Origin of the sequence: Brevibacterium sp. HMSC08F02, from assembly GCF_001807555.1 — a bacterium.
GTDB classification, from domain to species: Bacteria; Actinomycetota; Actinomycetes; order Actinomycetales; family Brevibacteriaceae; genus Brevibacterium; species Brevibacterium ravenspurgense.
In genome coordinates, this window is the sequence record NZ_KV789361.1 from 119,273 (window position 1) to 233,623 (window position 114,351).

A 114,351-nucleotide genomic window follows, 5' to 3' on the forward strand; every position below is an offset into this window, starting at 1 on the left:
GAGCACATTCGCCGCGGTGACGTGTTTCAGGTGGTTCCGGGACAGCGGTTCGAAAGCGACACCTCGGCTTCGGCTCTCGACATCTACCGTGTCCTGCGGCGCACCAATCCGAGCTCGTACATGTACCTGCTCGAGGTGGAAAACTCCGAAGGCGAGCCCTTCAGCATCATCGGCTCGTCTCCTGAAGCACTCGTGACGGTGAAAGACCGCGAGGTCCTCACTCACCCGATTGCCGGTTCGCGGCCACGCGGCAAGACCGAGGTCGAAGACCGTAGGCTTGCGGAAGAACTCATCGGCGATGCGAAAGAGCGCTCCGAGCACATCATGTTGGTTGACCTGGCGCGCAACGACCTCGCGAAAGTGTGCCAACCGGGGACTGTGGACGTCGCTGAGTTCATGGAGATTGCACGCTACAGCCACATCATGCATATTGAGTCGACCGTCACAGGAACCCTGCGTGATGACGTCGACGGCATGGACGTCATCCGCGCGGCCTTCCCGGCGGGCACGCTTTCGGGCGCACCGAAGCCGCGGGCCCTGCAGCTGATCGACGAACTCGAACCAATCGGCCGCGGGCTGTACGGCGGTGTAGTCGGCTACCTGTCGTTCGCCGGTGATCTCGACATGGCAATCGCCATTCGCACGGGTGTGCTCAAAGACGGTGTTGTATCCGTCTATGCCGGTGCCGGTGTTGTTGCAGACTCCGTGCCCGAATCCGAATACCAGGAAACCCGCACCAAGGCGGCGTCGGTGCTCAATTCGGCTGCTTCCGCGCAGACGCTGCGAGCAGCGGTGTCGGCAGATGACCTCGAAGAGCCGGGTGAGCGCAAATGACCCGCGGACGGTCCGTTCTGCTCCTCCTAGCGGCAGCGGGAATCCTGTGGTTCGTCTCGACACGTGAACTCGTGACCATGACGGGTGCGGTCAACACCGGCCCGGCAGGTGTTGCTGACGCCGCCCCCGGAGCATCGGGCGGCGGAGGCTCGCCTGTTCTCACGGCACAGGCGGCTGCGTTTGCCGTGACGGCTCTGCTGTTGGCGATGCTCGGAACCGCAGGCCGAAGAATCACCGGCGTTCTCATGGTGCTGTTGGGCTTCGGCTACGCCGGCACCGGCCTCGGCATCGCCCTGGGCCAAGACGCCACCCCGTGGGCGTGGATCGCAGCTGCTGCAGGCCTTGTGGCAGCCGTTGCCGCTGGTCTTGTCGGCTTCGGGCGTACTCAGTGGCGCACCAGCCAGAAGTTCGAACGCGCTGACATTGCGGAGGGCGAAGCAGATCCCGACGACGACCCGGCAGCCGCCTGGGACGCACTTTCGCGCGGCGAAGACCCCGACGACATCAGATGATTCACCTCTCATGGCGAGCCGATTGCCAGCAACTCAGTCTTTCGTGAGAGAATCCTGACAGCAGAATGAAGGAGCACAATGTCTAAGACCAAGTACCGCAACGGAGCCCCCGACCTCGACAAGTCGAGCATCGACTACGAGGCAATCCAGGACCCCGGCCACATGCACTCTGTCGGTGCGTGGATCGGCGTCATCCTCGTGTTCGTCGGCGTTGCTGTTGCCAGCATCGGCACCCTGATCGTCAACAACAGCGGCTGGACGCTGTTCTTCGTCGGCTGCGGAATCGTCGTGCTCGGCGCCATCGTCGGCCCCATCTTGGTCAAGGCAGGCCTGGGCCCGAAGATTCACCGCAACACCCTGCAGCGTTGACAGTTCTCGGCGAGATCATTGACGGGGTCCGCGAAGACCTCGAACAGCGCCGCGCTCGTGTCGACCTCGAGCAGATGAAAGAGCGCGCAGCGGCAGCAGCCCCTGCGCGCTCCTTCACACCCGAACAGTTCGGGCTGATCTGCGAAGTCAAGCGTTCGTCACCTTCCAAGGGAGCGCTGGCCGACATCGCAGACCCGGCTGAACTCGCCGCCGCCTACGAGGCCGGAGGTGCGGCAGCAATTTCGGTGCTCACGGAGGAGCGACGCTTCGGCGGCAGCCTGGAAGACTTCGCGGCCGTCCGAGCCCGCGTGGACGTCCCGCTGCTGCGCAAGGACTTCATGGTCGACGAATACCAGGTGTACGAGGCCCGCGCCTACGGGGCGGACATCATCCTGCTGATCGTCGCGGCACTTGACGACGAGCAGATGCGCAGCCTCTACGAGCTTGCCCACGAACTCGGCATGGCAGTCCTCGTCGAAGCTCACACCAGCGAAGAGATCGCGCGTGCGGCGAAGCTCGGGGCGAAGATCCTCGGTGTGAACACCCGCAACCTCAAAGACCTGTCGGTCGACCCCGCGCGCTTTGCACCCCTGGCCGCTGAAGCGACGGGGCACACCCACCTGGTCGCCGAAAGCGGTGTCGCAACAAGCGCCGAAGTCGAACTCTACGCGGCGGCCGGCGCAGACCTCGTGCTCGTCGGCGAAGCACTCGTGAAGCACGGCGACCCGCAGACCGCGGTTGCCGAGTTCACCCGCGCAGGCCGCGCACAGCGGCCCTAGCGACCCAATCGCAGCGCACACCCACAGCAAGCCGCCCGCGCACAGGCGCCTCGTGCTCTAACATCCCGAGCCGCCCACACAGAACGGAAGTGACATGCCCGAAATCCCAGCAGCAGAAGCCGGCCCGTACTTCGGCGAGTTCGGCGGCCGGTTCTTCCCGGAAGCTCTCGTGCCCGCCCTCGACCAGATCGAGGAAGCGTGGCGCAAAGCCATGGTCGACCCCGAATTCGCCGAAGAGCTCACGCGACTGCAGCTTGAATATACGGGCCGTCCCAGCCTGCTGACGGAAGCGCCGCGCTTTGCTGAACACTGCGGAGGAGCACGCGTCTTCCTCAAGCGCGAAGACCTCAACCACACCGGCTCGCACAAGATCAACAACGTGCTCGGGCAGGCTCTTCTCACGGTGCGCATGGGCAAGACCCGTGTCATTGCCGAAACCGGTGCCGGCCAGCACGGCGTTGCAGCAGCGACCGCCGCAGCTCTTTTCGGCCTTGAGTGCACCGTGTACATGGGTGAAGAAGACACTCAGCGGCAGTCGCTCAACGTGGCCCGCATGCGCCTGCTGGGAGCCGAAGTCGTTCCTGTGCGCACAGGAACCCGCACCCTGAAAGACGCCATGAACGAAGCCATGCGCGACTGGGTGGCGAACGTTGAGACAACGCACTACATGATCGGCACGGTCGCCGGACCCCACCCGTTCCCCGCTATGGTGCGCAGCTTCCAGCGCGTCATGTCGGACGAAGCGCGTGAACAGATCCAGCAGAAGGCCGGCCGTCTGCCCGACGCTGTGTGCGCCTGCGTGGGCGGCGGTTCGAACGCCATGGGAATCTTCGCGGCGTTCATCGGCGATGAGAACGTCCGCCTGTACGGTTTCGAAGCCGGCGGCGACGGCGTGGACACCGGCCGTCACGCTGCACGATTCTCCGGCGGACGCCCCGGTGTTCTCCACGGTTCGGCCACCTACATCCTGCAGGACGAAGACGGCCAGACCCTGCCGTCACACTCGGTGTCCGCAGGCCTGGACTACCCGTCGGTCGGCCCCGAACACTCCTACCTCAATGACTCCGGACGGGCTGAGTACCGTCCGATCGTCGACGACGAGGCCATGGAGGCCTTCCGCCTGCTGGCCCGCACCGAGGGAATCATCCCGGCTATCGAAAGCTCGCACGCTCTTGCCGGTGCCATGAAGGTCGGCAGGGAGCTCGGAGAAGACGCTGTTATCCTCGTGAGCCTGTCCGGACGCGGCGACAAGGACATGACGACCGCCGCCCGGTGGTTTGACTACATCGACGAAGGAGCGGTCCAGGTATGAGCACGGCTGAAGTCCTCACACAGACCAAGAACGACGGGCGTGCCGCCCTCGTAGGCTACCTGCCCGTCGGCTTCCCCGATGTTCCCGGCTCCCTCGACGCGATGGCAGAACTGGCCCGCGGCGGCGCTGACATCATCGAAGTCGGCATCCCGTACACCGACCCCGGCATGGACGGTCCCGTCATCCAGCGGGCGGCCGATGCTGCTCTGCAGGCCGGCGTGCGCGTTGCCGATTCGCTGCGCGCTGTTGAAGCCGCCGCGAACGCGGGAGCTGTTCCCGTTGTCATGAGCTACTGGAACCTCATCCTCCAGTACGGCGTCGAAGCCTACGCCCGCGACCTCGCGTCCGCCGGCGGCCACGGCATCATCACGCCGGACCTGCTGCCGGACGACTGCGCGGCGTGGGATGCAGCCTCGGACGCTCACGACCTCGACAGGATCTTCCTGGCCGCCCCATCATCAACGCCCGAGCGCCTCGCTCTCATCAGCTCGCGTTCTCGCGGCTTCGTCTACGCCGCCTCGACAATGGGCGTCACCGGCACCCGCGACCAGGTGGACTCGCACGCGGAAGACCTCGTAGGCCGCGTGCGCGAAGCCGGTGCTGAGCACGTGTGCGTGGGGCTCGGAGTCTCGAACCGCGAACAGGCGGGCGAAGTCGCCGCCTACGCCGACGGTGTCATTGTCGGCTCCGCTCTGGTGCGGGCTCTTGACGAGGGCGGTCCCGCCGCGGTCGGCCGACTCGCGGAAGAGCTGCGCGAAGGAACGGTTCGCTCGTGACGTACCAGGCGGCGATTCCCTCACCGACCTGGCAGGGCTTTTCGCTCGGCCCGCTGACCATCCACGCCTACGCGCTGTGCATCATCACAGGCATCTTTGTGGCCCTGTGGCTGACGAATCGCAGGTGGACAGCACGAGGCGGAGATTCCGATGATCTGTGGACGATCGCCATGTGGACGATCCCCGCTGGCATCATCGGCGGTCGGCTCTACCACGTGTTCTCGACACCCGCCCCGTACTTTGGGGAGGGAGGAAACCCGGTTGCGGCTTTCTACATCTGGAACGGCGGACTCGGCATTTGGGGTGCTGTCGCCCTGGGTGTTCTGGTGGCGTACTTCGTGGCGCGCAAGCTCGACATTCGCTTCGGCGCTTTTCTCGACGCTGCCGCTCCCGGTCTGCTGGTGGCGCAGGGGATCGGCCGCTGGGGCAACTGGTTCAATCAGGAGCTGTTCGGCGCGCCGACCACAGTTCCGTGGGGTCTGCACATCGACCAGGTGATCAACGGTCGCCTCAACCCCAACTGGCCCGACCCCTCGATTCCCGAAGGCACGCTGTTCCATCCGACGTTCCTGTATGAATCAATCTGGAACATCCTGGGGGCACTGCTGCTCATCTGGCTGGGCAAACGGTTCCGGCTGGACCACGGCCAGGTGTTCTTCTCCTACATCTGCTATTACACGCTGGGACGGGTGTGGATCGAAGCGCTGCGCATCGACACGGCGGAGCACATTCTTGGTCTGCGGCTCAACGTGTGGACGTCGATCCTGGTGTTCATCCTCGGTGCTGTCCTGCTCGCGGTATCGCGTATCCGGTACCCCAAGTTCAACCCGGACATCACACTGAGCGGATCACGGGGTGACGAACGCACTCAGGCAAGCGGCACCTCGGCAGAAACCTCCGCTCTGCCTCAGCAGTCGGACAGGGGAGAGGAGATCGGCTTCGGCCCTGTCACACAGGCACTGCCCGTGATCGCTGATCCCGAAACTTCGGAACTGCCGGTATCAGGACGGTCCTTCGGATATTTCGGTGCGGTGACATCGACGATCTCGATCGTTCCGCAGGTGAGCAAACACGAAGACGGCAAGCACGACGGCTGATTGATCCGCGGCGGGTCTCTCACCGGGGACAATATTCGACTAGGGTGGAACTATGCGGCTAGCCAAGATCGTTGCAACCCTCGGACCTGCTCAGAAATCCTACGAAGACATCCGTGCCATCATCGATGCCGGAGTTGATGTTCTTCGCTTCAACTTCTCTCACGGCACCCACGCCGATCACAAGCGCCTGTACGGATGGGCGCGCGAAGCGGCCAACGACACCGGCCGTCCCGTTGCGGTCCTCATGGACCTGCAGGGGCCCAAGATTCGGCTGGGCACGTTCGCTGACGGCAAGAAGCACTACTTCGAGCGCGGTCAGCAGTTCACGATCACAACCGACGAGGTCGAAGGAACGGTCGAGCGCATCTCAACCACCTACTCGGGTCTGCCCGGTGATGTCAGCGTCGGCGACCCGCTGCTGGTCGATGACGGGCGCGTGCGCCTGCGGGCAGTGGAAGTCACCGAGACCGACATTCTGGTTGAGGTCGAAGTTCCCGGCTTCCTGTCTGACCACAAGGGCATCAACCTTCCCGGTGTCGCAGTTTCAGTGCCGGCGATGACTGAGAAGGACATCGCCGATCTCCGCTTCGGTCTGCGCATGGGTGTTGACTGGGTCGCGCTGTCCTTTGTGCGCGATGCCGCTGATGCTGAGCTCATTCGCTCGATCATGGACGACGAGGGCATTCACATTCCCGTCATCGCGAAACTGGAGAAGCCGCAGGCTGTCGAAAAGCTCGACGAAATCGTCGATGCCTTTGACGGGCTCATGGTTGCCCGCGGCGATCTGGGTGTCGAAGTTCCGCTGGAACAGGTTCCCCTCGTGCAGAAGCGCGCCATCGCCAAGTGCCGCCGCGAAGCCAAGCCTGTCATTGTGGCCACCCAGATGCTCGAATCGATGATCGAAGAGCCACGGCCCACCCGCGCTGAAGCCTCCGACTGCGCCAACGCAGTGTTCGACGGCGCGGATGCGCTCATGCTCTCCGGTGAAACCTCGGTTGGTCAGCACTGGATCGATGCGGTGCGCACCATGGCCCGCATCATCGAATCTTCCGAACAGCAGGGCCTGCACCTTGTTCCCGAACTGGGCAGTGAGCCGAAAACCCGCGGCGGTGCAATCACCGCGGCTGCCGTGCAGGTCGCCCACGACCTCGACATCGACCACATGTGCGTGTTCACGCAGACGGGAGACTCGGTGCGCCGCATGTCGCGGCTGCGTGCGCCTCGTCGACTTCTTGCATTCACGCCTGACGTCAAGGTGCGTCACCAGCTGGCACTCACCTGGGGTGTTGAAACGATCCTCGTGAACGAAGTCAGCCACACCGACCAGATGGCCCGGCAGACCGATGAAATCCTGCTGGGCGAGGGAATGGCCGATGAAGGTGAATACTGCGTCATCGTGGCCGGATCGCCCCCGGGACTGCCCGGGTCGACCAACGCCCTGCGCGTGCACAAACTCGGTGACGCCATCAAGGGCCTGGCGCCGGCATACCGAGATGACAACCAGATCTTCAGCCACCCGGAAGCAGGCTACGGAAAGATCACCGAACCGAACTTCTGACCGGTGACCGGCGCCTCGTGAGGTAACCGGCAGAACCTGCCGGCCGTCTCGTGTTCTTCATCAACGGTGCCGCGCAGGCTGCCCCAAACAGAAAATCTCGGGACATCGTTTCTACGATGTCCCGAGATTGTTTCGTACCGGATGCGGGACTCGAACCCGCACATCTTGCGATAGAGCATTTTGAGTGCTCCGCGTCTACCAATTCCGCCAATCCGGCATCAGGGCAATCGTAGTGCACGCGCTCAGATGCACAAAACAGGTGTCACCGGCGTGGTCTTTCACGCCCAGACCCGGCCTGCCATACCGTTTGCGAGCTGGGGCGACTACGATGGAGGCGTGTCTAACCCAGATCAAGAACTTCAGCCCGTACGCCGAGTCATCGTCGCCGAAGACGAATCCGTTATCCGACTCGACATTGTGGAAATGCTCCGGGAAGTCGGCTACGACGTCGTAGGCGAAGCGGGCGACGGCGAATCAGCCGTCCGCCTTGCCGAAGAGCTCCGTCCCGACCTCGTTGTCATGGACATCAAAATGCCGAAGCTCGACGGCATTTCCGCAGCCGAGAAGATCGCTCGGGCCAGTATTGCCCCCGTCGTGCTGCTCACTGCGTTCTCGCAGAAGGAACTCGTTGAGCGTGCCCGCGACGCCGGAGCCATGGCCTATGTTGTCAAGCCGTTCACGGCCGCGGACCTGGTTCCCGCCTTGGAAATCGCACAGTCGCGCTACCAGGAGATCCAGGCACTGGAATCTGAGATTGCGGATATGACCGACCGCTTCGAAACCCGGAAGCTGGTCGAACGCGCCAAGGGTCTGCTCATCTCCAACATGGGGTTGACCGAACCCGAAGCGTTCCGCTGGATTCAGAAGACGTCAATGGACCGTCGTCTGACAATGCGCGAAGTCGCCGAAACTGTTCTCAACCAGCTCGATTCGAAAGACTGAGCTTTCGCTGAAGGCGGTCCTGACCCGTTAGCGGGCGGGGCCGCCTTTGCTGTGCGCGGGTGGCTGGTGGTTCGGTTCGCAGGTCGGTACAGACAGCGTCATCATCGCTGCGGCTGGAGCACCAGGTTGGTGATCCGCACAATCGACAGGAGCTTGCCGTTGTCGTCCGTCATGCGAACCTCGTGGTTGATGATGGTGCGTCCAGCGTGGATGACTTCAGCGCGTCCCCAAACCCGTCCGCTGCGAGCGGCTTTCAGGTGGGTGGCGTTGAGGTCAACGCCGACGACGTTCGTCCCGGCGCGCATGAAAGAGTGCAGCGAAGCCAGGGATTCTGCAAGCGCCACGTGTGCGCCGCCGTGGAAAAGGCCCGCGGGCTGCTTATTGCCCTCAACCGGCACGCTGCCCGTCAGGAATTCGTAGCCCAGGGTGTCCACCGACATGTTCATAGCGGCCATGAGGGTGTCGTCGTCAAACTTCTGGTAGTCGGCGAGGATTGCCGCGTATTCTTCTTCGCTCAATCCCTTCGCCAGTGGTGTGATCTGCTTCATGTTCCTCCTTGTGGGGTCACTGTAGTCGATTGAATCCGCCCCGCCTTGCCGCAGCTTTGCCGGTAGTGTTGAGGTGTGAGCACGAAGCGACTTCTTCTGATTGACGGCCATTCCCTTGCCTACCGGGCGTACTACGCTCTGCCGCCGGAGAACTTCTCGACGGCTGACGGGCAGACCACGAACGCTGTTTTCGGTTTCGCCCGGATGCTGTTGACGGCGGTCAACACGCTTGAGCCCACGCATGTGGCCGTGGCTTTCGATTTGGGCCGGCAGACCTTCCGGCTCGAGGAGTACCCGGAGTACAAGGCCGGACGCGCCAAGACGCCGGAGGACTTCCACGGCCAGGTCGACCTCATCAAGGACATGCTTGCCGCCTTCGGCGTTCCGGTCATCACCCGGGAGGGGTACGAGGCGGATGATCTGTTGGCCTCGCTTGCTCGCCGGGGTGCGGGGGAGGGCTATGACACCCTCATCGCCTCGGGTGACAAAGACTCCTTCCAGCTGGCCGACGACAACATCACGATCATGTATCCCAAGAGGGGCTTCACCGACCTGCAGCACATGACGCCGCAGGCGGTGGAAGACAAATACGGCGTCAGCCCTGCCAACTACCGAGGCCTTGCTGCTCTCGTGGGCGAAAAGGCCGACAACCTGCCCGGGGTTCCGGGAGTCGGCGAAAAGACCGCCGCAAAATGGCTGACGAAGTACGGTGATCTGCCGGCTATCATCGACAACGCGGAGGACATCGGAGGCAAAGTCGGGCAGAGCCTGCGCGACCACCTTGCCGATGTCGAGCGGAATTACCGTCTTAACCGTCTTATCGACGATCTCGACATTCCGCTGGAACTGGGCGATGCAGCGCTGGGACGCGGCAGCGCCGAGGCGATCGGCGAACTGTTCGATGTTCTCGAGTTCCGCCAGCTCTCAGCTGAGATCGGCCCATTCCTCGGTGGTGCTGAGATTCAGGCGCCGGCGGGAAGCGAAGTGCCCGCACCGCAGAAGACTGACGATGTGGCGGCTGTTGTCGCTGCCGCCGAGGGTGAAGTTTTGGGTGTCGACGTCGACCTCGAAACACCGGACGTGCTCGGCTTTGCCGCCGGTGACAGCGCGTGGCTTATCGACATGACCGCACTTGGCCCGGAAGCCGAAAAACAGGTCGCCAGCCTGCTTGCAGAGCATCCGCAGATCACCATGCACGACGCTAAGCCGCAGATCAAAGCGCTTGCCGACAACGGCCTGCGGGTGCGCGTGTGGACCGACACGGAGCTTGCCGCCTATCTGCTGATGCCGGATGCACGCGGCTACGAACTCGAAGAACTCGCCCAGAGCCGTGCCGGAATCGCAGCCGCGCAGCCTGACGAAAACGCCGGCACCCTGCTTGAGAACACGGATGACGAGGCTGCGGGCAGGAGAGCCTACCTCGCCTCGCGACTGGCGCCTCTGCTGCGAGAACAGCTGGACGAATACAGCCAGCTGGCGGTCCTTGACGACATTGAAATGCCAACACAGGCAGTGCTGGCCCAGATGGAGCGAGTCGGCATCAACATCGATTCCGCGCAGCTGCAGAACCTCATTGACGAGTTCGGGCGCGAAGCCGACCAGAGCGCTGAAGACGCGTACTCCGCGATTGGCCACACCGTCAACCTCGGTTCGCCGAAACAGCTGCAGACCGTGCTGTTCGACGAACTCGACATGCCGAAGACCAAGAAGACGAAAACGGGCTACACCACGAATGCGGATGCTCTCAATGATCTGTTCCGCAAGACGCAGCACCCCTTCTTGGAGCACCTGCTGGCTCACCGCGAGCGCACCAAGCTCAAACAGACGGTGGTCGGTCTGAAGAAGGAAATCGCCGATGACGGACGGATTCACACCACCTACCTGCAGACGATGACGGCTACAGGCAGGCTCAGCTCAAAAGACCCGAACCTGCAGAACATTCCGGTCCGCACGGACTCGGGACGGCGCATCCGCGGTGTGTTCACGGCTGACGCCGATGCCGGCTTCACGGATCTGATGAGCGCTGACTATTCGCAGATCGAAATGCGGATCATGGCGCACCTTTCCGCGGACGAAGCACTCATTGAGGCGTTCCGCGACGGGGAGGACCTTCACTCATTCGTCGCCGGTCAGGTCTTCCAGATTCCAGTGGAGGACGTCAGCCGCCAGCAGCGCGAAAAGGTCAAAGCCATGTCCTACGGCCTGGTCTACGGTCTGTCTGCCTACGGTCTGTCGAATCAGCTGGGCATCAGCCCGAACGAAGCCTCAGAACTCATGGCCGAGTATTTCTCGCGTTTCGGTGCGGTGAAGGAATACCTGGACGGTTCAGTCGAAGAAGCGCGGAAGATGGGCTACACGCAGACGATGTACGGTCGTCGCCGCTATCTGCCGGCCCTGCAGTCGGATAGCCGTCCGCAGCGTGAAATGGCCGAACGCGCAGCTCTCAACAGCCCTATTCAGGGCACCGCGGCAGACATCATGAAGATCGCCATGTGCAGGATTGCCGACGCATTGGCCGAGGCGGAACTCAAGTCCCGCATTCTTCTGCAGGTGCACGATGAAGTGATCGTCGAGTGTGCTGCGGGTGAGTTCGACAGCGTTGAGAAGATTGTGGTCGACACGATGAGCAGCGCGGCTGAGCTCAGTGTTCCCCTGGACGTCAATGTGGGGCGCGGTCCGGACTGGCAGTCAGCGGCTCACTGACAGACCGTACAGATGAGTGTGGCCCCGCCCAGAGGCGGGGCCACACTCATCTGTGGTTATTCAGCCAGTCGCGTTGAGAAGATCGCGGTGCCCGGCATCAGCTTGCCGCGCAGGGGAGACCAGCCGCCCCACGAAGTGTCGTTGTCTTCGGGCCATTCGGGTTCCGTGAGCTTTTCCAGGACGAAGCCGGCACCGTGGATGAGTGAAATCCAGTCGCCCAGCGTTCGGTGGTGCTCGGCGTAGACCGGGTTGCCCTGTTCGTCGAGTTCGACGTAGGGAGTGCGGTCGAAGTAGGAGTATTCGACGCACAGGCCGTCTTCACCCGGAACATCCGGGAAGATCCACCGCAGCGGGTGGGTTACTGAGAACACCCAGCGGCCCCCGGGGCGAAGAACCCGGGCAGTTTCGGCCAGAACCTTTTCAGCGTCCTTCACGAAGGGCAGAGCGCCGTAAGACGAAAAGGCGATGTCAAAGGAACCCGAAGGGAAGGGCAGCTGGCGGGCATCGGCCAGCAGGAAGGTCGGCGGAGTGGCGGATTCGCTCAGCGGGTTCTCCCTGGACAGACGCGCGGCCTGTTCCAGCATGCCGGACGAAACATCGCACCCGGTGACAATACCGCCCTGTTCGGCAACCCAGCGCGAACACTGGCCCGCGCCACAGCCGATTTCGAGCACCTGCCGGCGCGCAACATCGCCGAGCAGGTTGACGTCGTCTTCGTTAACCCCCTCTGGACACCAGATGAATTCTTTAGCGCCGAGGAATGAGCCGTGTTCGGCCAGATAGTCTTCCGCCGAATTGTCCCAATAGGTGCGATTTGCCCTGACAGAGGCCTCTTCGTCAATCGGAAAGTATCCGCCGGAGATGATGCTGGGGTAGCCGTCAGACGTGCTCATACACTTCCATTCCTATTGAACAGCGGGTTGTCTATTCTAAACCGCCTCAATGGATGTTACGATTATTCACTGTGTAATGCTTGCGCTGATAACGCGCCCGCGTACACAGAATATCTGTCCATATCAACACGAGCTCCGGACCGAGCAGCCCGCCCGGACCGGATAATCCAAATCGGAGTCCCTAACTTTATGACCAATAGCACGCCGGACGCGGCGAACACCAAGCAGATCGCTGTCGACGACATCGGATCTGCGGAAGATTTCCTCGCGGCAGTCGACGAAACCATCAAGTACTTCAACGACGGAGACATCGTTGAGGGCACAGTCGTCAAGGTCGACCGCGACGAAGTCCTGGTCGACATCGGATACAAGACGGAAGGTGTCATCCTTTCGCGCGAACTGTCAATCAAGCACGACGTCGACCCCTCTGAGGTTGTCGAAGTCGGGGATCCGATCGAAGCCCTCGTGCTGACGAAGGAAGACAAAGACGGTCGCCTGATGCTTTCGAAGAAGCGCGCACAGTACGAGCGCGCTTGGGGCGACATCGAAAAGATCAAGGAAGACGACGGCGTCGTCACCGGTTCGGTCATCGAGGTTGTCAAGGGCGGCCTCATCGTCGACATCGGACTGCGCGGCTTCCTGCCCGCTTCGCTTGTTGAAATGCGCCGCGTGCGCGACCTCACGCCGTACATCGGCCAGGAAGTCGAAGCCAAGATCATCGAGCTCGACAAGAACCGCAACAACGTTGTTCTGTCGCGCCGCGCATGGCTGGAAGAAACCCAGTCGGCCGTCCGCCACGACTTCCTGCAGACCCTGCAGAAGGGCCAGGTGCGCCCCGGTGTCGTGTCGTCGATCGTCAACTTCGGTGCCTTCGTGGACCTGGGCGGAGTCGACGGACTCGTCCACGTGTCCGAACTGTCCTGGAAGCACATCGACCACCCGTCCGAGGTCGTCGCAGTCGGCGACGAAGTCACGGTCGAGGTTCTCGACGTCGACATGGACCGCGAACGCGTCTCCCTGTCGCTCAAGGCAACCCAGGAAGACCCGTGGCAGCACTTCGCTCGCACCCACGTCATCGGCCAGATCGTGCCCGGTAAGGTCACCAAGCTCGTTCCGTTCGGTGCGTTCGTTCGCGTCGAAGACGGCATCGAGGGCCTCGTGCACATCTCCGAACTCGCTGTCCGCCACATCGACCTGCCCGAACAGGTCGTGTCGGTCGACGAAACCATCTACGTCAAGGTCATCGACATCGACCTGGACCGCCGCCGCATCTCGCTGTCGCTCAAGCAGGCCAACGAAGGTGTAGACCCGGACGCCGAGGAATTCCTCGACCCGGCCCTCTACGGCATGCTCCAGGAGTACGACGAAGACGGCAACTACAAGTACCCCGAAGGCTTCGACCCCGAAACCCAGGAATGGATGGAAGGCTACGAAGCACAGCGCGAAGAATGGGAGCAGCAGTACGCAGCCGCCCAGGAACGCTGGGAAGAGCACAAGAAGCAGGTTGCTCGCGCAATCGCCGCCGACGCAGAAGCCGCCGCTCAGGCTGGCGACGACGCAGCCGGTGCGGGCGCTTCGTTCAGCACGGAAGAATCCGCTGAAGACGAAGGCACCCTGGCTTCCGACGAAGCTCTCGCCGCTCTGCGCGAAAAGCTCGCTGGCAGCTGACCTTCTCTGAAGTGAGGCCGTGGCCGCTCCCTCCGGAGTGGCCACGGCCTCTTCTTTTGGCATGAAGAAGATTGTTCCCTGGCTGATCTACGCAGCGGCGCTCCTATGCCTGTCCGCTTGTGTCTACGCTGAGCTCTTGGCTGATTTCGATGGCAGGGTCTTTGCCGACAACGACGATTCCTCGCTTTTCATCTGGTGGATTGCACATACGGCCGATGTCGTCGCGGGATGGTTCGGCAGGACCACCGGCGGCGGTTCATTGCTGTACACCACTGCGATGAACGCTCCCGTGGGAGTCAACGGAGCGTGGAACACGTCCCTGGTCGGCATTGGCCTCCCGCTTGTTCCGGTGACGTGGATATTCGGGCCCGTCGTCAGCTACAACGTTGCGATCGTGTGCGCCCCGGTAGTGTCTGCTCTGACGGCAGCGCTGCTCATTCGCCGTTTCACCCGTCTAGTGCCGGCGTTCTTCGGCGGTGCTCTCTACGGTTTCTCGACCTACACGATCGCGCAGTCATCGGGTCACCTCAACCTGGCATGGGCGGTGTTCCCACCTTTAGTCGTGCTCATGATGGTTCTTGTCGCACACGACCGCCGGTGGACTGTCACGTTCGGCATTGTTCTGGGCTGGCAGTTCTATATTTCGACAGAGCTGCTGGCAGGCACCTTCCTCGCGGTTCTCGTATTCTCTGCGGGTGCGTGTCTGACAGCGTGGCCACACGTTCGGCCGTTCTTAGTCGCGGTTGTTCTGCGCGGTTCTATCGCAGTAGGGACCGCCCTTGTCATCGCCTCACCGCTGTTGTTCACCATGTGGTTTGCGCCGAACGGTCCGCGCGATTCTATTCGCCCGCACGGAGTTTGGAACACAGACGTGCTGGACGTCATGACGCCGGGCCCGTACACGCGGATAGGCACCGGGCGTGAACTGCCCCGCGTCGAACCGATTGACCCGTCTGAACTGGGCGGCTACCTCAGCATCCTGTGGCTCGTTGTGTGCCTCGCTGCCGTAGTACTCGTGTGGAAGCGCAGTCCAGCTGCCCGCACCGCAGCGTGTACTGGCTTCGGCATGTGGGCGCTGTCCCTGGGCTCGCCCATCTTCTTAGGCGGTGAGCAGCTGCTGCCCTACGGGCCGTTCCGCCTGGTAGAGCTGATCCCGGTGCTCAGCAATATCCTCCCGATGCGGCTCATGGTCCACGTGGTCCTGGCCTGCTCTGTCCTGTCTGCGCTTTTGCTGAACAGCGCCAGACGAGTTTCGTCACGCGCGCTTATCGGCACTGCTCTGAGCGGAGTCCTCGTTCTGACCTCTGCGGCTCCTGTCCCCGCCCGCGATCTGCACATCCCGGAGTTCTACACCGATCAGGTACGGGATGCGATTCCCGCAGGTGCACTCGTCAAACCACTCCCCAGACCCCGGGCCTGGGCCTACCCTCGGGCGGACGAGGCGATGCTCTGGCAGGCGGTGTCCGGCATGCACTACCGGGAAACCGGGGGCTATTTCATCGGCGGACGCGACGACGCACCCGTCACCTACGCGGCTGCCGCCGATTCGCTCGATATTCTCCTAGAAGAACACCGTGACTCTCCGGTGCCGCGCGCCGAAGACCTGAGGGGCGGAGTTCGGGAACTGTGCCGCGGGGGAGTGGACTACATCCTCATCGCAGATGACGGCTTCTACCTGCCGCAGCCGGCCCCGGACATCGCCCGCGCTGTCGGAGCCGCTGCTGGTGTATCACCCCAGCACACCGGAGGGGTGTGGATGATCAAACTGAGCAAGGAGCAAGGATGCTGAAAATCGGTCTGACCGGCGGTATCGGAGCCGGCAAATCAACTGCTGCGGCACTTTTCACCGCGCGCGGCATTCCCGTCATCGATTCGGATGTCGTCGCTCGCGAAATCGTCGAGCCCGGTCAGCCGGCTTTGGAAGCTCTGAGGGAGCGCTTCGGCGAATCGGTTCTCAAGGACGGTGAACTTGACCGCGCGGAACTGGCACGCCTTGCCTTTGCCGACGCCGAATCCACCCGGGCTCTCAACGACATCATGCACCCGGCTATTGCACAGCGGACACGGGAGCTGTTTGCCGAACATGCCGACGCGCCGATTGTCGTCCACGATGTTCCGCTGCTGGCCGAAAACGGCCTGGAGGACGACTACGACCTGGTTGTTGTTGTCGATGTCCCTGCGGAAGTGCGCCTGCAGCGCCTGGTTGAACTTCGCGGTATGGACGAAGCTGACGCCCGTCAGCGGATCCTCCGCCAGGCCTCTGATGACCAGCGTCAGGCCATTGCGGATGTCGTACTCGACAATTCAGGCACTCCCGAAGAATTCGAGGAGCGCTTCGCAGACGCCTTCCAGAGCGTGATCGAACCGGCAGCGCGCAAAGCCTGAGTGCACCCTCCGGAAACTGACAGATCTGCGGAAGCTCCGCCTCGTGAGTCAGCTGTCCAGCAGATCCACCCGGACAAAAGGAAACAGCACCGTCAATGACGGCGCTGTTCTCATGTCTGCGGGCAGATCAGGCCATTGTGGCGCTGAGCGTGATCTTCACACCTGAGAGAGCCTTTGCAGCTGGGCAGGTCTTCTTGGCCCGCTCGGCAAGGGTCTGGAAGGTCTTCTGTTCGATGCCTTCCGCACGACCCACGGTCACGAGGTGGATTTCCTGGATTCCCTTGACCGGGTCGAAGGTGATGTCAGCACCCGTCGTGATCTGTTCGGGAGTGGCTCCCTCTTCTGCGACGATGTTGGCCAGCGCCATCGAGAAACACGATGCCAGGCCGGCACCGATCAGCTCTTCGGGGTTGGTGACCTTGTCGACCTGGGACTCCGCTCGGTTCGTCCAGTTGACGGTGAACGGGCCTAAACCTGAGCTTTCCAGCGAAGCGGAACCTTCGCCGTCAGCCAGGTGGCCCTTCCAGGTGGCCTGTGCTTTTGTTACGCGGCTCATTTTGCCTCCTCAGTTTGGGGTTCACTCCAACTCTATGCGCTTTGGCCACTCCGGCGCTCGTGGAGTGCTGCCGTGCAGAGTAGCCTGGGAGCATGGCGCAGCAGTCTCTTCCCGTTCCCAAGATCGGTCACCGGCCGGAAGTCACCCGCTCGGTGGCCCCGTTCGAGGTCGTCAGCGAATACAAGCCGTCTGGCGATCAGCCCACGGCGATTGCCGAAATGGCCGAGCGGCTGCGGGCGGGCGAAAAAGACGTCGTGCTGATGGGTGCTACGGGTACGGGTAAGTCAGCGACAACAGCGTGGCTGATCGAAGAAGTGCAGCGGCCCACGCTCATCATGGCGCACAACAAAACCCTGGCCGCTCAGCTGGCCAATGAGTTCCGGCAGCTGCTGCCGAACAATGCAGTCGAATACTTTGTGTCCTACTACGACTACTACCAGCCGGAAGCCTATGTGCCGCAGACGGACACATTCATCGAAAAGGACTCGTCGATCAATGACGAGGTTGAGCGTCTGCGCCACTCCGCAACGAACGCACTGCTGACCCGCAGGGATGTCGTCGTCGTGTCAACGGTGTCCTGCATTTACGGTCTGGGAACCCCGGAAGAGTACGTGGACCGCATGGTGTCACTCGAAGTGGGTGAAGAGGTCGACCGTGATGCGCTGCTCAAACAGTTCGTCACAATGCAGTACACCCGCAACGACGTGGCATTCACCCGCGGTACGTTTCGCGTGCGCGGTGACACGGTCGAAATCATCCCGCAGTATGAAGAGCTCGCCATCCGCATTGAGTTCTTCGGCGACGAAATCGAAGCTCTCTACACCCTGCACCCGCTGACCGGCGAAATCATTCGCGAAGAAGAGGTCATCCACATCTTCCCGGCGTCGCACTATGTGGCCGGTGAAGACCGCATGGCTCGGGCAATTGCAGATATCGAGGCGGAACTGCAGGAGCGACTGGCCGAACTCGAGGGCCAGAACAAGCTGCTGGAAGCCCAGCGGCTGAAGATGCGCACCACCTACGACCTCGAAATGATGCAGTCGATGGGCTTCACGTCCGGGATTGAGAACTACTCGCGGCACATCGACGGTCGTGCGGCCGGCACCGCGCCGAACTGTCTGTTGGACTACTTCCCGGAGGACTTCCTGCTGGTAGTCGACGAATCGCACGTCACAATCCCGCAGATCGGCGGTATGTACGAAGGCGACATGTCGCGCAAGCGGACACTCGTTGAGCACGGCTTCCGTCTGCCGAGCGCCCTGGACAACAGGCCGCTGCGGTTCTCGGAGTTCCAGGATCGGATCGGCCAGACCGTCTACCTGTCGGCTACACCCGGTGACTATGAGCTCGAGCGCTCCAACGGCGTTGTCGAACAGATCATTCGCCCCACTGGCCTGGTGGACCCGAAGGTCATCGTCAAACCCACGCGCGGTCAGATTGACGACCTGCTGGATGAAATCAATCTGCGAGTGGAGCGCAATGAGCGTGTTCTCGTGACGACGCTGACGAAGAAGATGGCCGAAGACCTGACGGACTATCTTCTCAACCACAACGTGCGGGTTGAATACCTCCACTCGGATGTTGACACCCTCCGCCGTGTTGAGCTGCTGAGCGAACTGCGCTCCGGTGTTTTCGATGTGCTGGTCGGCATCAACCTGCTGCGTGAGGGTCTCGACCTGCCCGAAGTGTCGCTCGTGTCGATCCTCGATGCGGACAAGGAGGGATTCCTGCGATCCACCACCTCGCTCATTCAGACAATCGGGCGTGCAGCGCGAAACGTCAACGGCGAAGTGCACATGTACGCAGACACCCGCACGGAGTCCATGCAGCGCGCCATTGACGAAACCGAGCGCCGCCGCGAAAAGCAGATCGCGTTCAACAAAGAACACGGGATCGATCCGAAGCCGCTGGTCAAGAAGATCGCGGACATCACAGAACGGCTCAAGCGCGACAACGAAGACACCGCGGAGCTTCTCAACGACTTCGACTACGGCAAGGGCAAACGCGGCTACAACTCGGCCCAAACCGATGAGCAGCGCGCCCGTTCGTCCGGTCAGGAGACAGGGCAGCCAACATCGGTGCGCCCACCGACGACCGACCTGCCGGAGCTCATCGCTGAACTGACCGAACAGATGAACCAGGCGGCAGCCGACCTCCAGTTCGAACTCGCGGCACGTCTGCGCGACGAACTCCAGGAGCTCAAACGTGATCTGCGACAGATCCAGCGCGAAAGCTGAGCAGTCGGTCCTCGCTGTGCTCTAGACTGGATAGCTGGTGAAGGGGAGTATCCTCATGTGCTGATTCGTCAACACGAAACCGTCCGGCGGCCAGCCGGGTCGGGTTCCGGGTCAGCAGCGCGCAGCAGCGGCTGCGGCGCAGGAAAGACTTTCACGGACGTCATCGACCCCTAAGAAAGAACTCTCGTGCACCACGAATCAGCCAGCGGCCTTTCGCTGACCTTTGAATTCATCGTCCTCGGCGCACTCTGTGTGCTACTCCTGGCAGACCTGCTGCTCATCCTCAAACGCCCACACCGGCCTTCCAACCGCGAAGCCGGCCTGTGGGTTGGCTTCTACGTCGCACTCGCCCTGATCTTCGCGGGCGCGCTGTACCTCTTCGGCAATAAGCAGGCCAGCGGCGAGTTCCTCGCCGGATGGCTCATGGAGTATTCGCTGTCAATCGACAACGTCTTCGTGTTCATCATCGTGCTGTCTGCCTTCAAGGTGCCGCCCCGGTATCAGCAGGAAGTCCTCATGGTGGGCATCATCATTTCGCTGGTCTTCCGGGGCATCTTCATCCTCGCGGGCGTGTGGATCATCGAGAAGTTCATCTGGGTGTTCTTCATCTTCGGCGCGTTCCTTCTGTGGACCGCGTGGAAGCAGGCCACGGAGAAGGACGACGACGACGGCGGTGACAACATGCTCGTCCGCATGGTGAAGAAGCGGTTTCCGTTCACGGACGATTACCACGACAACAAGATCTTCGTGAAGATCGACGGCAAGCGGTTTGCCACACCGATGCTTCTGGTGTTCCTGGCCATCGGCACCACGGACATCATGTTCGCACTCGACTCGATCCCTGCGATTATGGCGGTCACCCGTTCGGCGTTCATCATCTTCACCGCAAACCTGTTAGCACTCATGGGTCTGCGCCAGCTGTACTTCCTGCTGGAGAACATGGCCGACAAACTGCAGTACCTCAAGTACGGAATCGCCGTCATCCTCGGCTACATCGGCTTCAAGCTCGTGTACACCGCGGCCCGCGAAACCTTCGCCCACCAGCTCCCGGAGATTCCGCTGGCAGTCTCACTCGGCGTCATCGTGGTCTCCATGACGGTTGCCGTCATCGCCAGCCTCGTCAAGCGCCGGCGCGACTACCGGCACTTCCGCAGCGAGCACCTCAGCAGCTGAGGTCAGCCGACCGAACAGCACAAAAAGGGCGGACGCATGTGCGTCCGCCCTTGTCGTTGAAGATCAGATCAGCGTGCCTGACCGAAACCTCCGATGACGATGTCCCATTCGTCGATCGTGGTCTCGGTGATGACCCGAGCTTCTGCGAAGGGATCGTTCGTCAGGAGGTCTTCGACATTGGCCTTGTCGTCAGCCTGGAATATCAGGAGGGCACCCGGCTGTTGAACATTGGCGAGAGGACCCGACGCCATGAGCATGCCGGCATCAGCCAGTTTGGCCAGCCACTCCCGGTGCGTGGGACGCACCTCCATTCGCGTCTGTTCATCGTCGCTGTAGCGATAGGTGACCGCATAGAAAGCCATGGCGTTCCTCTCATGGGGAATAATGGGTAGTTCCAGTCAGTCTAGTTCAGGAATGGGTAATCGCTTCGTGAGTGCACTTGAGCAGATACCGGAAGAATTCGCCTCTGCCGACACCGTGTACGAAGCATTCGAAGACTATGTGAGCGGTTTGGGCCTGAGCCTGTACGACGCTCAGCAGGAAGCGATACTCGCAGTTCTCGCCGGCGACAACACGATCGTCGCAACACCCACCGGCTCCGGAAAGTCGATGGTGGCCCTCGCCGCCGCCTACTGGGGTGTCAGCACCGGGGTGCGGGTCTACTACACCGCTCCGATCAAGGCTCTCGTATCGGAAAAGTTCTTTGACTTAAGCGAGCGCTTGGGTGCCGACAACGTCGGCATGGTCACCGGTGACAGTTCGGTCAACGCGGACGCTCCCGTCATCTGCGCCACGGCGGAGATCCTCGCCAACCAGGCGCTGCGTGAAGGCCCAATGCTGGACGTGGGAATCGTCATCATGGACGAATTCCACTACTTCGGCGATCCCCAGCGCGGCTGGGCGTGGCAGGTGCCGCTGCTGACGCTGCCGCAGTCGCAGTTCGTCCTCATGTCCGCAACCCTCGGCGACACTACCGCTATCGCCAAGGGCATGGAGGAGCTCACCGGACGGTCCACGTCCTATGTGACGGGTGCGCAGAGACCGGTGCCGCTGGAATTCAGCTACTCGGAAGAACCGCTGCAGGAAACCCTTCACGCCCTCGTCCGCCACGATCAGGCTCCCGTCTACGTTGTGTCGTTTTCCCAGCGGCAGGCAGCAGAGCTGGCCGGGTCGATTGTGAGCGCCAATCTCGCCACCCGCGATGAGCGCGAGGCGATCGCCGATGAGATTCGCGGCTTCGGCTTTCAGAAGGGCTTCGGAACGACGCTCAAGCGGCTTCTGCTGCACGGCATCGGCGTCCACCACGCCGGCATGCTGCCCAAATACCGACGCCTTGTTGAGCATCTCGCCGGCAAGGGGCTGCTCAAAGTCATTTCGGGCACGGACACGCTCGGCATCGGCATCAACGTGCCCATCCGAACAGTCCTGCTGACAGCGCTGACGAAGTTCGACGGTTCGAAGATGCGCCGGCTCACAGTCCGCGAATTCCAGCAGATCGCCGGCCGCGCCGGCCGTGCGGGCTTCGACACCGTGGGCTATGTCGTCGCGCAGGCTCCCGAACACGAAATCGAGAACAAGAAGGCAGCCGACAAAGCCGCCAACAGCAATAAGAAGCGCAAACCGGCTAAGAAGCAGCCGCCGGCGGGCTTCGTGGGCTGGTCACAGGATACTTTCGAGAACCTGCGCGACAGCGAAGTCGAAGAGCTCCGCTCGCGCATGAAGATCACGCACTCGACTGTCATCAACCTCGCCGCCCGCGGGGGAGATGTCGTGAAGACCGTGCGCGACTTCATTGCCTCGACTCACGAAACTCCGTCGCGCAAACTCGACATGCAGCTGCGCGCGCTGCGCATCGGCCGCGCATTGCTCAATGCGGACGTCCTCGTGCGCACAGAAGAGGACGGCAGGGTGCGCTTTGAACTCGCCGAGGACTTCGGTCCGCAGTTCGCACTCAACCAGCCGCTGTCGCCTTTCGCTTTGGCTGCCTTGGAGCTTTTTGACCCCGAAGCAGACGACTGGGCGGACAACGTCCTCAGCGTCATCGAGGCGACGACAGAAGTTCCGTACCACGTTCTGCGCGGACAGCTGGATCGGCTCAAGGGTGAAGAGATCCAGGCGCTCAAGTCTGAGGGTGTGCCCTATGACGAGCGCATGGCGATCATCGACGAAATGGAGTTGCCCCGCCCCAACGGGGATGTGCTGGATGAGGCCTTTGAGGCGTTCACGGAGCACGCGCCGTGGCTGCGCGAGATCGGCATTGAGCCAAAAGCCGTTGTGGCCGACATGATCAGCCAGGCCATGAACTTCTCGCAGTTCGTCATGTACTACAAGCTGGCTCGCGTTGAGGGCGGACTGCTGCGCTATCTGACGGATGTCTATCGCGCGCTCGTCCAGACAGTGCCGGAAGACCTTGTGACGGAACCGCTGCAGAACATCATCGACTGGCTGGGTGATCTCGTGCTGCGCGTTGATTCCTCCCTCGTGCAGGAATGGGAGGCTCTGCGCAGGGCCGGTGCTGAAGAGACCGATACCCTTCCCCTGGAGCACGCAGCCCGTAAGCTCACCGACGATGAGCGCGCTTTCACGATACTTGTCCGCAACGCCCTGTTCCACCGTGTGCTTCTGGCCGAGCGCGCCGCCTATCGGGCCCTGGGTGAGCTCGACGGCGAGGACGGATGGGACCACCGGCAGTGGGAGGATGCAATCGAAGCCTTCTACGACGAATACGGTGACCTCGGAGTCGGCGCCGATGCGCGTTCGGCTGATTTCGTGCACATCCGCCGTGACGGCAGAACCTGGATGGTCGACCAGATACTCGACGACCCTGAAGGCGACAGGGACTGGGCCATTCGCGCTCGAGTTGACCTTGATGCCTCGGATGATCTTGGAGAACCCGCGGTGACGATCATCGACGTTGCCCCGCGTTCAGAAATGGAGAGCTGATACATGACCGCATACGAATCCCAGATTCACCGGCCCGCCGGCGGGGGAGTGTCTCACCTCGACACGATCATCGTGCAGGGCGCCCGGGCACACAACCTCAAAAACATCGATGTCGAGGTGCCGCGGGACAGTCTCGTTGTGTTCTCCGGTCTTTCTGGCTCCGGCAAATCCTCACTCGCCTTCGACACGATCTTCGCCGAAGGTCAGCGTCGCTATGTCGAATCGCTGTCGTCTTATGCCCGCATGTTCTTAGGCCAGATGGACAAACCGGACGTCGACATGATCGAGGGGCTCTCCCCGGCGGTGTCGATCGACCAGAAGTCCACCTCGCGCAACCCGCGTTCGACAGTCGGCACCATCACCGAGGTCTATGACTTCATGCGACTTCTGTGGGCGCGCATCGGCGTTCCCCACTGCCCGCAGTGCGGTGAGGAGATATCCAGCCAAACACCCCAGCAGATCGTCGATCAGCTGCTGACCCTGCCGGAGCGCACCAAGTTCATCGTCATGGCACCGGTAGTCAGGCAGCGCAAGGGCGAGTTCGCCGAGTTGTTCCAACAGCTCCAGAGCCAGGGCTTTTCGCGCGTATGGGTTGACGGCGAACAGATCAGCCTGAGCGAGCCGCCCACGCTGAAGAAACAGTACAAGCACGACATTTCGGTGGTCGTCGATCGCCTCATTAGCAAGGACGGCATCCGCCAGCGGCTTACGGATTCGGTGGAAACCGCCCTGCGCACAGCAGACGGTCGCCTCGACGTTCTGCTTGTCGACTCAGACGAGATCCGCACGTTCTCCGAACACATGTCGTGCCCCAACGACCACCCGCTGACCACCGACACGATCGAGCCGCGCACCTTTTCGTTCAACTCGCCCTTCGGCGCCTGCCCCGTGTGCGACGGAATCGGAGTGCGCCTGCAGGTTGACGAGCACCTCGTCGTCCCGGATGACGAACTGACCCTCGCCGAGGGCGCCATCGCCGCATGGTCGCACGGTAAGTCGACCATGAAGTACTTCAACCGCCTGCTCAAAGGCCTGGGCGACGAAATCGGCTTCGATCTGAAGACCCCGTGGAAAGATCTGCCGAAGAAGGTCCGCACCGCGATTCTTAAGGGCAAGGACTACAAAGTCCACGTCAAGTACCGCAACCGCTTCGGCCGCGAGCGCACCTACTCGACCGGTTTCGAAGGTGTTTTCAACTACATTCTGCGCAAGCACGGCGAAACCGAATCAGACACCGCCCGTGACCGCTACGAGGCGTACATGCGCGAAGTACCCTGCGCGTCCTGTGACGGAACCCGCCTGAAGCCGGAGGCGCTTGCCGTCACGGTGGCTGACACCTCGATTGCGGATGTCAGCCGGATGGCGATTGATCAGGCGGCAGAGTTCCTCGGCGGCCTCGAACTGAGCGCACGTGACGCACGTATTGCTGATCAGGTGATGAAAGAGATTCGGGCGCGTCTGCAGTTCCTGCTGGACGTTGGCCTGGAATACCTGTCACTCGACCGGGCCGCTGGGACGCTGTCCGGCGGTGAGGCACAGCGGATCCGGCTTGCCACGCAGATCGGCTCCGGACTGGTCGGCGTTCTGTACGTTCTCGACGAACCGTCCATCGGCCTGCACCAGCGGGACAACCGTCGGCTCATCGACACCCTCATCAAGCTGCGGGACCTCGGCAACACCCTCATCGTCGTCGAACACGACGAAGAGACGATCGATGCGGCCGACTGGATTGTCGATATCGGCCCGGGGGCTGGTGAACACGGTGGTCAGGTTGTCTACTCCGGGCCCGTTAAGGGTCTGCCAGAGGCAGACGGTTCGGCAACCGGTGATTACCTTGCCGGACGTAAGAAGATCGGCGTGCCTGATGTGCGCAGGCCGGTCGACCGCAAGCGGATGCTCGGTGTCGAGCGGGCTCGGGCGAACAACCTCAAGGACATTTCGGTCAAGTTCCCGCTGTCAGTTCTCACCGCCGTCACGGGTGTGTCCGGTTCCGGCAAGTCGACGCTGGTCAACGACATCCTGTACAGCGAGCTGGCCAACAAGCTCAACAACGCCAAGCGCGTACCCGGCCTGCATAAGCGGGTGACGGGTGTTGAAGAGCTCGACAAGGTCATCCACGTCGACCAGTCGCCCATTGGCCGCACACCCAGGTCGAATCCGGCCACCTACACGGGTGTTTTCGACCACGTGCGCCGGCTGTTCGCAGAGACTGAGACGGCACGCATGCGCGGCTATCAGCCGGGCCGCTTCTCCTTCAACGTCAAGGGCGGTCGCTGCGAGAACTGCTCCGGTGACGGCACCATCAAGATCGAAATGAACTTCCTGCCGGACGTCTACGTGCCCTGTGAAGTGTGCGGGGGAGCGCGGTACAACCGCGAAACTCTCGAAGTGAAGTTCAAGGGCAAGTCGATTGCCGAGGTACTCGACATGCCGATCGAAGAGGCTGCCGAATTCTTCGAAGCGGTTCCGGCAATTTCGCGTCACCTCAACACGCTCGTCAAGGTGGGCTTGGGCTATGTGCGCCTGGGCCAGCCGGCAACCACGCTGTCCGGCGGTGAGGCCCAGCGCGTCAAGCTCGCAGCTGAACTGCAGAAGCGCACGCGCGGTCGCGCCGTCTATGTGCTCGATGAACCGACCACGGGCCTGCACTTTGAGGACATCCGCAAGCTGCTGCTGGTGCTGCAGGGGCTGGTCGACAAGGGCAACACGGTCATCGTCATCGAGCACAATCTCGACGTGATCGCCGCGAGCGACTACATCATCGACATGGGCCCCGAAGGCGGCCGAGGTGGCGGCACGGTTGTCGCTGCCGGCACACCTGAGGAAGTGGCTCAGGTTGAGGCAAGCCACACCGGGCGCTACCTGGCTGCCATGCCGGAGATCGCGAGCCGCATTGGCTGATCCGAGTCAGTATCGGCCGAAACCGGGTGAGATCCCCACGCTTCCGGGGGTCTACCGATTTCGCGATGACGAACGGCGGATCATCTACGTCGGCAAGGCGAAGAATCTGCGCAATCGGCTGAACTCCTATTTCGCCAATCCCGCGGGCCTGCACCCGCGGACTTTCACTATGGTCCACACGGCTTCGTCCGTTGAGTGGACGATCGTGGAAAGCGAAGTCGAGGCGCTGCGCCTGGAATGGACGTGGATCAACGAATTCAAGCCGCGGTTCAACGTAATGTTCCGCGACGACAAGTCTTACCCTTACCTGGCGGTCACTGTGAAGGACCGGTACCCGCGGGTTTTCGTCACTCGCGGCAAACGCCGCAAGGGTGTCAAGTACTTCGGCCCGTTCACTGCCGTGTGGGCGATCCGCGAATCGCTGGATCTGCTGCTGAAGGCATTCCCCGTTCGCACGTGCGCAAAAACAGTTTTTGACCGTGCCGCGCGCTCGGGCAGACCGTGCCTGTTGGGCTACATCGACAAGTGCTCCGCTCCGTGTGTTGACCGGATTACCCCAGAGGCGCATCGGGAGCTTGTCGACGGTGTTACAGAGTTCATGTCCGGCAGCACCGGGAAGATCATTTCGACGCGCAAGCGGGCAATGAAAGAGGCCGCCGGCGAACTCGACTTCGAAAGAGCCGCGCAGCTGCGTGACGAAATCGAGGCTTTAGAAAAAATCGTCGACAAATCCTCCGTCATGCTGTCGCAGAACGTCGACACCGACATCTTCGGACTGACGGTCGAAGAACTCGAAGCATCAGTCCAGGTGTTCCACGTCCGCGGCGGCCGAATCCGCGGTCAGCGCGGGTGGATCATCGAACGCATGCAGGACCTCACTGCAGCCCAGCTGACAAGTGACTACCTGCGGCAGGCATACCTGGACGTCGAAGCCGATGCCATTCCGAAGGAAATCCTCGTCGATACCCTTCCGGAAGACCACACGGTGCTGGAAGACTGGCTCGGCGAAACGCGCGGTTCGAAGGTGACGATCAGGGTTCCCGAACGCGGGGAGAAGGCCGCAGCGCTCACAACCGTCATTGCCAACGCCGAGCAGGCGCTTGAACTGCACAAGAAACGGCGGTCGTCAGACCTGACAACGCGCAGCCAGGCGCTCAATGAAATCCAAGAGAATCTGGGATTGGAAGAAGCTCCCCTGCGCATTGAGTGCATCGACAACTCGCACTTCCACGGTGAGGACGTCGTCGGTTCACTCGTGGTGTTCGAAGACGGCCTGCCGGTCAAGCGGGACTACCGCAGGTTCTCGGTGACAGGGGACGCGGCCCGGGACGACACCTCGGCAATGTACGACGTCGTGTCCCGCAGATTCAGCCGGTACCTGGAATCCCTGGCCAGTGAAGACGAGGATCCCAAGTTCGGCTACCGACCCTCGCTGCTCGTGGTCGACGGCGCCCTGCCGCAGGTGTCGGCTGCCAGACGAGCACTCGATGACCTTGGTTTGGTCGACATTACAGTCGTCGGCCTGGCCAAGCGGCTCGAAGAGGTATGGGTGTCGTGGGATGACTTCCCCGTCATCTTCCCGCGCAACTCGGAAGGCCTGTTCATGCTGCAGCGCATCCGCGACGAAGCGCACCGCTTCGCCATCACCTTCCAGCGCAGCAAACGAAAGATCACCGCCTCGGCACTCGACACCGTCGAAGGCCTTGGTGCCGCCAAACGCACTGCTCTTCTTGACCACTTCGGCTCCGTCACGAAGATCAAAAAGGCCAGCGTCGAAGAGCTGACCGAAGTCAAGGGGATCGGCCCCGCTTTGGCCAAGCGCATTGTGGCCGCGTTCAGAAAAGACTGAAAGAATCAGGCGGGGAAGCAATAAGGAGAACGCATGACCACCAATCAGCGTGACACTGTGCTCGTCGTGACGGGCATGTCCGGTGCCGGACGTTCAACCGCGGCGAAGGCCCTCGAAGACATGGGCTGGTACGTTGTGGACAATCTGCCGCCGCAGATGATCAACGGTCTTGTCGACCTTGTAAGCCGAGTCGACGGCGACGCCCCGAAGGTCGCGGTCGTTGCCGATGTCCGAGGGCGCGGCATGTTCACAACGCTCAAAGACACGCTGCGTAACCTGCATGGCCCCGAGGGCATTCGCATTCTCTATCTTGACGCCAACGACGACGCGCTTGTCCGCCGCTACGAGTCTGTCCGCCGCCCTCACCCGCTGCAGGGGGACGGCACGATTGTCGACGGGCTCCAAGCTGAACGCCAGGAACTCGAACCCGTGCGCTCCAGCGCTGATGTCATTGTCGACACCTCAGACCTCAACGTTCACCAGCTGAGCGATGAAATCCGCCGTCTGTTCGACAAGGACGGGTCATCTGCTCTGCGCTTGACCGTTATGAGCTTCGGATTCAAATACGGCACACCGAAAGACGCCGACTATGTTGCCGATGTGCGCTTCCTGCCGAACCCCTTCTGGGTTCCCGAACTCAAAGCGCTGCGCGGAACAGATGAGCCGGTTGCCGAATACGTGCTCACGCAGCCTCGCGCCCAAGACTTCATTGACCGCTACGTGTCGGCCTTGGAAATCGTCATCGACGGCTATTTGGCCGACCACCGTCCCTACGCGACGATCGCCATTGGATGCACCGGCGGCAAACACCGCTCGGTAGCTGTCGCTGAGGCGGTTCATCGCCGGTTAGCGGAACTGACGAACGCGTCCGCCACTCTGCGCCACCGCGACCTGGGGAAGGAATGACATGGAACCCCCGGTTACAACAGCGGAGCTTCCGCTGTATCTGAAGCATCCCGCCAAGCGCTCCGGCCCGAAGGTCGTGTCTTTCGGCGGCGGTCACGGCCTGTACGCAGCCCTGCGGGCTTTTCGCCTGCTGACGGAGGACCTCGTTGCAGTTGTCACAGTCGCTGACGACGGTGGTTCCTCCGGACGTCTGCGTCAGGAGTTCGGCGGTCTGCCGCCGGGGGACCTGCGCATGGCTCTGGCCGCTCTGACGGATGACAGCGAATGGGGCCGCATCTGGCGCGACGTCATTCAGCACCGCTTCGCTTCCACGGGTCCCCTCGACGGCCACTCGGTGGGCAATCTTCTCATCAGCGCCCTGTGGCAGATCCATGGGGACGAAGTCGACGGCCTCGACTGGGTGGCCCGCCTGCTGCGCGCTCACGGCCGAGTTCTGCCCATGTCGTCGCTGCCGCTGACGATCGAAGCCGATGTCGCCGACAGCCATGGCTCAGTCGGTGTTATTCGCGGGCAGTCTCAGATTGCCTCGAGTCAGGGGACCGTGTCTCAAGTGCGGCTCGATCCCGCCGCGCCGCCGGCGCGGTCGGAGACAATTGCCGAGGTGGAACAGGCCGATGTTCTCAACCTCGGCCCCGGATCGTGGTACACCTCGGTCATGCCGCACCTGTTGGTGCCGGAACTGGCCAAGGCGATCTGCACCTCGTCAGCTGTGAAGTCGCTCACCCTCAACCTGCCGGGAGCATCAGCAGAAACCCGGGGGCTGAGTCTGACTGACCACCTGGAATCGCTGAAAGAGCACGCGCCGGGATTGCACTTCGACTACATTCTGGTCGACGAAACAGCAGCCGCGGAGGAAAAAGGTCTGCGAGAGGCAGCGGAAAAGCTCTTTTCGGCAACGCTGTGGGAGCGTCCACTGGCCGCGCGTATCCGCGGCCAGCACGACACGCTGAAGCTGGCTGCCTGCTATCGCGATATGTTTGTCAACGCCGGTCTGAAGACCGATGAACAGTGGTGACTGAGGAAGGAACCCCATGTCCCTGACCGCAAAGGTCAAAGACGAACTCACCCGGGTGGAAGAACGCCGTTCGCCCGCCCGCAAAGCTGAGGTCGCGTCGACGCTGCGCTTCGCGTCGGCTCTGCACATTGTGGCCGGTTCAATCGTCATCGAAGCTGAACTCGACACTGCGGCGGCAGCCCGCCGCCTGTACGGCGAAATCGCAACCCTCTACGGTGCATCGCCCGAAGTCGCCGTCATGGGAGCCTCGGGCCTGAACAAGCGCGAACGCTACATCGTGCGCGTCACCGCCGAAGGGCCGGCACTGGCCCGCCAGACGGGCCTGATCGACAACCGCGGCCGCCCAGTCCGGGGCCTGCCGCCGGCCGTTGTCAACGGTTCCATCAACGATTCGAAGGCCGCATGGCGAGGTGCGTTCCTCGCTCACGGTTCGCTCACCGAACCGGGCCGGTCATCAGCTCTCGAAGTCACGTGCCCCGGACCGGAAGCGGCACTGGCCCTCGTCGGTGCTGCTCGCCGCCTGGGCATCATCGCGAAGGCCCGCGAAGTCCGCGGAGTCGACCGGGTGGTCATCCGTGACGGTGAAGCAATCGGCGAACTTCTTGAAGCCATGGGCGCGACCGAGGTGCGCAAAGAGTGGGAAGAAGGTCGCCAGCGCCGTGAAGTCCGCGCCACCGCCAACCGCCTGGCGAACTTCGACGATGCCAACCTGCGCCGCAGCGCCCGTGCCGCTGTCGCAGCCGGCGCCCGCGTTGAGCGAGCACTCGAGATTCTCGGTGACGATGTTCCCGATCACCTCCGCTACGCTGGGAAGCTGAGGCTCAAGCACAAGCAGGCCTCGCTGGAAGAGCTCGGCCAGCTGGCCGATCCGCCCATGACAAAAGACGCCATTGCCGGCCGTGTTCGCAGGCTGCTGGCCACCGCGGACAAAAAGGCTGAAGAAATGGGCGTTCCCGACACGAAGGCCAGCCTCACCCCCGAAATGCTCGACGACGTCTGACCACCACCTCGTACTCACGGAACCCTGCACACGCGAAAGGCAGACACCATGACAGTCCGCATCGGAATCAACGGGTTCGGCCGCATCGGCCGTTCCGTCCTGCGCCAGATCCTCGCCGGGAACACTTCGCTCGAAGTGGTTGCCGTCAACGACCTCACCGACAACGCAAGCCTCGCCCACCTGTTCCGCTACGACACCGTGTGGGGCCGCTTCGGCGGCACCGTAGAACACACCGACGACGCACTCATCATCGATGGCAAGACGATCCACGCCAGCGCCCACAAAGACCCGTCTGACATCCCGTGGGGTGAGCTCGGCGTCGACATCGTCATCGAAGCGACCGGCAAGTTCCGCAAGCGCGACCAGGCCCAGAAGCACATCGACGGAGGTGCTAAGAAGGTTCTTCTGTCAGCTCCGGGCAAAAAAGACGACGGCATGTTCGTCATGGGCGTCAACCACGAAGACTTCGACCCGCAGAAGCACCACGTGTTCTCGAATGCGTCATGCACCACCAACTGCTTGGCTCCGCTGGCGAAGGTCCTGCACGAAGAGTTCGGCATCGAATCCGGCATCATGACCACGATCCACGCCTACACGGGTGGTCAGGCTCTCGTCGACGGGCCGCACAAGGACCTGCGCCGTGCACGTGCTGCCGCTGTCAACATCGTGCCGACAACCACCGGTGCTGCAAATGCCGTCGGCAAGGTTCTGCCTGAACTCGAAGGCAAGCTGGACGGCTTCGCAGTCCGCGTGCCGGTCGTCACGGGATCGCTTGTCGACCTGACGTTCCTCCCCAGCAAGGCCGCCACGGTCGAAGAAGTCAACGCAGCGGTGAAGAAGGCCGCCGAGGGCCCGCTGAAGGGAATTCTCGGGTATACGGAAGACCCGATCGTGTCCTCGGACATCGTGATGGAAGACCGCTCCTCGATCTTCGATGCTCAGCTCACCCGCAAAGTCGGCGACCAGATCAAGGTCGTTTCCTGGTACGACAACGAGTGGGGCTACTCCGAGCGCCTGGTCGATCTGACAAACTACGTAGCCGAACGCCTCTGAACAACGGCACTGAGAAAAGGACACTATGCAGACTCTCACCAATCCGAGCGACTTCGCCGGCAAGCGCGTCATCGTTCGTTCTGACCTCAACGTGCCGATGGACGGCGACACCATCACCGACCCCGGCCGAATCGAGGCCTCCGCTCCGACCATCGCCTCGTTGGCCGAAGCGGGTGCTCGCGTCATCGTCATTGCGCACCTGGGCCGTCCAAAGGGCGAACCGAACCCCGAGTTCAGCCTTGGTCCCGTAGCCCCGGCACTGGCTGAGGCCATCGGCCGTCCGGTGCAGTTCGCCACGGACACCGTGGGTGAAGACGCAGCAGCCCGCGCTGGCGCGCTGGCCGACGGCGAAGTCCTGCTGTTGGAGAACCTGCGCTTCAACCCGGGCGAAACATCGAAGGACGATGCCGAACGCGGCGCCTTCGCGGACCAGCTGGCAGCCCTGGGGGAGGCCTTCGTCTCTGACGGTTTCGGTGTTGTTCACCGCAAGCAGGCCAGCGTCTTCGACCTTCCTGCACGCCTTCCGCACTTCGCGGGCGGTCTCGTCGCCGCTGAAGTCGAAGTGAGCGAACGCCTGCTGCACGATCCCAAGCGCCCGTACGCGGTTGTCCTCGGCGGTTCGAAGGTGTCGGACAAGCTCGGCGTCATCGATTCGCTCATCGATCGCGCTGATTCGCTGCTGATCGGTGGCGGTATGGTCTTCACCTTCCTCAAAGCCCAGGGCTTCGAGGTCGGGTCTTCGCTGCTGGAAGAGGACCAGATCGACACTGTCAAGGGCTACCTCGAAAAGGCCGAAAAGGCCGGTGTTGACATCGTGCTGCCCACCGACATCGTCATGGCGGAAAAGTTCGGTGCGGACGCGCAGCATTGGGTTGCACCGGTTGACGCGCTCGAGGACACCCCGGCCGGTGCGGATGCTCTTGGCCTCGACATCGGGCCTGAATCCGCGGCGCACTTCGCTGAGATCATCAAGCAGGCCAAGACGGTCTTCTGGAACGGTCCCATGGGAGTCTTCGAAATCCCTGCTTTCGCAGCCGGCACCAAGGCGGTAGCCGAGGCGCTGACCACCGCCCACGGTTCCGAGGCCGATGGCCGGCTCACAGTTGTCGGCGGGGGAGACTCCGCCGCGGCGGTGCGCTCTCTCGGCTTCTCTGATGACGACTTCGGCCACATCTCGACCGGCGGCGGTGCGAGCCTCGAATACCTCGAAGGCAAAGAACTGCCCGGACTGACAGCACTCAACTGAAAGCACAGCAATGACCCGCAAACCACTCCTGGCCGGCAACTGGAAGATGAACAACGATCATCTCGAGGCGATCGCCTCGGTCCAGAAGCTGGCATGGTCGCTGCGCGACGCGCGCTTCGACGGCTCGACCGCTGACATCGCAGTGATCCCACCGTTCACCGATATCCGTTCGGTGCAGACACTCGTCCAGGCCGACAAGGTTCCAGTGTCTTACGGGGCACAGGACCTCTCAGTTCACGACGAAGGCGCCTACACCGGCGAAATCAGCGGTCGTTTCCTCAGCCAGCTGGGCTGCGAGTACGTTGTCGTCGGCCACTCCGAGCGCCGTGCACACCACGGTGAGGACGACGCGCTCGTCGGTCAGAAGGTTCGCGCCGCGCGGCGCCACGGGCTTACGCCGATTCTCTGTGTGGGCGAACCGCAGGAAGTCCGTGCAGAGGGAAGCCACATCGAGTACACCCTGTCGCAGGTAACTGGGGCGCTTGAAGGACAGTCTGCGGACGACTTTGAAGGACTCGTCATCGCTTATGAACCCGTGTGGGCTATCGGCACTGGCGAAACCGCGACGGCTGAGGACGCCGGCACGATGGCTACGGCCGTCCGCGGGCTCTTGAGTGATTCCTACGGGGATGCATTCGCGCAGTCGGTGCGCATTCTGTACGGCGGTTCCGTCAACCAGGACAATGTCGGCGACATCATGCGCCAGGCTGATGTCGATGGTGCCCTTGTCGGAGGAGCGAGCCTCGATCCGACAGGTTTCGCCACGCTGTGCCTGAGCGCTGTACGAGCTTCGGCTGACTGATAGGATATCCGGCGTGACTATTCTGACGTGGATTCTGACAGGCGTACTCGTGCTCTCGAGCTTCATTCTTGTGCTGTTCATTCTTCTGCACAAAGGCAAGGGCGGCGGCATGTCCGACATGTTCGGCGGCGGCATGAGCGCCAACCTTGGTGCGTCCGGTGTCGCTGAAGGCAACCTCAACAGGTTCACCGCGCTCACCGCGATCGTGTGGGTTGCCGCTATTGTTCTTCTGGGACTTATCGTCCGTTTCCAGTAAGAGGGCTGATCTCTGAAGCGCCGCTGCCCGTGTGGCAGCGGCGCTTTTGTGCTGTCCGGAGGCTTTCTGCTCGGGCGTAGGTCCGAGGTGCCGACCCGGCTGGGGGCAGAACATACCTCGGCACTGGAGCTCCGCCTCGTGAGTATCTCGCACATGATGAGGCAGCTGTTACCGGCATCCCGCCTCGGCAGCGTCCCGCAACAGCGGCCACCGCGGTTGGTACAGGCACCAAATCTGCACGTTACTCCCGACAGTGGTCACCCACGCTTTAGCAACAGAAACTCCCGTCAGCAGTTGTTGCTAAGGCGCAGATTCCGGCTGCCGGGAGTTTCTGCGCGGCTAAGGGGTGGATCTGCTGCCGATGGGTGGATTCCAGGTGAGGGGAATGGCGCGGAAGGCGCACGTAGGAAGTTTTGACGAACGACTGAGGGCCCCGCAGCACATGGCTACGGGGCCCTCAGTCGTTCAGGCGGAAAGCTCCGCCGTGCGTTTCAAGCTGTTGTTACAGCTTGGTGTGCTTGTCTTCGCGTCCTTCGCGACGATCAGCAGTGATCTTGCGGAATGCCTTGCGGACACGCGACTGTTCTTCGCGTTCTGCCTTCAGACGAGCGTATTCCTCGTCGATCTGCTGCTGTGTCGGTTCGTGGTCGCGGAGACCCACCTGCAGGTCTTCCGGGATCTCGTCGAGGGTGCCGGCCTTGACGCGGGCTCGGTAGACCCAGATTTCCTTCTTAGCCCTGCGTGCCAGGAAGTAGATGCCCAGGAGGTTCGGGAAGGCCATGATGAACAGCGTGGCGTCGGAAATGCCGACAACGCTTTCCAGGGTCATAGCCGAACCGATGACGACTGCGAGGATCCACACGATGTGGAAGGCGAGGACGGCAGCACGGCTCTTCTTGGTGAGGAACCCGATCGCAACCTCGCCGTAGTAGGCGTAGGACAGCACTGTCGAAAACCCGAACAGAACGGCAGCAACGGTGACGAAGATCGGGAACCACGAGGTGACAGTGGCGAATGCCTCGGTGGTCAGGACGATGCCGTCGCCGCTGGCGTCACCCTGGTAGACACCGGTGACGGTGATGGCCAGACCGGTCAGGGTGCAGATGACGACGGAGTCGACGAACGGCTCCCACAGGGCGGTGAAGCCCTCAGTTGCGGGGTGGCGAGTCTTGACTGCTGCGTGGGCCATACCTGCGGTACCAACACCACCGACGTTCGAGAACAGAGCTCGCTGAATACCGACGATTGCGACACCCACGATACCGCCGGTCACACCTTCACCCGTGAATGCGCCGGTGAAGATGGCGCCGACAGCGCCCGGCAGGTGCTGCACGTTGATGACGAGGATGATGAGGACACATGCTACGTACATGACACCCATGAGCGGGGTGATAGCCGAAGTCCACTGTGCGATGCGGCTGATGCCGCCGAGGATCACAATACCGGCGAGGATCGCCATGATGAGGCCGATGATCCACAGGCGACCGGCGAAGAACGATTCCTCGCCGCCGGTGGCGTTCTGTACGAGCATGGCGACCTGGTTGGCCTGGAACAGGTTGCCTGCGCCGAACACGCCGACGAGGGTTGCGATGGCGTAGAAGTAGCCGAGGAAGGAACCGAAGCCGGGCATGCCCTTTTCGCGCAGACCGTTGCGCAGGTAGTACATGGGGCCGCCGATGACTTCGCCCTTGTCATCGACTTCGCGGTATTTAACACCAAGGGTTGCTTCGACCATCTTCATAGTCATGGCGAGGAAGCCGAAGATGATGATCCACAGGACAGCGCCCGGACCGCCGATCGTAATGGCGACAGCCACACCGGCAATGTTGCCGAGCCCTACCGTACCGGAGAGTTCGGTGGCAAGAGCCTGGAACGATGACACCTGGCCGGGGTCCGTCTTTCGGGTCAGGCGGCCCTGAACCACCTTGTAGGAGTACTTCAGGCCGGTGAACGGCTGGAACCGGAAGTAGACGGTCAGGAAGATAGCGCCGGCCATAAGCCAGACGACGATGAGCGGAATCTCGACGCCGCCGACACTCGGCGCGTAGAAGACCACCTTGTTGAGCCAGTCTGAGAACGGTCCCAGAATGCTCTGAATGGTCGCGTCGACGGACTCGAGTGACGAGCCCTCTTGTGCCAGGAAATCTGGTCGTGAGCCAGAGATCATAATCTCTCCGAAGTTCGGGTACATGGTCTCAGCTGTGAATTCACAGAGTCACTGTGATCCACGCCATGAACTCACCTTAGGGGAAATGCTGAGAGAATGCACAAGTTCCGACCAGGAAGGTTCTGATTCCGTTATATTTCCAGGCCTAGAGACCGGCCGAGCTGCTCCCAGCCGTCAGTCCGCAAGTGTAGGCGAATCACGGGACGTTCGGCACGCCGGAGTGCGTCTGCGTCGCCATCGGCTTGGGCTCGGAGAAGCTGTGCAAACGTACAGTCCTTGCCCGGAACGGGAAGGTCATCTCCGACACGGTCAGCCGTGATCTGGATGAACGCACCGTTATTGCGTCCGCCCTTGTGGTACTGGCCCGTGGAGTGCAGGTACGCGGGGCCGTAGCCGAATGTTGTCACAACACCGGTCAGACGGAAAACTGCTTCGCGAAGAGCGCCGATCGCAGCAAAGCGGTCCGGATCGACGAAAGCCTGGATGGCCAGATAGCCGAACTCCGGCACTGCATCGGTCAATGCGCGAACGGCACCGCTGATGCTGCGCACGCTGCCCAGTGTGTGTTCATCACCGTAGACGTCGATGTTTTCATAGCTGAAGACCAGATCCATGCTCTGCACGGATTCCGGATCGGCAAGCGCTGCGCGGGCAGAGACTTTAGCTGATTCGACGTCAGGCTGGTCGAAAGGGTCAACAGCCGTCGAGAAGGCAAGGAGGGCGGTTGTGAACTCCCACAGGTAGAGTGCGCCGCCCAGCGAACCCGAGACCGCGCCGAAATGACCAGACACGGGGGCTGGCGGTTCCGTGTATTCAGCGCCGCTCGAGGCCAGCACGACAGTGCTGACATCCGGGCCGGCATTCTGAATGAGTTCCGAGGCCGGATCTTCAACCGCGATCGGCAGCAGACCCCTGCCGTTTTTGCCGAGTGATTCGCCGATGAGCTGCTCAATCCACGCGCCCAGACCAACACCTGTCTGATCGGCAAGGACGAGCTTGTCAACATCGCGGGCATGCGCACTGGAAAGGAACGCTGCCAGTTCCATTGCCGGGTTGTCTTCGTCGCCAGCGAGGACAGCTGCGCACTTTGCGGCTGAATCCACCAGTGAACGCGGATCACCGCCGGCAAGAACCGCCGGCACAAGTCCAAAGGCCGTAAAGGCCGAATAGCGTCCCCCGACATCGGCGGGAGCCGTGAATACCGCGGCAAAGCGCGCAGCGTCATCGAGTTCCGAACCTGCGTCGGTGATTGCGACAAGGCGCTCAGCCGCATCGAGCCCAGCGTCGGCACAAGCCGCCTCAAAGGCAGCCAAGTGTGACCGGGTTTCGACCGTTGTGCCGGATTTCGAGGCGACAATGAGCCCCGTGTGCTTGAGATCATCGCCGAAAGCTCGGCGCACAGCGGCTGGTGCGGTGCTTGTCAGGAAGGTGAGCTCTACCTCGAGAGCTTTGGCGATAACAGCCGCACCCAGTGACGATCCGCCCATACCGGACAGGACGAAACGGTGCACGCCTCGCTTGGCGAGTTCGTGTCGCAGCTCTTCTGCGCGGGCGATCTCCGGGTGATCTGAAGCGGGCAGGTCAACCCAGCCGAGACGGTTCTCAGCCGTCTTCGCGGTCGACTCGCCCCATAGGTGCGCGTCACGCGCGGCCAGGCGCGACGCGGCGTGAGCTTCCGTGAGGATCGCGAGTTCGTGTTCGTAGGATTCAGCGGAGGCGGGGGAGAGGACGACCTTCATCGCAGACCCTCCTCGACCGTCTGCACCAGCTCAGCCCAGCTGTCGTCGAACTTCTGCAGGCCCTCTTCTTCCAGAACCCGCATAACGTCGGCGTAGTCAATGCCCGCAGCGGCCAAAGCGTCAAGAACGCTGCTGGCTTCGGCGGCAGTGTCGGTGACGGTGTCGCCCTTGTCCTCGCCGTGGTCGGCGTAGGCGCGCAGGGTCTTCTCCGGCATTGTGTTGACCGTTCCCGGGGCCGTGAGCTCTTCAACATAGAGCGTGTCGCGGTACTCGGGGTTCTTCGTGCCGGTCGAGGCCCACAGCGGACGCTGACGGTTGGCACCGGCTGCTTCGAGAACTGCGAAGCGCTCCGAGCTGAACTGCTCTTCGGCAATGCGATAGGCGGCACGGCAGTTGGCGATGCCGGCTTTGCCGCGCAGCGCCATAGCCGCGTCGGTGCCGATGTTCTCCAGGCGCTTGTCTACTTCTGTGTCCACGCGAGACACGAAGATCGATGCCACGGAATGGATGGTGCCGAGGTCGTGGCCTGCTTCTCGCGCCCTTTCAAGGCCGTTGATGTAGGCCTCAACCACCCGGCGGTAGCGATCGAGCGAGAAGATCAGCGTGACATTGACGCTGATGCCCTCAGCCGTGACCGCGGTGATGGCCCGCAGGCCCTCGGGGGTCGCGGGAATCTTGATCATGACGCCGGGGCGGTCGATCATGCGGTGCAGCTTGCGCGCGCATTCGGCTGTGCCCTCGGCATCGTGAGCGAGCGTCGGCGGCACCTCAATCGACACGCGACCGTCACGACCGCCCGTTGCGTCATATACCGGCTTGAGGATGTCGCAGGCGAGCTGGACATCCCGAACGGTCAGGGCATCAACGGCATCTTCTGTCGAGGTGCCGCTCGCCTTGAGCTCGCTCAGCTGGTCTTCGTAGCCGCTTCCTTCCGCAAGTGCGGCTGCGAAGATCGTCGGGTTCGTGGTCACACCGACGACGGAGTCTTCCGCCACGGACTTCGCGAGCGAACCGGATTCGATTCGCGTGCGCGAAAGGTCGTCAAGCCAAATGGATACGCCGTTTGTGCTCAGTGCTTCAAGGCTCACTGTTCCCCCTTGGCCGCGCGGATGGATTCGCGGGCGGCGGCGACAACAGCGTCGGCGGTGATGCCGAATTCCTGGTAGAGGCGCTTGTAGTCGGCGGATGCGCCGAAGTGTTCGAGTGACACGGCTCGTCCGTCCGTTCCGAGGTAGCGGTGCCAGCTCATGGCCGAACCGGCTTCAACCGAAACGCGTGCGCGGATGTGTGATGGCAGAACGCTGTCGCGGTAGTCGGCAGGCTGTGCGTCGAACCATTCGTGGCTGGGCATCGAAACGACGCGCACTGCCGTGCCGTCGTGGCGCAGCTGCTGGGCTGCTTCGAGCGCCAGCTGCACTTCCGAACCGGTAGCCATCAGGATGACTTCAGCGTCAGCGTCGTCGGAAAGCACGTAGGCGCCCTTGGCGGTGTTCTCGGCACCTGCCAGTTCCGTGCGGTCGAACACCGGCAGGTTCTGCCGTGACAGCACGAGGCCGGATGGTCCGTCGGTGCGTTCGAGGATCTTCAGCCACGCGAACACTGTTTCGTTGGCGTCTGCGGGGCGGACAACGTCGAGCCCGGGGATGGCGCGCAGGGAGCTGAGGTGCTCAACCGGCTGGTGGGTTGGTCCGTCTTCGCCCAGGCCGATGGAGTCATGCGTCCACACGAACACGTTCGGCAGGTTCTGCAGAGCTGCCAGGCGAACGGCAGCGCGCTGGTAGTCGGAGAACACGAGGAACGTGCCGGAGTAGGGGCGGGTGGGACCGTGCAGGGCAATGCCGTTGCAGATGAGGCCCGCTGCGAACTCACGAACGCCGAAGTGCAGGTTGCGGCCGTATTCATTGCCGCTGAACATGTCGGAAGAGCGGTCTTCCGGCAGGAAGGACGGGTCGGCCTTGATGAGGGTGTTGTTCGAGCCCGCGAGGTCGGAGGATCCACCCCACAGTTCGGGCATTGCCGCACCGAGCGCCTGCAGGACCTGACCCGAGGCTGCGCGGGTGGCGATGCCCTTGTCGTCGGCGTCGAAAGTCGGCAGGGTGTCTGCAAGACCTTCGGGGAGTTCGCGAGCCTGCAGACGGTCAAACAGTTCGGCGGCTTCCGGATTGGCCGTGCGCCACTGCTGGAAGCGCTCGTCCCATTCCCGCTGTGCTTCGCGGCCGCGCTCAGCTGCCTTTCGGGTGTAGTCGAGGACCGCTGGGGCGACCGCGAACTTCTCTTCGGGGTCGAAGCCCAGCATCTTCTTAGTCTGGGCGATTTCGTCATCGCCCAGTGCGGCGCCGTGCGAAGCACCCGTGTTCTGGGCGTTCGGGGCGGGCCAGGCGATGATGGTCGACAGGCGGATGAACGACGGTCGGTCGTCTTCCTTGGCAGCTTCCACGGCGAGGTGGAGGGCGTCGAGGTCTTCGACGTAGGTGGCGTCTTCCTTGACCCAGGAGACGTGCTGAGTGTGCCAGCCGTATGCGGCGTAGCGCGCTTCGACGTCTTCTGTGAACGCAATCGAGGTGTCGTCTTCAATCGAGATGCGGTTGTCATCCCAGATGACGATGAGGTTGCTCAGGCGCTGTGTGCCGGCAAGCGACGATGCTTCGCCGGACACGCCTTCCTGTAGGTCTCCGTCACCGGCGATGACGAAGATGTTGTGGTCGAAAACGCTTTCGCCCTTCGGAGTCTCCGGGTCGAACAGGCCGCGTTCCCGGCGCGCTGCCATTGCCATGCCAACAGCACTGGCAATACCCGAGCCCAGCGGGCCGGTGGTGATTTCGACACCAGCAGTGTGCCCCACCTCGGGGTGGCCGGGAGTGAGCGAACCCCACTGACGCAGTTGCTTGATGTCGTCCAGTTCCAGCCCGTAGCCGGTGAGGAACAGCTGAACGTACTGCGTGAGGCTGGCGTGGCCGGCCGATAGAACGAAACGGTCGCGGCCCACCCAGTCCGGGTCGGCGGGGCTGTGGGTCATCGCGTATTGGTACAGGTAGTGCGCTGCCGGGGCGAGGCTCATCGCCGTGCCCGGGTGGCCATTGCCGGCGGCCTGAACGGCATCAGCGGCGAGAAGTCGAGCGGTGTTGACAGCAGCCTGATCTTCGGCAGACCAGTTCAGCGGGCTCATGCGTAGGTTCCTCCTGTTGACGTGCGTCCACACCAACTGTAACGGGCGCGCGCACCGGGTGGGAGCTGGTATTCACAGGCACAGCAGATAGAATGAGCGGACGCTGGGAAAATCCAGTGAGAATCTTCGCGTCGATTAACAGGAAGTGAATGCGTGAGCGCTCATCAGCAGCACCAAGCAGAACGTCCGCTGCAGCGTCTTCGGGATGAACAGCGACCGGCTGCTTCGGTTGAGAACCGCAGCCGCTTCATGGCGTTCGTTTCGCTCACCAAACCCCGCGTCATCGAGCTTCTGCTCGTTACGACGGCGCCGGTGATGTTCCTTGCCGAACGCGGACTGCCCAACCTGTGGCTCATCATCGCCACCCTGATCGGCGGTTCGGCGGCAGCCGCATCGGCGTCTGTTTTCAACTCGATTTTCGACCGCGATATCGATGCCCGCATGGCGCGCACCGAAACCCGTCCGCTCGTCACGGGTGAAATTTCGGTGAAGGAAGCAACGATCTTCGCCTTCACGCTGGCCATCGGCTCGATCCTGTGGATGGGCGGCTTCACCAACTGGGTTGCGGCCGGTCTGACCGCCGCCGCGATCCTCCTGTACGCCGTCTTCTACACCATGATCCTCAAGCGCCGCACCACCCAGAACATCGTCTGGGGAGGCGCCGCTGGCTGCATGCCGGTTTTCATCGGCTGGTCAGCTGTCACCGGTTCGCTCGACTGGGCTCCCGTCGCGCTGTTCCTGGTGGTGTTCTTCTGGACTCCGCCGCACTACTGGCCGCTGGCCATTAAGTACAAGGCGGACTACGAAGCTGCGGATGTTCCGATGCTTCCGAACAAGGTTCCGCCGAAGACCGTCGGCGTGCAGATGATCGGCTACACCGTGGCCATGATCGCAGCATCCCTGGCAGTTATCCCGCTGGCGCCCATGGGGCCGCTCTACGCGGTTGTCGCTCTGGGCTCCGGTGCTTGGTTCCTGTGGGAGTGCATCACCTTCCTCAAGCGCGCCAAGAAGGGTCTGAGCGGAACCCAGTTGAAGGCAATGCGCGTGTTCCACGGATCCATCACCTACCTGTCGATCCTGTTCCTGGCAGTTGCCATCGACCCGTTCCTCAACCCGTTCATAGGCTGATCTTCTGAACGCTGAAAGTGCGGGGCCGGTGAGAATCAGTTCTCACCGGCCCCGCTTTTTTCTGTCTGCTGTTGGTGGGCTCTGCTGACGAGGATGGCGGCCGGTGTTCAGGAGACTGCCGTGAAAGCAAGGGTGCTCACGCCGCTATCCGAGTAGTGCGCTTCGCGCTGCGATCCCTGACGGACCCACTCCTGAGCCTCAGTCTTCGTCGAATCCTGCCGCGTGCAGTGATGCGTAGAGGCCGTCTTTCGCAATGAGTTCGGCATGCGGTCCCTGTTCGACAATCCGACCTTTGTTCATGACGACGATGACATCGGCATTGCGGATGGTCGACAGACGGTGGGCGATGACGAAGCTCGTCCGTCCGGCCTGCAGGCGGTTCATAGCCTCCTGCACGAGCACCTCTGTTCGGGTGTCGACGTTCGAGGTCGCCTCGTCGAGGATGAGGATAGTCGGCTCGGAGGCGAAGGCGCGCGCAATCGTGATGAGCTGGCGCTCACCGGCCGATATGTTGTCCGCCGTCTCCGTGATGACAGAGTCCAGCCCGTCGGGGAGGTGCTTGGCGAAGCGATCGACATAGGCGGCCTCGGCCGCAGCCTCGATGGCTTGCCGGTCGGCGTTCTCGTTGCCGTATGCGATGTTGTCGCGGATGGATCCTTCGAACAGCCAGGTGTCCTGCAGGACCATTCCGATCGGCCGGCGCAGATCCGTCCGGCTCATATCGCGCACATCCCGGCCGTCGATGCGGATGGCTCCGGAGTCGACGTCGTAGAAGCGCATGAGCAGGTTGACGACCGTCGTCTTGCCTGCGCCGGTGGGCCCCACGACGGCGATCGTCTGGCCCGGCTCGGCGGTGAGGGAGAGGCCCTTGATGAGCTCCGCCTCGGGATCATAGGAGAAGTCGACCTCATCGAACTCGACCCGACCGGCGGTCGGGGAGAACGGCTCGGCATCGGCGTTCGGGGTCTCCTTGGGTGCGTCGAGCAGCTCGTAGACGCGTTCGGCGCTGGCGGCCGCCGACTGCAGCCGCGAGGCCATGCCGCCCAGCTGACCGAAGGTCTGAGAGAACTGGCGGGAGTACCAGACGAACGCCTGCACGACGCCGAGCGTGAGGGCCCCTCCGGCCACGAGGGCCGCGCCGAGGATGGCAGTGGCCACGAAGACGAGGTTCGACACGAAGAGCATCGCCGGCATCATCGAGCCCGACAGGATCTGGGCGCGCACACTGGAGGAGTAGACGTCCGCGTTCATCTTCTCGAACTCCTCGCGGGCAGTCGGAAGGCCGCCGTGGACGCGCAGCAGCGACAGACCGGAGATCGACTCCTCGACATGCGCGTTGAGCTCGCCGGTCGTGGTCCACTGCTTCTTGAACTGCCTCTGGCTGGGCACGCCGACTAGGGCGAAGATGATCGCCGTCAGCGGGATCGCGGCAATCGCGACGAGCGCCAGCTGCCAGGACAGGGTGAACATGACGGCGAGCACGCCGACGAAGGTGATGACGCTCGTGATGATCTGCTGCAGGTTCTCATTGGCGACCTGCGTGAGATTGTCGAGGTCGTTGTTGAGCCTGGAGAGGACATCGCCGCGGCGCTGGCGGTCCGAGTACGACAGGGGCACACGGTGGAGCTTCGCCTCGACGCGCGTGCGCATGCCGCTCATAACGGTGTTGACCACGCCGATGCTCACGCGCCCGCCGATGTAGGTGAACAGCGACGACAGCGCGTAGACGGCCACACCCAGCATGACGAGCCGGCCGATGAGGCCGAAGTCCATGCCGGCGCCGGGCACGACGTCCATCGTGTCGAGGACGGCCGCGAGATCGGATTGCCCGCCGGCCTGGAGCTCCGCGGCGGCCTCCGCCGTCGACTGTCCGGGCGAGGTCTTCGACGACAGATAGCCGGCGAACACGGCGTCGGTCGCCAGGCCGAAGACATACGGCGCGGCGATTGTGAGCACCGTTCCGATGAACAGCGTGATGACGGTGATGACCATCTGGCCGCGGTGGGCGCCGAATTCGCCGATCACGCGGCGGACGGTCTTCCAGAAGTGCGTCGACTTCTCGTTCGGCGGACGCTCATCGCTCATGGCTGACTCCCGTCTGCGATTCGACGATCTCGCGGTAGACCTCGGAGGACTCGACGAGCTCGCTGTGCGTGCCCACCGCGACTGCGCGGCCGGCGTCGAGGACGACGATCTGATCGGCCTTCTCGGCCGTGGAGCAGCGCTGTGTGACGACGACCTGCGTGCGCTCTCCGGACGCGTCGATTCTGGAGCGCACTGCGGCCTCCGTGGTCGTGTCGAGGGCGGAGAACGAATCGTCGAACATGAGGATCGGGCTTGTGCGGACAAGCGCCATGGCGATCGCCAGGCGCTGCCGCTGTCCGCCCGAGAGGTTGGTGCCGCCCTGGTTCACGGTGAACTCCGTCTGGCCGTCGAGCCGCTCGACGTACTCCCACGCCTGCGCGGTCTGCAGAGCCTCGCGGATCTCGTCGTCGGAGGCGGTCGGATTGCCCTTGCGCAGATTGCCTGCGATCGTGTCGGCGAACACCTGCGACTTCTGCGGCACATAGCCGAACTGTTTGCTGCGGGTATCAGCAGTGAGATCGCCAGCCGGCACGCCCCCGATGCGAACTGAGCCGCGAGTCGGCTCGAGCAGGCCGACGATGAGCTGCATGAGAACCGTCTTGCCGGAGCCCGTCGCGCCGATGACGGCGGTCGTGGTTCCCGGTGCAGCGGAGAAGGACACGTCGGAGACGACGGGCGCCTCGGCTCCGGGGAAGCAGAAGGTGACGCTGTCGAGCTCGAGCGCGCCCGGGGCGGGCACCTCGTCGACGTCGCCGGAGCGCGTCTGCGCCGGCTCCGTCTTGAGCACGTCCCAGATGCGGCCGGCCGCGACTTCGGCGCGCGGCAGCATCATGGCTAAGAACGAGGCCATCATGACGCCCATGAGGATGAGCATGAGGTACTGCGTGAACGCCATGAGCGTGCCGACCTGCGTATCGCCCGATTCGACGCCGAGGGCGCCGAACCAGATGATCGCCATCTCGCCGAGTCCGACGACGAGCATGATGAGCGGAAAGAGCGTCACGAAGTACTTGCCGACGGTCATATAGGCATCCGTCATCGACCTGTTGACCTCGGCGTAGCGCTGCTTTTCGCGGTCCTCCTTCACGAAGGCCCGGATGACGCGCAGGCCGGACAGCTGCTGAGCCAGAACCGAGCCCATGGCGTCCAGCCGCTCCTGCATGGCGCGGAAGCTCGGCACCATGCCGCGGATGGCCCACACCATGACGATGACGAGCAGCCCGACTGTCACGAGAACGGTCCAGGACAGCTTGACGTCCTGGGTCATCGCCATGATGAGTCCCCCGGCGGCCATGAACGGGGCCATGATCGTGATCGACATGGCCATGGTGAGGAACTGCTGGACCTGGCGGACGTCATTCGTCGAGCGGGTCACGAGGCTGGAGGAGCTGAACTCCGCCAGCTCCTGGAATCCGAAGGACGAGACCTTGTCGAAGAACGCCGAGCGGATCCGCTGCGCTCCCTTGAGCGAGGCGTAGGCGCCGCAGGCGATCGCGAGGACGTTGGCGATGACCTGCCCAAAGGTGACGGCGAGCATGATGCCTCCCAGGCGCCACACCTCGGCGGTGTTGCCCACGGCGATGCCGTCGTCGACGACCCGCGCGTTGAGCGCCGGCAGCGCAAGGGATGCGGCGATCTGCAGGGCCTCAAAAAAGAGCAGGCCCAACAGCGCAGGCCAAAGGGGCAGGACGAACCTGCGGAAAAGACGCAGAAGCATGCGTCAGGCCCTGCTGTCAGCTGGTTCGAGAATATCGTCGGCGGGGTGCGCTGGAGCGGCCTTCCACGAATAGTTGGACATGATGGCGAAGACCGCGGCCATAATGACCAGCGTCAGCCCGAACATGTGAACGAGCACAATGCCAATCGGCAGGCCGGTGAAGTACTGCACGTAGCCGATCAGGCCCTGAAGCACTGTGACGACCAGCAGGAAGTCGATGGCGCGAGCCTGGGGGACTGCTCCTTCTTTTGCCGCGATAACGCGAGTCCACACCGCGGTGATCACCATGAGCCACACCGGGAATGCGTGGAAGCGCGCCATCCATACGGTGGGCAGACCGTTGCGGGCGGATTCGCGGTCGCCCGCGTGCGGGCCGGCTCCGGTGGTGAGAACACCGAATACAAGGACAACGACGAGCAGAGCAGCAATAACCCACATGAGCTTGCGCAGCTTCTCCGGGCCAACGGGGCGACGCGGACCGGGTCCGGAATACACACGCACAATCAGGTACGCGGCGACCGCGACCGATGCGGCCGATGGAATGAAATGGCTGGCGACAACCCATGGATTGAGTTTGCTCAGCACTGACAGACCGCCGATGACAGCCTGGACCGGCACAACCATGAGGAGTGCAAATGTCGACCACGCAAGTTCGGGCCGTTCGCGCCGCCACGGCCAGACCACGATGAGCGCAGCCAGGCAGATGAGGCCCAGAACAACACCCAGGACGCGGTTGCCGAACTCAATGAAGCCGTGAATGCCCATCTCCGGGGTGTTGGTGAGCGATCCGGGTTCGCACATGGGCCAGTCGGAGCATCCCAAACCGGAGCCTGTCAGGCGCACAGCGGTCGAAGTGACGATGATGCTCACTTGAGCGATGAGAACAACCCATGCAGCCACGCGAATGCGGCGAGGGAGAGTCGTCGTGTTCTGCGGCTGGGCCGCGGAAAGATCAGAGGCGGAGGTCGACATAGGGCCTATTCTCTCACCTGTCGTCGAAGGAGAACCAACGGCGAGCCGCTGCCGCTGCAATGACCGCCCAGACAGCGAGAACGAGCAGGCTCATCCAATCGAAGCGTCCGTCGATGATTGCGCTGCGCAGAGCAGAGCCCAACGCCCCAGACGGCAGGAAACCGACGATTGCACCCCACGCGCCCCCGTGATCGATGAGCAGTCCGCCCCCGCCTGCCATGGCGGCCCACAAAAGGTTCGCAAAGGCGAGCACCGCCTCGGGCCTCATGGTGCCCGCCATGAGCAGACCCAAGCCGACGAAGGCCGCTGTTCCCACGACAGCGCTGATGACAACGGCTGCGATGTTGATGTTGGCGTCCAGGCCGAGAAATGCCGCGCAGGCGAAGGCGAGTGCGTACTGGACGACGGTCACGCCGAGTACTGCGATGATCTTGCCTGCCACGAGTCCGCTTGCGCCCAGCGGGGTGGTGGCGGTGTGACGCAGAACCCCGTAGCGGCGCTCAAAAGCAGTTGCGATCGCCTGACCCGTGAAGGCGTTGGAGGCAATCGACACACCGAGCACGCCTGCCAGCGCGACAGCCGTGTGGTTGCTGCCGGTGTAGCCGAAGACTTCGAGTATGTCTGTCAGTGACAGGGTGAATAGGATGGCCAGGGGCAGCACGATCGACAGGATGAGCTGTTCGCCGTTGCCCAGGATTGCCTTGGCTTCAAACGCTGCCCGAGCTGCTATCCGGCGAAAAGCCGGTGCGGGCTGCTGGTGGAGCTCGTTGGACTGTGCGCCGGGTGTGTGCGCGCTCACCGCAGGCTCCTTCCCGTCAGCTGGAGGAAGACATCCCCCAGGTCACCGGAGCTCATGGACAGGCCTGTCAGCTCTGCTCCGCTGGCTGCGATCTCCGCGGTGATCTGGCTGAGGTCGTCGGCGCTGAAGGTGCCGGCTGAGTTCATAGCCGTTGCCGAGGTGGGGCTCAAGCCCCAGCGGGACCGCAGCTTTTCGCTGAGCTCGCTTGGGGGAGCGTCCGCGAAGGTCAGGCGCAGGGCAGAAGCACGACCGGCAGTGAGTTCCGATGGTGTTCCCTCGGCGATGATCTGTCCGTGGTCGACGATGTGGACGTTGTCGGCGAGCTCTTGCGCGTCGGACATGTTGTGGGTGGTCAAAACGACAGCGGTTCCACTGTCGGCGAGGCTGCTGACGATTTCCTTGACTGCCAGGGATGCCTGCGGGTCGAGTCCCGCCGTCGGTTCGTCGAGGAACACCAGGCTGGGCCTGCCGATGAGTGCTGCGGCCAGGCCCACTCGCTGTTTCTGTCCGCCGGAGAGCCGACGGATGGACCTGTCGGCGAAAGAGCGGATTCCAAGCTGATCCATGAGCTCGTTCGGGTCAGCAGGATCTGCGTACATGTGAGCCAGGTGTTTGAGGATGGCCGGCGGCTTTGCGGCCATCGGCAGCCCACCATCCTGCAGCATGACCCCGATCATGGCTCTGGCCTGAGTCTCCAGTGGGCTGAGGCCGAAGACTTTAACGGTTCCGGACTGCGGGCGAAGAAGGCCCGTGCACAGTGAGATGAGTGTGGACTTGCCGGCCCCGTTGGGGCCCAGAACCGCGGTCGTCATACCCGGTTCAACAGAAAGCGAAATTCCGTCAACGGCATTGCTGCGACCGTAGGCAAACCGAACATCGCGGACTTGGAGAGCTGTCACAGGTGCCAACTGTAGCCGGCGCGCCGATCGATCCGGGAGGATACCCTCGCCCAGCGGTTGTGGAACAATTTAGGGCACATTAATGTTATTGAATGGTGATGAGGCGAAAAGCCTCGCAAATCAACACTACAAGGCAGGTTATGTCTCAGCAGAGTTCGCAGGCTGTGCTGCGCACCCGGGCGCGGGTGCTGCAGGCGGTGTTGGACCACGGTCCGATCACCGCTGCCAGTATCGCCCGCCAGCTCGATCTGACCGCCGCTGCCATCAGGCGGCACCTCGACGCTCTGACAGACGAAGGGGCAATCGAGGTACGCGAACTCGCCGGTGCGAAGACCGGTCGGGGACGGCCGGCACGGCACTACGTGGTCTCGACCGCGGGGCACAGCAGGATCAGCCACTCCTATGACGAGCTGACCGTGGAAGCACTCGAATTCCTCGAAGATAAGCTGGGGGAGGGCGCGATCGAAGAGTTCGCCAGGCAGCGAATCAGCGAACTCATGGAGCGTGTCGAAGCGCGCGTCGGCCGGCGGTCGGCAACCGTGGCGGGACGCTCACGCGACCTCGCCCACGCGCTGGACGACGAAGGCTACGCGGCATCGGCCATTCCGGTGGCGGTGGGAACACCGCTGGAGGCCATGCAGCTGTGCCAAGGGCACTGCCCCATACACAAAGCTGCCGCAAGGTATCCGCAGTTCTGCGAAGCAGAGCTCGATGCCTTCTCTGAATTTCTGGGCGTAGACATCAGGCGCCTGTCGACGCTCGCGGCCGGCGGCCACGTGTGCAACACACACGTGCCGACCTCGGACGTCAACAGACCGCTGATCGATGCGCCGGATCAAAACCAAGGAGGAGCAAGGTGACTGACACCACTGAATCCAACTGGATTCTGGAAGCCAATCCCGAACTGAAGGACATCGGGAACGCCTACGAATACGGCTGGCGAGATTCTGATGAAGCAGGCGCCAATGCTCAGCGCGGGCTCAATGAGGATGTCGTCCGCAACATTTCGAAGCTGAAGGACGAGCCCGAATGGATGCTGCAGCGCCGCCTGCGCGCGCTCGAGCTCTTTGAGAAGAAGCCGCTGCCGCAGTGGGGCCCGGACCTGGGCGACATCGACTTCGACAGCATCAAGTACTTTGTGCGCTCCACCGAGGAGCAGGCGCAGACGTGGGACGACCTGCCGGAGGACATCAAGAACACCTACGATCGCCTGGGCATCCCTGAGGCTGAAAAGCAGCGCCTGGTCGCAGGTGTTGCCGCCCAGTACGAATCCGAGGTCGTGTACCACAAGATCAACGAAGAGCTTGAGCGCCAGGGCGTCATCTTCGTCGACACCGACACCGGTCTGCGCGACTACCCGGAGATTTTCGAAGAGTACTTCGGCACCGTCATCCCCTCCGGTGACAACAAGTTCTCCGCGCTCAACACCGCGGTGTGGTCCGGCGGTTCGTTCGTCTACGTCCCCAAGGGCGTCCACGTCGAAATTCCGCTGCAGGCCTACTTCCGCATCAACACCGAGAACATGGGCCAGTTCGAGCGCACGCTCATCATCGCCGACGAAGGTTCGTCGGTGCACTACGTCGAAGGCTGCACCGCTCCCATCTACAAGTCGGACTCGCTGCACTCGGCAGTCGTCGAAATCGTCGCCAAGAAAGGCGCGAAAGTTCGCTACACGACCGTCCAGAACTGGTCGAACAACGTGTACAACCTCGTGACCAAGCGCGCGATCGCCGAAGAAGGCGCCACCATGGAGTGGATCGACGGCAACATCGGTTCGAAGGTCACCATGAAGTACCCGGCCATCTGGCTGACCGGTGAGCACGCCCGCGGTGAAACCCTGTCGGTTGCCTTCGCCGGCACTGGTCAGGATCAGGACACCGGTTCGAAGATGGTGCACGCCGCTCCGAACACGTCCTCGAACATCGTTGCGAAGTCCGTTGCCCGCGGCGGCGGCCGTTCCGCCTACCGCGGACTCGTGCACGTCTACCCGAACGCGTCCGGTTCGGCCAACAACGTGCTGTGTGACGCCCTGCTGGTGGACAACCACTCGCGTTCGGACACGTACCCGTACATCGACATCCGCAACGACGATGTCACGCTGGGCCACGAGGCAACCGTGTCGAAGGTGTCGGCAGACCAGCTGTTCTACCTCATGAGCCGCGGCCTGGACGAAACCGAGGCCTACGCCATGATCGTCCGCGGCTTCGTCGAGCCCATTGCGCGCGAACTGCCGATGGAATACGCACTCGAACTCAACCGCCTTATCGAACTTCAGATGGAAGGCGCGGTCGGCTGATCACCTCAGCGAAGACCACGCCGACTGTCAAAGGAGAGAAATGACCCAGACCTCGAGCAGCACCGCTCCCAAGCAGGTGCCTGCCACCACTCGTTCGCAGCGTACACGCAGCTTCGACATTGCCGATTTCCCGGCGGTCACCGGCCGGGAAGAAGAATGGCGCTTCAGTCCGGTCAAGAAGCTTGACGCGCTTCTTCAGAACCAGTCCGGAACCGGTTCGCTGGGCCGCGAAGAAACCCTGCCCGAAGGCGTCACCGTTGAGAAGATCACGCTGGAGCGTGCTCGTGAACTCGGCGCCGTGGCACCGGAAGACCTCCCGGCTGTCGTTGCCGCAAACCAGGCTGAAGCCGTCACCCACTACTCGGTGGAAGCCGGCGCTGAAATCAGCGAACCCGTCCGCATCAACCTTACGGGTGAAGGCGGCCTCGTCCACGGCCACACCCTCGTGACCGTCGGCGACAACGCCCACGTCGACTTCATCGTCACCCACAGGGGTGCTGTCGACTACAGCGAACTCATCACGACCGTCGTGGGCGACGGTGCAAACGTCGACTTCATCGAACTGCAGCTGTGGGACGACACCGCCCTGCACGCCGCGCAGCACGATGCCGTCGTCGGCAAGGACGCGTACTTCAAGCACGTGCAGATCACGCTCGGCGGAAAGATCGTCCGCCTGAACACCAACGTCCGCTACTCCGCACCCGGCGGGGAAGCTGAAATGTACGGCCTGTACTTTGCCGATGCCGGACAGCACTTCGAACACCGCACCTACGTGGACCACAACACCCCGAAGGCCGTGTCGAACGTGCTCTACAAGGGAGCCCTCTACGGCAAGGATGCGCGCACCGTCTGGATTGGCGATGTGCTCATCCGCCCCGAGGCCCTTGGCATCGACACCTACGAAATGAACCGCAACCTGCTGCTGAGCAAGGGTGCACGCGCCGACTCGGTTCCGAACCTGGAAATCGAAACCGGCGAAATCGAAGGCGCCGGTCACGCATCGTCGACCGGACAGTTCGACGAAGAGCACCTGTTCTACCTCATGAGCCGCGGCATTCCCGAAGACGAAGCACGCCGCCTTGTGGTGCGCGGCTTCTTCAACGAAATCATCCAGAAGATCGAAAACGAGGAAGTCGAAGACGTCCTCAACCAGAAGATCGAAGAAGAGCTCGCCCGGAGCATGGCCGAATGAGCGGCAAGCCGGCACTGAAATCGGACGAGCTCGCAGTCGGCACCGCCGTCCGCGTGGTGATCGACGACGTCGAAGTGTGCATTGCGCGCACGGAAGACGGTGCGGTCCACGCCGTCAACGACGTCTGCACGCACGGCGAAGTATCGCTTGCCGAAGGCGAAGTCTCGGGCTGTTCGATCGAATGCTGGCTGCACGGCTCGGCCTTCGACCTCACAACGGGCGAGCCGCAGTCACCGCCGGCTTTTGAGCCAGTCGCCGTCTACGCCGCCGAAGAGCGCGACGGCACGATCTTCGTAGACATCAACTCGACGCACTGAAAGCAGGAAACATGTCCATTCTCTCTATCCGCGACCTCCACGTCAGCGTAGAAACCGACGAAGGCCCCAAGGAGATCCTCAAGGGCCTGTCTCTCGACATCAACTCGAAGAAGACCCACACCGTTATGGGCCCCAACGGCTCGGGTAAGTCAACCCTGGCCTACGCTCTGGCTGGCCACCCCGCCTACACCATCACCTCGGGCACGATTGAGCTCGACGGTGAAGACATCACCGAAATGGAAGCCGACGAACGCGCCAAGGCCGGCCTGTTCCTCGCAATGCAGTACCCCGTGGAAGTTCCCGGCGTGACCGTCACGAACTTCCTGCGCTCGGCCAAGACCGCCATCGACGGCGAAGCACCGAAGCTGCGCACCTGGTCCAAGGAACTGGGTGAAGCCATGGAGAAGCTGCGCGTTGACCCGGCGTTTGCCACCCGCAACGTCAACGAAGGCTTCTCCGGCGGTGAAAAGAAGCGCCACGAGATCCTCCAGATGGAGCTGCTCAAGCCTCGCTTTGCCATCCTCGACGAAACCGACTCCGGTCTGGACGTCGACGCCCTGCGCATCGTGTCCGAAGGCGTTAACCGCGCCAAGGAGAACACGGACGTCGGCATCCTGCTCATCACCCACTACACGCGCATCCTGCAGTACATCAAGCCGGACTTCGTGCACGTGATCGTCGAGGGCAAGATCGTCGAAGAGGGCGGGCCGGAACTGGCCGAGCGTCTGGAAAACGAAGGCTACGACCGCTTCTTCCAGAACGCCTGATCCAACAAGGAGGACAGTGTGACCGAAGTCATCGACTCGCCGAGCAATGCCTCGGCAGAAGAAGTCACAGAAGCGCTCCTTGACGTCGTCGACCCGGAACTCGGCGTCAACGTCGTCGACCTCGGGCTCGTCTACGGGGTTGTTGTCGAAGAAGACGGCACTGCTGTCATCGACATCACCCTGACCTCGGCGGCATGCCCGCTGAGCGACGTCATCGAGGACCAGATTGCCCAGGCTCTCGACGGGATCGTCCCGGCATTCCGCCTCAACTGGATCTGGATGCCGCCGTGGGGTCCCGAAAAGATCACGGAAGACGGCCGCATGCAGATGCGCGCTTTGGGCTTCAACATCTGATCATCTGATGTTTTGGGGGCGGGTAGAATCTACCCGCCCCCACACTTATTTCTAGGAGTTCTGTGACGATCATCGCCGCCGTTGACGGTTCCGCTCTTGGCAATCCCGGCCCCGCCGGGTGGGCTTGGTACATCAGCGAGGACCAGTGGGCCTCGGGTGGGTGGCCCAAAGCGACGAACAACCGTGGAGAGCTGCAGGCTGTCATCGAACTGCTGCGGGCCGTTGAGGATTCCGGTTCGGATGTTCACGTTCTGTGCGATTCGCAGTACGCCATCAACTCCATCACCAAGTGGATGGCCGGGTGGAAGAAGCGCGGATGGAAAAAGGCCGACGGCAAGCCCGTGCTCAACGACGATTTGATGAAGCAGCTGGACGAACTCATGTCTGCCGCCAAGTCTGCGGGCCGTTCCATTACCTACGAATGGGTGAAGGGGCACGCCAATCATCGGATGAACGAAAGGGCTGACGACCTCGCCCGCGCCGCTGCCGGCGCATACCAGAACGGTACGGAACCCGACAGCGGTCCTGGTTTTGCGGGAATTGTCGGAGACACCCGCAAGCCCGCCGATACCCGGGCAGAAGAGAACTCCCCAGAAGGCACCTCGGCAGCAGGCGCCTCTGCCGCCGGCAGCCCGGCCTCGGAAGAATCATCCGAGGACACCGTGCGCATCTGGGCCGATGTTCCGCGGGACCTCGCCTCCGCAATTGCTGAACAGGCGCGCAGCGAGGGCGTCCGCCCGCAGGACTACCTGGCGGGCCTCGTTGAGAAGGCGGTCCGTGGATGATCGCCGCTTCCGGTCTTGAAATCACCGTCGGAGCACGCGTGCTCATGTCCGATGTCACCTTCCGGGTGGAAAAGGGCGACCGGGTTGGTCTGGTCGGGCGCAATGGCGCGGGCAAGACAACCTTGACGAAAGTGCTCATGGACGAGGTGCCGCCGAGTGCCGGACAGGTGTTCCGGTCTGGTTCGGTCGGCTATCTGCCGCAGGACCCGAGGACCGGCAACCTCCGCATGACGGGCAAAGAGAGGATCCTGGCAGGACGTGAGCTCGATGTGCTCGCCAAACGTCTGCGCCGGACCGAAGAGCAGATGTCCTCGCCCGACCCGGACATTGCATCGAAGGCAATCGACAAGTACCCCCGGATTGAAGACGAGTTCATCGCGGCCGGAGGCTACGCGGCAGAGTCCGAAGCCCTTGCGATCGCAGCTAATTTGGGGCTGGACGCTGAGCTTTTGAAACAGGAGCTTGAGACTCTGTCCGGTGGTCAGCGGCGCAGAGTGGAGCTTGCCCGCATCCTGTTCGAAGCGCCGAAGACCATGATCTTGGACGAACCGACCAACCACCTGGATGCCGAAAGCGTTCTGTGGCTGCGCGACTACCTCGCCAAATATCCCGGCGGGCTCATCATCATTTCGCACGACCTCGACCTCATTGACGAAGTTGTCAACAAGGTGTTCTTCCTTGACGCCACGCGTCAGTGCATTGACATCTACTCGATGGGCTATCGCCAATACCTCAAACAGCGCGAAGACGATGAGCGGCGCAGGAGGCGCGAACGCGCCAACGCTGAAAAGAAAGCGGCGGCCCTGCACGCCCAGGCCGACAAGATGCGCGCGAAAGCCACGAAGACCGTCGCCGCGCAGAACATGGCCAAGCGCGCCGACCGCCTGCTGGCCGGCACACAGGGCGAGAGGCAGCGCGAAAAGGTCGCAGACCTCAGGTTCCCCGAACCGGCCAAGTGCGGCCGAGTTCCGCTTGAAGCCAAGGGCTTGTCCAAGGCCTACGGTTCAACAGAGGTGTTCACGGGTGTTGACCTCGCTGTTGACCGGGGGACGCGCGTGGTCATTCTCGGCTTCAACGGCGCCGGCAAGACAACCCTTCTGCGGCTTCTGGCTGGTGTCGAAGAGCCCGACAGCGGCGAAGTCGTGGCCGGGCACGGTCTTAAGCTCGGCTATTTTGCGCAGGAACACGACACTCTGGACCTCGACCGGACGGTTCTGGAGAACATGCAGTCAGCCGCACCAGACTCGTTTGACGACACGAAGGTGCGCACCGTGCTCGGTTCGTTCCTGTTCTCCGGGGACGACGTCGACAAACCGGCTGGAGTCCTGTCCGGTGGTGAGAAGACTCGTCTGGTCCTCGCGTGCCTCGTGGTGTCCTCAGCAAACGTGCTTCTTCTTGACGAACCGACGAACAACCTCGACCCCCAGTCGAGGGTCGAGATTCTCTCAGCCATCGAGCGTTACGAGGGCGCGATTCTGCTGGTGACGCACGATGCGGGAGCAGTTGAGGCTCTCAACCCCGACAGGGTGCTGCTTCTGCCGGACGCAGACGAGGACCTGTGGAGCGACGACTACCTGGAGCTTGTCGAGCTGGCCTGAGTCGCCCTTGCGCGGCTGGGTGCGTTTGGGCCTGTGTTCGGCCGAGCATCTTGCTTCAGCCCCAGCCCTGAGAATCCAATGCGGCGTCCTCGTCGTCTTCTGCCGAACGGTCGCGGCGACCTGACTTCACACGGCGTCGGCCGTCGCCGTAGCGACTTCCTGAGGCCCGCACTCCGTGGGCGATGGCTGCCTTTTCCAGGACAACGTAGTCGGTGTTCTCTTCGCTCTTGCGCTCGGCAATCGCTTTGCGCTCCCGCACAATCGCCACGATGAGAGCGCCGAGGGCCATGAGGCCGAACAGAATCCACTGCATTGTGTATGAGAGGTGGGAGCCAGGGTCGACAGACGGCTTCGGCAGCGTTGGCAGAGGCTGCTGCGCCTGTGGGTTTTCGGAGCCCACCTGGAGGTACAGGCCCGTGTAGCCGCCCTCGTAACCGTTCATGACCTTCGGATCGAGCTGTTTTACGGTGCCGGGGGTGTTGTCGTCAGCTTTGCCCTCTTCTGCGGGGCGGATCCAGCCGTCAACCGTGACGGTGCCAGAAGGGGGAGTGGGAACGGTGCTCGGATCTGGGTCGCTGGAGCTCGGAGCCCAGCCGCGCACAACCGCAACGGGACCGGCTTCGGTATTCAGGGGTGTCACGACGAAGTAGCCGGGTTGGCCGCTTAAGGGCCTGTTGCGCACCAACATCGTGTTTTCAGCATCGTAGGTGCCGGTGGCGGTCACGTGTTTCCAGTCGTCGTCATCCGGCAGCTGATCCGATGCCGATGGCACCGCGGCGTCCAGCTGCTGTGGTTGGGCACTGTAGTTGGCTTCGATGCGCTGGATTTCAGCGTTTCGGGCTTCCCGGCGGCTGTTCTGCCAGTTGGCCAAAAGCGCACAGGCAATGGCGAAGATGATCGCAATGGCGATGTAGCGAAGCCATTTTGCGGAGAAGATGAATCCGTAGCGCACTTATCCAGCTCCTGGGGGGATACGATCTGCGGGCACAGTTTCACGCAGAAATGATCGAAGTGTGAGGAATTCTTCGAGGGTTTCTCGATGCAGACTGCAGGCCAGCCACACTTTGCGGCGTTCCTCTGAGTGCAGTTTGGGGTTGTTCCACAAAAGTGCCCACGAGGCCAGTGCCGGGCAGCCTTTGGCTGAGCACTGCAGGTCAGTCATCGTCGCCCTCCACGATTTCGCCGTCGATGATGATCGGATCGTCGACATCAGAGTGGTCCGGTTGGCTTCGTTCGCTCGGTGAGCCGAGCGAGGCAGCCGTCGGCACGGACGGCTCGGCGTCGGTTTGCTGGTAGCGGCGCTTGACAGCGTTGGCTATGAGAACTGCGATCCAGGGCAGAACAACGGCGCCGGCGACGAGCGTCCAGCGAAACCAGCCGTGTGCAAAGACCGCACCGACAAAGCAGACCATGCGAATGGCCATGAGAATCAGGTATTTGCGGGTGCGGGCGTTGAGATCAGCTTCGTGAGATTCGCTGGCCGAGGTGATGCTGACCGCGGGCCTGCTCTTCACGTTTCCCCCACCTTTCAAACGGACTACAAAAGCATATCGCTCCTTTGTTGTGCAGCCACGCCCCACTGGGCTTTAGGCTAGGTTGGGAGAGATTGACTTCAGACTGAAAGGATCAGCGTGGCTGAACCCCGTGTTGTTCTTGTAACCGGCGGAAACCGCGGCATCGGTCGCACGATCGCCGAACGTTTCCTCGCCCAGGGCGACAAGGTCGCCGTCACCTCGCGCAACGGCGATGCTCCCGAAGGAGCTTTCGCAGTCGCCGCAGACGTCACGGACCTCGCGTCGCTCGAAGCGGCCTACGAGGCCATTGAAAAGGAGCTGGGCACGGTTGACGTCGTTGTGGCCAATGCCGGCATCACGCGCGACAACCTGCTGATGCGCATGTCGGAAGAGGACTTCGAGCAGGTCATCGACACCAACCTCACCGGCGTGTACCGCACCGTCAAGCCGGGCATCACCAACATGATCCGCTCGCGGTTCGGCCGCATCATCTTCATCTCCTCCGTTTCCGGTCTTTACGGCGTGCCCGGCCAGTTCAACTATTCGGCGGCCAAGGCCGGACTCGTGGGCATGGCACGTTCACTCACCCGCGAACTCGGTGCGCGCGGCATCACCGCAAACGTCGTAGCTCCCGGCTTCATCAAGACGGACATGACGGACGAACTGCCCGAGAAGCAGCAGAAGGAATACCTCGACACCATCCCGGCTAAGCGCTTCGCCCTTCCCGAAGAGGTTGCGGGCGTCGTCGCATGGCTCGCATCGGACGATGCCGCCTATATCTCCGGCGCCGTCATTCCGGTCGACGGCGGCCTGGGCATGGGCCACTGACAGCAGAATCCTAAGAAAGGAACACCATGGGAATTCTTGAAGGCAAGCGCATCCTCGTCACGGGTGTGCTCACCGAATCGTCTATCGCCTTTTCGGCGGCCCGCCTGGCCCAGGAACAGGGTGCCGAAGTCATCCTGTCCTCCTTCGGCCGCCAGATGAAGATCACCTCGATCATCGCTGAACGTCTGCCGAAGCCCGCCGAAGTCATCGAACTCGACGCAACCAACGAAGACGACCTCGCGGCGCTGCCCGAACGTCTGGGCGGAAACATCGACGGCATTGTCCACGCAATCGCCTTCGCCCCGAAGGACGCACTCGGCGGTGTTTTCCTCGACACCCCGTGGGAGTCGGTGTCAAACGCGCTCCACGTGTCGGCGTACTCGCTCAAGGCCATTGCCGTGGCAGCTCAGCCGGTGCTCAACAAGGGAGCATCGATTGTCGGCCTGACTTTCGATGCAACTGTCGCCTGGCCTGCATACGACTGGATGGGTGTGTCCAAGGCTGCCCTTGAATCCACCAGCCGCTACCTGGCCCGCTACCTGGGTGAGCATGACATCCGCGTCAACCTCATTTCGGCAGGCCCGCTCAAGACGACCGCGGCGAAGTCCATCCCCGGCTTCGAGGCTTTCGAAGACGTGTGGGGCGACCGCGCACCACTCGGCTGGGATCAGAGCGACACGGAACCGGCAGGCCGCGGCATCGTCGCCCTGCTGTCCGACTGGTTCCCCAAGACCACCGGTTCGATGATTCACGTCGACGGCGGCCTGCACTCGACCGGATCCTGAGGGTGGGGCCATGCCGATTCTGATCTTCGCCCGCCACGCGCACGCTTCGCACGAACCCGGTCCGGACTACGACCGTCCGCTGACTGGGGAGGGGCGCGACGAAGCCCGCAGGGCTGGTGAATTTCTTGCGGATCTGCCGATCGACAGTGCCATCGCTTCGAGCGCGCGGCGCACAGCGGAAACCGCGCAGCTCATCATCGAACAGCTGAACGCTCAGCCTGAGCTCCGCCTGGATGACGCTCTGTACCAGGCGCAGGTGCTGGACTGGCGGGAAGCTGTAGCGACGATTCCGGCGGAGTCACAGGCTGCGATCATCGTGGGCCACAACCCCACCGTCGCCGATGCCGTGGCCGAGTTCTCCGGCCGTCCGGTTGAGAAGTTCCGCCCCAGCTCTATCGCAGTATTCGAGTTCGACAGCTGGGATGATGCGGCAGGAATCCTCCCTCAACCGCAGATCCGCGATTTCGTCCAAAGGGCGTGAATCAGCAGGCATGACAGCGGTTTGAGATCGACTGCATATAGACAGATGAGGCGGTGAGCACTCCAAGCTAGGTGCTCACCGCCTCATCTGTGTTGGCCTCTGCTCAACGGTGCGAAGGTCGAATCGGTTAGAGGCTCATGCCCGTAAGCCCGGGGTAGACCGCGTCAAGGCGTCGGGTGCGCAGCTGGGCATCCGCGTGCTCCACGAGTGCCGGCTTGGCACAGAAGGCGATTCCGAAGCCGGCGGTTTCAATCATGTCGATGTCGTTTGCGCCATCGCCGATCGCCACGGTGCGGGCAATGTCGAGCCCTTCGTCTTCAACGATTTCCAGAAGTCGGCGGGCTTTCGTCTGCCTGTCGACAATCGGCCCGCTGACCCTGCCGGTGAGAACACCGTCGACGATCTCCAGGCCGTTGGCGGTGACATCGTCAATGCCGAGGGGACCGGCGATCTGCTCGACGATCGCGGTGAAGCCACCAGAGACCAGCGCGATGTGGCATTCGGCATTGTGCAGGTTCGCAACGAGCTTTTCCACGCCCGGCGTCAGGGTGACAGACTCGGCGACTTCGTCAAGTGCTGAAGCCGGCACGCCGTTCAGCTGTTCGACGCGGTGAATGAGAGATTCGGCGAAGTCGAGCTCACCTGCCATCGCGCGCTCCGTCACGGCTCGCACCTCGGCTTCGCGGCCGGCGTGGGCTGCGAGCTTTTCAATGACCTCTTCGTTGATGAAGGTCGAATCGACGTCCATTACGACAAGCTCCGGGCCCAGCAGGCCCAACGGCAGCGGGACGGTCCACAGATCGCCGCCGGGGTACTGCTCCAGCAGTTCGCGGGCAACGATATCGCGTTCGTCTTCGTCAAACAGATCCGAGTGTACGAAGAGACCGCCGTCGTCGGTGATGATGCTCAGTCGATCCATGCCGCGATTCTATGTGAGTGCATCCGGTCTACTGAGCTCGGGTAACAGACCACACGACGGCCGCTGCCGCAGCGTGCAGGCGGGCCAGCAGCGCTCCGAATTCCGGCGGCTGCATGGTGTGGGGAGCCAAAACCGGTGACAGCAGTGAATGGATTTCGCAGGCTGTGACGAGACTTGCCGCCCACCTCGGCTCCGGCAGAAGGTCCCCGATGTTGTCTGCCAGGCGGCCCAGCGCCATGTCCGCCTGCCAGTCTCGCCACGGCGCCTGCCGCAGGTTCTCCGGCAGTTCGTCTCCCAGCCGCTCAACAAGAGCCAGCCCCTCCATCGTGCATTCGCGCAGCTCCCGCACCGCCTCGGCAGCCGAAACAGTGCCCAGAGGAGCAGAAGACACGGCAGCAGTGGGAATCACCTGGGCAGCTCCGTCGGCATTGAGCACGACGATGGCGCGCGAAACACCAGCCTGTTCAAGGACTGTGACGCTTGAGACCCGAGCCAACAGACGCCGGTGCTCCCGATCGGTCCGCGGCACCCGGTGGGGAAGCGTGGGGTGGATGAAAACGGTGTGTGCCGAGTCGATGCCCTCCCGTCGCAGCTGTGCGGCCCACAGAAGAAGCCCCTGAGGCGTGTCAGAGCCGAACACAGGGGCGTCGACGATGAGGGGAACCGGGGTGCTGGCCGAGGCGTAGGCATCGACAATCGTGTCCGGTGAACGGCGCTGGGAAAGCAGGCTCTGCAGCGCCGCGGCGAAGAACACAGCCGAAGCATCGGGAGAAAGGGGATTCATCCGCCCGAGTATAGGTGCCAGTGCGTTAGAGTCTGATACATGAGCACTGTCCTGCAGCTAGACAACGTCGGTGTCCGCCGAGGAGCCAACCACCTCCTCTCTGATTTCTCCCTCACGGTTGAAGAAGGTCAGCACTGGGCTGTTCTCGGCCCCAACGGCGCCGGAAAGACAACCCTTTTGGAGCTTGCGGCCGGACGCATGCATCCCACGGAAGGCACCGTCGACATCCTCGAGGAGCGCCTTGGACGCGTTGACGTCTTCGAGCTGCGCCCACGGATCGGCTACACGTCATCGCAGCTGGCAAAGCGCATTCCCGGCAGCGAAAAAGTTCACGATGTCGTCCTCACCGCTGCCTACGGCGTGCTGGGCCGCTGGGTCGAAGAGTACGACGAGATCGACCTCGACCGTGCTGATGACCTCCTGTCGGCCTTCGGCATCGCCGGCTTCGGCACCCGCCGCTTCGGCACACTGTCAGACGGCGAAAAGAAGCGCGTGCAGATTGCCCGTTCGCTCATGACCGACCCCGAACTCCTGCTGCTGGACGAACCGGCAACCGGTCTTGACCTCGGTGGACGCGAAGAGCTCCTGCAGGCACTGACTGAGATCATCGGCTCGAAGTACGCGCCGACCACCGTCATGGTGACCCACCACGTTGAAGAGATCCCGCAGTCGATGACGCACGCTCTGCTCATCCGCGAAGGCGGTGTCGTTGCAGCCGGCGACATCAAGGACACCATCACAGAAGCCAACCTGTCGGAGACATTCGGCCTGCCCATCCAGCTCACCGTCACCGAAGGGCGCTTCCACGCGCAGGCACGCCTGAGCTGATGGGTTCATTCACCCTCGTCGAGGCCCTGCTCATCTTCGCGGCGGGCCTCGGTGCCGGAGCAATCAACGCTGCTGTCGGCTCCGGCACGCTCATCACATTCCCAGCTCTCGTCGCCTTCGGCGTTCCACCGCAGACAGCGACTATGAGCAACGCACTGGGTCTTATCCCCGGCAATGTGGCCAGCTCCTTCGGCTACCGCAAGCAGATGGCCGGCTACGGCAAACAGGTGGCCGCTTGGCTGCCCGCGTCGATCCTCGGTTCAATCGTCGGCGCGCTGTTGCTGGTGGTTCTGCCGTCAACGACCTTTGAAGCTGTCGTTCCCGTGCTGATCGTGCTTGCGGTCATCATGGTGATCGGCCAGCCCTTCCTCAAGAAGGCGCTTGCCCAACGTGCCGCAAAAGCTGGCCGCACAGCTCCGGCCAAGCCGGAAGACGCCTCGAGCGCTATGAAGGCGGCAGTCCTTGCCGCGATCTTCTTCACCGCGATCTACGGCGGCTACTTCGCTGCCGCGCAGGGTGTTCTGCTCGTCGGTCTCCTGGGTGTGCTCACGGCGTACTCGCTGCAGCAGATCAACGGCTTCAAAAACGTTTTGGTGCTCGGTGTCAACACGGTTGCGGCGATCGTCTACATGATCGTCGGCTTTGACAAGATCAACTGGACTGCCGTGCTCCTGGTGGCAGCCGGTTCGCTCATCGGCGGATACGCGGGTGCGAAGTTCGCCCAGAAACTGCCCGACCCACTGTTGCGCGGCATCATCGTCGTCCTCAGCATCATTGCCTTCTTCCGCATCATCCAACTGTGAACACGCCGGCCAAGCGCGATATCGACGACGCGCAGATACAGCAGATCCTCCGTGCTCACGGAATCGACGAATCTCGCGTTGTTCGCTCCTCCCGCGCGCCCGAATCGCTGCTTGCGGACTACACGGACCTGACGGACGTTCAGCTGCGCAGCAAGCGGGAACCGGCCGAGGGCCTGTTCATTGCAGAGTCCTCCAAAATCGTCACTCGGGCTCTCGCGGCCGGTTACGCGGCGCGTTCGTTTCTTCTGCGGCCCAACTGGCTGGAGGATCTCGCGCCGCAGCTGGCTGGATCAGACGCTCCGATCATCCTGGGGACGCCCGCAGAACTCGAGAGCATCGTCGGTTTCCACCTGCACAGGGGTGCCCTGGCCTCCATGGAACGGAAACCTCAGCCGGAGCTTAGGGAAATCCTTGGCCGGGCTGAGCGGATCGTGGTGCTGGAGGACATTGTCGACCACACCAATGTCGGTGCGATCTTCCGTTCCGCGGCGGCTCTGGGTGCCGATGCGGTTCTCATCAGCCCACGATGCGCCGACCCCCTGTACCGTCGGTCGATCCGGGTGTCGATGGGCACCGTGTTCTCGGTGCCGTGGGCGCGGATCGACCCCTGGCCGGCAGGCATCGACCTGCTGCGCGAACACGGCTTCACGACCGCGGCTCTCGCTCTGCGCGACGGAGCGATCAGCGTCCGCGAGTTCGCCCGTGCCGGGCATGCCAAAACCGCGCTGATCATGGGCACGGAAGGCGCTGGGCTCAGCCGCCAAACGATCGAAGCCGCCGATGCCTGCGTCATCATTCCCATGTCTCACGGAATCGATTCGCTCAATGTAGCCGCGGCAGCCGCTGTGGCTGTCTTTGCACTCCAGGAGGATGCCGATGGTTGAAATCACGCGCGATGCCGCTGCCGAATTTCTGGTTGAAGGCGGGGTGACGGGAGAAGTCGCCACTCCGCGAGAGAACAACCTGTCGCACATCCACAGGTTCTTGGCGCAGGAGCGCAACTTCGATTTCGGTGTGCCGCTCACCCAGGACTGGGATTACGACTCCGTGTTCGACGTTATGGTCGCCCGCTGCGGTATCCGCTCGGAACGCGATTACACGGAGGGCGTTGACACGATCTCCACTGAACTGTGCCTTGATGGGCTGGATCGTCTGCGCGCTGCTGTTTCCGAAGTCGCCGGACGCGGCGGGCGAATCCTGTTCGCCACGGGCCACCCTTCTGGTCTGCTGCCGGTTCACGAAGCCACGGCCGCCTGGGCTGAACAGTTGGGTGCTGACATTGTGTGCCTGAACCAGTTCATTCCGCTGCAGTCTGAGGGCGGTGACGTCCGCCAGATCGGCGCTGTGTGGCACTGGCACATTCACGGCGGTCTGCCGCACACCCACCTGGCAGAGCCCATGCACGCTCTGCTTGACGCACTGGAAGAAGCCGACCAGCCCATGCCCGACCTCGTGGTTGCCGACCACGGCTGGGCAGGAGCAGCGGCCAGCAGGGGACTGCGCACCGTGGGCTACGCCGACTGCAACGACCCGGCGCTCTTCGTTGCCGAAGCTCAGGGGCAGGTGGAAGTCTGTGTGCCGCTGGATGACAACATTCCGCCGTACAACTACGCGGGGCTCATTCGCTGGCTGACTCGGTGAGGCAATCCTGAAACACCGTGGACCGCTGACACACTCGTCGCTTCGGTTCGCTTTGCAGGGGATGAGCCGGTATAGTTTCATAGGTTGACGCCTCAGCGTCGATCAATCCGAATTTGAGCAGCTGGCAGGCGACTCGGTCGCACCAGGGGCTCTGACGAATTCAAAGGAAAGACTTATGCAGAAGGACATTCACCCCGAATACCAGGCGGTTGTCTTCAACGACCTCGCTTCGGGCAAGAAGCTCCTGACCCGTTCGACGGTCAAGAGCGACAAGACCATCGAGTGGGAAGACGGCAACACCTACCCGCTCGTCGACGTTGAAATCTCGTCGGAATCGCACCCGTTCTACACCGGCAAGCAGCGCATCCTCGACTCCGCTGGCCGTGTCGAAAAGTTCAAGGACCGCTACAAGTCCTTCGGCAAGCGCAAGTAAGCAGCGCCGAAAAAGCCGCCGGCTCCCCGTGTGGGACCGGCGGCTTTCTGCTTTCCGGACGCGAGCCCTGGAATGCGCGCCTGCCAAGCACCGCCTGCGAGGCGGATCTCGCCTGACGGGCGGGACTGCTTCAGCTGACGGTGACGGCGACGTCGGGGTGTGGCCAGACGCGGGCTGCCGGATGGAACATCGAGTTGACGCCCATGGCGTTGGGCATGGAGCGGGCAATCCCGTGGGCGACCTTCAACTTGGCGCTGACGACCGCGTCGAGCGTTCTGTGTCCCAGTGCGAGGCCCGCGGCAATTGAGGATGCGAAGGAGCATCCGGCGCCGTTGACGAGTTCGTCATTGACCTTCCGCGAGCGCAGCACGTGGACTTCCGAACCGTCGTAGAAGACATCGACGGCGTCGGGTCCGGGGAAGCGGGCACCGCCCTTGACGACGACGCTTGCAGCGCCGAGTGCGTGCAGCTGTTTGGCGGCGGCGGTCATGTCCTCAACGGAGTCAAGGGAGTCGGCCCCAACCAGCTTTGCCGCTTCGTCCAGATTGGGCGTCATGACCGAGGCGGCGGGCACGTAGGTCTCCAACATCATCTGGGACAAATCGATCACACCCTTGCCGGTGCCCTTGTAGGTCAGCACGGGATCGAAGACGTACGGGGCGTCGATGTCGCGCAGGCGCTCGGCGAGCATGGGCGCTGTGTCAACACTTCCGAGCATGCCTGATTTGACGGCGTGGAAACGGTGGATGCCGAGCGTGGAATCGAACTGTCGGATCACGCTTTCGGGCGAGGTGAAGTCAATAGTGTGATCAAAGCCCTCCGCTGGATCGAAGGTGACGATGCAGGTGAGGACAGATGCGCCGAAGACCCCGTATTCGTTGAACATCTTGAGGTCCGCGGCAATGCCGGCACCACCGGAAACATCGGATCCGGCAACTGTCAGCGCGCGTCGATGCGTCATAGTCTGTCTCCTTCTGACGTTCAGCTGCCGCCGGGGTAGCCCAGTTGGCGCCAGGCTTCGTAGGCGGCGATGGATGCGGAGTTGGCGAGGTTGAGGGAGCGGCGACTGGGCAGCATAGGGATGCGCACGCGCTCGTCAATCCGCGGGTCGTCGGCAACGTTCTGCGGCAGGCCCGTGGATTCGCGGCCGAAGAGCAGCACATCGTCTTCGCGGTACTCAAGGCTTCCGAAGTGCTTGTCGGTGTGGGTTGTGAACGCAATGATGCGCCGGCCGGCCAGCTGTTCGAAGGCGTCGTCGATATTCGGGTGAACCGTAACGTGCGCGAGGTCGTGATAGTCCAGTCCCGCGCGGCGCAGCTTTGCGTCAGACAAATCGAAGCCCAGCGGTTCCACCAGGTGAAGATGAGCTCCCGTCACAGCGGCCAGGCGGATGGCGTTTCCCGTATTGCCGGGGATTTCGGGAGTGTGGAAGACGATGCTGAGCTTCATAGGGCCACCAGTCTATTCGAAAATCCATTTGCACTATTAGAACACGCGTTCGATACTGGAGGCATGTCCGTTCACGCCGTGCCCGCTGCACTCGCGCAGCTTCGCCGTCTGCCGGGCGTGAGCACTGCTCGCGACCTCGCGGACGCTAAGCCCGCGTTCCCCGTGGTCTCCGCTCTGCGCTCAGTGTTCCCCACTGGGCTGCCGCGCGGCGAGGTGACTGAGATCGTCGGTCCGCAGGCTCTGTCGCTGGCGCTGGCCGCCGTGGCTCGTCTGAGTGCGGAGGACCACTGGGCGGCCGCCGTGGGGGTGGGGGAGCCCGCTGTGCAGGCGATTGCCGACTACGGGGTTTCGCTCAGCCGCTTCGCCAGCGTTGAGGTCGACGCTCGTGACTGGCTGCGGGCAGTGTCGATTCTCGTGGAGTCCTTTTCCGCGATCATCGTCCGCCCGGGCTTTTCTCTCACACCCACCGAACAGGCGCGCCTGCGAGCGAAAGTGCGCGAACGCAGCATGAGCCTCCTGGTGGTGGGCAGCAGCCGACAGCCGAAGGGAACCGCGGACCGCACGGTGTCTGTCTCCGCCCCGCGGTGGGTGGGCCTGGCCCAGGGCGCGGGAATGCTGAGCGAATGCGCCGTCACGGTCGACCACGGCCGTGAGCGCGTCCAGCTGCTGCTGCCCGGAGCATCCGGCCGCGCTGAAGAAAGGGGCATCCGCCTTGTCTGATGCTCACCGCGACACCGCTGCAGCCTCAACGGCCTCAACGGCCCAGAAGCAGCCGGCCGAGCCCGGCGGAACACTGCGCACACTCGTGCTCCACGTACCGGACTTCACCGCCGTCGCCCATGCCGAAGTCGCCGGCATTTCGCCGAGTACCCCGGCGGTTGTTCTGCACGCCGGGCGGGTCATCAGCGCAGACGCACAGGCCAGGGCCGCGGGCATCGCCGTGGGGCTGAACCGACGGGCAGTCGGCCACCGCTGCCCGCAGGCTGCCGTACTCAACTACAGCGAAGACACCGAACAGAGGCTCTTCGCCCGCAGTGTGGGAATCCTCGAAGACCGCATGGCGCGCTTCACCCTGCTGCGGCCGGGCACCATCGGCGTTCCCGTCAGCTCTTTCGCCCGCACCCACACGGAAGACACCGCTGCAGAAGAGCTGCTGACGGCACTGACCGACGCCACCGGCTGGGAAGTGTTGGCAGGCATTGCCGATTCACCGTTTGCGGCAGTTCTTGCATCCCACCGTTCCCACCGTGTTGAACCCGGAAGAACCGCTGAGTTCCTCGCGCCGCTGCCGGTCAGCACACTGGCAGAAGCCAACCCGGAGCGCTACGCGGACTTCACACAGCAGCTGGGCCGTCTGGGGCTGGGAACTCTGGGCGATCTCGCGGCACTGTCAGCTGACAGCGTTTATACGCGCTTCGGCTCTGTCGGTCAGACAGCCAGGCTGTTGGCGGCGGGGCTGACCGAATCTCTTCCAGCCACGCACCTTCGGACAGCCGATGTGACCGTCTCCTGTCCCATTGAACCGCCCACGGGCCGAACCGACGCACTGTCCTTCTATGCGCGCAGTGCTGCCGCAGACCTCTTCCGTCGTGTTCGCAGCACCGGGCTGGTGTGCACGCAGGTGACAGTCGTCCTCCACGCTTCCGGCGCAGAGGCCGAACAGCGCACGTGGCGACTGCCGGACATGGACGAGTCGCACATCGCCGACCGCGTCCGCTGGCAGGCTGACGGCTGGCTGGCCACACGAGGTGGGGTTGCAGAACCGCAGGCCTCGACGGCTGCCAGCCCAACTGACACAGGTGACGGAACAGATGACGGCATCAGCCTCATCGAACTCACAGCGGCTGAACTCGTCCGACCGCTGGAAAACGCCGCGGACCTCTTCAGCACGCGTTCCGGGGACGTCAGCCGCACACTCGAACGCCTGCAGGGTCTCTTCGGCCCCGACGCTGTTCGCGTACCGCACGTGCAGGGCGGCCGTGAGCCCAGCGAAACAAACCTGTGGACCCCGTGGCAGCAGACACCTCGGCCGCTCAGGGACAGCCGGGCACCCTGGCCCGGTGCACTCCCGGCACCCCAGCCGACCCTCGTCGACACAGCTGACATCGACCTTCTTGACGCCCATGGCAGCACTGTCGTGGCCAGACCCTCCGGGCTGGACAGTCCACCGGACAGGATTGTGTGGCCGGGAGGGGAGCGCAGTCGTGTCATCGCCTACTCATCGGCCTGGCCGGTCGAAGCCGAATGGTGGGACCCACCGGGACAGTACCGGGTGCGCCTGCAGGTGCTGACCGACGATGACCGCGCCCTGTTGCTGAAAAAGGAAAACGGCCAGTGGTCAATAGCCGGCAGGTATGAATGAGCGGCTTCAACCCCCGCACACCGTGGTCAGAGCTCGAACGCCGCCTATCAGCCACAAAGCCCGACCCCGCGGCCAGCAGTCCCGTCGGCGCCGGCTGGCCCAGCGCCTCGTCAGCCGAGCCCGCGCGGACCCAAGCCGCACCGGCCGTGCGCACGGCCCCACACTCCGTCCGCTATGCCGAACTGCACGCGCATTCGGTCTTCAGCTTCCTCGACGGGGCATCGCAGCCAGACGAACTGATAGCCGAGGCCGCCAGGGCAGGACTGAGCGCGATGGCGCTGACAGACCACAACAGCCTCGGCGGAGCAGTGCAGTTCGCCCAGGCGGCCCGCGAACACGAAGTCCCCACGGTGTTCGGCGCGGAACTGTCACTCGGATTGCGGGAAAAGATACCCGGCCAGATCGACCCCGAGGCTCACCACCTGCAGGTGCTCGCCGTCGGAGTCGAAGGCTACCGGCAGCTCTCAGCGGCGATCACCCGGGCGAATATGCGCGGCGAAAAGAACAGGCCGGTGTTCGAACTCGAAGAGCTCGCCGCTCTTGATGCCGACTGGAAGATCCTCACCGGCTGCCGGAAAGGGCACCTGGGCCGGGCACTCAATGACCCCGACGGGGGCGCTGCGGCGCTGCGGCGACTGGTCGACCTGTTCGGCCGCGATCGAGTGGTCGTCGAACTCACCCGCTTCGGACTTCCCGGCGACGATGCGCGCATAGCCCACCTGCAGGACCTCGCCGCTCGGTTCCGTCTGCCAGCGGCAGCCACAAACGCAGTGCACTACGCCGACCGCACAGGATTCCACGATGCGCAGGTGCGGGCCTCCATCCGCTCGCGCCTGCCGCTGTCTCAGTTGGCCGGATGGCTGCCTCCAACAGCCTCGGCCAGGATTCACACACCCGCCGAAATGCTGGCGCGCTTCGGCCAAGGCCCGGTCACCACTGCCGCCGCTATCGGCGAGGAATGCGCATTCGAGCTGCGCGCAGCACGCGCCGGACTGCCCAGCCCACCCGTACCAGCTGGGAGAACAGACGCCGAGCACCTGCGCGATCTGGTGATTCAAGGCGCCCGGAAACGGTACGGCAGTCCGGAACAGGCACCTCGGGCGTGGGAACAGATCCACAGTGAACTCGACGTCATCGACTCCATGGGACTGGCCGGGTACTTCCTCATAGTCGAAGACATTGCGCGGTTCTGCCGTGAGAACAACATCTTCTGCCAGGGGCGCGGCTCAGCGGCGAACTCGGCGGTGTGCTTTGTGCTCGGCGTAACAGCTGTTGACGCCGTCCAGTTCCAGCTGCTGTTCGATCGCTTCCTCAGTCCCGAACGTGCGGGCTACCCGGACATCGACCTCGACATCGAATCCAGCCGGCGCGAAGAGGTCATCCAATACACCTACCGCACATACGGGCGCGACCGTGCCGCACAGGTGGCCAACTACATCACCTACCGCCCCCGCTCTGCCATCCGCGATGCCGCGCACGCTCTGGGCTACAGCCCCGGCCAACAGGACGCCTTCACTAAGGGCGTCAATCGCTGGCGATCCCTGCCGCCGACAGACGAATCCCCGGCTCCGTCCCAGGTGCTCCAGCTTGCGGAGGGTCTGCTGGGCACACCGCGTCACCTGGGCATTCACTCCGGCGGCATGGTGCTCGCCGACCGTCCACTGGGTGAAGTCGTGCCCATCGAACAGGCCTCCATGCCCGGCCGCACCGTCCTGCAGTGGGACAAAGACGACTGCGCGGCAATGGACTTGGTGAAGTTCGATCTTCTGGGACTCGGCATGCTCGGGGCCCTGCACGAAATGGTCGACCTCGTCGCGCAGCACACCGGAGTGCGCATCGATCGGGCGCAGATACCCCAAGAGGACGGGGTCTACGACATGCTGTGCCGGGCTGATGCCCTGGGCGTGTTCCAAGTGGAGTCACGCGCTCAGCTGGCCACCCTGCCCAGACTCAAACCTCGCAACTTCTATGACCTAGCTGTGCAGGTGGCGCTCATCCGTCCCGGCCCCATCCAGGGCGGATCCGTGCACCCGTATATTCGCCGCAGGCAGGGCTTGGAGGACGTTGACTACATTCACCCCAGCACTCGGCCGGCGCTCGAGAAGACCCTGGGCGTTCCGCTGTTTCAGGAACAGCTCATGCAGCTGGCAATCGACGTTGCGGGTTTTTCGGGAACGGATGCCGATGAGCTGCGCCGCGCCATGGGCGCTTCCCGCAGTCAGCGGAAGATGCGCGAACTTCAGCAGCGCTTCCACTCCGGCTGTAAGCGGCGGGGAATCGACGAACAGACAGCGCAGGTCATCTTCGACAAGATCGCGGCGTTCGCCAACTACGGCTTTCCCGAATCCCACGCGCTGTCCTTTGCCGGTCTGGTCTATGAGTCCGCATGGTTCAAATACCGCCACCACGCGGCCTTCACAGCGGGGCTTCTGCGCAGTCAGCCGATGGGCTTCTATTCGTCACAGTCACTCATTTCCGACGCCCGGCGCCACGGCATTGCCATCCGTCCGGTGCACATCAACTCCTCTGGGGCGCGGACGGATCTCGAGGCGGATGCTGAGTCTTCCGGCGGGTTCGCCATCCGCTTGGGACTGGACGAAGTCAAGGGCGTTGCCGATGCGGCTTCTGCCCTAGAACGGGAACGGCAGGCGGGGGAATACACCTCAATCGTCGATGTCGCCGAACGCACCGGGGTGGGGGTGCGGGTCCTTGAGGCTCTTGCCACGGCCGGGGCTTTTGACTGTTTCGAGGTGGATCGCCGGCAGGCGCTGTGGACGGCGGGTGCTTTGGGGCGGGCGGGACCGCAGACGCTGCCGGGGACCGCACCGGCAGCTCAGCCGCCAACGCTGCCGGCTATGGATGACTTCGATGTCACGCTCGCGCAGCTGTTCTCCACCGGAATCACGGTCGAGGGCTATCCGACGGAGCACCTGCGCGCACAGCTGACCGCTCGCGGCTGCTGGTCGACGGCGGACGTGCAGAACGCAGCCCAGGGCCAGCGGGTGACTGTCGCGGGAATTGTGACGCACCGCCAGCGGCCGAGCACCTCCCAGGGCATCACGTTCATCAACCTGGAAGACGAATTCGGCATGCTCAACATCGTCTGCACCCGCGGGCTCATCCGCCGTTTTTCACCGCACGCGCTGACCCGCAGCGCAATTGCCGTCACGGGGCTCATCCAGCGTGCGGGAAGCGTCATCAGCCTCTACGCCCACAGCATCGTGCCGTTAGAAGTCGACGTGCCTATCCGCTCCCGCGACTTCCAGTAGAGCCGCAGCTATGGGCAGAAAACAGCAGTTCTTCGCCCAGAAAATCAGCTTCATGACACGGGCAGACAAGTCTGTGACCGAATGTGACGAGCCGTGACGCAGACATGACGAGACCGCGGCGGTAGGCCGGAAACCGAACCTAGCGTGAGCATCAGCATCCCAGACCAAACCAGATCCGGGACAAGACTTAGGAGAATCCCTTGGCTGAACAGGCTTTTGAAACCCGCCAGATCCACGCCGGTCAGGTAGTGGACAGCGAAACCGGCGCACGCGCCCTGCCCATCTACCAGACCACCTCGTTCGTCTTCGACTCCACGAAGACCGCGGCAAACCGCTTTGCCCTTGCAGAGCTGGGCCCCATCTACAGCCGTCTGACCAACCCGACGGTTGAAGCTGTTGAGAACCGGATCGCTAGCCTCGAAGGCGGCGTCCACGCGGTTCTCGTATCCTCGGGCCAGTCGGCAGAGTTCCTGTCGCTCATCAACATCGTCGAGGCCGGCGACCACATCGTGTCCAGCCCCAGCCTCTACGGCGGCACCTACAACCTGCTCAACGTGACCCTGCGCAAGCTTGGCATCGAAACGACCTTCGTTGACGACCCCAGCGACATCGAAGCGTGGAAGCGCGCCGTGAAGCCCAACACGAAGGCATTCTTCGGCGAAACCATTTCGAACCCCCGTTCGGACGTGCTCGACATCCGTGCTGTTTCCGATGTCGCACACGAAGCCGGTGTGCCGCTCATCGTCGACAACACCCTTGCAACCCCCTACCTGCTGCGCCCCATCGAGCACGGTGCTGACGTTGTCGTCCACTCAGCAACCAAGTTCCTCGGCGGGCACGGCACTTCGATCGCCGGTGTCATCGTCGACTCCGGCAATTTCGACTACGGCAAGAACCCAGAGAAGTTCCCCGGCTTCAACGAACCGGACGACTCCTACAACGGTTTGGTGTTCGCCCGTGACCTTGGGGCTGACTCGCCATTCGGCGCGAACGTGTCCTACGGCCTGAAGATCCGCGTCCAGCTGCTGCGCGACCTCGGAAACTCGGCTTCGCCGTTCAACGCGTTCCTCCTGCAACAGGGTATTGAAACCCTGTCGTTGCGCATGGAGCGTCACGTAGAGAACGCCACGCGTGTCGCCCAGTGGCTCGAAGAGCGTGATGACGTCGAATCGGTGTCCTACGCGGGACTGGAGTCCTCGCCATGGCACGAACTGGGCAAGAAATACCTGCCCAACGGTGTCGGCGCGGTTCTTGGCTTCAACATCAAGGGAGGCTACGACGCAGCGGTGAAGTTCGTTGAGGCACTCGAACTGCACAGCCACGTGGCCAATATCGGCGATGTCCGCTCGCTGGTCATCCACCCGGCATCGACCACCCACTCGCAGCTGAGTGAAGAAGAGCAGCTCGCAGCGGGCGTCAACCCCGCATTCGTACGCCTGTCGGTGGGCATTGAGGGCATCGAGGACATCCTCGCCGACCTCGAGAAGGGCTTTGCCGCAGCTCGCGGCTGATTCGCCATGACAGTCACCAGTGTGAACAGAGTTCTCGAGATCGACGACTTCGCCATTGAATCCGGCGTTCTCGATCACGTCAGCCTCGCATACGAAACATTCGGCACGCTCAACGCCGAGAAAACGAATGCGGTGATTGTCGAACATGCCCTCACCGGTGACTCCCACGTGACGTCCGGCCGCACGGATTCCCGTGCGGCCGGCGCTGCGCCCGGGTGGTGGGAGGAACTCGTCGGCCCGGGGCGACCTATTGACACCGACCGCTTCTTTGTCATCTGCACCAACGCTCTGGGCGGGTGCACAGGCACTACGGGCCCGCTGTCAACAGCACCTGACGGCCTGCCCTACGGCGGACGGTTCCCGCGGGTCAGCATCCGCGATATGGCCAGGCTGGAGCTGCTCCTGCTGGACCACTTGGGCATTGATCGCCTGTATGCCGCGATAGGCGGTTCGATGGGCGGAGCGCGTGCCCTGGAACTGGCTCTCGAAGCACCTGAGCGGGTGCAGCGGCTGACGGTTCTTGCCGCGCCCGCCTATTCGGAGGCCGACCAGATCGCCTGGGCTCACGCGCAGGTCGCGGCCATCACCATGGATCCTGACTACGCCGGTGGTGACTATGCCGCACTGGGCTCTGTGCCCGAAAAGGGTCTGGGCTTGGCCCGCCAGATTGCCCACCTGACCTACCGCAGCGATGCGGAGCTCAATTCGCGTTTCGGCCGCAGCCTTCAGCACATCTCTGATGACCCTTATTACGCCGTGCAATCCTATTTGGACTACCACGGGGACAAGCTCGTGGGCCGCTTTGACGCTCAGGCGTACATTCTTCTGACGGAAGCGCTGCGCGACCACGATGTGCGCCGCGGGCGTGCTGACACGCTGGAGCAGGCCCTGTCGCGCTACACGGGTCAGGCCCTGATCCTGTCGCTGTCGACAGACAGGCTGTACCCGCCGCAGCAGGTGAAGCTCATTGCCGACAACCTGCCGGGGCAGGTTGAGTACGCCGAAATTCCTACGGACGTGGGCCACGACGGCTTCCTCACGGAAGCCCGCGCGGTCGGTGCGTACGTTTCGCGGTTCCTCGGCTGACGAGGCGGAGCAGCCTTTTCGGCTTCACTTTCAGGGGTGCTGAAGGTCGGTTCACTTCCACATAATGAAGTCTGAGGCCTGAGGCTCCGGATCGTACTGCGGAGGCGCTGTCATATCGAGACGCCAGTCGTTGGCGCTGTCATCCCAGACGAGCCGGTAGGTGAATGCACCCTTAGTGTCGTCTTTCGTCGCGTAGAGGGTCAGTTCCGCGTTGGCTTCCGCGTAGCTTTCAATCCGAAACCCCTCGGGCTGCATGAATATGCCGTTCTCGCCCTGCAGCTTTTCGACTTCGAGTTGCTTCTTCGCTTCGGGCGAATCTGCTGCGGCCTCGATTTCCTTGCCAATGGAAAACGCCGCTGCAAGATTGGCTGCTGCGTAGGCCGCACCGGTTGGAGAATGGGCGAAGCACCGTGGCATCGCGCCGTCGTGGTGGAGCGGTCCGAATTCGTCTGAGTTAGGAAGCGTGAAAGGCGAATCGCCGTACGATTCCCACGTGGTGTTCGGCGCAGCGGTGGGACTGGCCTGGTCATCCGAAAGGCCCGCACAGTCGTTCCCCGTCTTCTGGGCCTGCGGCTTTCCCGTTGCTGTTATGGCGACAACGATGATCACGAGCAGTACGGCAAGCGCGAGCGCACCAACACCCCACGCCCACGGTTTGATTCTGCGGGTCTGTCGGATGCTGGTGTGCTCGGTGGCCATCGTTCTCCTCGTTGACGCAGCTCAGCTGTCGGTCGATTTTGCCTTCAGCTGTGCTTCTCGCTGCTGTTTGCGACGGTAGATGTCCTTTTCATCCCGCGGCATGTTCCCGCTGCGCTTGAGCTCAGCGTAGTAGTCCTGTGCTTCCTGCTGGCGGCGCTCTTCGGCTCCGTCGGCGATGGGACACCTGCGGTGTTCGGGGCCATAGCCGAATGCCGCAACGGCATCACCGGCATTGGCGGCGAGTTTGCGCACCAAACGGTTGATCGTCGGCTCGATCTGGCGGGCACGGTTCATGGACAGACGGCCGTTGGCAATGTGCCATCCGGCGTGCGCGTTGATCAGATCGAGGCCGTAGAGATCCCGAATGCGGCGCAGGAACTTCGCCTCTGCCGGGTTGTCCTTCGGATCGACGGAGTGCATGAGGTCATTGAGTGCGCGCCACTTGTGAAGCTCTATGAATGCGCGGGCCGTTTCGATGAGGTCATTCTGGTGGTCGTTGAACAGTTCGGCGGCATCGGTCGAGTTCATCTTCTTCGCCGGCCGGAGGTTCGCAGCGAGTTCGGTCAGCGTCACCTCTGCTCGGGATGCCAGGAGCGCTTCCTGCAGGCGACCAGACCGGATGCGCTTTTCGTTCATCGCAGGGGTGAAGAGGTCCCCGATGGTGGAACTGACATTGGCAATGCCGGAGCGGAAGAGTGTGCGCTCAGCCGCGTAGCTGCCGACGTAGCGGGCAATGCCGCCGACGTCGAGGTCGCGCATTTCGCTCGCGTAATCCGTCAGAAGGCGCTTGCCCACCAACTGAAGCAGCACCGTGTTGTCGCCTTCGAAGGTGGCGTACACGTCGAGGTCGTGGCGCAGCCCGACGAGGCGGTTTTCAGCCATGAAGCCTGCACCGCCGCAGGCCTCGCGTGCTTCCTGGATGATGTCGAGGGCTTCCCAGGTGGTTGTGGCCTTCAGCCCCGCGGCCAGCGTTTCAAGCTCCGCTCGGGCTTCTTCCGTGTCGTCCCGTCCGGAGAACACCGCGTCGAATTGGTCCAGAAGGCGCTCGTATGCTGCTTGGTTGGCCCAGATCTGTGCGAGCTTTGGCAAGAGTCGGCGCTGGTGACGGCGGTAGGAAAGCAGTGTGGATTCTTCCGCGGCGTCCGGTGATTGGAATTGGCGCCTGGCGAGTGCGTAGCGCACTGCGATGTCGGCGGCCAGTTTCGCCGCTGTATTGGATGCCCCAACAAGGGAGACTCGTCCTTGCACCAGGGTTCCGAGCATCGTGAAGAAGCGCCGGCCGGGTGATTCGATGGGCGAGGAGTACTCGCCGTCTTCTGACACGCTTCCGTAGCGGTCCAGGAGGTGGGTGCGGGGAACGCGCACGTGGTCGAAGGCGAATCGGCCGTTGTCGACACCGGGAAGTCCGCCCTTATATCCGTCGTCTTCGATCGAGATGCCCGGCAGGGGGTTGCCGGATTCATCGCGTACGGGTACGAACAGCGCGTGTACGCCGTGATCAACACCGGCGGTGATGAGGCGGGCGAACACGACTGCCGCCTGTGCGTGGCAGGCCGCGTTGCCGATGTACTCCTTATACGCCGCGCGGAAGGGGGTGTTGATGACGAACTCCTGCGTTTCAGGGTCGTACTCGGCGGTCGTGGCGACCGCTGCGACATCGGAGCCGTGGCCGATTTCCGTCATCGCGAACGAGCCCAGAAGACGACCTTCTATCGCATCAAGCAGCCACGCATCGTGCTGTTCTTCATTGCCCAGGTGCTGAATCGCGCCGGCGAACAGGCCGATCTGCACACCCGCTTTGATCTGCAGGGAAGGGCTGACGGTGACGATCTCTTCGAACATCGTGATGTGCTGGTCGTGCTGGTTCTCGCCGCCGAGCCGCTCAGGCAGGGGAGTGCGCGCGATGCCCGTCTCAACCAGCTTCTGCAGGCTTTCACGTGTTGCTTCGCGCTTTTCCTCCAGCGTCCAGCTGTCTTCGAGCAGAAGGCCGTCGCCTCCTGCGAATGCACGGCCGGCGGCACGGGCTTCGGCGCGGGTGCCGTCCAGCAGAGCCGAGAGGACTTCAACGTCGAGTTTCAGGTGGTCTTTGCTGCTCATTATTCTCCTGGGAGGGTGCGGGCTGATGCATACAGCCAGTTGGTCAGCGTGGCGGCAAGATGATCGTGGGAGGGAAGGCTGTCAGCGGGCAGGCCCGCAGCGGGCTGTGCGGGGGCCTGGGCTAGCCAATGCTGGGTCGCGGAGTGGATGAAGCCGAGCGCGCCGTAGGACCAAGCCAGTCCATCAGGTCCGGCCAAACGCAGCCGGCAGGCAATGAGCTCTGCAATGCCCTTCATAAAAGGGCTGTCAGGGCTTACCGCTATATCGCAGAAGCGGTAGACATTGGGGGATCCGGCTGCGAACTGGGCAAACGCAAAGACCATGTCGCGCAGTTCGCCTTGCGGGCTGCCCTGCCCGCCGGTGTCGAGGCTGCGCTCTATGCGGCCCAGAGCCCATTCGCCCATAGCGCGACGCAGGCCGGTGCGATCACCGAAGTAGCGGTAGAGAACAGTTTTCGAAGTGCCGATCTGAGCGGCGATGTCGTCCATTGACAGATCGCCGTGGGCATCGACCGCTTTGCGCGCCGATCGAAGCAGGTCAGCACGCCTGCGGGCGCGGTGAGCGTCCCATCGTGCTGCGCGGCCGTCGCGTCTCTGCGGTTCCATACGGCAACAGTATCAAGTACTGTTCGTATCAGATAACTCTTCAGGAGGTTCCCGTGTCACAGACCCCGGCCGCAATTCTCGGCGGCAACCGCATACCTTTCGCCCGCTCTAATCGTGAGTACGCCGAAGCTTCCGTGCAGGACATGCTCAGCTCAGCCATCGACGGACTCAGCGCCCGCTTCGGCCTTGCAGGAACGACCCTGGGGGCTGTTGCAGGCGGCGCTGTTCTGCGCCACTCGCGTGATCTCAACATCACGCGCGAGGCGGTGCTCGGCTCAGCTCTCGCACCCCAGACTCCCGCTTTTGACCTGGGGCAGGCGTGCGCAACGGGTCTCGAATCCGTCGTCTCGATTGCCCAGAAGATCAGGGTGGGCCAGATCGAAGCCGGTATTGCATCGGGAGTTGACTCCGCCTCGGACGCTCCGATCGCAGTCAGCGAGGGCCTGCGCAGGGCACTTCTCGAAGCTTCCCGCGCACGCACCCTGCCCGCCCGCCTCAAAGCGCTGGCGAGCATTCGCCCCGCAGACCTCGCACCCTCCCCACCGAGCAACACCGAACCGCGCACCGGCCTGTCTATGGGTGAACACCAGGCCCGCACAACCGCAGCGTGGGGCATCAGCCGTGAAGACCAAGATGCGCTTGCAGCCGCCTCGCACAAAAACCTTGCCGCGGCGTGGGACCGCGGTTTCTTCGATGACCTCGTCACCCCGTACCTGGGACTTAAGCGCGATGGCAACCTGCGCCCCGATTCGACCCCGGAAGCTCTGGCAAAACTCGGCACCGTCTTCGGCCACAGCCTCGACACCCCGGCAACCATGACCGCGGGCAACTCGACACCGCTGACCGATGGCGCATCGTCGGTTCTTCTGGCCAGCCCAGACTGGGCTCAGGCGCACGGCTTCGAGCCGCTTGCCTACCTCAAGGACGCCGAAGTTGCGGCAGTTGACTTCGTCACCGGCGACGAGGGCCTGCTCATGGCACCCGCCTACGCCGTGCCGCGTCTGCTGGACCGCAACGGACTGACGTTCGCTGACTTCGACTTCTTTGAAATCCACGAGGCGTTCGCATCGACCGTTCTGTGTCACCTGGCCGCGTGGGAATCCGAAGAGTTCTGCCGTGAACGCCTGGGCCTGGACTCGCCACTGGGAGCGATTGAGCGCAGCAAGATCAACCCGAACGGATCGTCGCTGGCGGCCGGACACCCGTTCGCGGCAACCGGTGGACGGATTGTCGCTTCGGCGGCCAAACATCTGAAGGAAACCGGTGGTAAACGCGCACTCATCTCCATCTGCGCGGCCGGCGGTCAGGGACTCGCAGCAATCGTGGAGGCATGACATGGCTGATAAGTACATCGACATCGCAAACGGCCCGCTGGCCGGAATCGTCAAGAAGCTCGGATTGCCGTCACCGGTGAAGCTGCGTCGCTTCGATTCGGGTGCGGCCTATCTCAAAGAGCCGATTCTGCTGGTCGGGACAGGCAGTTCAGCAGACACGCTGGGACAGCTGCTGGAAGACAACGGCTTCCGCGTACACCGAATCTTTGACCCGGCCTACCGATACGGCGGAATCGTCGCCGACTACACGCAGATCGAGACACCAGCAGACCTCGCAGAGATCACGTTGGGAATTGGCTCTGCTCTGAGGCGAATGACCGCCTGCGCCCGGATCATCACGATTGCGCACGCCCCTGACAACAGCGCATCTGCAGAGCTCAACTCTGCACGCCAGGCCGTCGAGGGCATCACGCGTTCGCTGGCACACGAAATGCTGCGCGGCTCGACGACAAATGGCATTCAGCTGGACGGCGTCGGCCTCGATGCCCCGAGCGTCCGGGGCGCCCTGTGGTTCCTCCTGTCGTCGAAGTCGGCCTATGTGTCCGGTCAGTTCCTGCGCGTGAACTCGACAGCCGGTACGTCGATTGACGCCGAACAGTTCGCCGCCACCGGGAAGACCGGCCCCCTGGCAGGCAAGACGGCTGTTGTCACGGGTGCCGCCCGTGGCATTGGCGCAGCGATTGCGAAGACCCTCGCCCGCGACGGTGCCGACGTCGTCGGCGTTGATGTGCCTCCCGCTGGCGATGCTCTCGCAAAAACCATGAACTCCATCGGCGGCCGAGCCTGCGCACTCGATGTGACTGCTGAAGACGCCGGTGTGCGTCTTGCAGAGGCCGTCGGAGTGCCCGTGGACATCCTCGTGCACAACGCCGGCATCACCCGCGACAAGCTGCTGGCCAATATGAATCAGCAGCAGTGGGATTCGGTTATTGCGGTCAACCTCGAGTCCCAGCTGCGGATCAACTCCCAGCTGGACGATGCGTGGGGGAGCGAACCGCACGTCGTGAGCCTCGCCTCGACATCGGGCATTGCCGGCAACCGCGGTCAGACGAACTACTCTGCGTCCAAGGCCGGTGTCATCGGCATGGCCGCTGCGTGCGCGGAAGACTTCGCCGCACGCGGCGGAAGCATCAACGCGGTGGCCCCGGGCTTCATTGAAACCGATATGACCGCGGCGATGCCGTTCCTCACCCGCCAGGTGGCCAGGCGCCTGTCCAGCCTTCAGCAGGGCGGCCTTCCTGTCGATGTCGCTGAGGCCATCGCCTTCCTTTCAAGCCCCGCCGCTGGCGGCATCAACGGGCAGACGCTGCGCGTGTGCGGACAGAACATGGTCGGTGCGTGATGAGCGCTTCAACCTACGCAAAGGCCGCTCTGACGGCACTGCGCCGAGGACCGCAGAAGGCAACCGCGCCCGCGCGGACAGTGACCGAGGAACACCGCATCGACCCTGCCGAGTGGGCTCGTTTCCAGCGCGTCACGTCCGGGCCCGTTGGCAACAGCGTCAGCCCCGCCTACCTGCACACGCTAGGGTTCCTGCCCTCACTTGAGCTCATGGCTGACAGCCAGTTCCCTCTGCCGGTGCTCGGCATGGTCCACGTCTACAACCGCTTTGGGCTTCTCGAACCCGTGTGGGTGGGTGACGAACTGGCCGTGGAGACAGCCGTTTCTGCTCCCCGCCGGCACCCCAAGGGTGCCGTTGTGGACATCAAGGTCACAGGCCGCCGAGGTGGAGCCCCGGTCTTCGAAGAAACCTCGGTTTATCTGGCTAAGGGTGCGGAACTGATCGACGCTGATGAAGGCGAAGCAGTTCCGCGGATTGAGTGGGAGGCGGACAGCCTGCCGACAGCCCAGTGGAAGCTCGACCCTGCTATCGGCCGCAGCTATGCCGCGGTGTCAGGGGACCGCAACCCGATCCATCTCAGCGGTGTTGCCGCAAAGGCCTTCGGCTTCCCACGGCGCATTGCCCACGGAATGTACACGGCCGCGCGTGCGCTCAATGCGACTGATGTCGCAAGTGAAACATATGTGTGGGAGATTCAGTTCGCCAAGCCTCTTCTGCTGCCGAGCACGGTTGATTTCAGCCTGCAGCGGGCTGGAGAAAGCGTAACAACGGCTGTCACCCGCAAGTCCGATCGGGCGCCTCACGTGATCTCCAAAATCACCCCGCTGGGCGCGTGAATACACGGCGCAACCGGTGACGCACAGTCGATTTTGCAATCGCCTGACCAGGGTGTAGAGTGTCATCTGTTGCCCAGCGCGGGTGGCGGAATTGGTAGACGCGCTAGCTTGAGGTGCTAGTGGCCATTTATACGGTCGTGGGGGTTCAAGTCCCCCTCCGCGCACAGCGAAACAAGGCCCGGAACTTAATGTTCCGGGCCTTGTGCTTTACACGGCTGAATTGCATGAGCCCTCTTGTGCCCCGCGGTACGCTTAGAGATCAGCTGAAAGAACGCTGGGATGAACGGAGAACGCATGACAGAAGCGCATCTCGAATCGGAGCTGACCACCGCTGCGGTTTTGGCAGCCTACGCACGCATCCACCGGCTGCAGGCCCATGTGAGCGTCCGCGTCCTCACCCCTGAAGTGCGCTCTCTTCTCCTGAACCGTTTCGAACAGCAGGGCACCCCCACAGAGAAGATCAGCGAAGTTGAGGGCCTCATCGCAGCAGCTCAACAGCACATCGGATCGGATGAGGCAAAGCCGCTCAGCGCTGTTTCCTACGACAAGACTCGCAGGCAGTTTGTTTCGCGTCTTGTCCGCGCCGGCAGTGCGGGAGTCCGCCTGTGGCCGCCCACCAGCCAAACCGTGCGCGCCCAGCTTGGCGGCCAGCAGTGGAACACCGCCATGCGCAGCCTCGGCATTCCCATTTCCTCGCGAGGCAAAGCTCCCGGGCCCACACGCTTCAGCAGAGATCAGTATGTGCAGGCTGTGACGGACTTTATTGCAGAATCTTCGACCGATCAGTCCTTCCGGGCATACGGTGAGTGGGTGGCTCGCCACAACGCCGCGGGAGCGCACCGACCCTCAGGGCCGGCGCTGCGCAAATTCTTCGGCAGCTGGTCCGCCGCAAAGGAAGCACAGGCTGACGAAACACAGGAGTAACCCATGACCATCGACTTCTCTGCCGCTCAGTCCGAAGTTGTGCAGATCTGCTCGGATCTCATCAGGATTGACACGCAGAACTGGGGTGAAGGCAAAGCCAACCCGGAACGGCCCGCCGCCGACTACATCGCAGAGAAGTTTCGCGAAGTCGGGCTTGACTCCGAAATCTATGAATCAGCCCGAGGCCGGGCCAATCTCGTGGCACGCATCAAAGGCACGAATCCTGATCGCCCAGCACTCGTCATGCACGGGCATACGGATGTCGTCCCCGCTGACGCCTCGGAGTGGAGCGTTGACCCATTCGGCGGCGAAGTCAAGGACGGTCTTCTGTGGGGCCGAGGTGCCGTCGACATGAAAAACGGCTGCGCCATGATCATTGCCGTAGTGCGACAGATGATGCGCGAGAACATCGTCCCGGACCGTGACATCCTCGTGGTCTTCTTCGCTGACGAAGAAGCCGGCGGAACGTACGGCTCCGGCTGGATGGTCGATAACCACCCCGAGGTGTTCGCAGGCGCGAGCGAGGCGGTTTCCGAAGTCGGCGGCTACTCCGTTGATGTGCGCGGTGAGAAGGTCTACTTGGTCCAGACCGCCGAAAAGGGCCTGCAGTGGCTCAAACTGGTAGCCAAGGGCACCGCCGGACACGGCTCGCAGCGCAACGACGACAATCCGATTGTGAAACTCGCTGAAGCTGTAGCGCGGATCGGGCGCTACGAATGGCCCGTCGAGATTCCTCAGGCGACCCGTGAACTGCTCAAGGGCGTCGCCGAGCTCACCGGGATTGAATACTCGGAAGACAATTTCCCAGCGCTGCTGAAAGAGCTCGGCTCGGTCGAAAAGTTCGTCGGCCCCACATTCGCGACGAGCGCCAATCCGACCGCTCTCGGTGGGGGATACAAGCACAATGTCATCCCCGGTTCTGCTGAGGCGCTCGTCGACTGCCGTCCGATTCCCGGCCGGACGGAGGACGCGCTCCTCACACTGAAAGAACTCGCAGGCCCTGACGTGGACATCGTTCCAGTCGTGCAGCACGTGTCATTGGAAACGCCGTTCGAAGGCGATCTGGTTGAGCAGATGAAGAAGAGCGTCCTCGCCTACGACCCTGAAGCCCACGTTCTGCCCTACGCGCTGTCTGCCGGCACTGATAACAAGGCTCTGAGCTTTTTGGGCATCACCGGCTACGGTTTCATCCCGCTGCGCCTGCCGGCCGATCTCGACTTCCCCGCGATGTTCCACGGGGTCGACGAACGCGTGCCGACCGAAACACTGGAGTTCGGCACCCAGATCCTGGGAGACTTCATCGTCAACGCGTAACCACCACGCGTTTGCCCGTTAAGCCTGACGGGCGCTGAGCACCGGCTCAGCTGTCCACGTTGACTTTCGTACGCACTGCCTGGCGGCCGCAGAAAACCGGCCTGCCGGGCAGTGTTGCAATGACAACTCCGAGTACGACCAGCGCAATCGACGTCAGAGCGGTAAGCGTGAAGGCCTGTTCATTTCCGTTCAGCGCATCGATGATGAGCGAACCGCCCATATTGCCGACCAACGTGGACAGGCTCAGTATGAGCACACCCAGGCGGGGAACGATGAGGGCGGACACCAGGATGAAGGCAACGCCGAACACACCACCGGAGTACAGCAGAGGTTCGGGCGGGAAACGCAGCGGGGGAGTGCCGGAGGCGAACACCACAGCGCACCCAACGGCCAGAGCCGTAAAGCCGACAACGAAGTTCATGGTTGTCGCAGCAAGCGCAGAGCCCGAAGCGGCTGACAGCCTGCCGTTGAAAGCGTGCTGAAGTCCGGTGAGAACGCCGGAGGCAAAGGGAACGAGCGGAATCCACCACTGCAGTCCGGACGTGAAGGCTCCCGCACTCATGATTGCAACCCCGGCCAGAACAACAGCGACGCCTACAAGACGGCCCAGAGTGATGGGCTTCGGTCCACCGGCCGGCAGCCGCGTGCTGTCGACGACGAGCGCGCCGAGCAGCTGCCCGGATGTGAAGCTCATGGTGAATACGGCAACGCCGAAAGCGGGAACCGTGACACCCTGAGCGATGACGATCGTCGCTCCGCCGAGCCCGCCCAGGCACATCCACCAGGGGAAGGCCTTTGAGCGCAGAAGCTGGATGGTTCTCGAGGCAGCCCGGCGGCCGGCCGGCAGGGCTGCGGTGACTGCCGCAATGATGATGAGCCCGCCGCCGAAAGACACTGCCGCACTGTAGATCCAGTGGCCGATTTCAACGGTGAGTTCGCCGTTGTACTTCCCCTGCAGGGAAACAGCGAGTCCGGTCGCAATCGCCGGAAGAATGTAGAGGAGATTTGCGCCGGACCTCATGCGGTGCGCACGACCGTCATAACGCGGCGACGAAGCCAAACGGTCTTCTGCCCACCCATACCGACGACCGTCCGTGCCAGCTCCCACCGACCGGTGTCGGCAGCTTCGGTCAGTGCGCGCAGAGATTCGCTGCGCGAAATCTTCGGGTGAAATGTCACCTGCCGCACTTCGTATTCGACTTCTCGCTTCACCTGGGCTTGTGCTCCTTCCCTGGGGTGGCCGTCACTGTATCATCGCGCTAGCCTGATTCTATGGTGAAGATCATCTTCGCGCGCCACGGACAATCGGAGGCAAATCTCGCTGGCGTTCTCGCAGGCCGCCGAGGCGCCAATCCGCTGACTGCTGCTGGCCGTCAGCAGGCCTGTGCCGCGGCTGAGCTGCTGCCTTCCAGCATCGCCCTGTGGAAGGTCTCAGAAATAGCACGATGCGCCGAAACAGTTGATCTTCTGATGCGCACTCACGCCGAGAAACACGGTTCTGATGCACCGGCTGCCTCCGTCATGGGGGAATTCTCAGAAGTCGACTACGGTGATTGGTCTGGCCGTCCCCTTGAAGAACTGCGCAGACTGCCGGAATGGGAATGCGTCCAGAACACTCCGCAGGACATGGTGTTTCCCGGTGGGGAAGCACAGCACGACGCCTGGCTTCGCACCCGCGACGGTGTTGAGAAAGTCCTCGACGAGCTTCGCGAACGCAACAGTGAAGCCGTCGCAGTTGTCGTCACTCATGGAGACATCATCAAAATGGCCGTCGCAGACGCCTTGGGGCTGCAGCTGCAGAACTTTCAGCGAACAGCAGTCGCACCCGGTTCGCTGACGACAATCGACTATGCGAGCAGAGTTCCCGTGCTCACCGCACTGTCCGTGACACCAGCCGGAAGAACCGGCCAAGCGGGCACCCTCGGGGGAGGGGCCTGAAAAGCCGACCGCACCTCGTGATCAGGAAGCCGCGAGAACTCCCGTGCCCAGCAGAACGTAGATGACCAGACCCAGCGCAATGCGGTACCACACGAAGATCGCAAACGACTTCGTCTGCACGAACTTCAGGAAGCCGACGATGACGGCGTAGCCGACTGCAAAAGACACGACGGTGGCCAGCAGGGTGGGTCCCCAGCCGATTGTCATCGACGCAGTCCCGTCTACTTGATCCTTGATCGCTTTGAAAAGACTGTAAACACCCGAGGCCATGACGGCCGGGATTGCCAACAGGAACGAATAGCGTGCCGCTGCAGGACGCGTGAAGCCCATGATGCGACCGGCCATGATCGTGCCGCCGGAACGCGATACACCGGGCACAAGAGCCAGTGCCTGCGCAAAGCCGAACGTGAGGCCCTGACCCCAGTGCATGGAGTCAAGCGTGTTGACCCGCTTGCCGAAGGCATCAGCAAGGCCGATGAAGATTGCGAAGACGATGAGCATCGTCGCGACAATCCACAGTGAGCGGAACGTCGAGGTGATCTGATCTTCGAACAGCAGGCCCAGCACACCAATCGGGATCGAGCCGATGATGATCAGCCAGCCGAGCCGAACTTCGGGATCCTGCCGGTCGTGCTTGCCGAACAGGGCTTTGAACCACTTGGTGATGATCGTGACGATGTCATTCCAGAAGTACACGAGAACGGCCAGCTCAGTGCCGATCTGGATAATCGCGGTGAAGAATGCGCCCGGTTCACGGCCGGGCATGAGGAATTCGCCGACGATCCTCAGATGTGCAGACGAGGACACCGGCAAGAACTCGGTGAGTCCCTGCACGATTCCCAAAATGGTCGCCACTAGCCAGTCCATGCGATCCCTTCGAAAACGACAGTCGGTCCTGTCAATCTGAGCAGGCCCTACGGGACTCTAACGGACAAGGCTGGCCAGTGCGCGAAAACGCGCCCGCGGTCGGCTTAGAGCTTGCACACAGTTGACCGACGGCGGTCAGTCGTCGTCTTCGTCATCCTCGCCGTCGTATTCTTCGTCGTCATCGAAGTCGTCGAAGTCGTCGTCGAAGTCATCAAAGGTGCCGTCTTCGCGGGCGTCTTCGATGTCGTCGAAAAGCTCGAACGGAGTCACTTCGTCGTAGGCGACGTACAGGGCGTCTTCGTAGATTTCATAGGCGTCAGCCAGCGCCATGTAGGCGGCTTCGACGCGTTCGTCGGTGTCGGAGGTCCGGTTGACTGAGGCCGCGTAGTGTTCGCGAATCGCTGCGATGAATGCTTCGAGGGCGACTTCCGGTTCTGAGCTCATGGCTCCATCGTAACCGCGCGGGGCCGAAGCGACTACCCTGTTGACCATGGCTGAAAGCGAATATGTTTTTCCCGCCCCCGAACGGTTCATAGTCGGCACCGTCGGCCTGCCGGGAGATCGCTCTTTCTACCTTCAGGCAAAGGACGCCGACAGGGTCGTCACGGCAGCTGTCGAAAAGGAGCAGGTGGAGCTCCTTGGTGAGCGCATCAACGAGCTTCTGGACATGGTGCGGTCACGCTCCGCCGACGGCTACATGATCCCGGCCGGTCCGGATCCGGCAGATGCTGACAACGCCAACCTCGAAATGCCGGTGGAACCCGAATTTCGCGTCGGCACCATGAGCCTGGGGTGGGACACGCGTCGCCGGCACTTGGAAATCGAGTGCTCGGCCATCAGCTTCGGACAGGACGACAAGGACTCCCAAACGCCTGTCCTGCGCGTTGTTCTTTCCGCCGAAGCCGCTCGCGAGTTCGCTCGCCGTGCCGACCAGGTGGTCAACGCGGGCCGTGCTGACTGCCCCTTCTGCTCGCTTCCACTGGATCCAGGCGGTCACCTGTGCCCGCGGGCCAACGGGGTGCCCAGGTGATCGAACCGGCTTTGGCCGAAGCACACATGACGGTGCTCGGCCGGGTGCCCGGCGCCTCGAACGCGGTTTTTCTGTGCCTGCTGGAAGGGGACTTCGGAACCGGCCCCACCGTACGCCGAGGCATCTACAAGCCGGTGCGCGGCGAAAGGCCGCTGCACGACTTTCCCGCAGGAACACTCGCACGCAGGGAAGTCGCCGCCTACCGCTTGGCTCACCACTTGGGAATTGACGAGGTGCCGCCGACGGTCTTTCTTGAAGACGGCCCGCTGGGGCCAGGGTCTCTGCAGGCCTATGTGCTTTCAGACGGCGACGACGAACCGCCCGTGACGATCTGCCTGCCCTCTGAGCTTCCCGACGGCTGGCTCCCCGCTGCGGCAGGTGAGACCGAAACGGGCGAACAGGTGGTCATCGCCCACAGCCCCGACGAACAGGTTCTGCGCCTGGCAGTGTTCGACATCGTTGCCAACAACGCCGACCGCAAGGGCAGTCACATTCTGTCCGGGGCATGGGATCCGCAGGCGGAAGCTCAATTCTTCGGAATCGACAACGGCCTTACGTTCCACACGGAGCCAAAGCTGCGCACGATCCTGTGGGGGTTTTCTGGAGTACCGGTGCCGGGCTCCCTGTGCGAAGCGCTGGACTCTATCGCCGGCGCAGTTCCCGCCGAGCTATCAGAGCTACTCACTCCGGACGAAAGCCGAGCTCTCGCGCTGCGCGCCGGACAGCTCGCAGCGAACGGCACCATGCCGTCGATGCCACAGGACCGAATTCCAATTCCCTGGCCCCCGGTGTAGACACATGACGGTTATGCTGGGTGGCGTGAAACCTTGGTCAGCTCCCGCAATCCCGTCCCTGTCCGACTTCCCGGTCCTGCCGGCAACTCCAGCCGACAGCACTGTCTACAGCACTTCGGCCAGGGGCCCCGTCAGCGGCCTCCTCGAAGATGGGAAGGCCCGGCTCTACGTGTGCGGCATCACCCCCTACGATGCAACGCACCTGGGCCACGCATCGACCTACGTCGCCTTCGATGTCCTGCTGCGCAGCTGGATTGATGCTGGAGCTGATGTCGTCTACGTCCAGAACACAACGGATATTGACGACCCCCTCCTTGAACGCGCTGAGGCGACCGGAGTTGACTGGCGCGAACTGGCCGACAGCCAGATTGAGCTGTTCTTTTCTGACATGGAGGCGCTGCGCGTCATCCCGCCGAAGCACTACATCGGCGCTGTCGAATCGATTCCGGACGTTGTTGAAGCCGTAGAAAAGCTGCTTGAGCGCGGCGCCGCCTACACCCTGGACAACGGCGACGTCTACTACCGCATCAGCACGGAAGTCGAACCGCCGTTCGGTTCGGAATCGCACTACAGCCGCGAACACATGCTTGAAATCTTCCCCGAACGCGGGGGAGACCCAGACACACCCGGCAAAGAAGATCCGCTCGACGCTCTTCTGTGGCGCGCTGCCCGCGAAGGCGAACCGCAGTGGCCCGGCGGCAAACTGGGACCGGGCCGCCCAGGCTGGCACATCGAATGCGCTGTCATCGCCGGCAAGTACGCGGGGTACCCGCTGACCGTGCAGGGCGGAGGATCAGACCTCATCTTCCCGCACCACGAAATGGGTGCGGCTCACGCAATCGCCCTGACGGACACACCGTTTGCCGATGCCTACATGCACACCGGCATGGTCGCCTACGAAGGCGAAAAGATGAGCAAGTCCCTGGGCAACCTGGTGCTTGTGTCGAACCTGACAGCCGCCGGAACCGACCCCATGGCCATCCGCCTGGCGATTCTCGGCAACCACTACCGGTCGGACTGGGAGTACAGCGACGGTGTGCTGGCCGCCGCTGAGAACCGCTTGGCAGCCTGGCGCGCAGCAGCCGGCTGTGGAAACTCGTCTGATCCGGCTGAGGTCGTTGCCGAGATCCGCCGCGAACTGGCGGACGACCTCGACACGCCCAACGCGCTGTGCGTCATTGACGACTGGGCGGCTGCCCGGCAGACCGAAGCAGATGCGGACGAGAACACTCAGGCTGTCGTCGCCGCAGTTGATGCTCTCCTGGGCATCAAGCTCTGACTTCTGTCCCTGAGGCCTATCAGCGGTCCTCTTCGCGCCTGCGCAGCAGTTTTTCGAACTCCCGGGCAATGTCTTCGCCGTCGTGCTCGGTCGCGAGGTCGTACTCTTCTTCCATCATCGCGATCCTCTTGGCAAGGTCCGAGTCTGATTCTGCGAACATGTCGACGCTGTCCGACCAGGCTCGGGATGCTTCGGTCAGGTCCTCGGGGTCGAACGTCATCCCGGTGATGTCTTCGAGCGCGGACAGAAGGGCCAGTGCCGCCTTCGGCGATGGTGAAAGAGCCGCGTAGTCGGGGATCTCGCATGTCAGCGAGACTGTGGGAATTCCCTTTTCGTACAGGGCCACGGCCATGACATCCTGCAGGTTCGCTGTTCCTTCGCATTCCGCCGTCTGGACTTCTGAGATGTCCACGATGTCCGGGTCCTCTGATGTCAGCCGGACTGGCAGGCTGCGCGTGTGCGGGACAGCGGCTGGCTCTGAGGCCAGGAGCATAACGACGTCGCTTTCTGGGCGCAGCGGCATCAGCAGGTCTTCGATGAGCTCTTCCCACATGTCGAGCGGCGTCGGCCCTGTGACCAGCAGGGTCTGCACAAACCTGCCGGCTCGCTCGATTGAGCCTTCGATGCCGACGACCTGCGGATGAACGACGACGGGCTCCCCTTCGGAGCGGATGATGAACGGCGGGTACTGCGTGCGGTGATAGCTTTCTGCCACGCTGACGTCGATCAGGTGATAGTCGTCCAGGTGCCGTTTGAGGATGTCGATGACGACTGCCGCAGCGTCGTCGGGGCTGTTGGGCCCCTGCAGGCCGACGATCACGATCTGTCCGTCTTGACTCGGAAGAAATGCCATGTGACCAGCCTAGTCGTGTTCACCGGGGTGTTGCCCGAAAGCCGCGCAGAGCTCTTAGGGTTGAAGCATGGAATTCTCTGGAGTCCTATGGGACATGGACGGCACTATCGTCGACACCGAACCGTACTGGATCGAAGCCGAACATCGGCTGACTGCCGAATTCGGCCTCCCGTGGTCACAAGAAGACGGGCTGAAGCTGGTGGGCAATGCCCTTACGGTTTCAGCGCAGGTGTTCATCGACCTCGGCGTTCCGCTTGAGCCGCTGGAGATCATCAATCGGCTCACGCGCGATGTCATTGCCCAGGTGCAGGAGCGCGTGCCGTTCCGTCCCGGTGTGCGGGAGCTGTTTGCACAGCTGCGCGAAGCGGGGATTCCGTCCGCAATGGTCACGATGTCGTTTCGCCCCCTGGCTGATGCTGTTGTCGCCAGCCTGCCCGAGGGCAGCTTTGATGCTGTCATCACCGGTGACGAGGTTCAGCACGGCAAACCGCACCCGGAACCCTACGAGGTGGGAGCGAAGGCCCTCGGTCTGCGCCCGCAGGAGTGCATAGCGATTGAGGACTCCCTCAATGGGGCACTCTCAGCATCAAGTGCTGGGGCACACACGCTCGTTGTGCCGTGCCACGTTGACATTCCCGAAGACCCGCGCTGGTCGATTGCCCAGAGTTTGGAAGGTCTTTCGCTCGAGGAGTTTCAGCGAGCGGCTATCGCCCGGCAATCGCAGTGATTTCGGGGGTTTCCGGGGCCCGTCCGCCCCAGGCGGGGCAGATGTCTTTGAAGTGACACCACCCGCACAAGGGCGATTTCTTCGGCCGCCAGGTGTCCGTCAGAGCAGCCTGCACGATGTCATCCCAAATGTGCAGGATCTCCGCTTCCGTCCGCTCAATGTCCGACATCTGCGGGCGCATGGCCTTGATGGTGCCGGAGCCTAGGTACATCAGCTGCAGCGTGTGGGCCAAAGTGCCGTCAGTGCGGTGCTTGAGGACGCCGTAGAACCGCATCTGGAACTCCGCTTCCCGCGAATACTGGGGCTTGGGCTCCTTGCCGGTCTTGTAGTCGACGAGTCGCACTTCGCCGCCGGGAGCCACGTCGACCCTGTCAATGAATCCGCGCAGCAGCAGTCCGTTGTCCAGCTTCGTCTGCACAAACTGCTCACGTCCCGCCGGTTCCAGCCGGTCTGGAAGTTCGAGGGTGAAATAGCGGTCAACGAGTTCACCTGCCTGCGCGAACAGCCTCAGACGAGACGGTTCGTCGGGAAAGAGCTCTGCGATCTCCGCTGTGTTTTTGCTCTCAAGTTCGGCAAAGCTCGGCTCGATGAGCGATCGCCCTGCTCCAGAAGTCCTCTCTTCAGCGGGCAGGTCGAAGAGCCCCTCAAGCACCGAGTGGACGAGCGTTCCCTTGAACGCGGCTTCACTCGGCGGTTCGGGAAGCTTGTCGATTGTGCGGAATCGAAACTTCAGCGGACACGACACGAAGTCGTTGGCGCGTGACGGTGAAAGAGCATTGAGCGAGACCATGACCACAGCCTAGTAGGCACGCGGTCGAAGGTCGCGATGTTGTCGACTCCGGCAGTTAGGATGGCGCATATGTCTCAAGCGAATGCGAGTAAGGACGGCACAGCCGGCGGCCTTGTGATCGGCCGCGCCCTCGGCGCGCCCATTGTGCTGTCATGGACGTGGTTCATTGCCGCGATCCTCATCACGGCCCTTCTGGCGCCCTTCATTCGCACGCTATCGCCCAGCATGAGCGTTCCGACGTCGATGTTCGTCGCGTTCCTCTACGCGATCCTTCTGTTCACCTCGGTGTTTCTGCACGAATTCGCCCACGGTGTTGCAGGTACGCTCGGCGGACAGAAGGTTTCCGTCATCGAACTCAACGTGTGGGGCGGCTTCACCAAGTTCGAACCCAAAATCGATGACGACGCGAAGCGCACTGCGATGACGAGCTTCTACGTGTCGATCGTGGGCCCCGTCGTCAACATCATTCTTGCCGCAGGCGGCTGGATCGGCATGAATCACTCCAGTCCGGGAAGCATCCTGTGGCTGCTGTGTGCCGCCCTGACCTTTGCCAATGTGGCACTTGGCGTCATCAACCTGCTGCCCGGCATCCCGCTTGACGGCGGGTGGGCCCTGCAGGCGCTCATCTGGCGGTTCACCGGCAGCCAGTTCCGCGGCACCATGATCGCCAGCCTCATCGGCCGGATCGTGGCGGTCGGATTCGTCGTCGGCGCTGTTGCATACCCCTACACGGTGGGATCCAAACCGGACCTTGTGACCGTCATCTGGACGACAGCCATTGCGGTCATGCTGTGGGTTTCGGCAGCTGATGCCGCGGCTCACGCCAAACGCGCCCGCCGCATGGAAACCTACGATCTCGACCAGGTCATCCAACCGGCAATCGCAGCGGCCTACGACGCGGACGTCGAAGAAACACTGCGCGCAGCAGACGCCGCGAGAACTGCTGAAGATGCAGCGCTGGTGGTGATCCTCGACCGCTCAGGTCTGCCCTCCGGCCTGCTCAACAGGCAGCTTGCAGAAAGATCGGCAACGACCGTCGGCGGCCCAGGCAGCGCTGTGGTCGGTGATTTCTCTAGTCCGCTGGGTGCGTGGATCGGCGTGCCGCGCGGAATTTCCGCACCGCATCTTCTGGAATCCCTCACCCACAGGCCCAAAGCGCAGTTCTGCCTCATCATGGAGGGTTCGACGCTTGCAGGCATCATCGATCTGCAGGAGTTCTTCCACGAGCTTCTCGAAGACTGAGACTGCACCCGAGGGGCCCTCACAGCAGAACCTGCCCGGCTAGACTGGGGAATCATGAGTCTTGAATCCGCACCCGTTCCGGCCGGCGCCGATGACCGTCGGGGTCTTCTAAAAGCAGGAGACAAGGTCCAGCTGACCGACTCCAAAGGCAGGATGAACACCATCGTCCTCAAACCCGGCGGAGAGTTCCACACTCATCGCGGGATCATCGCCCACGACGACATCATCGGCGCACCCGACGGTGTGACCGTGCAGAATTCCGTCGGCGTTGAATACCAGGTGCTCAAACCCCTGTATTCGGACTTCGTTCTCTCAATGCCGCGCGGTGCCGCGATCATCTATCCGAAAGACGCAGCCCTGATCACGGGTTTCGGTGACATCTTCCCCGGTGCCCGGGTTGTCGAGGCGGGTGTGGGCTCTGGTGCTCTCACAATCGCCCTGCTTCGAGCCGTGGGCGATTCCGGAAGCGTCCACTCCTTTGAGCTGCGTGAAGAATTCGCGCAGATTGCCGAGGGCAATATCTCTGACTTCTTCGCAGGCCCACATCCCGCGTGGAACATCACGGTGGGCGACCTCGCCGAAGAGCTTCCCAAGGCCTACGGACCGGGCGAAGTCGACCGCGTCGTGCTCGACATGCTCGCCCCCTGGGACTGCCTCGACGCTGTGACAGAAGCACTTGTGCCCGGCGGAGTGCTCGTGGTCTACGTTGCGACGGTTACACAGATGTCCCGCACCGTGCAGGCGCTGCAGGAGTCGGGCAACTACACAAAGCCGCACGCTTTGGAATCAACCGTCCGCGACTGGCACCTCGACGGCCTGGCAGTCAGGCCCGAACACCGCATGATCGGCCACACCGGCTTCCTTGTCTTCGCCCGTCGCGTGGCACAGGGAACAACCCCGCTGCGCCGCACAAAACGCGGCCAGCAGGCCGAACCGGACCAGAAGGATCTCGACGTGTGGTTCGGTCCCGAAGTCACCGACGAATCCGTTGGGGTCAAGTACCCCACGCCGAAGAAGATCCGCCGTTCCGTCCGCGAGGCAGGTTCCCGGCTTGACATTCTCAACAGCAGCGAAGGAGAGCTCAATGGATGATTCGACAATGCGACAAGAACTGTCGAAGGTCCGTCAGGACGCAGCTGGCCTCCGCCAGCAGCTGTTCTCAGCTTCCCAGCGCAACGAACAGCTCAGCACAGCGCTCAAAGCTGCTCGGGCTGAACTGGACAGGCTGAAGACCGAGGCCGAAAGGATCGCCGAACCGCCGAACTCCTACGCGGTCGTGCTCGGCACCGTGCGCGAAGGCGATGTTGTCTTCGCCGACGTCCACTACGCGGGCCGCCCCATGCGCCTGTCGGTGAGCACGGAAGTTCCGCTGCGCGACCTCACACCGGGTCGACGCGTTCGCCTGACCGAAGGCCTCGTCATCGTCGAAGCACTCGGCTTTGTTGACGAAGGCTCGGTGGTCACAGTGCGTGAACTCATCGACGACACCCGCGTGCTCGCTGCGACATCCACGGACGAAGAGCGGGTCGTGATACTGGCTCAGCCGCTGCGCGACAAGCCCGTTCGAGTGGGGGATTCGCTCGTGTTCGATTCCCGCAGCGGGCTGGTTGTCGAAAGGCTTGAAAGGGCCGAAACGGCATCCCTCATGCTGGAAACCGTTCCGGACATTTCGTACTCCGACATCGGCGGCCTGTCCGCACAGATCAGCGAAATCCGCGATGCTGTCGAATTGCCCTTCGAACACCCTCAGCTGTACACCGAGCACGGACTCAAGCCGCCCAAGGGCATCCTGCTGTACGGGCCTCCCGGCAACGGCAAGACGCTCATCGCAAAGGCTGTTGCAAACTCGCTTGCCCAGCGTCGCGGCGGAGAGAACACCCGCTCCTACTTCCTCAACATCAAGGGTCCGGAGCTGCTGGACAAGTACGTCGGCGAAACCGAGCGTCAGCTGCGCACCATCTTCGCCCGCGCCCGCGAAAAGGCCACGGCAGGTTCGCCCGTCGTCGTGTTCTTCGACGAAATGGAAGCTTTGTTCCGCACCCGCGGAACCGGCAAGTCCTCCGATGTTGAAACCACGATCGTGCCGCAGCTGCTGACCGAAATCGACGGTGTTGAACAGCTGGACAACGTTATCGTGATCGGTGCGTCCAACCGCGAAGACCTCATCGATCCCGCCATCCTCCGTCCGGGACGACTCGACGTGAAGATCCGCATCGAACGTCCCGACAGGGAAGGCGCGAAAGACATCTTCAGCAAATACCTGACAGAAGACCTGCCGATCGCAGAATCTGAGATCACGACGACAAAGGCCGCCGCCGTCGAAAGCCTCATCGAACGCTGTGTTGAGGAAATGTACGCCGAGACCGACCGCAACCGCTTCGTCGAAGTGACCTACGCCAACGGTCGGCGCGAAATGCTCTACTTTGCCGAGTTCACCTCGGGAGCCATGATCTCCAACGTCGTCGACAGGGCGAAGAAGCACGCCATCAAGGCCTACCTCGACCTGGGAGAACACGGTATTACGTGGGATCACCTGTACCGGGGCATCCGCGAAGAGTTCAGCGAACACGAAGACCTGCCGAACACGACGAACCCAGACGAATGGGCTCGCATCTCTGGGAGGAAGGGCGAAAGGATCACACACCTGGTCCTGGCAGCCGATGTCGCGGAACGGGAAAGCCGTGCGGACAGCGGTGCCGGCAGCGGCACCTCGTCCGTTCAGACCGCCAGGGGAGACAGCAGCCTCATCTGAGGAACTGCTCCTGTGCTGGCTTCAGCGTTTGGCTGATCGCCCGCCGACAGCGCGGGCGATCACACGCCAGCCCACCAGCGTAAGGAAGTTCAGGGCGGAGGCCACGATGATGAACGGCCCGGCGATTCCCGCACCCACTGCAAAGCGGATGATCATGCCGAGCAGGATCGTCGTCGACCAGATCGCGACACCGGTGCGCATGGGTGCCAGGGGAGCGGTCCAAGCCGCGCTGAGAATCCACGCGCACCCAAGGCCCACCAGGAAAGGCCACGAGGTCTGAACAACGCCGTCGACCGTGAGAACCTGGGCGTGGGTGTAGAAGCCGACAGCCGCAAAGGCGATCACCAAGATGATGTCGGCGACGAGTGCAGTGAAAATATGAGAAGAACGCTTAGCCACAGGCCACAGTCTACGAAAGGCAGTGAGGCACAATGATCACCGTCCAGCGGATCATGGGCTCAGAAACCGAGTTCGGCATTGTCGCCGTCGGCGGTCGCCCGCAAGCGCCCATGCGCGATTCCGCACGTGTCGTCGACGCCTACGCGGGTCCGCGCGGCCTGAAGTCCGCGCAGAGTTTCTGGGACTTCGGTTCGGAAACACCCCTGGCGGATGCCCGCGGCTTCCTCATGAATCTGGCCGATGCACACGAATCCCAGCTGACCCACCTGCCGCAGGCCCAGCCGGAAGCACAGTACTTGGCCAATGTGGTGCTGGAAAACGGTGCGCGCCTCTACGTTGACCACGCTCACCCCGAGTATTCATCGCCGGAGGTCACCAATCCGCGCGACATCGTCACGTGGGACCGCGCGGGCGACCGAGTGGCAGAAGAGGCCGTCAAACAGCTGCTCACAACGGGGCAGCCGGTCGACCTCTACAAAAACAATACGGACTCCAAGGGAGCCTCGTACGGCACACACGAAAACTACCTCGTCGACCGCAACACCGGCTTCGAGAAGATTGTCGAAGGGCTGCTGCCGTTCTTCGCCACGCGGCAGATTTTCTGCGGTGCCGGCAAGGTGGGAATTGGGCGCGAAGGCGAAGAGCCCGGCTTCCAGATTTCTCAGCGGGCAGACTTCTTCGAAGAGTGTGTGGGACTCGAAACGACCCTTCGCCGGCCGATCGTCAACACGCGCGATGAGCCGCACGCCGATCCCGTCAAATACCGGCGCCTGCACGTCATCATCGGCGATGCGACTCTCGCCGAAGTCGCCACGTTCGTTCGCTTCGGCTCTACGAGTCTCGTGCTGAGCCTGATCGAACAGGGTCTGGCACCCTTCATCGAGCTGGCTGACCCGGTGACCGCGCTGCAGACGGTGTCGCACGACTTAAGCCTCAGCGCTCCGCTTGAACTGGCTGATGGGTCGACCATGACTGCACTCGAAATTCAGCGCGCGTTCTATACGGCGGCCGCCGAAGCAGCAGATCCGAGTGACGAACAGACCGCGCAGGTGCTTGCGGAATGGGATCGCCTGCTCACAGGACTTGCAACCGACCCCATGAGCCTGGCCGATTCGATTGACTGGGTTGGCAAACTGGCGCTCATGAACAGCTACCGCCAGCGTGAGGGCCTCGACTGGAACAGCCCGAAGCTCGCCCTTATCGACGTGCAGTACACGGACGTCCGCCAGGAGAAAGGACTGTTCTACCGGCTGGAGCGGGCAGGACGCTTCCGCAGGCTCACGACTGACGAAGAGGTCGAGCGCGCCATGACGACCCCGCCGGAGGACACGCGCGCCTATCTGCGCGGCACGGTCGTCGACCGGCTGCGCGAAGACCTCGTTGCCGCCAGCTGGGAGTCAATCGTCATGCGCCGGGGCGATTCTGCAGTCAGAATCCCCATGAGCGAACCGCTCAAGGGCACACGCGAACTTCTTGAAGAGCGGCTGAGCAGGGCCGTTGACACCGACAGCCTGTTGGCTGCACTCGGTGTCACTACAATCGACAACAACAGCACAGACGACTACGGGATGTGAACAATGGCTGGTCAGGATCAGATTCACAGGCACTCAGGCGGAGCAGAAGGACCGGAAGAACCCGGCGATCTGAACGTCGGCGGAGGCCAGGCGCAGATCAACACGCAGGGTCTCGACGACATCCTCGATGACATCGACTCCGTACTGGAGACCAATGCCGAAGACTTCGTGAAGAACTTCGTGCAGAAGGGCGGACAGTGACAGGTCTGTCATCCGCCTATCTGAGCACCGCCTCGAACTCCTTTGTTGAGTTCGCACGGACTGTTGCCCCGCACGTGCTGCCTTCGGGTGACCTTCCGGTGTCGGACAGCATCGCCCCGCACGCTACGACCATCGTCGCACTGACAACGGCAGATGGTGTGCTCATGGCCGGCGATCGCCGAGCGACCATCGGTTCGCTCATTGCCAGCCGCACCATGGAGAAGGTTCACCGGGCGGATGACGCCTCGGTTGTCGGCATCGCCGGAACCGCGGGTATTGCGCTTGAGCTCGTCCGGCTGTTCCAGTTGGAGCTCGAACACTACGAAAAGATCGAGGGCACGGTCCTGTCCCTTGACGGCAAAGCCAACCGTTTGGCTTCAATGCTGCGAGCCAATCTCGGCTTCGCGCTGCGCGGTCTCGCCGTTGTTCCGCTGTTCGCCGGTGTCGACCAGAAGGCAGAAGGCGAAACTCCCGGCAGGATCTTCTCGTTTGACGTCACGGGCGGCAGGTACGAAGAAGAGGACTACCACTCGGTTGGCTCCGGTTCGACTTTTGCCCGCGGTTCGCTCAAAAAGAGGTGGAAGCCCAGCTTAAGCGAAGAAGCAGCTGTCGAGGTGGCAGTCGAAGCCCTTTTCGACGCCGCCGACGACGATTCGGGAACCGCCGGACCAGACCTCATCCGCCGCATCGGGCCGACCATGATGGTGGTTGACTCCGACGGTGCCAGCGAAGTCGAGACTGACGTCATTTTGGCCGCGGCAGCTGAGGTCGCAGCACGCCGAGGAGGCGGTTCGGCATGAGCATGCCCTTCTACGTTTCACCCGAACAGCTCATGAAGGACCGGGCTGAGTTTGCCCGGAAGGGGATTTCGCGCGGCCGCTGCGTCCTTGTTGCCCGCTGCTCAGACGGGATTGCGCTCGTTGCCGAAAACCCGTCGACAACACTGCACAAGATTGCTGAGATCTACGATCGAATCGGGTTCGCAGCAGTCGGCAAGTACAACGAGTTCGAGTCGCTGCGCCAGGCAGGTGTGCGCTATGCGGATCTGCGCGGCTACTCCTACGACAGGGCGGATGTGACTGCGCGAGGGCTGACAAATGCCTACGCCCAGACGCTGGCCTCTGTCTTCACAACCGAATCGAAACCTTTCGAGGTTGAGATCATCGTCGCCGAGCTCGGTGCTGATGCTGACGACGACAGGATCTACAGGCTGTCCTATGACGGTTCAGTTGCCGATGAGGCCAGTGCGGTCATCATCGGCGGGGACTCGGAAGCGCACAGCCAGAAGCTGGCTGAAATCGACACGACCGCCATGACGAGTGCAGAAGTCCTGCGGTGGGCAGCCAGCGCTCTTGGTGCCGACGCTCCGATTCCCGCCCAGCACATCGAAGCCGCACTGCTGGACCGCAACGCTGAAGGACACAGGAAATTCCGCCGGCTGAGCACAGAGATCGTCGAGCAGATCATCGGGGGAGAAGCATGAAGCGCATCTACGGCATTGAGACAGAGTACGGTCTGACCTACTCCGCCGGCAGCGGCAGGCACCTGGGTCCCGAAGAAACCGCACGCTACCTGTTCAAACCGGTCGTCAGCAGGTTCCGTTCGTCCAACGCCTTTTTGGCCAATGGCGGTCGCCTGTACCTGGACGTGGGATCTCACCCCGAATATGCGACTGCGGAATGCTCAACGCTCGATGAGCTAATTGCGCAAGAAGAAGCCGGCACCCTGCTGCTGACGCAGAATCTCGAGACCGCCCAGCGTGAACTGACGGCTGACGGGCTGGACGGCACGGCGCACATGCTGAAGAACAACCGCGATTCGGCGGGCAATTCCTTCGGCAGCCACGAAAACTTCCTCGTGCGCCGCACCATGGACTTCACGCGCCTGACCACCTCGCTGCTGCCGTTCCTCGTGGTCCGGCAGCTCATTGCAGGTGCCGGCTGCATCATTCCAGCCCGCGCCAGCACCGATATGCCCGCAGCTGACTCCCAGCGGGCGTCGCTCAGCGGCCACGCGACAAAGGTCGAACCGCTGCACGGCGATATCGTCTACGGTCTATCCGGCCGTTCCGACGTCATGTGGGAGGGCGTGTCATCAGCGACCACCCGCTCCAGGCCGATCATCAACGCCCGCGATGAACCCCATGCCGATGCCGAAAAATACCGCCGACTGCACGTGATCGTCGGCGATTCCTCGATGTCGCAGACCACGACCGAACTCAAAGTCGGTTCGGCAGGTCTCGTGCTTGACCTGCTGGAAACCGGTGTGCCCCTTGCAGACCACACTCTGCGCAATCCCATCCGGGATATCCGCACCGTAGCCCGCGACCTCACCGGGACTGCTCAGCTGGAGCTGCGCTCTGGCGAAACCACGACCCCGCTTGAGCTGCTGGGCTTCTACTGGGAGCACGCCCAGAAGCTCGCAGACAGGGGCGACCACAGCCTCGGCAGCGACGAAACCGCACAGCGCGTACTCGACCGGTGGAAGCGCGTTCTCGAGGCAGTTGAAAGCGGTGATTTCAGCTCGGTCGACACTGAAATCGACTGGGTCATCAAGAAGAAGCTCTTTGACCGCTACCTCGAACGCGAATCCTTAAGCCTGAAAGATCCGAAGATCACGCGTCTCGACTACGCCTACCACGATGTCACCCCCGGCATCGGGCTGTTCCCCAAACTCGAGCAGGCCGGCTTGGCCAAGCGCGCCGTGCCACCGGAAGACTCCCAGCGGGCAATGAGCACACCGCCGCAGAGCACCCGAGCCAAACTGCGCGGCGAATTCATTGCGCAGGCATTGGAACACCGCCGTGATTTCACGGTCGACTGGGTGCACCTGCGGCTGAACGACCAAACTCAGAAGGCTGTGGTTCTCCGCGATCCGTTCGCAACTGAGGACGACAGGGCTCGCGCCCTGACAGAGGCTCTTGCCGAACCGGTCATCTGAGCCTGAGGACACTCAGCCGAGGCCCAGACTCGCCCCACTAGGATTGGCGTGAGCTATCGAAAGGGATGTATCGACGTGCGCAGACAGGTGATCGGTTCCGCCGCCATCGCAGCGCTTCTTCTGACAGGCTGCTCTAAGGGCGATGATCAGAGCGCTGACAACACAGCAACACAGCAGGCACAGGAGGCCAAAACCACGAGCCTCGACGGTGTCAAGGTCAGCGGTAAGCAAGGCGAAAAGCCGAAGGTCGAGTTCGAAGCTCCCTTTGCCGTCGAAAAGGCCGAATCAAAGGTCTACACGGAAGGCGACGGCGACGTCATCAAGGACGGCGAACAGGTCACCGCCCACATGACGACCGTCGACGGCAACGATCCGAAGAACCAGCAGACCACCTACGACCAGGGCAAGCCCTCCGGCTTCCCCATGGACGAAGAGCAGGTTGCCAAGGAACTCGTCGATGCTCTCGTCGGCCAGAAGGTCGGCTCCCGCGTTGTTCTCGCCACCCCTGGTGAAAACGGACCGAGCATCCTGTACGTCATCGACGTTGTGAAGACCGAAGAGCTCAAGACCCGTGCCGAAGGCAAGGAGCTTCCGCAGAAGAAGGATCTCCCACAGGTCAGCCGCGATAAGAACGGCAAGCCGTCGATCAGCAAGCCCGAGGGCGATCCGCCGAAAAAGCTCATCGTCGAACCGACAATCGAAGGTGACGGCCCCAAGGTCAGCAAGGACCAGGAAGTCACGGTTCAGTACTCCGGGTGGCTGTGGGATGACTCCTCGAAGACCTTTGACTCGTCCTGGGATCGCGGTCAGCCGGCCACTTTCCCGCTTGACGGCGTGATCAAGGGCTGGACTGAAGGTCTTGAAGGCCAGAAGGTGGGTTCGCAGGTTCTGCTCATTGCACCGCCGGACATGGCCTACGGCGAAGCCGGCAGCCCACCGAACATCGGCCCAAACAAAACTCTCGTGTTCGTCGTCGACATTCTCGCCGCAAACTGATTGGAGATTCTCGTGTCCCGCACTAAACCCGAAGTCGAATTCCCCGGCGAAAGCGCCCCAACAGAACTCGAAATCATTGACGACATTGAGGGTACCGGCCGCGAAGTCCAGGCCGGCGACACCGTCAGCGTTCATTACGTCGGCGTCGGCTTTTCCACTGGCGAACAGTTTGATGCCAGCTGGGACCGCGGTCAGCCGCTGAACTTCCGCGTCGGCGTCGGCATGGTCATTCCCGGCTGGGACCAGGGCCTGCTCGGCATGAAGGTAGGCGGCCGTCGCACTCTGCGAATTCCCTCTCACCTGGCCTACGGAAACCAGGGCGTGCCCGGTGTCATCGCACCGGGTGAATCGCTTATCTTCGTCTGCGATCTCGAGGCCATCGCCTGACGATGTCCGATATCGACCGTCCGAAGACCGGCCGCGCGCGTCGGCAGACTGAGCGCCTGCTCAACCTGCTCATCGCGCTGCGGTCGGTTTCCGGTTGGCTCGACCGCGATGTTCTGCGCCAGACAATCGCTGACTACCGCGACAAAGACGATGAAGCCTTCGACCGGATGTTCAACCGCGACAAGAAGGCACTGCGGGATTTGGGCATTGAGATCAGCACGACCGACTGGTCCGACCCGTTCACCGGCGAGTCCGCCTACGGCTACCGGATCAGCGACGAAGACTACCTGCTGCCGCCCATCGATCTGAGTCCCGAGGACATTTCGCTTCTGGCTGCCGCACTCGACGTCATGCGCAGCTCCGCTGTTTCCGGCGCGGCAGTCGCAGCCGTGAACAAGCTGCGTGGCCAAGCCGCCCCTCCGGCAGGAAGCATCGACACGGCCGCGGCTTTTGATCTGCGTGCTGTTGATAGCCGCTATGCCGAAGTCATGGAGTACGTGGCTGACCGGCGCCCCATGCGCTTTCAGTATCGAAAGCCCGGCTCAGCTCCTTCGCGGCGCGAAGTCGTTGGATATTGTCTGCTGACCCGCGGTGAGAAGACCTACGTGGTCGGCTACGACCTCGAGCGCAAAGCGCAGCGTGCATTCCGACTGTCCCGCATCGTCGGACGCATTACGCCACTGGCCGAGTCCCTTCGCGACGCGGTGCCGGAAGACTTCGCGGTCAGTCCCCGCGCGGTAGGCGAGACCGCACACACCAGCACTGATACGCAGAAAGCCGTGCTCCACCTCGTGCCCGGCAAGGGCCGGCCCCTGCGCCTGAGGGGCACAGAAACCGCCGAAGGGACGTACGAGGTGCCGTTTGCTGATCTGCAGACTTTCGCCGAAGAGCTGCTCGGGTTCGGCGACAGCGTCAGGGTTGTCGACCCGCAGGAGCTGCGTGAAGCCCACGTGGAGCTTGCTCAGGCCACCCTTGAGGCGCTGGAGGCCGTTGAAAACAGGGGAGACGCGCATGTGTGAAGCTCAGCAGAGGCTGTCGCGCCTGTTGGGACTCGTCCCGTTCATCACGGCGAATCCCGGCACCCAGCTGGAAGATCTCGCCGCCCACTTCAACGTCCCTGTTGAAACGATCGAAGACGATCTTCAGCTGCTGTTCGTCAGCGGTCGGCCCGGCCACATGCCGGACGACCTCATTGACGCTCGTTGGGGACCTGACGGCGTTTTCATTGACAACGCCGCGGAAGTCGATGCCCCTGTGCGGCTCAGCGGTGCGGAAGCCTCGAGCCTTGTTGTAGCGCTTGACTATCTGCAGGCTGCTCACCCTGACGTCGCCGGCATCGAGGACCTGCGCGCCAAGCTGCAGTCAGCAGACCGTTCGGCTGAGCCCGTTGTCGACGTGCCCGCCGTTCCGGATTACCTGCGTCGCGCGCTGCAGAGTTCTTCTGCTTCCGGCACGCCCATCGTGATTGACTATTACGTCACATCTCGGGACGAACTCACCCGCCGCGTCATCCGTCCCCACGGACTGCGGCTGGCCGGCCGCTGGTACCTCGACGCCTACTGTGAAACCTCCGGGGGAGAGCGCACATTCAGCGTCGACAACATCGAAACAGCCGCTCTGGCAGACGGCGCCGACATCGCTCCCGCACCCCAGAAAACAGAAGAACCCATTGACTACCGCTTCGGCTTCGCCTCGGCAGCGGCGTGGATACTCGACGAGTTCGCCTTTCGCGACGTTGAGTTCGACGATGCAGCAGGCATCGCCTACGGCACCATCACGGTTCTCTCTCAGGCGTGGCTGGATCGTCAGCTTCTGCAGTGGGGCCGTTGGATCCGCTCAATCGACCCGGTGCCCGATCTGGCCAACGCGCTCGGCATTCTGAAGCGCGTTATCGAACAAGGCGAAGCAGGCGAGTACACTGGTGGGGCACGCTGACAATTAAGGAGCATATGTGAGACCCGGAATCTGGCAAATCGTCATCGTCGTTCTGGTGATCGTTCTGATCTTCGGCGCTTCCCGCCTGCCCGGTGTCGCCAAGAACGTCGGCAAGTCGATGAAGATCTTCCGCGACGAAATGAAGGACTTCGGCAAGGACGAACCGAGCGTCTCAGCTCCCAAGGACCCCAGTTCCATCGAATCAAAGAACGCACAGCCCGGCAGCTCTGACAGCGCCGGCGAACAGGCATCGGCGCAGACCGAAGCGGACGACGACAAGCGAAAGTGAGCTCGCGCAAGCGCCTGCCGCTGAAGGGCAATCCGCAGAAGCGGATGAAGCTCCTCGATCATTTCCGGGAGCTTCGCAACAGGGCGATAGTGGCAGCCGTTGCCCTGCTCATTGCCTCGGTTCTCGGCTGGTTCCTCTACGACGACGTTCTCGGTCTTCTGCAGAAGCCGCTGGATGACATTGCAGCAGCGGATGGTAAAACCGCCATGCTCAATTTCGCCGGTGTCGTTTCGCCCTTCGACATGAAGATCAAAATCTCGATCTTCATCGGCATCATTCTTTCTGCCCCTGTGTGGCTCTACGAAATCTGGGCGTTCATCATGCCCGGCCTGCACCGCAAGGAGAAGCTGTACACCATCGGCTTCCTCGGCACTGCGCTGCCGCTGTTCTTAGCCGGCGGTGCCCTTGCATTCTTCGCTCTGCCCAATGCGGTTCGCACAATGGGCGGACTCGTGCCGCAGGGGACCTCGTACATTGTTCCGGCGCAGGACTACCTGTCGTTCGTCACCGTCGTCATCATTGCCTTCGGGGCTGCCTTCGTGCTGCCTGTGCTCATGGTGGGCCTCAATATGCTCGATCTTCTTTCAGCCAGGACCATCCGCCGTTCGTGGCGCTGGCTGGTGGTGCTCGTGTTCGTCTTTGCGGCTATTGCCACGCCCACACCGGATGCCGTGTCGATGTTCTACTTGGTCATCCCGATGCTGTTCATGTTCTTCCTGGCCTGGCTTGTCTGCGCGATCATCGATCGGGGTCGCAAGCGCCGCCGGATCGCCGACGGCACGTGGGTCGAACCGATTGACTGAGTAGACTGAGGGATATGGAATCCAACCTGTCTCCGGCTGACGCATATTCACAGTTTCTTCAGCGCCAGAGCGAAGCGGGTTCACCACTGGAGGCTTTCCGCCGTTCCCTGGACTACGAACTCGATGACTTCCAGCTGCGCGCATGCCGCAGTCTGCAGGATGATCACTCTGTTCTTGTTGCCGCACCCACGGGTGCCGGTAAGACTGTTGTCGCTCAGTTCTCGATTGCGCTGGCTGTTGCCCGCGGAGTGCGTGTCTTCTACACCGCCCCGATTAAGGCTCTGTCCAACCAGAAGTTCAATGAGCTCGTTGAGGCGTACGGGGCTGATCGCGTTGGTCTGCTGACTGGGGATACGAGCATCAACCGCGATGCGCAGATCGTCGTCATGACGACCGAGGTTCTGCGCAACATGATCTATTCGGGCACTGATCTGTCTGAGCTCGGTTTCGTGGTGCTCGATGAAGTGCACTACCTGGGGGACAGGTTCCGCGGACCGGTGTGGGAAGAGGTCATCATCCACCTGCCGGCTCACGTGCTGCTGGTCAGCTTGTCTGCAACCGTGTCGAACGCCGAAGAGTTCGGTGCCTGGCTGGCTGAGGTCCGCGGCACCACCGACATCATCGTGTCCGAACACCGTCCGGTTCCGCTGCACAACCACGTGGCCGTCGGCACTGACCTCATGCCGCTGTTCGCGCCGAACGGCAGGGACATCAATAAGGGTCTCGAGGCGGCTGTCCGCCCGTACTCCGGTTTCGGCTCCCGCCGGGACCGCCGCCGAGGCGGAGCTCGGCACCGCTTCATGCGCCCGGCTCGGGCTGCTGTCATCGCGGAACTCGACAAACTGTCGCTGCTGCCGGCCATTTTCTTCATCTTCAGTCGCAAGGGCTGTGATGAAGCGCTCGATCACTGTTTGGCCGCGGGTCTGGACCTGACCACGAAGAACGAGAAGCGCAAGATCGCTGCTGCCTTGGAAGAACTCGAAGAGTCCCTGGTCGCCGAAGACCTCGGTGTCCTCGGCTTCCGTTCTTTCGCCGCCGGTCTCATGTCCGGTTTCGGCGTCCATCACGCCGGACTCATCCCGCAGTTCAAGGAGCTTGTCGAAAAGCTGTTCGTCGAAGGACTCATGCGGGTTGTGTTCGCAACCGAAACGCTGGCTCTGGGCATCAACATGCCGGCCCGTTCGGTGGTGCTCGACAAGCTCAAGAAGTTCAACGGCGAATCCCACGTGCAGATCACACCGGGGGAGTACACGCAGCTGACGGGCCGTGCCGGCAGGCGCGGCATCGACATCGAGGGGCACGCGGTCACGGTGTGGCATCCTACGATCGAAGTCGCTGACATCGCCTCCCTGGCTTCTAAGCGAACCTACGCGCTCAACAGCCGCTTTGTGCCCACCTACAACATGGCTGCGAACCTGCTTGCCCGCATGACTCACGATGACGCACGGAAGGTTCTGGAAACCTCGTTCGCCCAGTACCAGGCCGACTCATCCGTTGTGGGGCTTGCCAAACGGGTGCGCAAAACGGACGAAGCGCTTGCCGGCTACAGGGAGGCAGCACAGTGCGACCGGGGTGATTTCTCGGAGTACTTCGGCTACCGCCTTTCCATTGCGCAAATGGAGAAGCAGGCGGGCAAGCAGCGCACAAAGCTCAAGCAGCGCGACGTTGTCGAATCTCTGTCGCACCTGCAGTTCGGCAGTGTCATCCTCCTGCCGTCAAGGCTGAAATTCGGCGCATGCGTTGTGCTCAATCCCATGCACAACGACCACACTGGCCTGCGTCTGCCGACCGTGCTCACGAGCGCCGGCAAGGTGTGGCACCTGCGCCCGCACGAAGTCACAGAACCTGCGGTGAGCCTCGGCAAAATCAAAAGCCCGCGAAAGTTCAATCACCGCAATCCACGTGAACGCAACCGCCTGCTCGACATCCTGGATCAGGCCATTGAACAGGGACGCGTCAAAGATCCGGCCACTGTTCAGGTGCGCAAGACCAAGGGCCCTAAGGTCGGTTCGGAGGATGTTGACGCGCTGCGCCAGCAGATGCGCGCCCACCCGTGCCATGAATGCCCCGAACGCGAACAGCACGCCCGGTGGGCCGAAAGGGCACACCGGCTTGAACGCGACCGAGCAAAGCTCACCAGTCAGATAACATCGCGCACCTCGTCAATTGCCGAGGTGTTCGACCGAGTCTGTTCGGTTCTGCGGACCCTGGAATTCCTGCCGGATGACACCGCGATTCTGCGGCGCATCTACGGTGATCGAGACCTGCTGATCGCCATGTCAGTGCGCGCTGGTCTGTGGGAGGGCCTGACAGAGCCGGAAGCTGCGGCTATGGCATCGTGCCTCGTGTATGAAAGCAGGCGCGAACTTCTGACGCACACGCGCATGCCCACTCAGACTCTGCGACACTGCGTGAGCGCTCTGGAAGACCTGTGGCGCACACTGGCAAAGACCGAAAGCGATGCGCACACTGCGATCACCCCTGAACCTGAATCCGGGATTGCCGTGCCGATCTACCGGTGGACCGACGGCAAGAACCTTGCGGCAGCGCTTGAGGGCACCGATATTTCAGCCGGCGATTTTGTCCGCTGGGCAAAGCAGACACTCGACGTTCTGGGCCAAATCGAGAACGTCGTGGGCCCAGAATCGGCGGAGACTATTGCTCGTGCTGCCGACGCTATGCGCCGCGGCGTGGTCATGGACCACTACTGATATCAGCGGCGAATCCGCTTGACCACGGACTCGATGTCGGAACCGAAGGTCGATTCAGCGGCAACATAGGTCCACGTTGACGACGGCCGCTTCATGCCGATGGCCGGCAGGTCGACCCCATCAGAGGTGAATTCGACTTCTTCGAGCACATCCTCGGTGCTTGCCATGACATCTGACCAGAACTGGCCGAACTGCGCCATGGACTCCTTGTTGAACGCCTCGTGCGGGCGCTCTTTTGCCAGTGTGCGCAGGTGGATGCCTTCGCGCAGATCATTCAGAAACGCCAGGTGGGCAACCCAGCGGTCGTCGATCTGGAATAGGAGGATATCGCGCAGCGCTTCACGTACAGCGTCTTCCCCGGCGGTATTGACATCGTCGCGGTCGCTGACTTTTTCCAGCAGTTCGTCAATGCCGTAGTCCTCCGTGAGCACAGCCTCGCGGCGGCTGAGCACCTGTTTTCGCTGCTTTGACATGAGGTCGTTGAAGCGCCGGGTGTCACGGTGGACGCCGGTGTTTTCACCCTCCGCCATGCGCTGGGCGTGTTCGACCAGCTGGGCAGCTTTGCGCGACTGTATGAAGCCGGTTTCGTCGCCTTCTTCGACAAAGCGCTGGATTTCCGGAACGCGGGTGAGCAGTTCGTCTTCCAGGCTGGTGAAGAACACGGATGTTCCCGGGTCGCCCTGACGGCCGGAACGTCCGCGCAGCTGATCGTCTAGACGTGATGAGTCATAGCGGCCGGCGCCGATGACGAGCAGGCCGCCAGCGTCACGGGCCTCGTCGTCGGCTAGGCGAATATCGGTTCCGCGGCCGGCCATCTGGGTCGACACGGTGACAGCACCGGATTCTCCGGCCCGAGCGATGATGTCGGCTTCGCGTGAATCGTCTTTCGCGTTGAGAACTCTCACCTCGATGCTGCGCTGCTTGAGCCTGTGCGCGAGGCTTTCAGATTCAGCCACCGAACGGGTGCCGATGAGAATCGGCCGGCCCTCGCGGTGTTCTTCTAGAACCTGGTCGACAATAGCCCGCTCTTTTGACTCCTGGTACGTGTACAGGCGGTCGGGCTCATCAATGCGGATGACCTCTTCATTGGGCTCAACAGCAGAGATTTCGAGGTTGTAGAACTCTTTGAGGTCATCGCCGACCGCCAGAGCGGTACCCGTCATGCCGCACACGGTGCTGTAGGTCTGGATGAGCTCTTCTACAGTCATCTGGTCGAGGATTTCACCGGAAGAGGAAGCCTTCAGGCCCTCCTTCGCTTCGACTGCGGCCTGCAGGCCATCCGGCCAGCGCTGCAGATCGGCCACGCGGCCGCGGGAGTCTGAAATCAGCTTGATGCTGCCGTCGACAACGAGGTAGTCAACATCCCGGTGGACAACAGCCAACGCGTACAGCGCGAGATTGACGGCCGCCAGTGTCTCCGCATCATCACCGTAGAGGTCCACGTCGAGGGCTTCTTCGACGGCATCAATGCCTGCTTCTGTCAGAGACACCGCCGTGCGGTCGTGCGACAGTTCGTAGTGCTTGCCTGCCTCCAGGCCTGCGACAAGGCGCGTGATGTCGGCATCGGCCTGTTCAACGCTCGCGGTGCCGGCCAAAACCAGCGGGACTCTCGCCTCGTCAATGAGAACCGAGTCAGCCTCGTCGACGATCACGACATCACGCTGGGCAATGCGGGGCGTCTGGCCCTGAGTGAGGAAACGGTCGCGCAGAGTGTCAAAGCCGACTTCCTGCACCGAGGCGTACACGACTTCCTGCGTGTAGGACTTTCGGCGAGACTCTTCCGAATCAGATTCGCCCACCGATGCTGCGGTCACACCCAGCAGGTCGAACAGGGGACGCATCCACTCGACGTCACGGGCAGCCAGGTAGTCGTTGACGCTCACCACGTGAACGGTGCGGCCCTGAAGCGCGTAGCCGGCTGCAGCCATCGCGCCGACAAGGGTCTTGCCTTCACCCGTGAGCATCTGCACGACCATGCCGTCGAGCAAGCCGATGAGGCCTTTCAGCTGTGTGAAGTAGGGCCGTTCGCCCAGCGCCCGGTCAGCAGCTTCTCGCACGAGTGCCGCGTAGCGGGTGAGTGATTCGCGGCGGTCCTCCAGGGTGAACAGCTTCGCTGCGGTTTCTGCCAGTTCTTCATCCGGCAGATCCGCGTACTCATCGCCGTAGCGATCGAGGTCGTTCTGGGCTTTTGCGAACCAGCCGACGCGTTTGTCTGCCTGCGCTCCGGGGCGGCCCAGCAGTCGGTCGAAAAAGCCCATAGTCGTTCCTCTCAGCTTTAGATTTCCAGAGGCCAGTCGGGGTTTATCGTAGCGTGGCGCCCTTTGGAACGCAGAAACTCTTCGAGATCAGCTGCCTGTGCACGCTTCCATTCGATCTGTGCTGCGTGCAGCTCTTCGCCCGATCCAGAAGCCAGCAGCTGATGTTTGTCCGCCATGGCCCACAGAATGCAGCCGGCGGCAGTCGCATCGGCCAGAGCGTCGTGGTGGTTGTCCAGCTCGACGCCCCACACGGCGCACAGGTCTGCGAGCGTCCGCTTGCCCCTGCGGAAACGGTCCACTTCCCGATCAAGGACCAGGGTGTCGAAGATCGGCGGCAGAACATCGGCAACGGGTGTGGGAAGTCCCAAGCGGCGGCGTTCAGCTTCGAGCACCGTGAGGTCGTAGACGATGTTGTGTCCGACAACGCTGCCGCCGCGGCGGCGAATGTTCTCAAGGCAGGCAATCACTTCGGCAACAACGGCGGTGCGGTCTGCTCCGTGCTTACGCGCGTAGTCACTGGTGATGCCGTGCACGCTGCTCGCGGCCTCGGGAATCTCAATTCCCGGATCGGCCAGCCACGTGCGGATCTCCAGCGGCTCGATGCCGCCTTCAACCTTGCCCAGGCGCACACAGGCGGCCGTGACGATGTGCACGGTGTGCGGGTCCAGTCCTGTGGTTTCGAGGTCGAAACCCCACAGTTCGGACGTGGTCCAGGACGGGCCCGTGAAGGCGGGGAGCTGGTTCTTGCTCACCCGTCGGTCAGCAGCCGGCGAGGGGCCTGCGGGTGTCGGCGGCACCTCGCCACCCAGTGTCTTCAGAAGGCGGGCAACGGCCCGGTCTGTGCTCCACTGGGTGCCGAATGCTCGCAGTGCTTCGCGGTTCATGCGCTGCGGCACCGCCGCGGCATCCTGGGCGGCGTACAGGACGTCGAGGTCTTCTAGAACCGTCATGACCTTTTCGGCTCGGCGCACTGCGTCTTCGTTCTCTAGGAGAGCTGCAGCGCGCTTGGGGCTCAGACCGTGGTCTTTTGCTCCGCTGGCTGCCGCACGGAAGAGTTCGTCCAGGCCGCCGTAGCCGGCCAGCAGCTTTGCCGCGGTCTTTTCGCCGATACCGGGAACTCCGGGCAGACCATCGGAAGGGTCCCCGCGCAGGGCGGCCATTTCGCGGTACGGAGCCCCACCCTTAACCCCGTATTCGGTGGGTACATCCGCATATGTCAGCGGTGCCCACTGGCCCTTCGGACGGGGCCGATGCAGCTGGATTCTGCGGTCTTCGCGCAGCACTGAAATGAGGTCTCGGTCGGGGGAGACCACCACCAGTTCGTCGTCTGGGCCCATCTGGGCGGCAAAGGATCCGATGATGTCATCAGCTTCGGTACCCGGGATCTCAAGAACCGGTATCCCCGCCAGTCGGAGGGCTTCGCGGATGAGGGGGATCTGCGGTTTGAGGTCGTCGGGAGTTTCCGATCCCGTCTCTTCGTCCTGTACGCGCTGAGCTTTGTACTCCGGGACGATGGCTGTCCGAAAGGCCGGTCGCCAGTCGCCGTCCATGGCTGCGACGATCCGCGTGGAGCGAAGATCGTCAGCCAGGCCCGCAATTGTGTCCAGCAGGCCGCGCAGAGCCCCGACCGGTGTGCCGTCTGCGGCTGTGATACTCGAGGGCAGAGCGTAAAAAGACCGGTAGTACAGGGCGGGGGTATCGAGAACGACGAGTCTGCTCACGCGGCTCAGCCTACCCGAGCCGCCATCACACGCCGGGGGAACGTCTGCAAGAATCGCAGGGTGGTGAATTTCGTTCTGTACAACGGTGATGTCTACAGCAGTGCCGACCCCTTTGCGACGGCCGCGTCTGTCAGCGGTGACGTCGTGGACTGGGTGGGCGGCGATGAGGCCGCGCAGGCGATGGGCTCTGAGCTCATTGATCTGCACGATGATTTCGCTGCCCCGGCCATGATCACAACGGTCGACCTGCGCAGCGAAGAAGCGACCCCGCGTGATTTTCTTGCGGCTGGAATCGTGTCTGTCCACGCAATCGGCACCGACGAGCAGCTTAGGACCTTCGCAGAGCATGCTGGTCCGCTGCGCGTTGTCGGCTACAGCCTCGACGGCACGGGGGACCGACGTGCTCACGTTGGACTGCCGGACGACCGCCCTGACGCAGCCGTGTATGTCATCCTTGATGACCTCGAAGCCCTGAATAGCTATATCGAGGCTCTGGCAGACGCGGGCTTCAAGCGCCACGCGGCCCGCAATGGCTGGCGCGTGTTCGCCAATGTGCAGATTCCCGAAGACTTCGCAGGCCCGCTCGGCCAGTCGCCCCTTCCGCTCACTGTGGACCCGCGCACTTTTGCCCAGCCGGTCGGTGCTTTGCTGCGCGAGGGCGCACAGGTGAGCTTCGCCTCGTCATGTGAACCGTGGGAGGCCATGCGGCAGGCGATTTTCGCCCCCGGTTCCACCGTCAGCGGTCGTGCAGCGTTCAACTGCCTGACGCGCTTTGCCGAACGTGCGCTAGGCAACTTCGGCGGGGGAGTGATCGCGCCGGGCAGCCGTGCGGACATTGCACGGTGGAAGGTTGAGAACCTGGTTGTTCAGGCTGCTGACGAACGCGTTGCGGCGTGGAGCACAGACCCGCGTTCAGGAACGCCCGGGTTGCCGGATCTGACCCCGGGCACTCCGCTTCCGGAGCTCGTGTCGCTGTGGAGCGCAGGCGAACCGGTCGAACTGGACTCCTGATGCACGTACTCGTCTGCATCCCCACGTACAACGAACGCGAATCGCTGCCGAACACACTGAAGGCGATATTCGAATACTCGCCTGATGTCGATGTTCTGGTCATTGACGACGGTTCCCCGGACGGAACAGCCGACTGGGCTGAAGAGCTCGGCGATGACCGCGTGCACGTTATGCGCCGAACCGAAAAGGCAGGCCTGGGACCGGCCTATGTTGCCGGCTTCACGTGGGCGCTGGCCCACGACTACGACGTTATCTGTCAGATGGATGCCGACGGTTCTCACCGGGGCCGCGACCTGCCTCTGCTTCTCAAAGCCGTACGAGGCGGAGCTGAGTTGGCCATCGGATCTCGCTGGGTGCGCGGGGGAGAGGTGGTCCACTGGCCGCTGAACCGAAATGTGCTTTCCCGCGGAGCCAACCTGTACGCCAATGTGGCGATCGGGCTGCACGTGGCCGACGCGACTGCTGGCTTCCGCGCCTATTCGCGCAATCTGCTGCAGCGGATCGACTTGGCCGGTGTGCAGTCCCACGGCTACGGCTTCCAGATCGATATGACCGTCCGTGCCCGCCGTGCCGGGGCAAGGATTGTCGAGGTGCCCATCATCTTCGTTGAACGTGAGCTGGGAGCTTCGAAGATGTCCGGCAGCATCATCAGCGAGGCTTTCGTCAATGTTGCCCGCTGGGGTCTGCAGCGCCGCAGTCAGCAGGTGCGCAGCCTT

Annotated in this window: 105 protein-coding genes and 2 tRNA genes (2 of these 107 only partly in view); 75 read left to right on the plus strand and 32 right to left on the minus strand. The window is 62.6% G+C overall.

Going from position 1 to position 114,351, the window contains the following annotated elements; genetic code table 11:
* The 8 genes from HMPREF3172_RS06815 to pyk form a co-directional block, all read left to right on the plus strand.
* Positions 1-834, plus strand: the 3' portion of a protein-coding gene (locus HMPREF3172_RS06815) for an anthranilate synthase component I (RefSeq protein ID WP_070516393.1). The gene continues 705 nt to the left of window position 1, outside the view; only the last 834 of its 1,539 coding nucleotides appear in the window; its start codon lies off the left edge, out of view; the stop codon is at positions 832-834.
* A complete protein-coding gene (locus tag HMPREF3172_RS06820) occupies positions 831-1,346 on the plus strand; it encodes a Trp biosynthesis-associated membrane protein (RefSeq protein ID WP_070516395.1) in 516 nt (171 codons plus the stop codon). Before HMPREF3172_RS06815 ends, HMPREF3172_RS06820 begins: the two co-directional genes overlap by 4 nt.
* A 78-nt stretch (positions 1,347-1,424) precedes the next feature.
* A complete protein-coding gene (locus HMPREF3172_RS06825) occupies positions 1,425-1,715 on the plus strand; it encodes an HGxxPAAW family protein (protein WP_070516397.1) in 291 nt (96 codons plus the stop codon).
* Complete coding sequence (gene trpC, locus HMPREF3172_RS06830; RefSeq protein ID WP_070516399.1) at positions 1,712-2,494, plus strand: indole-3-glycerol phosphate synthase TrpC; 783 nt, start codon at positions 1,712-1,714, stop codon at positions 2,492-2,494. Before HMPREF3172_RS06825 ends, trpC begins: the two co-directional genes overlap by 4 nt.
* A gap of 94 nt (positions 2,495-2,588) precedes the next feature.
* Positions 2,589-3,806 carry a tryptophan synthase subunit beta gene (gene trpB, locus HMPREF3172_RS06835; RefSeq protein WP_062021193.1) on the plus strand — a complete coding sequence of 406 codons (1,218 nt, stop codon included), beginning with the start codon at positions 2,589-2,591 and terminating at the stop codon, positions 3,804-3,806.
* A complete protein-coding gene (gene trpA, locus HMPREF3172_RS06840; protein WP_070516401.1) occupies positions 3,803-4,582 on the plus strand; it encodes a tryptophan synthase subunit alpha in 780 nt (259 codons plus the stop codon). The genes trpB and trpA overlap by 4 nt, the downstream gene beginning before the upstream one ends.
* Entirely contained in the window at positions 4,579-5,679 is a 1,101-nt protein-coding gene (gene lgt, locus HMPREF3172_RS06845; RefSeq protein WP_070516403.1) for a prolipoprotein diacylglyceryl transferase, read from the plus strand. The genes trpA and lgt overlap by 4 nt, the downstream gene beginning before the upstream one ends.
* Before the next feature lie 52 nt (positions 5,680-5,731).
* Entirely contained in the window at positions 5,732-7,237 is a 1,506-nt protein-coding gene (gene pyk, locus HMPREF3172_RS06850) for a pyruvate kinase (protein WP_070516405.1), read from the plus strand.
* A 135-nt stretch (positions 7,238-7,372) separates the two neighbouring features.
* Here the strand turns inward: pyk and HMPREF3172_RS06855 are convergent.
* Positions 7,373-7,454, minus strand: a tRNA-Leu gene (locus HMPREF3172_RS06855).
* Positions 7,455-7,483: 29 nt separating this feature from the next.
* Between HMPREF3172_RS06855 and HMPREF3172_RS06860 the strand changes: the two genes are divergently transcribed.
* Entirely contained in the window at positions 7,484-8,179 is a 696-nt protein-coding gene (locus HMPREF3172_RS06860; RefSeq protein ID WP_256173273.1) for an ANTAR domain-containing response regulator, read from the plus strand.
* 101 nt (positions 8,180-8,280) lie between these two features.
* Here HMPREF3172_RS06860 and HMPREF3172_RS06865 read toward each other — a convergent pair whose 3' ends face one another.
* The gene (locus tag HMPREF3172_RS06865; protein ID WP_062021228.1) at positions 8,281-8,727 is read right to left on the minus strand and encodes a PaaI family thioesterase; all 447 of its coding nucleotides are present in this window, start codon (positions 8,725-8,727) and stop codon (positions 8,281-8,283) included.
* A gap of 75 nt (positions 8,728-8,802) precedes the next feature.
* Between HMPREF3172_RS06865 and polA the strand changes: the two genes are divergently transcribed.
* Positions 8,803-11,430, plus strand: a complete 2,628-nt coding sequence (gene polA / locus HMPREF3172_RS06870) for a DNA polymerase I (protein ID WP_070516407.1) — start codon at positions 8,803-8,805, stop codon at positions 11,428-11,430.
* A 56-nt stretch (positions 11,431-11,486) separates the two neighbouring features.
* On the opposite strand, the gene HMPREF3172_RS06875 is transcribed toward polA, so the two are convergent.
* Positions 11,487-12,323: a class I SAM-dependent methyltransferase gene (locus HMPREF3172_RS06875; protein ID WP_070516409.1), complete on the minus strand. Its 837-nt coding sequence runs from the start codon at positions 12,321-12,323 to the stop codon at positions 11,487-11,489.
* Positions 12,324-12,512: 189 nt separating this feature from the next.
* On the opposite strand from HMPREF3172_RS06875, the gene rpsA reads away from it, so the two are divergent.
* The 3 genes from rpsA (at position 12,513) to coaE (ending at position 16,376) form a co-directional block, all read left to right on the plus strand.
* Positions 12,513-13,991: a 30S ribosomal protein S1 gene (gene rpsA, locus HMPREF3172_RS06880; RefSeq protein ID WP_070423495.1), complete on the plus strand. Its 1,479-nt coding sequence runs from the start codon at positions 12,513-12,515 to the stop codon at positions 13,989-13,991.
* A gap of 61 nt (positions 13,992-14,052) precedes the next feature.
* Complete coding sequence (locus tag HMPREF3172_RS06885) at positions 14,053-15,780, plus strand: hypothetical protein (RefSeq protein ID WP_141741603.1); 1,728 nt, start codon at positions 14,053-14,055, stop codon at positions 15,778-15,780.
* On the plus strand, positions 15,774-16,376 hold the full coding sequence (gene coaE / locus HMPREF3172_RS06890) for a dephospho-CoA kinase (RefSeq protein ID WP_070516411.1): 603 nt from the start codon (positions 15,774-15,776) through the stop codon (positions 16,374-16,376). Before HMPREF3172_RS06885 ends, coaE begins: the two co-directional genes overlap by 7 nt.
* Positions 16,377-16,503: 127 nt before the next feature.
* Here the strand turns inward: coaE and HMPREF3172_RS06895 are convergent, their stop codons facing one another.
* On the minus strand, positions 16,504-16,932 hold the full coding sequence (locus HMPREF3172_RS06895; protein ID WP_019175080.1) for an OsmC family peroxiredoxin: 429 nt from the start codon (positions 16,930-16,932) through the stop codon (positions 16,504-16,506).
* Between the two features lie 92 nt (positions 16,933-17,024).
* Here HMPREF3172_RS06895 and uvrB point away from each other — a divergent pair, with 92 nt between their 5' ends.
* Both uvrB and HMPREF3172_RS06905 read left to right on the plus strand, forming a co-directional pair.
* Positions 17,025-19,169 carry an excinuclease ABC subunit UvrB gene (gene uvrB / locus HMPREF3172_RS06900; protein WP_070516413.1) on the plus strand — a complete coding sequence of 715 codons (2,145 nt, stop codon included), beginning with the start codon at positions 17,025-17,027 and terminating at the stop codon, positions 19,167-19,169.
* A 186-nt stretch (positions 19,170-19,355) separates the two neighbouring features.
* Positions 19,356-20,342, plus strand: a complete 987-nt coding sequence (locus HMPREF3172_RS06905) for a TerC family protein (protein ID WP_070516414.1) — start codon at positions 19,356-19,358, stop codon at positions 20,340-20,342.
* Positions 20,343-20,410: 68 nt separating this feature from the next.
* Here HMPREF3172_RS06905 and HMPREF3172_RS06910 read toward each other — a convergent pair whose 3' ends face one another.
* The gene (locus HMPREF3172_RS06910) at positions 20,411-20,704 is read right to left on the minus strand and encodes a YciI family protein (protein WP_061942957.1); all 294 of its coding nucleotides are present in this window, start codon (positions 20,702-20,704) and stop codon (positions 20,411-20,413) included.
* Positions 20,705-20,756: 52 nt separating this feature from the next.
* Between HMPREF3172_RS06910 and HMPREF3172_RS06915 the strand changes: the two genes are divergently transcribed.
* From HMPREF3172_RS06915 to secG, 10 genes are read left to right on the plus strand one after another with little or no spacing between them, the layout of a single operon-like run.
* Positions 20,757-23,285 carry a DEAD/DEAH box helicase gene (locus HMPREF3172_RS06915; RefSeq protein WP_070516416.1) on the plus strand — a complete coding sequence of 843 codons (2,529 nt, stop codon included), beginning with the start codon at positions 20,757-20,759 and terminating at the stop codon, positions 23,283-23,285.
* A gap of 3 nt (positions 23,286-23,288) precedes the next feature.
* Positions 23,289-26,186 carry an excinuclease ABC subunit UvrA gene (gene uvrA / locus HMPREF3172_RS06920; RefSeq protein ID WP_070516417.1) on the plus strand — a complete coding sequence of 966 codons (2,898 nt, stop codon included), beginning with the start codon at positions 23,289-23,291 and terminating at the stop codon, positions 26,184-26,186.
* On the plus strand, positions 26,179-28,035 hold the full coding sequence (uvrC, locus tag HMPREF3172_RS06925) for an excinuclease ABC subunit UvrC (protein ID WP_070516419.1): 1,857 nt from the start codon (positions 26,179-26,181) through the stop codon (positions 28,033-28,035). Before uvrA ends, uvrC begins: the two co-directional genes overlap by 8 nt.
* Positions 28,036-28,068: 33 nt before the next feature.
* Positions 28,069-28,941: an RNase adapter RapZ gene (gene rapZ, locus HMPREF3172_RS06930; protein WP_070516421.1), complete on the plus strand. Its 873-nt coding sequence runs from the start codon at positions 28,069-28,071 to the stop codon at positions 28,939-28,941.
* Position 28,942: 1 nt separating this feature from the next.
* The gene (gene yvcK, locus HMPREF3172_RS06935; RefSeq protein WP_062021260.1) at positions 28,943-29,956 is read left to right on the plus strand and encodes a gluconeogenesis factor YvcK family protein; all 1,014 of its coding nucleotides are present in this window, start codon (positions 28,943-28,945) and stop codon (positions 29,954-29,956) included.
* 16 nt (positions 29,957-29,972) lie between these two features.
* On the plus strand, positions 29,973-30,956 hold the full coding sequence (whiA, locus tag HMPREF3172_RS06940) for a DNA-binding protein WhiA (RefSeq protein ID WP_019175071.1): 984 nt from the start codon (positions 29,973-29,975) through the stop codon (positions 30,954-30,956).
* Between the two features lie 48 nt (positions 30,957-31,004).
* Positions 31,005-32,009 carry a type I glyceraldehyde-3-phosphate dehydrogenase gene (gene gap / locus HMPREF3172_RS06945; RefSeq protein WP_062021263.1) on the plus strand — a complete coding sequence of 335 codons (1,005 nt, stop codon included), beginning with the start codon at positions 31,005-31,007 and terminating at the stop codon, positions 32,007-32,009.
* A 25-nt stretch (positions 32,010-32,034) separates the two neighbouring features.
* Complete coding sequence (gene pgk, locus HMPREF3172_RS06950) at positions 32,035-33,255, plus strand: phosphoglycerate kinase (RefSeq protein WP_070516423.1); 1,221 nt, start codon at positions 32,035-32,037, stop codon at positions 33,253-33,255.
* A gap of 10 nt (positions 33,256-33,265) precedes the next feature.
* The gene (gene tpiA / locus HMPREF3172_RS06955) at positions 33,266-34,057 is read left to right on the plus strand and encodes a triose-phosphate isomerase (RefSeq protein WP_070516425.1); all 792 of its coding nucleotides are present in this window, start codon (positions 33,266-33,268) and stop codon (positions 34,055-34,057) included.
* 13 nt (positions 34,058-34,070) lie between these two features.
* The gene (gene secG / locus HMPREF3172_RS06960; RefSeq protein WP_082784752.1) at positions 34,071-34,313 is read left to right on the plus strand and encodes a preprotein translocase subunit SecG; all 243 of its coding nucleotides are present in this window, start codon (positions 34,071-34,073) and stop codon (positions 34,311-34,313) included.
* A gap of 502 nt (positions 34,314-34,815) precedes the next feature.
* Here secG and HMPREF3172_RS06965 read toward each other — a convergent pair.
* From HMPREF3172_RS06965 to tkt, 4 genes are all read right to left on the minus strand, one after another.
* Positions 34,816-36,480, minus strand: a complete 1,665-nt coding sequence (locus tag HMPREF3172_RS06965) for an alanine/glycine:cation symporter family protein (protein ID WP_256173277.1) — start codon at positions 36,478-36,480, stop codon at positions 34,816-34,818.
* A gap of 131 nt (positions 36,481-36,611) precedes the next feature.
* Entirely contained in the window at positions 36,612-38,219 is a 1,608-nt protein-coding gene (locus HMPREF3172_RS06970; protein ID WP_070516428.1) for a hypothetical protein, read from the minus strand.
* Complete coding sequence (gene tal / locus HMPREF3172_RS06975) at positions 38,216-39,307, minus strand: transaldolase (RefSeq protein ID WP_083281455.1); 1,092 nt, start codon at positions 39,305-39,307, stop codon at positions 38,216-38,218. Before tal ends, HMPREF3172_RS06970 begins: the two co-directional genes overlap by 4 nt.
* Positions 39,304-41,385 (minus strand): transketolase, encoded by a 2,082-nt coding sequence (gene tkt, locus HMPREF3172_RS06980; RefSeq protein WP_070516432.1) that lies wholly within the window; start codon positions 41,383-41,385, stop codon positions 39,304-39,306. Before tkt ends, tal begins: the two co-directional genes overlap by 4 nt.
* A 153-nt stretch (positions 41,386-41,538) precedes the next feature.
* On the opposite strand from tkt, the gene HMPREF3172_RS06985 reads away from it, so the two are divergent.
* Complete coding sequence (locus tag HMPREF3172_RS06985; RefSeq protein ID WP_019175062.1) at positions 41,539-42,513, plus strand: heme o synthase; 975 nt, start codon at positions 41,539-41,541, stop codon at positions 42,511-42,513.
* A 198-nt stretch (positions 42,514-42,711) separates the two neighbouring features.
* Here HMPREF3172_RS06985 and HMPREF3172_RS06990 read toward each other — a convergent pair whose 3' ends face one another.
* Genes HMPREF3172_RS06990 through HMPREF3172_RS07010 form a run of 5 tightly spaced genes read right to left on the minus strand, consistent with a single transcriptional unit; the run spans position 42,712 to position 48,985 of the window.
* Positions 42,712-44,598, minus strand: a complete 1,887-nt coding sequence (locus HMPREF3172_RS06990; RefSeq protein WP_070516434.1) for an ABC transporter ATP-binding protein — start codon at positions 44,596-44,598, stop codon at positions 42,712-42,714.
* Positions 44,588-46,264 carry an ABC transporter ATP-binding protein gene (locus HMPREF3172_RS06995; protein WP_256173279.1) on the minus strand — a complete coding sequence of 559 codons (1,677 nt, stop codon included), beginning with the start codon at positions 46,262-46,264 and terminating at the stop codon, positions 44,588-44,590. The genes HMPREF3172_RS06990 and HMPREF3172_RS06995 overlap by 11 nt, the downstream gene beginning before the upstream one ends.
* Before the next feature lie 54 nt (positions 46,265-46,318).
* Positions 46,319-47,287, minus strand: coding sequence for a COX15/CtaA family protein (locus tag HMPREF3172_RS07000; protein WP_070516438.1), 969 nt, complete (start codon positions 47,285-47,287; stop codon positions 46,319-46,321).
* A 13-nt stretch (positions 47,288-47,300) separates the two neighbouring features.
* Positions 47,301-48,086: an ABC-2 transporter permease gene (locus tag HMPREF3172_RS07005; RefSeq protein WP_070516439.1), complete on the minus strand. Its 786-nt coding sequence runs from the start codon at positions 48,084-48,086 to the stop codon at positions 47,301-47,303.
* Positions 48,083-48,985 carry an ABC transporter ATP-binding protein gene (locus HMPREF3172_RS07010; RefSeq protein ID WP_256173280.1) on the minus strand — a complete coding sequence of 301 codons (903 nt, stop codon included), beginning with the start codon at positions 48,983-48,985 and terminating at the stop codon, positions 48,083-48,085. Before HMPREF3172_RS07010 ends, HMPREF3172_RS07005 begins: the two co-directional genes overlap by 4 nt.
* Positions 48,986-49,125: 140 nt before the next feature.
* Here HMPREF3172_RS07010 and HMPREF3172_RS07015 point away from each other — a divergent pair, with 140 nt between their 5' ends.
* From HMPREF3172_RS07015 to HMPREF3172_RS07050, 8 genes are all read left to right on the plus strand, one after another.
* Positions 49,126-49,845, plus strand: coding sequence for a helix-turn-helix transcriptional regulator (locus HMPREF3172_RS07015; RefSeq protein WP_070516443.1), 720 nt, complete (start codon positions 49,126-49,128; stop codon positions 49,843-49,845).
* The gene (gene sufB / locus HMPREF3172_RS07020) at positions 49,842-51,281 is read left to right on the plus strand and encodes a Fe-S cluster assembly protein SufB (protein WP_305366904.1); all 1,440 of its coding nucleotides are present in this window, start codon (positions 49,842-49,844) and stop codon (positions 51,279-51,281) included. The genes HMPREF3172_RS07015 and sufB overlap by 4 nt, the downstream gene beginning before the upstream one ends.
* Positions 51,282-51,321: 40 nt before the next feature.
* A complete protein-coding gene (gene sufD, locus HMPREF3172_RS07025; protein ID WP_070516445.1) occupies positions 51,322-52,473 on the plus strand; it encodes a Fe-S cluster assembly protein SufD in 1,152 nt (383 codons plus the stop codon).
* Positions 52,470-52,790 carry a Rieske (2Fe-2S) protein gene (locus HMPREF3172_RS07030; RefSeq protein ID WP_019175053.1) on the plus strand — a complete coding sequence of 107 codons (321 nt, stop codon included), beginning with the start codon at positions 52,470-52,472 and terminating at the stop codon, positions 52,788-52,790. The genes sufD and HMPREF3172_RS07030 overlap by 4 nt, the downstream gene beginning before the upstream one ends.
* An 11-nt stretch (positions 52,791-52,801) precedes the next feature.
* A complete protein-coding gene (sufC, locus tag HMPREF3172_RS07035; RefSeq protein WP_070516446.1) occupies positions 52,802-53,557 on the plus strand; it encodes a Fe-S cluster assembly ATPase SufC in 756 nt (251 codons plus the stop codon).
* An 18-nt stretch (positions 53,558-53,575) separates the two neighbouring features.
* Positions 53,576-53,911 carry a metal-sulfur cluster assembly factor gene (locus HMPREF3172_RS07040; RefSeq protein WP_019175051.1) on the plus strand — a complete coding sequence of 112 codons (336 nt, stop codon included), beginning with the start codon at positions 53,576-53,578 and terminating at the stop codon, positions 53,909-53,911.
* A gap of 62 nt (positions 53,912-53,973) precedes the next feature.
* On the plus strand, positions 53,974-54,696 hold the full coding sequence (locus HMPREF3172_RS07045) for a ribonuclease H family protein (RefSeq protein WP_070516449.1): 723 nt from the start codon (positions 53,974-53,976) through the stop codon (positions 54,694-54,696).
* The gene (locus HMPREF3172_RS07050; RefSeq protein WP_070516450.1) at positions 54,693-56,294 is read left to right on the plus strand and encodes an ABC-F family ATP-binding cassette domain-containing protein; all 1,602 of its coding nucleotides are present in this window, start codon (positions 54,693-54,695) and stop codon (positions 56,292-56,294) included. The genes HMPREF3172_RS07045 and HMPREF3172_RS07050 overlap by 4 nt, the downstream gene beginning before the upstream one ends.
* A gap of 55 nt (positions 56,295-56,349) precedes the next feature.
* On the opposite strand, the gene HMPREF3172_RS07055 is transcribed toward HMPREF3172_RS07050, so the two are convergent.
* Complete coding sequence (locus tag HMPREF3172_RS07055; protein WP_070516452.1) at positions 56,350-57,246, minus strand: SURF1 family cytochrome oxidase biogenesis protein; 897 nt, start codon at positions 57,244-57,246, stop codon at positions 56,350-56,352.
* A gap of 202 nt (positions 57,247-57,448) precedes the next feature.
* Positions 57,449-57,808, minus strand: a complete 360-nt coding sequence (locus HMPREF3172_RS07065; protein ID WP_070423471.1) for a DUF3099 domain-containing protein — start codon at positions 57,806-57,808, stop codon at positions 57,449-57,451.
* A 117-nt stretch (positions 57,809-57,925) separates the two neighbouring features.
* Here HMPREF3172_RS07065 and HMPREF3172_RS07070 point away from each other — a divergent pair, with 117 nt between their 5' ends.
* The 3 genes from HMPREF3172_RS07070 to HMPREF3172_RS07080 are packed head-to-tail and all read left to right on the plus strand — an operon-like array spanning position 57,926 to position 59,902.
* Positions 57,926-58,636, plus strand: a complete 711-nt coding sequence (locus tag HMPREF3172_RS07070; protein ID WP_070423470.1) for a beta-ketoacyl-ACP reductase — start codon at positions 57,926-57,928, stop codon at positions 58,634-58,636.
* A gap of 26 nt (positions 58,637-58,662) precedes the next feature.
* The gene (gene fabI / locus HMPREF3172_RS07075; RefSeq protein WP_061942899.1) at positions 58,663-59,421 is read left to right on the plus strand and encodes an enoyl-ACP reductase FabI; all 759 of its coding nucleotides are present in this window, start codon (positions 58,663-58,665) and stop codon (positions 59,419-59,421) included.
* 10 nt (positions 59,422-59,431) lie between these two features.
* Complete coding sequence (locus HMPREF3172_RS07080; RefSeq protein WP_019175043.1) at positions 59,432-59,902, plus strand: SixA phosphatase family protein; 471 nt, start codon at positions 59,432-59,434, stop codon at positions 59,900-59,902.
* Between the two features lie 127 nt (positions 59,903-60,029).
* On the opposite strand, the gene serB is transcribed toward HMPREF3172_RS07080, so the two are convergent.
* The gene (serB, locus tag HMPREF3172_RS07085; RefSeq protein ID WP_070516455.1) at positions 60,030-60,821 is read right to left on the minus strand and encodes a phosphoserine phosphatase SerB; all 792 of its coding nucleotides are present in this window, start codon (positions 60,819-60,821) and stop codon (positions 60,030-60,032) included.
* Between the two features lie 28 nt (positions 60,822-60,849).
* The gene (locus HMPREF3172_RS07090) at positions 60,850-61,605 is read right to left on the minus strand and encodes a hypothetical protein (protein WP_070516457.1); all 756 of its coding nucleotides are present in this window, start codon (positions 61,603-61,605) and stop codon (positions 60,850-60,852) included.
* Positions 61,606-61,644: 39 nt separating this feature from the next.
* On the opposite strand from HMPREF3172_RS07090, the gene HMPREF3172_RS07095 reads away from it, so the two are divergent.
* The 5 genes from HMPREF3172_RS07095 (at position 61,645) to HMPREF3172_RS07115 (ending at position 65,310) form a co-directional block, all read left to right on the plus strand.
* Positions 61,645-62,433: an ABC transporter ATP-binding protein gene (locus HMPREF3172_RS07095; RefSeq protein WP_019175040.1), complete on the plus strand. Its 789-nt coding sequence runs from the start codon at positions 61,645-61,647 to the stop codon at positions 62,431-62,433.
* Positions 62,433-63,236 (plus strand): sulfite exporter TauE/SafE family protein, encoded by an 804-nt coding sequence (locus HMPREF3172_RS07100; RefSeq protein ID WP_070516459.1) that lies wholly within the window; start codon positions 62,433-62,435, stop codon positions 63,234-63,236. The genes HMPREF3172_RS07095 and HMPREF3172_RS07100 overlap by 1 nt, the downstream gene beginning before the upstream one ends.
* Positions 63,233-64,120: a TrmH family RNA methyltransferase gene (locus tag HMPREF3172_RS07105; protein ID WP_176746137.1), complete on the plus strand. Its 888-nt coding sequence runs from the start codon at positions 63,233-63,235 to the stop codon at positions 64,118-64,120. Before HMPREF3172_RS07100 ends, HMPREF3172_RS07105 begins: the two co-directional genes overlap by 4 nt.
* Positions 64,113-64,877, plus strand: coding sequence for a phosphatase (locus HMPREF3172_RS07110; protein ID WP_083281456.1), 765 nt, complete (start codon positions 64,113-64,115; stop codon positions 64,875-64,877). Before HMPREF3172_RS07105 ends, HMPREF3172_RS07110 begins: the two co-directional genes overlap by 8 nt.
* Before the next feature lie 175 nt (positions 64,878-65,052).
* A complete protein-coding gene (locus HMPREF3172_RS07115) occupies positions 65,053-65,310 on the plus strand; it encodes a type B 50S ribosomal protein L31 (protein ID WP_019175036.1) in 258 nt (85 codons plus the stop codon).
* Positions 65,311-65,440: 130 nt separating this feature from the next.
* Here HMPREF3172_RS07115 and HMPREF3172_RS07120 read toward each other — a convergent pair whose 3' ends face one another.
* Entirely contained in the window at positions 65,441-66,271 is an 831-nt protein-coding gene (locus tag HMPREF3172_RS07120) for a bifunctional hydroxymethylpyrimidine kinase/phosphomethylpyrimidine kinase (protein WP_070516462.1), read from the minus strand.
* Positions 66,272-66,291: 20 nt separating this feature from the next.
* A complete protein-coding gene (locus tag HMPREF3172_RS07125) occupies positions 66,292-66,759 on the minus strand; it encodes a tRNA (cytidine(34)-2'-O)-methyltransferase (protein WP_019175034.1) in 468 nt (155 codons plus the stop codon).
* Positions 66,760-66,822: 63 nt separating this feature from the next.
* Between HMPREF3172_RS07125 and HMPREF3172_RS07130 the strand changes: the two genes are divergently transcribed.
* From HMPREF3172_RS07130 to HMPREF3172_RS07150, 5 genes are all read left to right on the plus strand, one after another.
* Complete coding sequence (locus HMPREF3172_RS07130) at positions 66,823-67,479, plus strand: hypothetical protein (protein WP_019175033.1); 657 nt, start codon at positions 66,823-66,825, stop codon at positions 67,477-67,479.
* Complete coding sequence (locus HMPREF3172_RS07135) at positions 67,472-69,121, plus strand: Y-family DNA polymerase (RefSeq protein ID WP_070516464.1); 1,650 nt, start codon at positions 67,472-67,474, stop codon at positions 69,119-69,121. The genes HMPREF3172_RS07130 and HMPREF3172_RS07135 overlap by 8 nt, the downstream gene beginning before the upstream one ends.
* Positions 69,118-72,390: an error-prone DNA polymerase gene (locus tag HMPREF3172_RS07140; RefSeq protein WP_070516466.1), complete on the plus strand. Its 3,273-nt coding sequence runs from the start codon at positions 69,118-69,120 to the stop codon at positions 72,388-72,390. Before HMPREF3172_RS07135 ends, HMPREF3172_RS07140 begins: the two co-directional genes overlap by 4 nt.
* A 200-nt stretch (positions 72,391-72,590) precedes the next feature.
* Positions 72,591-73,901, plus strand: coding sequence for a bifunctional o-acetylhomoserine/o-acetylserine sulfhydrylase (locus HMPREF3172_RS07145; RefSeq protein ID WP_070516468.1), 1,311 nt, complete (start codon positions 72,591-72,593; stop codon positions 73,899-73,901).
* 21 nt (positions 73,902-73,922) lie between these two features.
* A complete protein-coding gene (locus HMPREF3172_RS07150; protein ID WP_256173281.1) occupies positions 73,923-74,987 on the plus strand; it encodes a homoserine O-acetyltransferase MetX in 1,065 nt (354 codons plus the stop codon).
* Positions 74,988-75,038: 51 nt separating this feature from the next.
* Here the strand turns inward: HMPREF3172_RS07150 and HMPREF3172_RS07155 are convergent, their stop codons facing one another.
* From HMPREF3172_RS07155 to HMPREF3172_RS07165, 3 genes are read right to left on the minus strand one after another with little or no spacing between them, the layout of a single operon-like run.
* Positions 75,039-75,686, minus strand: a complete 648-nt coding sequence (locus HMPREF3172_RS07155) for a DUF8175 domain-containg protein (RefSeq protein ID WP_070516471.1) — start codon at positions 75,684-75,686, stop codon at positions 75,039-75,041.
* A 21-nt stretch (positions 75,687-75,707) separates the two neighbouring features.
* On the minus strand, positions 75,708-77,783 hold the full coding sequence (locus HMPREF3172_RS07160; protein WP_070516473.1) for an acyl-CoA dehydrogenase family protein: 2,076 nt from the start codon (positions 77,781-77,783) through the stop codon (positions 75,708-75,710).
* Positions 77,783-78,388, minus strand: coding sequence for a TetR/AcrR family transcriptional regulator (locus HMPREF3172_RS07165; protein ID WP_070516475.1), 606 nt, complete (start codon positions 78,386-78,388; stop codon positions 77,783-77,785). The genes HMPREF3172_RS07160 and HMPREF3172_RS07165 overlap by 1 nt, the downstream gene beginning before the upstream one ends.
* Before the next feature lie 53 nt (positions 78,389-78,441).
* Here HMPREF3172_RS07165 and HMPREF3172_RS07170 point away from each other — a divergent pair, with 53 nt between their 5' ends.
* From HMPREF3172_RS07170 to HMPREF3172_RS07195, 6 genes are all read left to right on the plus strand, one after another.
* Positions 78,442-79,722, plus strand: coding sequence for an acetyl-CoA C-acetyltransferase (locus HMPREF3172_RS07170; RefSeq protein WP_070516476.1), 1,281 nt, complete (start codon positions 78,442-78,444; stop codon positions 79,720-79,722).
* A 1-nt stretch (position 79,723) separates the two neighbouring features.
* Positions 79,724-81,064 carry a 3-oxoacyl-ACP reductase gene (locus HMPREF3172_RS07175; protein WP_061942866.1) on the plus strand — a complete coding sequence of 447 codons (1,341 nt, stop codon included), beginning with the start codon at positions 79,724-79,726 and terminating at the stop codon, positions 81,062-81,064.
* Positions 81,064-81,900, plus strand: a complete 837-nt coding sequence (locus HMPREF3172_RS07180) for a MaoC/PaaZ C-terminal domain-containing protein (RefSeq protein WP_070516478.1) — start codon at positions 81,064-81,066, stop codon at positions 81,898-81,900. The genes HMPREF3172_RS07175 and HMPREF3172_RS07180 overlap by 1 nt, the downstream gene beginning before the upstream one ends.
* A gap of 76 nt (positions 81,901-81,976) precedes the next feature.
* Positions 81,977-82,064 (plus strand) — tRNA-Leu (locus tag HMPREF3172_RS07185).
* A 130-nt stretch (positions 82,065-82,194) separates the two neighbouring features.
* Positions 82,195-82,824: a hypothetical protein gene (locus tag HMPREF3172_RS07190; protein WP_141741604.1), complete on the plus strand. Its 630-nt coding sequence runs from the start codon at positions 82,195-82,197 to the stop codon at positions 82,822-82,824.
* A gap of 3 nt (positions 82,825-82,827) precedes the next feature.
* Positions 82,828-84,138, plus strand: a complete 1,311-nt coding sequence (locus HMPREF3172_RS07195; protein ID WP_070516480.1) for a M20/M25/M40 family metallo-hydrolase — start codon at positions 82,828-82,830, stop codon at positions 84,136-84,138.
* Positions 84,139-84,184: 46 nt separating this feature from the next.
* Here the strand turns inward: HMPREF3172_RS07195 and HMPREF3172_RS07200 are convergent, their stop codons facing one another.
* A complete protein-coding gene (locus HMPREF3172_RS07200) occupies positions 84,185-85,159 on the minus strand; it encodes a DMT family transporter (RefSeq protein ID WP_019175020.1) in 975 nt (324 codons plus the stop codon).
* The gene (locus tag HMPREF3172_RS07205) at positions 85,156-85,350 is read right to left on the minus strand and encodes a DUF5703 family protein (protein WP_019175019.1); all 195 of its coding nucleotides are present in this window, start codon (positions 85,348-85,350) and stop codon (positions 85,156-85,158) included. The genes HMPREF3172_RS07200 and HMPREF3172_RS07205 overlap by 4 nt, the downstream gene beginning before the upstream one ends.
* Before the next feature lie 60 nt (positions 85,351-85,410).
* Between HMPREF3172_RS07205 and HMPREF3172_RS07210 the strand changes: the two genes are divergently transcribed.
* Positions 85,411-86,076 (plus strand): histidine phosphatase family protein, encoded by a 666-nt coding sequence (locus tag HMPREF3172_RS07210; protein ID WP_070423450.1) that lies wholly within the window; start codon positions 85,411-85,413, stop codon positions 86,074-86,076.
* Positions 86,077-86,097: 21 nt separating this feature from the next.
* Here HMPREF3172_RS07210 and HMPREF3172_RS07215 read toward each other — a convergent pair whose 3' ends face one another.
* Both HMPREF3172_RS07215 and HMPREF3172_RS07220 read right to left on the minus strand, forming a co-directional pair.
* On the minus strand, positions 86,098-86,943 hold the full coding sequence (locus HMPREF3172_RS07215; protein WP_070423449.1) for an undecaprenyl-diphosphate phosphatase: 846 nt from the start codon (positions 86,941-86,943) through the stop codon (positions 86,098-86,100).
* 135 nt (positions 86,944-87,078) lie between these two features.
* On the minus strand, positions 87,079-87,387 hold the full coding sequence (locus HMPREF3172_RS07220; protein WP_070423448.1) for a hypothetical protein: 309 nt from the start codon (positions 87,385-87,387) through the stop codon (positions 87,079-87,081).
* Positions 87,388-87,433: 46 nt separating this feature from the next.
* On the opposite strand from HMPREF3172_RS07220, the gene HMPREF3172_RS07225 reads away from it, so the two are divergent.
* Genes HMPREF3172_RS07225 through mshC form a run of 3 tightly spaced genes read left to right on the plus strand, consistent with a single transcriptional unit; the run spans position 87,434 to position 90,046 of the window.
* The gene (locus HMPREF3172_RS07225; protein WP_070516482.1) at positions 87,434-87,973 is read left to right on the plus strand and encodes a DUF3090 family protein; all 540 of its coding nucleotides are present in this window, start codon (positions 87,434-87,436) and stop codon (positions 87,971-87,973) included.
* Positions 87,970-88,767 carry an SCO1664 family protein gene (locus HMPREF3172_RS07230; RefSeq protein ID WP_141741605.1) on the plus strand — a complete coding sequence of 266 codons (798 nt, stop codon included), beginning with the start codon at positions 87,970-87,972 and terminating at the stop codon, positions 88,765-88,767. Before HMPREF3172_RS07225 ends, HMPREF3172_RS07230 begins: the two co-directional genes overlap by 4 nt.
* A 25-nt stretch (positions 88,768-88,792) precedes the next feature.
* On the plus strand, positions 88,793-90,046 hold the full coding sequence (gene mshC, locus HMPREF3172_RS07235) for a cysteine--1-D-myo-inosityl 2-amino-2-deoxy-alpha-D-glucopyranoside ligase (RefSeq protein ID WP_370919343.1): 1,254 nt from the start codon (positions 88,793-88,795) through the stop codon (positions 90,044-90,046).
* A gap of 19 nt (positions 90,047-90,065) precedes the next feature.
* Here mshC and HMPREF3172_RS07240 read toward each other — a convergent pair whose 3' ends face one another.
* On the minus strand, positions 90,066-90,899 hold the full coding sequence (locus tag HMPREF3172_RS07240) for a PAC2 family protein (protein ID WP_070516485.1): 834 nt from the start codon (positions 90,897-90,899) through the stop codon (positions 90,066-90,068).
* A gap of 67 nt (positions 90,900-90,966) precedes the next feature.
* Between HMPREF3172_RS07240 and HMPREF3172_RS07245 the strand changes: the two genes are divergently transcribed.
* Positions 90,967-91,626 (plus strand): HAD family hydrolase, encoded by a 660-nt coding sequence (locus HMPREF3172_RS07245; protein WP_256173285.1) that lies wholly within the window; start codon positions 90,967-90,969, stop codon positions 91,624-91,626.
* Here HMPREF3172_RS07245 and HMPREF3172_RS07250 read toward each other — a convergent pair.
* Positions 91,604-92,416, minus strand: a complete 813-nt coding sequence (locus tag HMPREF3172_RS07250) for a RecB family exonuclease (RefSeq protein ID WP_019175010.1) — start codon at positions 92,414-92,416, stop codon at positions 91,604-91,606. The two genes, HMPREF3172_RS07245 and HMPREF3172_RS07250, sit on opposite strands and share 23 nt — an antisense overlap.
* A 69-nt stretch (positions 92,417-92,485) precedes the next feature.
* Between HMPREF3172_RS07250 and HMPREF3172_RS07255 the strand changes: the two genes are divergently transcribed.
* From HMPREF3172_RS07255 to arc, 3 genes are read left to right on the plus strand one after another with little or no spacing between them, the layout of a single operon-like run.
* Positions 92,486-93,658, plus strand: a complete 1,173-nt coding sequence (locus HMPREF3172_RS07255; protein ID WP_070516489.1) for a site-2 protease family protein — start codon at positions 92,486-92,488, stop codon at positions 93,656-93,658.
* Between the two features lie 54 nt (positions 93,659-93,712).
* Positions 93,713-94,750, plus strand: a complete 1,038-nt coding sequence (locus HMPREF3172_RS07260; protein WP_019175008.1) for a tRNA (adenine-N1)-methyltransferase — start codon at positions 93,713-93,715, stop codon at positions 94,748-94,750.
* The gene (gene arc, locus HMPREF3172_RS07265) at positions 94,743-96,410 is read left to right on the plus strand and encodes a proteasome ATPase (protein ID WP_070516491.1); all 1,668 of its coding nucleotides are present in this window, start codon (positions 94,743-94,745) and stop codon (positions 96,408-96,410) included. Before HMPREF3172_RS07260 ends, arc begins: the two co-directional genes overlap by 8 nt.
* A 21-nt stretch (positions 96,411-96,431) precedes the next feature.
* Here arc and HMPREF3172_RS07270 read toward each other — a convergent pair whose 3' ends face one another.
* Complete coding sequence (locus HMPREF3172_RS07270) at positions 96,432-96,809, minus strand: DUF3054 domain-containing protein (protein WP_019175006.1); 378 nt, start codon at positions 96,807-96,809, stop codon at positions 96,432-96,434.
* A gap of 32 nt (positions 96,810-96,841) precedes the next feature.
* Between HMPREF3172_RS07270 and dop the strand changes: the two genes are divergently transcribed.
* From dop to HMPREF3172_RS07330, 12 genes are read left to right on the plus strand one after another with little or no spacing between them, the layout of a single operon-like run.
* The gene (gene dop / locus HMPREF3172_RS07275; protein WP_070516493.1) at positions 96,842-98,383 is read left to right on the plus strand and encodes a depupylase/deamidase Dop; all 1,542 of its coding nucleotides are present in this window, start codon (positions 96,842-96,844) and stop codon (positions 98,381-98,383) included.
* A 3-nt stretch (positions 98,384-98,386) separates the two neighbouring features.
* Entirely contained in the window at positions 98,387-98,584 is a 198-nt protein-coding gene (locus HMPREF3172_RS07280; RefSeq protein ID WP_019175004.1) for a ubiquitin-like protein Pup, read from the plus strand.
* Positions 98,581-99,384 carry a proteasome subunit beta gene (gene prcB / locus HMPREF3172_RS07285; RefSeq protein WP_070423440.1) on the plus strand — a complete coding sequence of 268 codons (804 nt, stop codon included), beginning with the start codon at positions 98,581-98,583 and terminating at the stop codon, positions 99,382-99,384. The genes HMPREF3172_RS07280 and prcB overlap by 4 nt, the downstream gene beginning before the upstream one ends.
* Complete coding sequence (prcA, locus tag HMPREF3172_RS07290; protein WP_019175002.1) at positions 99,381-100,067, plus strand: proteasome subunit alpha; 687 nt, start codon at positions 99,381-99,383, stop codon at positions 100,065-100,067. Before prcB ends, prcA begins: the two co-directional genes overlap by 4 nt.
* Positions 100,064-101,524 (plus strand): Pup--protein ligase, encoded by a 1,461-nt coding sequence (gene pafA / locus HMPREF3172_RS07295; protein WP_070516495.1) that lies wholly within the window; start codon positions 100,064-100,066, stop codon positions 101,522-101,524. Before prcA ends, pafA begins: the two co-directional genes overlap by 4 nt.
* Before the next feature lie 48 nt (positions 101,525-101,572).
* Positions 101,573-102,520 (plus strand): FKBP-type peptidyl-prolyl cis-trans isomerase, encoded by a 948-nt coding sequence (locus HMPREF3172_RS07300; RefSeq protein ID WP_256173287.1) that lies wholly within the window; start codon positions 101,573-101,575, stop codon positions 102,518-102,520.
* 12 nt (positions 102,521-102,532) lie between these two features.
* The gene (locus HMPREF3172_RS07305) at positions 102,533-102,907 is read left to right on the plus strand and encodes an FKBP-type peptidyl-prolyl cis-trans isomerase (protein WP_070516499.1); all 375 of its coding nucleotides are present in this window, start codon (positions 102,533-102,535) and stop codon (positions 102,905-102,907) included.
* 2 nt (positions 102,908-102,909) lie between these two features.
* Positions 102,910-103,926 (plus strand): helix-turn-helix transcriptional regulator, encoded by a 1,017-nt coding sequence (locus tag HMPREF3172_RS07310; RefSeq protein ID WP_070516501.1) that lies wholly within the window; start codon positions 102,910-102,912, stop codon positions 103,924-103,926.
* Positions 103,919-104,842, plus strand: coding sequence for a WYL domain-containing transcriptional regulator (locus HMPREF3172_RS07315; RefSeq protein WP_019174997.1), 924 nt, complete (start codon positions 103,919-103,921; stop codon positions 104,840-104,842). Before HMPREF3172_RS07310 ends, HMPREF3172_RS07315 begins: the two co-directional genes overlap by 8 nt.
* Positions 104,843-104,858: 16 nt before the next feature.
* Positions 104,859-105,131 carry a twin-arginine translocase TatA/TatE family subunit gene (gene tatA / locus HMPREF3172_RS07320; protein ID WP_062021417.1) on the plus strand — a complete coding sequence of 91 codons (273 nt, stop codon included), beginning with the start codon at positions 104,859-104,861 and terminating at the stop codon, positions 105,129-105,131.
* On the plus strand, positions 105,128-105,934 hold the full coding sequence (tatC, locus tag HMPREF3172_RS07325) for a twin-arginine translocase subunit TatC (protein WP_083281457.1): 807 nt from the start codon (positions 105,128-105,130) through the stop codon (positions 105,932-105,934). Before tatA ends, tatC begins: the two co-directional genes overlap by 4 nt.
* A 14-nt stretch (positions 105,935-105,948) precedes the next feature.
* Positions 105,949-108,645 (plus strand): DEAD/DEAH box helicase, encoded by a 2,697-nt coding sequence (locus tag HMPREF3172_RS07330; RefSeq protein WP_070516503.1) that lies wholly within the window; start codon positions 105,949-105,951, stop codon positions 108,643-108,645.
* A gap of 2 nt (positions 108,646-108,647) precedes the next feature.
* Here HMPREF3172_RS07330 and secA2 read toward each other — a convergent pair whose 3' ends face one another.
* On the minus strand, positions 108,648-110,903 hold the full coding sequence (secA2, locus tag HMPREF3172_RS07335; protein WP_070516504.1) for an accessory Sec system translocase SecA2: 2,256 nt from the start codon (positions 110,901-110,903) through the stop codon (positions 108,648-108,650).
* Between the two features lie 17 nt (positions 110,904-110,920).
* Entirely contained in the window at positions 110,921-112,624 is a 1,704-nt protein-coding gene (locus HMPREF3172_RS07340) for a 5'-3' exonuclease H3TH domain-containing protein (RefSeq protein WP_070516506.1), read from the minus strand.
* Between the two features lie 60 nt (positions 112,625-112,684).
* Between HMPREF3172_RS07340 and HMPREF3172_RS10575 the strand changes: the two genes are divergently transcribed.
* On the plus strand, positions 112,685-113,635 hold the full coding sequence (locus HMPREF3172_RS10575; protein ID WP_070516508.1) for an amidohydrolase family protein: 951 nt from the start codon (positions 112,685-112,687) through the stop codon (positions 113,633-113,635).
* Positions 113,635-114,351, plus strand: the 5' portion of a protein-coding gene (locus tag HMPREF3172_RS07350) for a polyprenol monophosphomannose synthase (RefSeq protein ID WP_070516510.1). Its footprint extends 12 nt past the window's final position; only the first 717 of its 729 coding nucleotides appear in the window; its start codon is at positions 113,635-113,637; its stop codon lies off the right edge, out of view. Before HMPREF3172_RS10575 ends, HMPREF3172_RS07350 begins: the two co-directional genes overlap by 1 nt.

Coding starts and splice junctions, on each gene's coding strand:
- HMPREF3172_RS06820 (WP_070516395.1), top strand. CDS start 831: ATGACCCGCGGACGGTCCGTTCTGCTCCTCCTAGCGGCAGCGGGAATC.
- HMPREF3172_RS06825 (WP_070516397.1), top strand. CDS start 1,425: ATGTCTAAGACCAAGTACCGCAACGGAGCCCCCGACCTCGACAAGTCG.
- trpB (WP_062021193.1), top strand. CDS start 2,589: ATGCCCGAAATCCCAGCAGCAGAAGCCGGCCCGTACTTCGGCGAGTTC.
- trpA (WP_070516401.1), top strand. CDS start 3,803: ATGAGCACGGCTGAAGTCCTCACACAGACCAAGAACGACGGGCGTGCC.
- pyk (WP_070516405.1), top strand. CDS start 5,732: ATGCGGCTAGCCAAGATCGTTGCAACCCTCGGACCTGCTCAGAAATCC.
- HMPREF3172_RS06860 (WP_256173273.1), top strand. CDS start 7,484: ATGCACAAAACAGGTGTCACCGGCGTGGTCTTTCACGCCCAGACCCGG.
- HMPREF3172_RS06865 (WP_062021228.1), bottom strand. CDS start 8,727: ATGAAGCAGATCACACCACTGGCGAAGGGATTGAGCGAAGAAGAATAC.
- HMPREF3172_RS06875 (WP_070516409.1), bottom strand. CDS start 12,323: ATGAGCACGTCTGACGGCTACCCCAGCATCATCTCCGGCGGATACTTT.
- rpsA (WP_070423495.1), top strand. CDS start 12,513: ATGACCAATAGCACGCCGGACGCGGCGAACACCAAGCAGATCGCTGTC.
- HMPREF3172_RS06885 (WP_141741603.1), top strand. CDS start 14,053: ATGAAGAAGATTGTTCCCTGGCTGATCTACGCAGCGGCGCTCCTATGC.
- coaE (WP_070516411.1), top strand. CDS start 15,774: ATGCTGAAAATCGGTCTGACCGGCGGTATCGGAGCCGGCAAATCAACT.
- HMPREF3172_RS06895 (WP_019175080.1), bottom strand. CDS start 16,932: ATGAGCCGCGTAACAAAAGCACAGGCCACCTGGAAGGGCCACCTGGCT.
- uvrB (WP_070516413.1), top strand. CDS start 17,025: ATGGCGCAGCAGTCTCTTCCCGTTCCCAAGATCGGTCACCGGCCGGAA.
- HMPREF3172_RS06910 (WP_061942957.1), bottom strand. CDS start 20,704: ATGGCTTTCTATGCGGTCACCTATCGCTACAGCGACGATGAACAGACG.
- HMPREF3172_RS06915 (WP_070516416.1), top strand. CDS start 20,757: ATGGGTAATCGCTTCGTGAGTGCACTTGAGCAGATACCGGAAGAATTC.
- uvrA (WP_070516417.1), top strand. CDS start 23,289: ATGACCGCATACGAATCCCAGATTCACCGGCCCGCCGGCGGGGGAGTG.
- rapZ (WP_070516421.1), top strand. CDS start 28,069: ATGACCACCAATCAGCGTGACACTGTGCTCGTCGTGACGGGCATGTCC.
- yvcK (WP_062021260.1), top strand. CDS start 28,943: ATGGAACCCCCGGTTACAACAGCGGAGCTTCCGCTGTATCTGAAGCAT.
- whiA (WP_019175071.1), top strand. CDS start 29,973: ATGTCCCTGACCGCAAAGGTCAAAGACGAACTCACCCGGGTGGAAGAA.
- gap (WP_062021263.1), top strand. CDS start 31,005: ATGACAGTCCGCATCGGAATCAACGGGTTCGGCCGCATCGGCCGTTCC.
- pgk (WP_070516423.1), top strand. CDS start 32,035: ATGCAGACTCTCACCAATCCGAGCGACTTCGCCGGCAAGCGCGTCATC.
- tpiA (WP_070516425.1), top strand. CDS start 33,266: ATGACCCGCAAACCACTCCTGGCCGGCAACTGGAAGATGAACAACGAT.
- HMPREF3172_RS06965 (WP_256173277.1), bottom strand. CDS start 36,480: ATGATCTCTGGCTCACGACCAGATTTCCTGGCACAAGAGGGCTCGTCA.
- HMPREF3172_RS06970 (WP_070516428.1), bottom strand. CDS start 38,219: ATGAAGGTCGTCCTCTCCCCCGCCTCCGCTGAATCCTACGAACACGAA.
- tkt (WP_070516432.1), bottom strand. CDS start 41,385: ATGAGCCCGCTGAACTGGTCTGCCGAAGATCAGGCTGCTGTCAACACC.
- HMPREF3172_RS06990 (WP_070516434.1), bottom strand. CDS start 44,598: ATGAGCGATGAGCGTCCGCCGAACGAGAAGTCGACGCACTTCTGGAAG.
- HMPREF3172_RS07000 (WP_070516438.1), bottom strand. CDS start 47,287: ATGTCGACCTCCGCCTCTGATCTTTCCGCGGCCCAGCCGCAGAACACG.
- HMPREF3172_RS07015 (WP_070516443.1), top strand. CDS start 49,126: ATGTCTCAGCAGAGTTCGCAGGCTGTGCTGCGCACCCGGGCGCGGGTG.
- sufD (WP_070516445.1), top strand. CDS start 51,322: ATGACCCAGACCTCGAGCAGCACCGCTCCCAAGCAGGTGCCTGCCACC.
- HMPREF3172_RS07030 (WP_019175053.1), top strand. CDS start 52,470: ATGAGCGGCAAGCCGGCACTGAAATCGGACGAGCTCGCAGTCGGCACC.
- sufC (WP_070516446.1), top strand. CDS start 52,802: ATGTCCATTCTCTCTATCCGCGACCTCCACGTCAGCGTAGAAACCGAC.
- HMPREF3172_RS07050 (WP_070516450.1), top strand. CDS start 54,693: ATGATCGCCGCTTCCGGTCTTGAAATCACCGTCGGAGCACGCGTGCTC.
- fabI (WP_061942899.1), top strand. CDS start 58,663: ATGGGAATTCTTGAAGGCAAGCGCATCCTCGTCACGGGTGTGCTCACC.
- HMPREF3172_RS07080 (WP_019175043.1), top strand. CDS start 59,432: ATGCCGATTCTGATCTTCGCCCGCCACGCGCACGCTTCGCACGAACCC.
- serB (WP_070516455.1), bottom strand. CDS start 60,821: ATGGATCGACTGAGCATCATCACCGACGACGGCGGTCTCTTCGTACAC.
- HMPREF3172_RS07090 (WP_070516457.1), bottom strand. CDS start 61,605: ATGAATCCCCTTTCTCCCGATGCTTCGGCTGTGTTCTTCGCCGCGGCG.
- HMPREF3172_RS07095 (WP_019175040.1), top strand. CDS start 61,645: ATGAGCACTGTCCTGCAGCTAGACAACGTCGGTGTCCGCCGAGGAGCC.
- HMPREF3172_RS07100 (WP_070516459.1), top strand. CDS start 62,433: ATGGGTTCATTCACCCTCGTCGAGGCCCTGCTCATCTTCGCGGCGGGC.
- HMPREF3172_RS07110 (WP_083281456.1), top strand. CDS start 64,113: ATGGTTGAAATCACGCGCGATGCCGCTGCCGAATTTCTGGTTGAAGGC.
- HMPREF3172_RS07115 (WP_019175036.1), top strand. CDS start 65,053: ATGCAGAAGGACATTCACCCCGAATACCAGGCGGTTGTCTTCAACGAC.
- HMPREF3172_RS07120 (WP_070516462.1), bottom strand. CDS start 66,271: ATGACGCATCGACGCGCGCTGACAGTTGCCGGATCCGATGTTTCCGGT.
- HMPREF3172_RS07125 (WP_019175034.1), bottom strand. CDS start 66,759: ATGAAGCTCAGCATCGTCTTCCACACTCCCGAAATCCCCGGCAATACG.
- HMPREF3172_RS07130 (WP_019175033.1), top strand. CDS start 66,823: ATGTCCGTTCACGCCGTGCCCGCTGCACTCGCGCAGCTTCGCCGTCTG.
- HMPREF3172_RS07140 (WP_070516466.1), top strand. CDS start 69,118: ATGAGCGGCTTCAACCCCCGCACACCGTGGTCAGAGCTCGAACGCCGC.
- HMPREF3172_RS07155 (WP_070516471.1), bottom strand. CDS start 75,686: ATGGCCACCGAGCACACCAGCATCCGACAGACCCGCAGAATCAAACCG.
- HMPREF3172_RS07160 (WP_070516473.1), bottom strand. CDS start 77,783: ATGAGCAGCAAAGACCACCTGAAACTCGACGTTGAAGTCCTCTCGGCT.
- HMPREF3172_RS07165 (WP_070516475.1), bottom strand. CDS start 78,388: ATGGAACCGCAGAGACGCGACGGCCGCGCAGCACGATGGGACGCTCAC.
- HMPREF3172_RS07175 (WP_061942866.1), top strand. CDS start 79,724: ATGGCTGATAAGTACATCGACATCGCAAACGGCCCGCTGGCCGGAATC.
- HMPREF3172_RS07180 (WP_070516478.1), top strand. CDS start 81,064: ATGAGCGCTTCAACCTACGCAAAGGCCGCTCTGACGGCACTGCGCCGA.
- HMPREF3172_RS07190 (WP_141741604.1), top strand. CDS start 82,195: ATGACAGAAGCGCATCTCGAATCGGAGCTGACCACCGCTGCGGTTTTG.
- HMPREF3172_RS07195 (WP_070516480.1), top strand. CDS start 82,828: ATGACCATCGACTTCTCTGCCGCTCAGTCCGAAGTTGTGCAGATCTGC.
- HMPREF3172_RS07200 (WP_019175020.1), bottom strand. CDS start 85,159: ATGAGGTCCGGCGCAAATCTCCTCTACATTCTTCCGGCGATTGCGACC.
- HMPREF3172_RS07210 (WP_070423450.1), top strand. CDS start 85,411: ATGGTGAAGATCATCTTCGCGCGCCACGGACAATCGGAGGCAAATCTC.
- HMPREF3172_RS07215 (WP_070423449.1), bottom strand. CDS start 86,943: ATGGACTGGCTAGTGGCGACCATTTTGGGAATCGTGCAGGGACTCACC.
- HMPREF3172_RS07220 (WP_070423448.1), bottom strand. CDS start 87,387: ATGAGCTCAGAACCGGAAGTCGCCCTCGAAGCATTCATCGCAGCGATT.
- HMPREF3172_RS07225 (WP_070516482.1), top strand. CDS start 87,434: ATGGCTGAAAGCGAATATGTTTTTCCCGCCCCCGAACGGTTCATAGTC.
- HMPREF3172_RS07240 (WP_070516485.1), bottom strand. CDS start 90,899: ATGGCATTTCTTCCGAGTCAAGACGGACAGATCGTGATCGTCGGCCTG.
- HMPREF3172_RS07245 (WP_256173285.1), top strand. CDS start 90,967: ATGGAATTCTCTGGAGTCCTATGGGACATGGACGGCACTATCGTCGAC.
- HMPREF3172_RS07250 (WP_019175010.1), bottom strand. CDS start 92,416: ATGGTCTCGCTCAATGCTCTTTCACCGTCACGCGCCAACGACTTCGTG.
- HMPREF3172_RS07255 (WP_070516489.1), top strand. CDS start 92,486: ATGTCTCAAGCGAATGCGAGTAAGGACGGCACAGCCGGCGGCCTTGTG.
- HMPREF3172_RS07260 (WP_019175008.1), top strand. CDS start 93,713: ATGAGTCTTGAATCCGCACCCGTTCCGGCCGGCGCCGATGACCGTCGG.
- arc (WP_070516491.1), top strand. CDS start 94,743: ATGGATGATTCGACAATGCGACAAGAACTGTCGAAGGTCCGTCAGGAC.
- dop (WP_070516493.1), top strand. CDS start 96,842: ATGATCACCGTCCAGCGGATCATGGGCTCAGAAACCGAGTTCGGCATT.
- HMPREF3172_RS07280 (WP_019175004.1), top strand. CDS start 98,387: ATGGCTGGTCAGGATCAGATTCACAGGCACTCAGGCGGAGCAGAAGGA.
- prcA (WP_019175002.1), top strand. CDS start 99,381: ATGAGCATGCCCTTCTACGTTTCACCCGAACAGCTCATGAAGGACCGG.
- pafA (WP_070516495.1), top strand. CDS start 100,064: ATGAAGCGCATCTACGGCATTGAGACAGAGTACGGTCTGACCTACTCC.
- HMPREF3172_RS07310 (WP_070516501.1), top strand. CDS start 102,910: ATGTCCGATATCGACCGTCCGAAGACCGGCCGCGCGCGTCGGCAGACT.
- HMPREF3172_RS07315 (WP_019174997.1), top strand. CDS start 103,919: ATGTGTGAAGCTCAGCAGAGGCTGTCGCGCCTGTTGGGACTCGTCCCG.
- HMPREF3172_RS07330 (WP_070516503.1), top strand. CDS start 105,949: ATGGAATCCAACCTGTCTCCGGCTGACGCATATTCACAGTTTCTTCAG.
- secA2 (WP_070516504.1), bottom strand. CDS start 110,903: ATGGGCTTTTTCGACCGACTGCTGGGCCGCCCCGGAGCGCAGGCAGAC.